The sequence below is a fragment of the Bacillus sp. G402 genome (assembly GCF_051172515.1).
Taxonomy (GTDB): Bacteria; Bacillota; Bacilli; order Bacillales; family Bacillaceae; genus Bacillus; species Bacillus altitudinis.
In genome coordinates, this window is sequence record NZ_JBPIZC010000005.1 from 1 (window position 1) to 115,343 (window position 115,343).

The following is a 115,343-nucleotide window of genomic DNA, read 5'->3' on the forward strand; positions in this document are numbered from 1 at the left end:
GAAGAATTTCTAGTGTGGAACATGAGAAAAACACCTTCCTTTAGTATGCTTTTCTCTATTATAAAATGGGATAGTGGAAAATTTAAGGGAAAAAATAAAGCTGTCGAGATTTTCTCGACAGCCTGAGAAACCCATGGTTTCATGGGTTTCTTATGATTTCATTATTAGAAAGTCTGTCACAATGCAAGCAGGTTCTCCGTTTTGATCTGCCCCCAAAAGCTTGGGTACATCCCGTCACCGAATCCTGTCGTAAACATGGCAATGTCCACCTAGTCATGAAAACGGGTGACGAGCCAGTCCTCTTTTTTGGTCATTCAAATAACTTGTTCACACTTCCCTATACTTAAACTGGATGTGGTCCCGCTACTCCTTAAGTAGTTGAAGCTGACGGTTTGTTGTCGGACCTTGCATCAATAAGTATTATATTCTGTGCTTTTGCCAGCTTTAAATCACTCAGAATATTGACTACTTTATTAAGTTCTTGTTCAGAAAAATAAAGAATGACTTTAATTGATTTTTTTGTGTCATTTGCATTTTCATATACTTCCACTTGGTTCTGTAAATTTCTCTTCAACTGTGAATTACTGGCTAACTTAAATTCAATCAATGTTTTATCTTTATTCCCCCTGGATACTTTGTAATCCACTGGACCGCGACCATTATTCACTTCCCTATTAACGTCTGACTCACTTGCAAACCAGGTTAGCCTATACAAGATTTGGAGATCTTCTTCCCTTTTAATTGGCTTACCTTTAGAATAGAATATTCGATATCCATCATTGTTCTCAATAACACGCTTCATATATTTGACTCGTTTCAAGGATTCCTCAAAAGTATCACCATTCGTTTGATAAAATCCCGTTTCTTTCTCAAGTAAAGCAATTATGGATTTAAAATTGTCAACGTAAATTCTTACTGATTCTTTCACTTTCTCAATGCTTTTTGCTTTCGCCTGATCTCCTCGTTCTTCCTTATACTTAATATAGTAATCAACAAATTCAGGGTATTCAGATATAAGTCTACCTACAGCAAGGTTTCTGTCTTTTTGAGATGGCTTTTTGGGAAGTATAGATTGAAAATAATTATTAATTTGAAACCTCAACTGTTCGTTATCAATACTTGGTGGAATAAGAGAAAAGTCCTTTACCATATCTGCTTTGTTTATCCATGTTTCGTCCTTTGTTAAGATATCAACTGGCGAGAGCAACACGTAATCTCCATTCTTATAAGGTAATTGAAAAGTACCATTTTCCCATGTCTCTGTTTTATAATTAAATCTCACATTATTGACAGAGACCTTTTTTACGTCCTTCTTATCTAAATATTTCAAAGCAAAAGTTTGAGTAAATTTAAGTAAATATTCATGAATTAATCTAGTAGTAAAATCACTTATACTGTCCTTTCCAACCTTCTCTTTAATTATACAGAGTTTTTCAAGGTGACTGCTTTCTGTTACTTGTTCTTCTCCAAAATTCGAAAGTATCTTATTGAGATTTGAATGCAAAGCTTTTGCAAAATCTTTACCTAGACCGCTACCTACATTTCCACTCTTAGAAAATCCAAGCCAGTTCTGCTTGATTTCAGGAAACATAAACCATGCCTTTAACAGACCAGCGGAAATCTTTTTTGCTTGTGCTTTATCTTTTAAGAACATCAAATACTTAATTATTCCATCATGTAGTTCTTGATACTCTTTCTTACTACTATTAAAAAGAAGGAAAGGGTCAATAAATAATGGAAAATCATTTATCAGGGAAACATCAAAAGCTCCATAATCTTCAACCACTTTTGCATCTATATTGAAAAAGTCAGAAAAATAAACATTTATACCCATTTTCATCCCCTTTTCTTTAGCACTTGCGCAATGTTAATTCTATCCAACAGAAAAAGATATTTCAACAATTATCTTGTTACCATTTCAAATTTTTACATTATTCTACTTAATTTAAACGATGACAAATCGAAAACTAAATGAAATTTCTTAGATTTTATAAAAAGAACAACCTATAATTAAATTCGCTCCCAAAACCCTAATCTGAAGCAAAAAACAAGCTTAAGTTCCACCAAACAAAAAAGGTCTGAAATCCTTTATAGTAAAGAATTTCAGACCTTTTTTAATTATACGTCCCAGGAGAGATTCGAACTCCCGACCGACGGCTTAGAAGGCCGTTGCTCTATCCTGCTGAGCTACTGGGACATGTTGTTATGTAGTGTGCTTTGGCGTATTACCTCAGCGACAAGATTTATTATATTACTATTGTTCTTTAAAGTCAACGGTTTTTCGAAAGTTTTTTCATAAGGGGCAAATGCTGCACCCTTATGAAATACCTTCCAATGTGACAGTGTTTTCGAGGTCTTGTATGACGTGACCTTCGTCCGTGAAAAACTGTACGTTTGCTTCGCTTCCATCTAGTGTCAGTATAGCATAGCTGCGCTCTTTGCGCACTCTTGGCAGGTGCACGCTGCCTGGGTTAATGAGCAGTTTTCCTCTTAGCAGTTCACTGCCAGGGATGTGCGAGTGGCCAAAGCAGATAATGTCTGCGCCTAGCTCTTCTGCACGGTAGTAGACTTGAAGCAAGGATTGTTTGATGCCATGCAGATGTCCGTGAGTGAGAAATAGTTTTCCGCCTCCGTCGAGTGGGAGCAGGAGCTCTTCTTGAAAATCGCCCATAAAGTCACAATTTCCTTTGACGACTTTGTATCCTTCGAGTGCTGGGTGGTTCGTTTCGAGTTCTGAATCTCCGCAGTGAATCATCATGTCCACTTCAGCCGCATGCCGTTTGGCAATGGTTTGAAGTTCGTCTGTGAGTCCATGACTGTCACTAATGATGAGTATCTTCATGGCTTCATTCCCCCTTATTCATTTGCGTCTAGCAGTGATGAAAGCTTTTGAAGCGCGACCGCTCGATGGCTGATCTTGTTTTTTTCCTCTGGTGATAACTCGGCCATCGTCTGGTCTTTGTCTTTGACGATGAAAATTGGGTCGTATCCGAAGCCGTTTTCGCCGATCGGTTCTTCTGCGATGAATCCTTCTACTGATCCTTCTACCGTTTTGGTCTCTTTCCCCGGTATACTGACAGCCAGGGCACATCTGAATCTAGCAGTGCGGTCTTCTTTTTCGATGCCTTGCAGCTCATTTAGCACCTTTTCCACGTTCTCGGCATCGTCTTTATGCTCGCCCGCGTACCTCGCTGAATAGACGCCAGGTTTTCCGCCAAGGTAATCAATCGACAGACCCGAGTCGTCTGCAATCACCATTTCACCTGCTTTGGCTTGAATGGCCTCGGCTTTGATGATCGCATTTTCTTCAAAGGTATGTCCTGTTTCTTCGATCTCTTCCGTAAATCCGATGTCCGCTAGTGTTTTGACCGTGAATCCTTTTGGCTCAAGAATGGCTTTGAATTCTTTCGCTTTGCCCGCATTGTGCGTTGCGATGATGGCAGTTTTCATCCTGATCAAACCCTTCTCTTTATTCGATAACTTCTCCTGTCACTGCTTTTTGCTTTTCAATTAATTCTTTGATGCCTTTTTCGGCTAAATCAAGCAGTCCGTTTAGTTGTTCTCTTGAGAATGTCGCTTCTTCGCCAGTACCTTGAAGTTCAACAAAGCGTCCAGCGCCTGTCATGATGACATTCATATCCACTTCAGCTGAAGAATCTTCTTCATAATTTAAATCTAACAGAAGTCCCTGTTTAGAATCAATTCCGACGGATATCGCGGCTAAATAATCAGTGATCGGATTTTCTTTCAAAACGCCTTCTGATTGAAGCTTTTGAATCGCTAGTGTCATGGCCACAAATGCACCTGTAATAGATGCTGTGCGTGTTCCGCCGTCTGCTTGAATGACATCACAATCAATCCAAATGGTGCGTTCACCAAGCTTTTCTAAGTCAACGACTGCGCGCAGAGCTCGTCCAATTAAACGCTGGATCTCCATTGTACGTCCTGTGACTTTTCCTTTAGATGATTCTCTTATCGTTCTTTGAGCCGTTGCTCTTGGAAGCATGCTATATTCTGCTGTAATCCAGCCTTTTCCTTCTCCTCTTAAAAAAGGAGGTACGCGGTCCTCGATAGATGCGTTACAAATCACCTTCGTATTTCCCGCTGAGATTAAGACAGAGCCTTCTGGATGCGTGATGTAGCCTGCCTGTATTTCAATTTTTCTTAATTCGTCGTATTGTCTTTCATCTAATCTCATGATTTACCTCCGTTACGATATACATTCCGCGCGGGTGTCAGCGGGGTTCTCCTATTAACTTTGACAACCTCGATCCGTTCTAATCGCTTGGAATAAAAAAGAGGCAGCGAATGTGCATGCCTCTTTTTCTCCATTATATCAATGTGTGACCTTAAAAACTACCTGTATTCACTTGTTCTGGTCTTGAAACTGGCTTTGTGAGTTCTGTTCCTTTTTCGTTCACAAGCTCTGCCTTTCCGTTTACCTTCACTGACACGCTTTTCACATCTGGCAGCTCTGTTAATGTCAGCACAATGCTATCAAGAACTTTTTGTGAAATGACCTTTTTCTTTTCATCTGCACTGCCAAAAATGGATTCATTGAAATCTAGTGTCACATGACCGTCTTTTACTTTCGGGACATCATTCAGCTTCACATCTTGATCAAAGTCTGTCAGCAATTGGCTTGTTTTGCTTGGCCCAGAGACGAGCTCATCAATGGCTGCTGTAATTGGATCATCATCGTCTTTTGGTGCTCTTTTGGTCACCGGGACATAGTACGTCTGTTTGTCAGATTCAGCTAAATAGTAGACGGTCACAGGCTTTGTCGATGTCATATCAGCCGCAGCCTCGTGCTGAATATTAATGCCGTCCTCTCTGCTTAAATCATCTGAAATCGGTGTCCCATTCACAGGCATCTCTTTTAATTCATGGCCATTCATCTTTAATTTGACTTTCGCTACCGAATCAAACTGCGTTAATGTCCAAGTGACTGATTGTAAAATGCGCTGTTCGTCTTCTTTTTTATAGTTTTTGAATTCATTTGAGAAATCCACAACCGCTGTGCCATCTTTAATATCGACAGATACGCTCGTGTCCGCCGGCAGCACGGCTCTGAATCCATTTGGCATCAGGTTAGAAATCGGTCCCCCGTCTACGAGGTATTCAAGTGTTTGTTTCGCACTTCCTTCATTTTTCGGCAGCGGAATGGATTGAGACACAACATACCCATTTTTATCAATTAAATATAATTCTCTCATGACGGTATCTGCTTGCTTCTCTTCTTTTCCTTCTTTCGCTGTTTGTTTCTCTTCTTTATTTTCTTTCACAAACGTGACATTTTGTGGTGGATCAATCTCTGTTTTCGCTTGGTCTGTTTGAAACAATCCGCATCCTGATAAAAGCATGGCTGACGCAATACACGTAACAGCTGCTGTAGTTCCTTTTTTCAGCATACTTCACCCTCCTCTAGTGGTTTGTACTAGTATGTATACGAGCTCCCTCAGAGGATTAGACCCTTTTCATAAAAAAATAACCCACTTCCATGAGAAGTAGGTTATTGCTGATATACGTGTTCAAGCGAAACCGTTTCGACCTTTCCTGGCAGGTAGCCGAACCAGTCTTGAGCGATGTTTTGAAAGTTTTGCTGCTGCCCTGTTGTATAAAAAGTATGAACAGGCTCTTCCTTCGAATCATTTAACAGCCCTTTATATGAAAGAATGGTGCTCGCTTCTCTCGCTGTCTCATCTCCTGATGAAATGATATTGACGCCACTGCCCATAAAACGCTGAATCGGTTCTTTTAAAATCGGGTAGTGCGTGCAGCCAAGAATGAGTGTATCAATGCCTGTTTCTTTCATCGGTTCAAGAGAAGCTTTTACGACTTCATCTGCTGCACGATCTAAAAACGTACCACTTTCCACAAATGGCACAAGCAATGGACATGCCAGACTTTGAACAGTTAGTCCTGCTTTTAAAGAGAGCAGTGCTTCTTTATAAGCTTCACTTTTGATCGTATTGGCAGTGCCGATCACGCCAATATGCTGATTGTTTGTGACCTTGATCGCTGTGCGGGCTCCGGGCTGGATCACACCAATGACCGGGATATCAAGTGTTGCTTTAATTTCATCAAGTGCTATCGCCGTCGCAGTGTTACATGCAATGACTAGCATTTTAATATGGTGATGTCTTAATAGGTAGTGCGCCATTTCCCATGTATATTGAAGAACCTCTTCTTCTGCTCGAGGGCCGTATGGACATCGTTTTGTGTCGCCTACATAAATAATCTTTTCTTTTGGCAGTTGTCTCATGATTTCCTTCGCAACGGTTAAACCGCCTACGCCGGAATCAATCACGCCGATGGGTTGATCCAACAAAATCGCCTCATTTTCTTTTCATTTGCTGCTGTAGTTTCGTTAAAGACTGGTTGAAAACGATGGCTTCTTCTTCTGAGAAAGCCCCTAGAAGTTCACTGACGTATTCTTGGCGTTTGACAATCACTTCTTGAATGATCCGCTCACCTTCAGGTAATAAATGAATGCGAACCACGCGGCGGTCAGACGGATCTTTCACCCGTTCAACAAGTTCACTTTTTTCCATTCGGTCAATTAAATCGGTTGTCGTGCTGCAAGCCAAATACATCTTTTGTGATAGCTCACCTATTGTCATATCTCCGAATTCATAAAGCCACTGAAGCCCTACAAATTGAGGAGGTGTAATCGTATATTGATTCAGAATTTCTCTACCTTTTTGCTTAATGATTGCAGCAATATGGCGCAATGATTTTTCAATTTCTGCAACATGGCCTGACTCATTCGTTTCCATTTCATTGATACCTCACTATAGCATCTCACTTTGATTAAAACGTACATTCCTATTTTCCTCGTTTTTCAATGAAATTGCAAGAAGAGACTCATGGAAACGATATAGAAATAACCGGCTCCTCCCTGGTGCGGAAGGAAAACCGGCTGACGTTAGAGCTCTAGCTCACCCATACGCAGAAGCTCGACTACGGCCTGTGAACGACCTTTGACTCCTAGCTTTTGCATGGCATTCGAAATATGATTTCGAACAGTCTTTTCGCTAATAAAAAGCTCGCTTGCAATTTCTTTTGTTGTTTTATCTTGGACGAGCAATTCGAATACTTCTCTTTCTCTTTTGGTTAATAGCGGCTTGGATTGAAACTCTTTCTCCTTCAAGTATTGTAACCCTCCTTGCTAAGGTGAGAGCTCTAGTCTCTATAGAATGGGATTCTGTATAGTCGAGATATCATATGCCGGGTACTTGAGGTAGGTGACGTTAAAATCGAGAATTCCCGCAGATGAGCGTCCAATTTCCTCCCCTTCAAGCCGCACAAAAAAGGACGAGTCCCCTATAGAGACATCGTCCTTGATCAAACAAGCTTTTAAAATATCGAAATGGCTCCTGTTAAAAGAGCAATTAGTGTTGTAAACAGGGCTGTTAATACGGTCCATAACAGTGCGTACTTTTGCAAATCGCCTATATCTTTATTCAGCATACTCACAAGCAGTAATGTGGAAGCGACAAGCGGACTCAGTAAATGGACGGGCTGTCCGATAATAGAGGCGCGCGCAATTTCTACTGGATCAATTCCGTAAGCTGCGCCAGCTTCAGCTAAGATTGGCAGCACCCCGAAATAATACGCATCATTTGAAAGAACAAATGTAAATGGCATACTCGTCAAAGCGACAATGAGTGGAAAAAATGAGCTGTATGAATCTGGAATCATGTAAATGACCAAGTTAGCAATGGACTCCACCATTTTTGTTCCCGAAAAAATGCCTGTGAAAATTCCTGCTGCAAACACAAGGGTAATGACCGTTAAGGCATTTCCTGCATGCGATAGAATCCGCTCACGCTGATCTTCCACTTTTGGATAGTTGATCATAAGCGCAATGACAAAGCCAATGAGAAAGAGTACAGGAATCGGTACGATATCCAATACAAGCGTGACCATGACAGCAATCGTCAGGAAGAAGTTAACCCAAATCAAGTTTGGTCTCTTCATATCAGCTACGCCATCTTCAATTGATGCCGCCAATTCAGGAGAGATCGAGACCTCTTCTTTATACTTAATCTCGGCAACCCCAATGCGCTTCCGTTCTTTTTTTCCAAGAACATACGCTGTAAAAAGGATAAAAAGACCGCCCCCTATCATCGTCGGGAGTAATGGAATGAAGAATTCCGCTGCATCTAAACCAAGTGCAGCAATCGCACGAGTAGCTGGACCGCCCCAAGGCGTCATTCCACTCATAATGCCTAGTGATAATAATGAAATCGTCCCTAAAATCAGTGGGTTCATCCCAATTCTTAAGAAAAGTGGCAACATAGCTGATACGGTAATCATGTACGTTGTGGTCCCATCACCATCTAATGCAACAAGCATAGACAAAATCGCTACCCCAAAAGCAATTTTGACCGGATCGCCTTTCACAAGGCGTAAAATCAGTTTGATCAACGGGTCAAACAATCCAGCATCCAGCATGACACCGAAGAATAAGATGGCAAATAACAATAAAGCAGCAGATGGTGCAACGGTCTTGAGCCCATCAAGCATCATGTCCCCTAATCCGCTGTAAAATCCACCGATTAATGCAAAGATGATTGGCACAACGGTTAGAGCCACCACCGGATGCATACGTTTTGTCATAATAAGAAATGTAAAAGTCACGACCATCAAGATCCCTAAAATAGCTAGCACTTCATATCCCTCCATCCTCTTCTTTACACGATCCACAAGCGCCCCTTTTGCACTTGCGGCCCGAAATGTTAGCGCTTTCTATTTCAAGGATATAATAGCTTTTTTTATAATGAAAATATCGATTTTTTCGTCTATTCAATAAATTTTTTTTATAATTAGCCTTGCTGACTTCTTAAAAACTCAATGAATGCTTTCACAACAGACAAATGAAGGGAATCCGGCTGGTACATGAGCCATGTATCTCTTAAAACAGGCTGTCCATCTTTATACGAAAGACCTTTTACAAATAGCTCATCACTTGGTCTGAGGCAAATTTCCGGGACAATGGCATAACCTAAACCATGCTTCACCATCTCTTTTGATGTATCTTGCCTGTCTGTCTCCATTGTCACAAGCGGAGGCATCGTGAATGTCTCCTGCCACCATCTGTTAATCAATCGTTTTAATGAACTATCCGTGTGATAGTCAATGAGCGGCAGCTTCGGTAGGTCCTTTAGCTGTATTTCTGATTTTGAAATGATACAAAGGCGTTCTTTATCAAGCAAAAATCGCTCTCCATTCCAGTCGTAATCTCCTCTTAAAATGCCTAAATGTACACTTGATGTCCCTAATAAATCCATGACTTTTGTGCTCCATCCTGTGTTCACCATAAATTGAACATGTGGATACTGCTTAGAAAACTCTCTTAAAATTTCCGGCAGTTTATATTGAGCAAAGTTACTCGACACCCCTAGCCTGATCGTTCCTTTGACCTTTTTTTGCATATTGAGCATGCCATCTTTCGTTTGCTGGAGCTGCTTGAGCATGTCATTTGCGTATTTAGCCAAGTATTCGCCCTCTGATGTAAATTCAATGCCTCGTTTTCTTTTAAAGAAAAGCTTCATGTCAAATTCCTCTTCAAGTTGTTTCAATCGATAACTTAAGGCAGGCTGCGAGACAAATAATTTTTCTGCCGCTTTTGTGATGTTCTTCTCTTCATATAGCACCTTTAAAAACCGCCAGTCTTTCTCATCCATTGTGTGCCCTCCTTTTGACCTTGTTATAAAAATATTTTATCAGTTTCTCTTAAAATAATGTATTTAACTTATTTCTTATTATACTTTACCATTTTGATTAGATAAATAGTAACTAAACAATTGAGGGTGAGAGCAATGAGAAAAGTTCCAATCACAATCATGCGAGGCGGTACAAGCAAAGGGGTCTTCATTCAAGCCAATGATGCACCTTACGAACACGATGAGCTCGAAGCATTTCTATTAGACATTATGGGCAGCCCTGACCGGCTGCAAGTTGATGGAATCGGGGGCGGTAATTCTTTAACAAGTAAGGTGGCCATTATCGATAAAGCCACTCGTCCAGATGTGGATGTGAACTATACGTTTGCACAAGTCAGCATCAATGAAAGATTTGTCGACTTTAAAGGAAACTGTGGGAATATCTCATCAGCAGTTGGACCGTATGCCATCATTAAAGGACTTGTCCAAGCAGTTGAGCCTGTCACAACAGTACGTATTCTGAATACCAACACGAATAAAATCATTGTGGCAGAGGTAGAAGTCGAGAACGGAGAAGTAAAATTTGAAGGACAGGCAGAAATTCCAGGAGTGAAAGGAACAGGTTCTCCCATTTATTTATCCTTTGAGAAACCTGAAGGCGCTGTCACAGGTAAAACCTTTCCGACTGGAAACAAAATGGATACGATCCAGACAAAGTTTGGAGAGATTCCGATCTCAATCGTTGACATTGCAAATCCAATCGCTTTTGTCCGTGCCAAAGATATTCAATTAAAAGGAACTGAATTGCCTGAGGAGTTTACAGACGAATTGCTGGATGATTTAGAAGAGATTCGCTCCATCGCTGCTGAAATGTGCCACTTTGCACCAAAAGAACTGGCCACATTACAGTCTCCAGCTGTTCCTAAGCTTGCAATTATTAGCGAGCCTGCTGATTATGTAGATACAAATGGAATATTGAGAAGAGCAGCAGATATGGACATCATCGTTCGGATGCTATCGATGCAAAGACCGCACCAAGCACTTGCCATTACCGGATCTGTCTGTGTGTCAGCCAGCTGTTTCATGGATCAAACGCTTCCGGCACAGCTGTTTCAAGGAAAAGATGACACACTCCGTATTGGGCATCCTGCTGGTATTATGCAAACTGAAATTGATATCTCACAAAATAGAGTGAAAGTCATTCGAACCGCAAGAGAAATTCTAGATGGAGTGGTCTTTACAAAACAAGACTACATGGTTCAACCTCAAATAAAAAGAGAAGCATAAATGAGACGTCATCTTGTCGACAAAGAGCTAAAATGAACTGATTTTAGCTCTTTGTCTTTTTTTCAGTGTAAAGATCTTAAAGCACTCCGTTCTAACATCGAATGTAACGGTTTTCTAGACACTAATCGAACGAGAAATTGTCTACTTGGGCGGTGCATCAATATCTCCTGCTGAATGGGCTTTTATATGTCCTTGATCATCTTTTAACTGAATATGACCATAACGGTTCACACCACAGCAAATTCCTTCCTGCCATGTTTGCTTTTCACGATCTAATGAAATACGAAGCGGTTGATTCAGCCGATATAATCGTTTGTTATAAAGGGCAGTGAGGGCTTCAAATCCTTCCATTTGCCAGCGTGCATGGTATTTTTCAAAGGCCGCTACCAGATCTTTCACTAGCTGGTCCGCTTTCACCTCAGTGAGTTCTGATAGACAAACGGTTTTATACGGAACGTGCTCCGGCTTTGTCTCTACATTGATGCCCACACCGATGTAAATGGCGCTGCGGTCTGCTTCAATTAATGTGCCAGATACTTTCGCTTCATTAATCAATAGATCATTTGGCCATTTGATCGCCAGTTGATCCTCTGCTCTCATGAGTGGTTTGAGTACATCATAAATGGCAAGTGCCGTCAGCGGGGCAATCGTTGATTGGGTGGAGATATCTACTGGCGGTTTTACTGTCATCGTGACAGCTACATTCCCTGTAGGCGTTTCCCACGGTCTGCCAAGCCTGCCTCTCCCTGCTGTCTGCTGCCGGGCATATACAGCAAATGAAGGGGTTTCTCCTTGCTGAATAAGCCTTTTCGCTTCATTATTTGTACTATCAATGGTGTCGTATTGAAAAATCTTCATGTGCTCTCCTTTTGTTTCTTCTCCATTATGATTCTTTTATTATAACAAAATGAAACATGTGACCGTGATTCTTTAATGTCGCTGGGCCTGAAAAGTCTCTTTTTCCTCTTCTGTAAACGGTACAGGGGCACCGGTGTCTTTACTTATTTGCACCATCGTGACTGAGCCTGTAAAACACGGTTCTTGCTGTTCATTTTCTCCTAAATAATGAAGGATGAGAGAGCTTGATCCAACCTTTTCTGGCTTTACATACACACGCAGCCTCTCACCGATTTCCACTTGCTTGATGTAATCACATTGAAGGTTTGCCACGACCGTAATCGTCTCTCTCGCGCGCTTCATTCGCTTATCTACAATTCCCGTTTTTTGAAAGAAGGCAATCCGCGCCTCTTCAAAATACACAAATGGGGTGACATTGTTCATGTGACCAAACATATCCGTTTCTGAAAAACGGACGGTTGTTTCCACATAAAATCGAAACGATGCCCTCCACTCTTCAAACGGTTCTTCAATATATGACGGCAGCCTCATTTGATCCACTCCTTATTCGCAAACAAACGCCTCTCCCGTATTGGAAGAGGCGTTTGTTATGTTTTTGCATCCAGCCTCTTGTAAACACTCATCATGATTGGCAAGGAGGACTGAATGTGATGTTATTCTGCGTGATCGCTTCCGAAGAAGTTACGGAAAGCTTGTAATGTTGTATCTCGGTTAAGTGCTGCAATTGATGTTGTGAGCGGGATTCCTTTCGGACAAGCCTGCACACAGTTTTGAGAGTTCCCGCAGTTTGCAAGACCGCCATCACCCATAATTTCTTCTAAACGGTCAGACTTATTCATTGCACCTGTCGGATGTGCGTTAAATAGACGAACTTGTGAAAGCGGTGCAGGGCCCATAAAGGAAGACTTATCATTCACGTTTGGACAAGCTTCAAGGCAGACACCACATGTCATACACTTTGAAAGCTCATACGCCCATTGACGCTTTTTCTCAGGCATTCTTGGTCCAGGTCCAAGATCATATGTGCCATCGATTGGCACCCATGCTTTGACTTTTTTCAATGAATTGAACATACGACTTCGATCAACCTGCAAGTCTCTCACAACCGGGAAAGTTTTCATCGGCTGAAGACGGATCGGCTGATCTAACTGATCAATCAGTGCTGTACATGACTGGCGAGGCTTTCCATTAATGACCATGGAACAAGCGCCACATACTTCTTCAAGACAGTTCATGTCCCAGTTGATCGCCGTTGTTTTTTCACCTTTTTTATTGACCGGATTACGTCTGATTTCCATGAGTGCAGAAATGACGTTCATATTCGGACGGTAAGGGATTTCGAATTCCTCATCATAAGGCTTGCCATCTGCTGTATCTTGACGTGTGATAATAAATTGAATCGTATTTTTTTCACTCATCTTATTTCTCCACCTTTTTCTTCGAGTAATCTCGTTTACGAGGTGCAATTAACGATACATCGACGTCCTCATAGTGGAATGCAGGTTTTTGGTTTTTCCCTTTGAACGTAGCCATCGTTGTTTTTAGGAATTCTTCATCGTTTCTTTCTGGGAATTCCGGTTTATAGTGTGCGCCTCGGCTTTCATTCCGGTTGTAAGCCCCAATCGTAATGACACGTGCCAGCTGAAGCATGTTGTCAAGCTGACGCGTGAAGGCAGCGCCTTGGTTGCTCCATGAAGCTGTATCGTTGATGTTAATATGCTTATAGCGCTCCATCAGTTCTTCAATCTTCTGATCTGTTTTTAAGAGCTTCTCGTTGTAACGAACCACTGTCACGTTGTCCGTCATCCATTCTCCAAGCTCTTTATGAAGCACATATGCATTTTCTGTGCCATCCATGCTAAGGATGTTGTCCCATTTCTCCTGCTCTTTCTTCACGGCACTGTCGAATGTTGCAGATGATAAATCTTCTGCAGACTTTTCAAGACCGCTAATGTATTTCACAGCATTTGGTCCAGCAACCATTCCACCGTAAATCGCTGAAAGCAATGAGTTTGCACCAAGTCTGTTTCCGCCGTGCATAGAGTAATCACATTCTCCTGCAGCAAACAAGCCTTTGATATTCGTCATTTGATCATAATCAACCCATAATCCGCCCATTGAATAATGAACAGCCGGGAAAATTTTCATCGGAAGCTTACGCGGGTCATCACCCATGAATTTTTCATAGATTTCAATGATTCCGCCAAGCTTAATATCAAGCTCTTTTGGATCTTTGTGAGAAAGATCTAGGTACACCATGTTCTCTCCGTTGATGCCAAGCTTTTGCTCCACACATACGTCGAAAATTTCACGCGTTGCAATGTCACGCGGTACAAGGTTCCCGTATGCTGGGTACTTTTCTTCAAGGAAGTACCAAGGTTTTCCGTCTTTATATGTCCAAACTCTTCCACCTTCACCACGAGCTGATTCACTCATGAGACGCAGCTTGTCATCTCCTGGGATCGCTGTTGGGTGAATTTGAATGAATTCTCCATTAGCATAATGAGCACCTTGCTGATAAACGATCGATGCAGCTGATCCGGTATTAATCATGGAGTTCGTTGATTTACCGAATACGATACCAGGGCCGCCTGTTGCCATGATGACAGCATCTGAACGGAAGGATTCGATTTCCATTGTCGTCAAGTTCTGTGCGACAATACCTCGGCATACTTCCTCGTCATCTAAGACAGCACCAAGGAATTCCCAGCCTTCATATTTCGTCACAAGACCCGCTACTTCATAGCGGCGAACCTGCTCATCTAGTGCGTATAATAACTGCTGACCTGTTGTCGCACCAGCAAATGCTGTACGGTGGTGCTGTGTTCCCCCGAAACGGCGGAAGTCCAGTAATCCTTCTGGTGTTCTGTTAAACATTACACCCATACGATCAAGTAAATGGATAATGGACGGCGCTGCTTCACACATTGCCTTTACTGGCGGCTGGTTAGCTAAAAAGTCTCCGCCATATACCGTGTCATCAAAATGCTCATAAGGTGAATCTCCTTCACCTTTTGTATTGACCGCTCCGTTAATTCCGCCCTGTGCACAAACAGAATGCGAACGTTTCACAGGTACGATTGAAAATAGTTTAACAGCTGTTCCCGCTTCTGCTGCTTTGATAGTTGCCATGAGACCAGCTAAGCCGCCTCCGACAACGATGATGCTAGAATTACTCATTGTAGCCCCTCTCCCTCTTCTACTAATCTATTTCCTCTTAAACAAAAGCGAAAATTGCTCTTAGCCCTACATATGAAAGCGCTATAAATATACCTAATGTCACATATGTGGAGATTCTTTGTGAGCGTGGTGAAACTGTAATTCCCCAGCTGACAGCAAATGACCACAAGCCATTAGCAAAGTGGAAAATAGTAGATAAAACGCCGACAATATAGAAACCTAGCATAAATGGAGAGCTTAAAATATTCGCCATCATGTCATAGTTTACTTCAGCCCCAAGCTGCGCTTGAATGCGTGTTTCCCATACGTGCCAAGTGACAAAAATCAATGTGATGATACCTGTAATCCGTTGCAGTCTGAACAACCAGTTTCTTAAGTAACTGAAGCGAGACGTGTTGTTTTGTGCCGTAAAGGCTATGTACACCCCATAAACAGCATGATAGATCAGTGGTAAGAAAATCACGAACAGCTCAAGTGCATATCTGAATGGAAGCTGTTCCATAAAGTGTGCAGCTTTGTTAAACGCCTCTGGTCCATTCGTCGCAAAGTGGTTAATCACTAAGTGCTGTACTAAAAATAGACCGACCGGAATGACGCCAAGCAAAGAATGCAATCTCCGATAAAAAAATTCTTTGTTCCCCGACATTACTTTACCCCCTAGTAAAAAAAGTGCAATTGCTTGAAAATTGTCTTACCCCCGCTTCTTTCAATTGTAAGCACTTTATTCAAATTTATTGACAATTTCATTTTACTCCTATGTCAAAAAAGCGTCAAGAAACCGCGTACATAAATTAAAATTTTCCGAAATTTAAAAGTTTTAAATCAAAATTCGTTTTACTACAATAAGAATTTCTTAGACTTCAGGGAAAACTCTGTCATCATATGCCCACATAAGCTATAATAAATTGTTGAAAGAGGGGAGCCATACAATGAATAAATTCGAATCTAACTTAGAACAGCTAAAAGAAATTGAAGTCAATGGATTTGCCTACGAGCTGATACGCGAAGTTCTGCTGCCTGACATTCTTGGTCAGGATCATTCATCTATGATGTATTTTGCGGGTAAACTGCTTGCTCGTAAATTTCCTCAAGAGTCATGGGAAAAGATCCCCGAATTTTTCCATGATGCCGGATGGGGAACTCTCACGATGGTCCATTCTAAAAAACAGGAAATTGAGTTTGAGCTCGAAGGTCCACTTGTATCGAATCGACTCAGCTATCAAAAGGAGCCATGCTTTCAAATGGAAGCAGGTTTTATCGCTGAACAGATTCAGCTTCTCAATGAGCACGTGGCTGAATCCTATGAACAAGTAAAAAAGCGTGCTGATAAAGTCATTTTAACCGTTAAATGGGATTTAAGAGACCCTAGCTAACACTGTTTATGAAAGGCGATGACTTCGTGTCACGCCTTTTTTATATACCCTTCTATCATAGCACAGTTGGCGTAACGGTTTACGCACGTTTTTCTTTCTTCATATGCTGATGATTTCCAATATAAAAAAGAGGTGTATCCTTTCATGGGATACACCTTTTTTGAAGATTTAAGAATGAGCAGCGGCGCTCACCTTTGATAATTCAAACGCATCATGAAGGGCTTCTACCGCTTTCACCATATCTTCACGATCAACGACTGTGGAGACTTTGATCTCAGACGTACTGACCATTTTCACTTGAATGTCTTTTTGAGCTAACACAGCGAACATTTCAGCCGCAACGCCTGGGTTTGAGACCATACCAGAGCCAACGATAGATACTTTGGCTAATTTGCTTTCTGTCTCAATCTGCTCATAACCAAGCGCACCTTTGTATTCTTCTAATACTTCAACTGTTTTAGACAAATCATCCGTTTTCACAGAGAAAGAGATGGAGGTCTGATTGGTGCTTGTGACAGACTGAATGATGATATCGACATTGATATTTTGCTTTGCAAGTGTTGTAAAAATAGTCGATAGCGTTGTTAAACCGCTTGAAAGGCCGCATACCGTCACGCGTGTCATCTGATCTTCAAATGCAATGCCTCTTACAACTAAATTTTGTTCCATGGATGATTCCTCCTCAATTAACGTACCCGATTCATTTTCAATGCTAGAACGGACTTCTAGTGGGATTTGATAATTTTTCGCAAATTCGACCGCTCTCGGATGCAGCACACCTGCTCCTAAATTGGCTAACTCAAGCATTTCATCGTATGAAATTCCTGCAAGTTTTCGCGCAGACGGCACATAACGAGGATCTGTTGTAAACACACCTGGTACGTCCGTATAAATATCACATTTATCCGCTTTGAGTGCCGCAGCTAGTGCCACTGCTGTCGTATCTGATCCACCACGTCCAAGTGTTGTAATATGTAGATCATCCGCAATTCCTTGGAAACCTGCTACAACGACGACTTTTCCCGCACTCAGTTCTTCTTTGATTCTTGCTTCATCGATGTCCACGATTCTTGCATTTCCGTGTACCTTCTCTGTTTTCATCCCAGCTTGCCAGCCTGTAAAGGAAATGGCATCATAACCTTTTGCTTGCAGTGCCATCGCTAATAATGAAATGGTCACCTGCTCACCAGTTGTCAGTAGCATATCCATTTCTCTTTTGCTTGGATCATCTGTGAGTTCTTTCGCTAGGTCTACTAGAACATCCGTTGATTTGCCCATCGCAGACACAACCACGACCACATCATTTCCTGCCTCGCGTTCAGCGATGACTCTCTCTGCGGCATTGCGAATTTTTTCTGTCGATCCAACAGATGTTCCACCAAATTTTTGTACAATTAGTCCCATGTCTACCACCCTTTTTCAAAAGATCACGTGTGAGAGAAGAGGCTGCGGAGACTGCTCTTTTCACTGCAAATAAAAAAGCAATGAGAGAACAAATCTCCCATTGCTTTAAAATCATCATCAAACGATGCAAACAATGAGATAGCCCTCCAAGAAATACATTCTTGACAGCCCTACATTTCTTCAATGTACAGCCAGCGAATAAAATGAGTGGATTTTATTCACTTCGGCGACGCTCCCCTTTCAGCCCTCTTCCTAGATCCCCTCGATCTCTGAAGGCTTACTCTTGAAGTTCGCACCTCTATCTTCAACAAACAACACGTTCATTTATTAAATTAGTCACATCTTAACAGACTTTTGGAAAAAGTACAATCTATTTTTTTAATGCCTCCATTAAAAGTTCAGCCGTTTGCTTCGGAATACCAGCGTCCTGAAAATCCTGGATAGAGGCTTCTTTCATCTTTTTCACAGAGCCAAAATATTTAAGTAACTGCTTTTTGCGCTTTTCCCCGATACCTGGGACATCGTCTAGAATAGACTGGAATGCATTCTTCCCGCGCAGCTGCCGGTGAAAACTAATCGCAAATCGGTGCACTTCATCTTGAATACGCTGCAATAAATAAAAGGCCTGACTATTTCGTTCGAGCGCAACAATTTCAAGCGTATCACCCATCATCAGATTCGATGTCCTGTGTTTTTCATCTTTCACTAGACCTGCCACAGGAACAGACAGATTCAATTCATTTTCGAGCACATCTATGGCTGCGTTGATCTGTCCTTTTCCTCCATCGATTAAAATCAAGTCAGGAAGCGGCAGTTCATCTTTTAACACACGGGTATATCGCCTTCTAATGACTTCACGCATGGAGGCATAATCATCGGGCCCTTCAACGGTTTTAATTTTGTATTTTCGGTATTCCTTTTTATACGGCTTCCCGTCTTGAAAGACAACCATAGCGGAAACGGGGTCTGCTCCTTGGATATTGGAGTTATCAAACGCCTCAATCCGGTATGGCATATAAATATTGAGTGCATCTCCAAGCTGCTTCACTGCACCAATTGTCCGTTCTTCATCGCGCTCTATGAGCGAGAATTTTTCTTTGAGTGCAATTTTGGCATTTTGATGGGCAAGTAAAAGCAAATCCTTTTTCTTTCCTTTTTTCGGCTGGTGAACATTCGTTTCAAGCAATTGCTCAATCATCTCTTGATCGACGCTGTCTGGCACCAAAATTTCCTTCGGCAGAAAATGGTTGTTCTTTTCATAAAACTGCCCCATAAACGTGAGAAATTCCTCCTCAGGGTCTTGATACATCGGAAATAGGCTGACATCACGTTCGATTAATTTTCCCTGTCTGATGAAGAAGACTTGGACACACATCCAGCCCTTATCATAAGCATAGGCAAATACATCGCGATCGGATAAGTCACTCATCGTCATCTTTTGCTTTTCCATCGTTGAGTCGATATAAGCGATTTGATCTCTCAGTTCTTTTGCCCGCTCAAATTCTAATTGTTCGGCCGCTTCTTGCATCTTCTCTGTTAATTCTTTCTTGATTTGCTGATGACCTCCGTTTAGAAATCTTGTGATTTCATCGACGAGCTGTTTATTCGTTTCTTCAGAAATGTCATACACACACGGAGCAAGACATTGTCCAAGATGATAATAAAGACAGACTCGGTCAGGGAGTGTTGCACATTTTCTAAGTGGATATAAACGATCGAGCAGCTTTTTCGTTTCTCTTGCTGCTTGTACGTTCGGATATGGACCGAAGTATTTCCCTTTATCCTTTTTCACATTGCGGGTGACAATCAGCTTAGGGTGACGTTCATTCGTAATTTTAATAAAAGGGTACGTTTTGTCATCCTTGAGCATGACATTGTATTTCGGGTCATATTTTTTGATTAAATTCAGCTCTAAAATAAGTGCCTCAATATTTGAAGAGGTGACAATGTATTCAAAGTCTTCGATTTCACTGACAAGCCGCTGCGTTTTGGCATCATGAGATCCTGTAAAATAAGAGCGGACCCTATTTTTTAATACCTTTGCCTTTCCCACATAAATGATCGTATTTTGTCTATCTTTCATTAAGTAACAGCCTGGTTGATCAGGTAAGACTGACAGCTTTTCTTTGATCAATTTGTTCATATTTTCATCCGTCCTTGTTTTCCTCGTTCACTCCTTCTAGTGTATCACGAACATTTGTTTTATACCACGATGAAAGAAAAGCGGCTCTCTATACGAGAACCGCTTTTTGAGATCATGCCACGCGGGCATAGATCGGTTTATAGATGTTTGTTTACAAGCTCAGCTAGTGCTTCTTTTGGTTTGAAACCAACAGACGTTTCGACGACTTCACCGTCTTTTAAAACAAGAAGTGTTGGGATACTCATAACGCCATATTTACCAGCAGTTTCTTGGTTATCATCCACATCAATTTTTACAATTTTCATTTTATCGCCCATTTCTTGATCAAGTTCTTCAAGAACTGGAGCAATCATTTTACAAGGTCCGCACCAAGGTGCCCAAAAATCTGCAAGAACAACACCTTCTGCAGTTTCTTGTGAAAATGTTGCGTCAGTAGCTTTTACGATTGCCATTATTCATTCCTCCAATGTAAATTATGCTTTTTAGTATAGCATCTACCAATGTGACTTGCGAATGAAATGCTTACGAATCATTTTTTATGAAATGAATTAAAAAACAAACCGTATAATCGCACCAATAACAACAATCGCACCAATGATCATCAGAATGGTTCTAAGCATATGACATAACTCCCTTTCCGCTTCATTTACAATGTATGATGCCCCAACATTCTTCTCATCAAACATTGAAATATGCGATCAAGCCAGATCGACGGTCAACATGACAACCGACATAGGCGGCAGATCAATAGTCAGCTCGCCGTGCTTAACAGCAAATTGCCGAAAGTCCGCAGGCTGAACGGAATGAGGATCATCGAACGTGTTGTGCGCATTCATCTGATCAGCAGTCAGCACACGGCCAGTGACCTTCGTTTTTGCATCGATTCCCTCTATCTCAAGAGATACGTCTGCTTTTTCATGGGGATTCACATGACAGAAACTAATATGCATCTTGTCAGATGACCGCGAGGCTGACACACTGACTTGAGGGATTTTTTCCCCCCGGCGTTCATACGAAGGCGCATTCAATTCTACTTCAAGCGCTTCTTCTTCTTGATGCACTTGAAACATGTGAAATACATGATAGGTAGGTGTCAGGAGCATCTTTTCGTCCTGCGTTAACACCATCGCTTGCAGCACATTGACGGTCTGGGCAATATTCGCCATATGAATCCGCTGGCAATGGCGATGAAAAATATGAAAATGCAAGGCACAGACTAGAGCATCTCTTAATGTGTTTTGCTGATACAAAAACCCTGGATTTGTCCCCGGTTCTGGATCATACCATGTCCCCCATTCATCAATAATCATCCCGATTCGCTTGTCTGGGTCATAACGATCCATGATTTTTCCGTGTTCCACGACAAGCCGCTCCATTTCAGACGCCTTTTTCAGCGTTGTAAACCACTCATCCTCATCAAAATCAGTCGCTGACCCTTTCTTCTCCCATGTACCAGGTACCGTGTAATAATGTAAACTGAGCCCATCCATCCACGGTGCAGCCCGCTCCATCAATACTTTCGTCCAATTCACGTCATTAGAGTTCGCGCCGCAGGCGATTTTGTAAATACGCTGCCCTGCAAACTCTCTTACGTACGTTTGATAGCGTTTATATAAATCTGCGTAGTATTCAGGCGTCATATTCCCGCCGCAGCCCCAGCTTTCATTGCCTACACCAACATAGGTCAGCTTCCAAGGTTCTTGTTTTCCGTTTTTAATGCGCCAGTCTGACATAGGTGTCCCTTTTGGAAATGTCATGTATTCGACCCAATCGGCTAATTCTTGAACAGACCCGCTTCCCACATTGCCGCAAATGTATGGCTCACATTCAAGCAGCTCACATAATGCCATAAATTCATGCGTACCAAATGCATTGGATTCAACCGTACCACCCCAATGGGTGTTTACCATCGGCTTTCGTTCACTCAGATCACCTACACCATTTGCCCAGTGATACTCGTCTGCAAAACAGCCGCCCGGCCACCTCAGCACCGGGATATGTAAGGCTTGAAGCGCCTTTAGTACATCGGTACGAATCCCCTCAATATGGTCAATCGATGAGTCTTTCCCTACCCAAATGCCGTCATAAATTCCTCTTCCTAAATGCTCTTGAAAGTGTCCATAGATGTGTTTAGAAATGGTTCCAATCACTTCATTGACTTTTACTGTCCCATTCACTTATAAACCGCTCCTTTGTTTCGTGATAACATACAAAAAAACCCAGAATACCTAGGCATTCTGAGTGTATGAGCGTTAAGAATGGATATTCATGTTTTTTAACTCTTCATTTAAAAGCGGAACGACTTCGAATAAGTCACCAACTATTCCGTAATCAGCGATTTTGAAGATTTCAGCTTCTGGGTCTTTGTTGATCGCAACAATGACTTTACTGTTGGACATACCGGCTAAATGCTGAATAGCTCCTGAAATCCCGCAAGCAATGTAAAGGTCAGGTGTGACGACTTTACCGGTTTGACCAATTTGCAGGGCATAATCGCAGTAGTCAGCGTCACATGCACCACGCGAGGCACCGACTGCTGCGCCAAGCGTTTGGGCAAGTTCTTTCAGCGGTTCAAAGCCTTCTTTGCTCTTGACCCCCCTGCCTCCTGCGACAATAACCTTCGCTTCAGATAAATCTACACCTTCTGATGTTTTTTTAATGACTTCCTTCACGATTGTTCTTAGGTTTTGAATATCGACAGAAACTGGCGTCACTTCTCCGCTGCGTGACGCATCACGCTCCAGCGGTGCCACGTTGTTTGGACGGATAGTAGCCAAAAGCAGACGATCTGTTGAAATGACTTTTTCAAAAGCTTTTCCTGAATAAATCGGTCTAGTGAAAACAAGATGTTCACCGGTAACGCTTACATCTATTGCATCTGAAATTAAGCCAGTTTGCAGGCGCGCAGCTATTTTGGGTGACAAGTCTTTTCCGATCGATGTATGACCGAAGAGCACTGCATCAGGATTGACTTGATCTAATATTGCTTGAAGCGCCTGCGCAAAACCATCAGACGTATAATAAGAAAGATGCGGGTGCTCGACGATCATCACATGATCCGCTCCATAATAAAGCAGTTCATCCGCTTGATCTTTGACGTGATCCCCTATTAAAACGCCAATCACTTCACCGCCATCAGCCACCTCGTGAGCGGCAGCAATCGCTTCAAACGTCACATTTCTTAATTTACCGTCACGACTTTCTCCAAGTACAACAACTTTTTTACTCATCCTTTAAGCTCCCCCTTGTTCTCGTGATATCGTAAAGTGGATGTTTAGATGACTTTTGCTTCATTTCTTAGCAGGTCTGTCAGTTCCTTGACCTGATCCTGAAGCTCGCCGCTCAGCACCTTGCCACCCTCTTTTTTCTCCGGTAAGAAACGTTCGATTGTTTTGATTTTAAATGGCACATCGTCTTCATCTAGATCTAGATCGTCTAATTCTAATTCTTCTAAAGGCTTTTTCTTTGCCTTCATGATGCCTGGTAACGATGGATAACGAGGCTCATTGAGACCTTGCTGCGCGGTGACCACTAGCGGGAGCTCGGCAGAAATCACTTCCACATCACCCTCTGCATCTCGCTCAATTGAAGCTGAGCCGCCGTCGATTTGAATACTTGTAATGGTTGTGACATATGGAAAGCCGAGTAATTCAGCAAGACGCGGGGCCACCTGTCCAGACCCGCCGTCAATCGCTACATTCCCTGCTAAGATCAAGGAAGCTTCTTTATCTTTGAAATAGTGATATAGAATCGTAGAAGCGGAAAATTGATCCCACTCCTCCAAATCATCTTCAACATTTAATAAAACGGCTTGATCGCAGCCCATTGCAAGTGCTGTTCTAAGCTGCTTCTCCGCATCTTCATTGCCCACTGTCACGACCGTTACTTCTCCCCCGTGCTCATCCCGAAGCTGAATCGCTTCTTCAATTGCGTACTCATCATAAGGATTAATAATGAACTCTGCCCCATCTTCTTGAATAGCACCAGACTGAATAGAGATTTTCTCTTCCGTGTCAAACGTACGCTTCATTAAAACAAAAATATTCATTCATTTCTCCCCCTTGTGTCGTACTAATCCCTTATTCCCCTTTAAAATTCGGTTTACGCTTTTCGATAAAAGCTTGGATGCCTTCTTTGGCATCATTCGACTGGAACACTTCAGCAAACTTTTTGGCTTCCAGCTTCATTCCGCCATCATATGAGTACACTTTTGTCGCATTCAATAACTCAAGCACATACTCAAGCGTTTTAGGGCTTTTCGCTGCAAATTTCGCCGCCAATGTTTTCGCTGTTTCCAGCGCTTCTTCCTCTGTTTCCGCAAGTTTTGAAACAAGTCCGCAGGCAAATGCTTCTTCTCCTGTAATTGGCTCAGCTGTTCCCATCATTTCAAGTGCTTTAGCTGATCCAACGTAGCGAGGCAGGCGCTGCGTTCCGCCGAATCCTGGGATAATACCGAGATTTAATTCCGGCAGTCCCAGCTTTGCATCTTTTGTTGCGATTCGAATATCACACGACATCGCCAGCTCAAGCCCGCCGCCTAATGCTGCCCCGTGAATGGAAGCAATCACCGGTTTTGGACATTGTTCAATTCGTTCAAACACTTGCTGTCCTCTGTCTGCAAGGCTGGCATAATCAGACTCTTCCTGCAAGGTCGTAAATTCTTTAATATCAGCACCTGCTGAGAAAAATCTACCTTCTCCATGAATGACAATAGCTCTCACTTCACTGTTTTGTTCAAGCTGATCAAACATGTCGTTGAGTTCAGTGAGAAGCTGAGAGGATAAGGCATTTGCAGGCGGGTGTTGAATCGTGATGAGTGCTGTCTGTTCGTCTTGGTGTAAGCTAAGTATTTTTTCCATGTCAATCATCCTTTTTCAATTGTCTTTAAGATTGATGTATTCCGTTTAAGAGCAGATCATGTACACTTTCTGCGAGTGCAGGCAGGTCATACTTTTGATCATTCATGACCCATGTTGTAGCGGTTTCATCAATCGTCCCAAATACCATTTGTCTCGCTAAGCGGACATCTAGATTTTGTCTAAATTCTCCTGTCTTCTTTCCCTCGGTTAAAATGGAGTCTAGCATATTTAAATACCCTTTCAGCACCTCATTGATTTTTTGGCGCAGTTCAAGGTTTGACTGCCTGAGTTCAAGCTGTGTCACAAGGGCCAAATGATGGTCTTGCGATAGCAGGCGAAAGTGTTCTCGAATGAGGAGAAGAAGCTTTTCTTTCGCAGACGGTTTCTTTTGAATATCGTTTTCCATCCGTTCGATGAATTGTCCCATTTTTTCTTTAAACAACGAGATCAAAATATCCTCTTTGTTTTTGAAATAGAGATAAATGGTTCCGTCTGCTACTCCTGCTTGTTTGGCAATCTTTGAAACTTGTGATTGATGGTAGCCGTTCTCTGCAATCACCACAACGGCTGCATCAATAATTTGCATGTACTTCGGTCTTTTCTGCTTCAATGTGCTTCGTCCCTTTCTAAATTGAATGAGCATTCATTCATAACTTTATGTTAAAAAGAAACGAGTGATTTGTCAAGTGATGTTCTTCTTTCTTTTCAACCTTTAGCATACCAGAGCAGACACGTACAATTCAAATCATCCGGCCGCTTGACCGGATGATGCTGGTTCATTCTCTCATTGATCGACTGGTTCTTCTGTTGAAGATGATTGCTTTCTTTTTTCTTCTTCAATTAACACTCTGCGCAAGATTTTCCCTACAGCCGTTTTAGGCAGTGATTCCTTAAATTCGTAGACACGCGGCACTTTAAATGAGGCAATTCTTGTTCTAACAAAACGATCCAGTTCATCCTCTGTTACATAGGCATCCTTTTTCGGGACAACAAAGGCTTTTACTGTTTCCCCTCTATACGGATCTGGAATACCCGCCACAACCACTTCTTGTACAAGCTCATGCTCATAAAGGGCTTCTTCAACCTCTCTTGGGTAAATATTATAGCCGCTCGCGATGATGACATCTTTTTTCCGGTCTACGATATAGAAAAAACCATCCTCATCCATATACCCAATGTCTCCTGTGAAAAACCAGCCGTCTCTTAACACTGCCGCTGTCTCATCCGGCTGATTCCAGTACCCTTTCATGATTTGAGGACCTTTGACGATAATCTCTCCATGCTCATATGGCGCTTTGAGTCCACCCGTTTCTTCACAATAAATACCGGCATCCGTATTCGGCCAAGGGCACCCGATACTTCCTATTTTGTTCGCTCCCCATAAGAAATTGGCATGAGTGACAGGAGAAGTTTCTGAAAGTCCATACCCCTCCACCAGCCTTCCTCCTGTTAGTTTTTCAAAACTCTGTTTGACTTCAACAGGAAGAGCGGCCGATCCGCTTAAGCATGCGGTGATGGATGATAGGTCATACTTCTCAATATTCGGATGATGAAGCAGGGCAATATACATCGTTGGTGCTCCTGGGAACAGCGTCGGTTTCTGTTTTTCAATGGTCTTCAAGGCATCCGCTGCATCAAAACGCGGAAGAAGAATCATTTGATGACCTTCTTTGACTGCAAGGTTTAGCACGGTCGTCATGCCGTATACATGAAAGAACGGAATGATCCCAAGAATCCGCTCTTTTCCGCGGTTCGTTTTATACATCCAGGATGTACACATTTCTGTATTGGCTACTATATTTTCGTGTGTGAGCATAACCCCTTTTGGTAAACCGGTCGTTCCGCCTGTATATTGCAAAACTGCGACATCCTCTTTCGGTTGAAAGGATATTTGCGGAATCTGTTCTCCTGACGACTCTTTCATGATCTGTGAGAAATGATGAATGGAATCACTCTTCTCCACTTGGATGACCATGTTGTTTTTCCTTCGCTGGACAATCGGAAACAATATGTTTTTCGGAAATGGCAAGTAATCTTGTAATTTTGTGATGATCAAATGTTCCATACTTGTCAGCGCTTTCATTTTATAGGCCTTTGGATACAGTAGATCGAGAGTGATCAGCACCTTAGAGCCGCTGTCCTCCATTTGATATTCCAGTTCTTTCTCCGTATAAAGCGGATTGGTTTGAACGACAATGCCGCCTGCTATTAAAACCGCATAATAAGAAATCACCGATTGCGGGCAGTTTGGCAGCATAATCGCTACTCTGTCGCCTTTTTTGACACCGATGTCAATCAAGTGACTGGCTAATTTCAGTGCATCTTCTTGTAACTGCTGGTAGGTGATGTTTTTTCCTAAAAAATGAATGGCTGTATGCTCAGGTGCTGCCTCTGCGGAGCTGAATAAGTAAGATTGCAACGTTTCATTTGGGATGGTGAGTTCGTGGGGAATTTGATTCGGGTAATGCAGAAGCCAACGTTTATCTGACTGCATAAAAACCCTCCTTCCTGAACTTTCGTACTATTTTATTATAGCAAACTTTTCCTTATGGCTGTTTGCTTTTTTCAAATCGAGCTCGTTCCATGACACATCTTCATTTTTTCGCCGGTGTTTCTATAGAGGCTCTTTTCCCTTCATGATGCCACTTTTCGTATAATCCACCGATCGCACGAAATGACTCATGGACTCTCTCCACGATCTGTTTATGGATACTAGGGTCATTAGGTAAATGTGTGTGGATGTTGTCCACTTGATATTGTCTCATCATGTCTAGATACACAGTTAGAAAGATGGTGTCTTCTAAAATCCAATAAACGACTTCATCCGCCTCTTTTGTTCTTTTATGAAGCACTTTAATCCCTCGTTCATATTGAATAAGAATATAGCCGGCTGGATCAATTTCAATATAGGGGCTCAAATCATCAAAAAAACCAGTCGTTTGAAAAGGACGTGCAATATACGGTTCATATATGTCTTGGGGAAGAGATGTCTTTTTGAGACAACTGTCAATGCGCTTTATGAGTTCGCCTTTTTGCAAGATTTGATTCATTCTGATTCGCCGCCTTTGATGAGTGAAAAGCTGTCAAGGTTTTCCCTGACAGCTTTCTAGAATGTATTCTTCATTTTACAGGAACATGTAAACGGCACCAATAACCGCAAAAGTGCAGGCAACTACAATTAATACTTTGGCTAGTTTTTCCATGTCGTCTCCTTAAATGCCGGCTGCAACTACATATGACAGCCCAACAGAAATAATGAGTGAAATAAACCCGACCGCTCTATTATCATTCTCAATCTCTTTGTCTACTTTAAATCGTGGTGTTAAAAATTCAAAAATGAAATAGCTGACGAGCAGCATCACAAAGCCGTATACGCCCCATCCGACCATTTGAAGAAGCGAGTTGTGCTGGGCGATGGAATGCTGAAAGACATTGGCAATCCCAAAAATCTTCCCGCCGGTTGCCATAGCAACAGCTAAGTTCCCCCGCTGAATCTCTTCCCAGTTTTTATAGGAGGTCACGAGTTCAAATATGGTCAGAAATAAGACAAGACATAGGACGGCCACGCTGTAATAGGCGGCAATTTCCACAAGTTCATTTTCCCAAAAGGCTTTCATGCGTTTTCTCCTTTTTACTTTAATTCGACGATGGTGACGCCTGATCCTCCCTCGCCTTGTTCTCCAAAACGAGCATTTTTTACACTACGGTGCTGTTTTAATAATTCCTGGACCCCTTTTCTCAAGGCGCCAGTGCCTTTACCGTGAATGATCGACACACGCGGATAGCCAGCTAAGACGGCATCATCTAAGTATTTCTCGACTCTGCTTAAGGCATTCTCATAACGCTCTCCTCTTAAATCAAGCTCAAGTGATACATGATAGTCTTTTCCTTTGACCGCCGTGATGGCTTTCTCTTGTTTAAATTCCGGTGCTGATTTGATAAATTCCATATCTTTTTCTTTTACTTTCATTTTTAGAATGCCCATTTGGACACTCCATTCTTTGTTACCCGTTTGTTCGATGAGCGTTCCTTTTTGGCCAAACGTCAGCACTTTGACTTCATCGCCTGGCTTTAGCTGTCTTGCTGCTTTTTTCACCGGCTCTGGTTTTTTCTTACGGTCAAACTCAGGGACAGCTTCTTCAAGACGCTTTCTCGCATCAATGAGTTCATGTTCTTTGAATGAACGATGCTCACTTTTAATGGACCGAAGCTCTTGAATAATCTCTTCTGCTTCTTTTGTTGCTTGTTCAATTTTTTCTGCCGCTTTTTGTTCAGCTTCTTCCAGCAGTTTGTCCTTTTGTTCATTCCATTCAAGGATTTGTTTTTGCAATTCTTTATGGAGCTTCTCTGCTTCTTTTCTATAGAATTCCGTCTCATGCAGTTCTTCTTCTGCTTGTTTTTTGCTGTCTTCTAATGATGCAATCATCTGATCGACTTCATTATGTTCCGCATGCATATCTGCTTTTGCACGGTCAATTAAATGATGAGGCAGTCCTAGACGCTTGGAAATTTCAAATGCATTACTTCGTCCCGGCACCCCGATGAGCAAGCGATATGTAGGAGATAAGGTTTCAATATCAAATTCTACACTCGCATTTGTGACGCCTTCTCGGTTATATCCGTATGCCTTCAGCTCAGGATAGTGAGTCGTTGCGATGACGCGCGCATTTGTTTGATGAACTTCATCTAAGATGCTCATCGCAAGTGCTGCACCTTCAGCAGGATCTGTCCCCGCACCTAATTCATCAAATAACACAAGTGAATTAGACGTCAAATGCTTTAAGATATCCACAATATTGACCATATGAGATGAGAATGTACTCAAGCTCTGTTCAATAGACTGCTCGTCTCCAATATCAGCAAAGACTTGATCGAATACAGCCACTTCTGATCCTTCTTCGACTGGAATATGAAGACCTGCCTGCGTCATCAGCGTAAGAAGTCCAAGTGTTTTTAAAGTGACGGTCTTACCGCCTGTATTTGGACCTGTGATGACGATCGTAGAAAAATCTTTGCCTAGCTCAATATCATTTGCCACAACCTGATCTCGTGGCAATAGGGGATGTCTTGCCCGTTTTAAATAAATCTCCCCTTGGTTATTCACAGTAGGTTTTGTGGCTTTTTCTGCTTTTGCATATTTGGCTTTGGCGAAAATAAAATCTAATGTCTGAAGTTCATTCACATTATGAAGCAATTCATCAATATGCTCTGACACACTCGCTGTTAGCATTTGCAAAATCTTTTCAATCTCTTGCTTTTCTTTTAGGCGAGTTTGCTGCAAGGTGTTATTTAAATCCACGACCACCTGCGGCTCAATAAAAAGAGTTGCGCCTGAAGAAGATTGATCGTGAACAATCCCCCCATAATTCGAGCGGTACTCTTGTTTTACGGGAATGACAAACCGATCATTACGAATGGTCACAATGGTGTCTGACAGCATTTTCGAGGCAGATTGTGAACGAATCATTGATTCTAATTTATCTCGTACTTTTGATTCTAGTGATCGTAACTGCGTTCGTATGGTGCGGAGGGCAGGCGTTGCGTGATCAAGCACTTCTCCATTGTCACCAATACAGCTTTCGATTTCTTTTCTCACGTCTGGCAGTAAAATCAGCGATTCTGCATATGTATGAAGACGGGGTATCTCTACTCCGTCCTCATACATAGAGGTGAGAAAGTGCTTCATGTTTTTTGTGGTATATAACAGCGCCGCAATTTCCATCAGCTCAGCAGGGCTTAATATACTGCCTATTTCTGCTCGTTTGACGCCTCGTCTAATATCCGTTAACCCGCCAAACGGCGCAGATCCTTTTAAACGAATCACATCTTGCGCTTCTTCTACCTCTTCTAGCAGATGCTGAATGCTCTCGATATCTGTGAGTGGTATTAAGTCCTGCGCTTTTTCTTTCCCTAAAGTCGAAGCAGTATAGGACATGACTTTTTCTTTTACTTTATGAAATTCTAATGATGCTAACACTTTTTGTTGCAGCATGGTCCAGCCTCCTAACGACTACCTGTCACGCGTTAAAAACTTTTTCATCTCATTGAGTGAAAATGTATTCACGACATTTGCTTTTGGTGTCCAGCCCTTTCTTGCAGCTGTGACACCGACGTCCATATGATCGAGCATGGCGATGTTGTGTGCATCTGTGTTGATCATGATGTTCACACCCGCTTCGTTTGCTTTCATTAAATGCTCTGTTTTTAAATCAAGTCTTGACGGGTTGCTGTTGAGTTCCAGTGCAGTGCCCGTTTTTTTCGCAAGCTCTATGAGCTGATCAATATTTAAGGCATAGCCGTCTCGTCTACCGATCAAACGGCCAGTTGGATGGGCAATTAAATCCACATGCTGATTATTCAAGGCATTTTCTAGGCGCTCCATAATGACTTCCTCCGGCTGAGAGAAGCTAGAATGAATAGACGCAATGACAAAATCCATGTCTGCTAGAAAGTCATCATCATAATCTAACGATCCATCCGGCAGAATATCCATTTCGACCCCTTTGAAAATGTGAAAATGTTCGAATTCTTGATTCAGCTTGTCAATTTCTTTTGCTTGCAAACGCAAACGTTCTTTTGTTAAACCGTTTGCTACTTTTAAATATTGTGAGTGGTCTGTGATCGCCATGTATTCATAGCCTTTTGCGATACATGCCTCTGCCATTTCGCGAATAGAAAAAGCGCCATCACTCCATGTCGAGTGCATATGAAGATCGCCTTTGATATCTTTTCGTTCTACAAATTGCATACTTTCTTTATACGAATCAATCTCTGCTCCGGTTTCACGAATTTCTGGCGGAATGAGCGGAAGTTGGAAATGTGCATAAAAAGCGCTTTCGTCTTCAAATGTTTTCACATCCCCAGTTTCGATCGTTTCAACCCCATATTCACTAATACGCTCACCGCGCTCCTTCGCAAGCTGTCGCATACGAATGTTATGATCTTTTGAGCCAGTGAAATGGTGCAGCGTTGTTGCAAATTGGTCTGTTGTCACAAGCCGGAAATCTACACTGATTTCAAAATCAAGTGCAAGCATGACCGATACCTTCGTATCACCGCTCGCAATGACATCTTTGACATCATCAAGAGCAACAAGCTGCTTTCTCACTTGTTCAGGGTTATCAGTCGCAATGATGTAATCTAAATCTTTAACCGTTTCACGCGCACGTCTTAAACTGCCCGCTCTTGAAAAACGGATGATTCCCTCCATCTGTTCCAGCGCATCATCAATTCGCTCTGCCACATCTAATGCAAAACCAATTGGCAGTCGTTCTGGCTGCTTTCCCGCCTCCTCAAGAGCGGCAAGAATCTTTTCTTCTGTTTTTTTGCCAAACCCAGCAAGCGTTTGTACTTTTTCCGCTTCACATGCTTCTTTTAAAGACTGTGCATCGTGAACACCAAGCTCTTGGTAGAGCTTAGCAATCTTCTTCCCGCCGAGTCCTTGCAATTTTAAGAGGGGGACAAGTCCTTCAGGCACTTCTTTTTTTAATTGTTCGAGTGTTTCAGACTGTCCTTTTTGGATATACTCTGTGATCACAGCAAAGGTCCCTTTTCCAATGCCGGGTAATGCTAATAGGTCATCTATTTGAGAAAGACTGCGGTCATCTTGTTCCAGTGCCGCAGCTGCTTTACGAAAGGCAGAAATTTTAAAAGGATTGTCTCCTTTTAGCTCCATATAGACTGCAATTGTTTCAAGAAGTTTGATAATATCTTTTTTATTCATCTCTCATCCTCCAGCCGCTTTGGCATCTTCCTATATAAATATACAAACTTTCCCTTCATCCGACAACTTTCTGTCATGGAATGAGAAAAAACTTCTCCAAGAAAGGAGAAGTTCTTAAACTCCATACGTCGACCAGAGGTCTTTGACAAGACCGGACAGGTAAGGGGTGCTATTTACGATCACATCTGCTAACATTGATTTGCTCATCATCGTTTGAAGCGCATCGACTGGAAGTAATGCGGCCACAAACAATAAAATAAACACAAATAGATAGGTTTCAAGAAATCCTAAAACAGCGCCAAGCAGTTTGTTGACCTGTTTAATCACAGGGATACTTGCAATGGTTGTGAGCAATCCGCCGATGATAGCGAGCAGGATTTTGGTCAAGATAAACAGAATGATAAACGCAATGGTATTATAATAAGCTGTTTCTAGATTCCCACTAAAGAAAGCAAGCTGCGCTTGACCGCCGCTAAAATTAGGTGCTGGAATCCACGTAAGCTGTGGTGCAAGTGACTGATAAAACAGAGAAGCCACTAAAATAGAAACAACAAAGCTAATCAATTTAATAAATTGAAGAATAAACCCGCGTTTTAGACCGACAAGCGTTCCCATAAGAAGCAAAAACAAAATGATGATATCGATCACGGTAATTTCATTCCTTTTCTTTTAGATGAAGCTCTAGTTTTTCGTATTGCTCTTTTAATTTCAAGTAGTCGTGGACGACATTGACTGCTGTCAGTACAGCTAATTTGTTTATATCAAGGTATGGATTTTTTTCATTGATTTCTCTCATTTTATCATCAACAATTGAAGCAACATGTCGCATATGCATCTTCGTTTCTTGACCGATGATCGTATAGGACTGTCCGTAAATCTCAACTGTTGTTTTCGTTTTACCGCCGTCAGACAACGTTTCTCCTCCATTCCACGAGAATCCTAGTCTCTATCATAACATGTTTAGACATTGAATGGAAAGACGAGCCCTTCCCTGTTATGGTACACTTTAGAAATCAATGATATCAAGGTAAAAAGGAGTTATCCACTGTGCCCCAATCCGTCTTAAAAGCAACATCAGAAGACATGAAAAAAATGAAGAGCGTGTACGCTCAGCATTTAACTGACACTTTGCCGCCAGGCGCTCTATTTCAAGCAAAGGTTCCCGGCTGTACGATTACAGCTTACAAATCTGGAAAAGTGCTGTTCCAAGGACAAAAGGCAGAAGCTGAAGCGAGTCAGTTCAACCATTTACAAGCAACTGAAACAAAAAGCAAAAAAACACCATCCATCACACAGTACAGCCCACCACCCGGCATTGCTTCCATGTCGGTTATTGGCTCAGATGAGGTCGGTACTGGCGATTATTTTGGACCCATTACGGTCTGTGCGGCTTATGTTGATTCCAGTCAGCTTGCTCTCATGAAAGAGCTCGGGGTGAAAGACTCAAAAGGACTCAAAGATCCGCAGATTATCAACATTGCCAAAGACTTGATCAAAACCATCCCGTTCAGCCTTCTCGTGCTTCGGAATGAAAAATACAATGCGATGCAGGAAAAGGGCATGAGCCAAGGGAAAATGAAGGCACTGCTTCATAATCAAGTCATCACCTCCGTGCTAGAAAAACTGGATGGCAAGAAACCAGAAGCCATTCTCATTGACCAATTTGCCGAACCAGGCATTTATTTCAGGCACCTTGCGGGGAAAAAGATCATTCGGGAACGTACATATTTTAGTACGAAAGCAGAAGGCATTCACTTATCAGTTGCTGCAGCTTCTATTATTGCAAGGTATGCTTTTTTAATTGAAATGGATAAATTATCAAAAGCAGCGGGCTTTGACATTCCAAAAGGGGCCGGTCCGCATGTTGACAAAGCGGCAGCAAAGCTGATGAAACAGCACGGCGAAGAGGCTTTACGCCAATTTACAAAACTTCATTTTGCCAACACCCAAAAAGCGAAAAAATGGTTATAATTAAAAAAGAGCTATCGCCCATAAGGTGATAGCTCTCAGATTGTTGACAAAGGGCTAAAATGAACTTGATTTTAGCCCTTTGTCTTCTTTTCAGCGTGATAGAAAACCTTTGCAGTCTAGGAAGGACGAGCACTGGCACAGAGCGAATTTGACATTCGTGAGTACCAGCGCGCAGGACTGACAACGAATGCGAGGGTTTGTCTACACGCTAAGAGCTATCGCCCATAAAGCGATAGCTCTTTTGATTATCCGCGCAAGACGGCTTGATACGTATCTTCTAATGCTTTCAATACGTTTGTATGAACAGCCGTGACTTCTTCCTCGGTCAACGTTTGTTCTGGGTTTAAATACTGCAGAGAGAATGCAACAGATTTCTTACCTTCTTCCATATGCTCACCCTCATACACATCAAAGACGGAAAGATCTGTGAGCAATTGGCCGCCAGCTTCATAAATGACTTGCTCCAGCTGTCCGCTTGAAATATGCTGATCGACGACAAGTGCGATGTCTCTTGTCACTGCTGGGAATCTCGGAATTGCCGTATATTTCATATCCTCTGTTTCAGACGTCATCACATCTGTTAAATCAAATTCAAATACATACGTTTCTTTTAAATCTAATTCCTTTTCCACTACTGGATGAAGTGCAGCTACAAAGCCAATCACTTTTCCATTTAAATGAACATCGGCTGTACGTCCTGGGTGAAGGCCCTCACGCTCTGCTTGAACATACGTGATCTCTTCTGATACACCAAGCTTTTCAAACAGCCCTTCTGCAATACCCTTCGCAACATAAAAATCGACAGCTTTTTTCTCGCCCTGCCAAAGATTTTTATGCCATAAGCCTGTCAGCGCACCAGCGACATGTTCTTTCTCCACCGGTTTTGCCCCTTCAGCTTCTGCTAAGAACACAGAACCCGTTTCATAAAAGGCAAAAGAATCAGCTTGTCTTGCTAAGTTATATGCAACAGAATCAAGTAAGTTTGGCAGAAGGCTTTGTCTCAGCACACTTCGTTCCTCACTCATCGGCAAGGAAAGTCTTGTTTGATAAGCTGGATTTAAAGCAAAGGCTGTGGACTTATGCTGATTCGTTAATGAATACGTAATCGCTTGAGAAAGCCCTGCGCCCTCTAAGAAACGTCTCACCTTTCTGCGCTTCACTTGGTATGGCGTGAGACCGCCAACGGTACCAGCTGTCGCAGGGAGTGTAGATGGAATATTGTCGTAGCCGTATAATCTCGCGACTTCTTCAATGAGGTCTTCTTCAATCGTAATATCCATTCTGCGGGAAGGAACCGTTACGACAAGCACATCATTTGATTCGCCCACAGTAAAGCCTAGTTTGTTGAAAATCTGAATCATATCTTCTTTTGAAATGCTCATACCAAGCACCTTGTTCACACGCTCAGTTGATACGTGGATGACATTCATACTTGTTTCAAGGTGGTTTTCCTCAACTGTACCGCTTAGCACTTCGCCGCCTGCATAGGTGCTGATCAATTGCGCTGCTCTTTCGGCTGCTGATTTCGTCCGCTGCGGATCGAGCCCTTTTTCAAATCGTGTGCTTGATTCACTGCGAAGCCCTAAGTCTTTAGATGCTTGACGGACGGTTTGACCGTTGAAATATGCCGCTTCTAAAAGAATCGTTGCCGTCTCATCACGCACCTCTGATTCAAAACCGCCCATGACGCCTGCAACAGCATGCGCTTTTGTGCCATTTGTAATGACAAGATGCTTCGAAGACAATGTACGTTCTTGTTCATCCAGAGTTTGAATCATTTCATTTTCAGCCGCTTTTCGTACGACCACCTGCTTTGAACCAAAGCGGTCATAATCAAAGGCGTGTAGAGGTTGACCGTATTCAAGTAAGACAAAATTCGTAATATCCACGACGTTGTTAATTGGGCGGATACCTGCATTCATCAATCTTGTTTGCATCCAAAGTGGTGCTGGCCCAATCTTTACATTTTTAATGATCTTCGCTGCATAAAGTGGATTCGCTTCTTGATCCTCAATTTTAACAGAAATATAGTCTGCTGCTTTTTCAGAAGAAGTGTCATGCGCTGTATCAGGAAGCTTGATGTCTCTCCCTAAAATGGCGGCAACCTCATAAGCGACACCTAGCATATTAAGGGCATCGGCACGGTTTGGTGTTAAGCCAAGCTCAAGTACCGCGTCATCTAATTGAAGCGCTTGAAGGGCATCATCTCCTGGTTTCACGTCATTCGGGAAAACAAAGATGCCTTCTGCATATTCTTTTGGTACGAGCTTGCTCTCTACGCCTAATTCTTGCAGAGAACAAATCATGCCATGAGACTCTTCACCGCGCAGTTTTGCTTTTTTAATTTTAAAGTTTCCAGGAAGGACTGCACCAACCGTTGCGACAGCCACATGCTGTCCTTTATCCACATTTGGAGCCCCGCATATAATTTGCACCGGTGCGTCTTCGCCGATATCAACAAGACATTTGTTTAATTTATCCGCATTCGGATGCTGTTCACGTTCAATGACGTGTCCAACGACAACGCCTTTGATGCCTTCGCCTTTATACTCAACGGCTTCCACTTCAATTCCGCTTCTTGTGATTTTCTCTGCTAATTCATCCGGCTTGATGCCTTCTAAATCGACATAGTCCTCTAACCATTTATATGAAACAAACATGTTGATTTCCTCCTCTTAGTCCTGCTTAAATTGCTTCGTGAATCTAATATCATTTGTGTAGAAATGACGAATGTCATCTATGCCGTATTTCAGCATCGCAATACGTTCAACACCCATTCCAAAAGCAAAGCCTTGGTAAGTATCTGGATCAAATCCGCTCATTTTTAATACATTCGGGTGAACCATTCCTGCACCTAAAATTTCAATCCAGCCTGTTCCTTTACATACGGAACAGCCTTTCCCGCCGCATTTAAAGCATGACACATCAACTTCAACGGAAGGTTCTGTGAATGGGAAAAAGCTTGGGCGCAGTCTAATTTCACGATCTTCCCCAAACATTTTTCTTGCGACTGTCTCAAGCGTTCCTTTGAGGTCACTCATGCTAATATTGTGATCTACCACAAGTCCTTCAATTTGCATGAATTGATGGGAGTGAGTGGCATCATCGCTGTCACGTCTATATACCTTACCAGGACAGATGATCTTCACAGGACCTTGGCCTTTATATTTCTCAAGTGTACGTGCTTGAACGGGTGATGTTTGTGTTCTCATGAGTGTGTCTTCAGTAATATAGAAGCTGTCCTGCATATCACGTGCAGGGTGTTCTTTTGGAAGATTGAGCGCTTCAAAGTTATAGTAATCTGTTTCCACCTCTGGGCCCTCTTCAACGGTATAGCCCATGCCGATAAATAAATCTTCAATATCTTCTACGACAATCGTTAATGGATGTCTTGCCCCGATTTTGATCGGACTTGCTGGCAATGTGACATCAATGGTTTGAGAAGCCAGTTTCTTTTTCACTTCTTCTGCTTCTAGCTGCTCATTTTTTTCAGCAATGGCACCAGCAATCTGCTCTCTCACTTCATTTGCAAGTGCGCCCATTTTTGGTCTTTCTTCAGCGGAAAGCTTGCCCATTCCGCGCAGCACTTCTGTAATCGGACCTTTTTTCCCTAAATATTGAACACGAATGTCATTGACTTCTTTGAGCGAGCTGGCTGCTTCTACCTTCGCTATCGCTTCTGTTTCAAGCTGTTTTAACGTTTCTTGCATGAGTGTCATCCTCCTTTTAATATACAAAACCGTCTGAATAAACGGGTGTTTGATTGTTTGAAGACAATAAAAAAACCCGCCCCTCCAAAAAAGAAGGGACGAGTTGTGGTCGCGGTACCACCCTTGTTAAGCACAAATACATGTGCGAATAAGCTTCATTGACATAACGGAATCAAACGAATCCGGTCCACCTTTACGCAAAACCTGCGGTCCCGGTGACAACTCCAGAGGTGAATTCCTGTTTCAGCATTCCTTAAATGCACTTTCAGTCTACGATGCATTCTCCCTAATAGGACGCTTCGTGAAACAATCTTCCTCTATCATGGTTTTTAAAATATTAGTTTCATTATAGTGAAAAATAGGACGTGATGCAACACTATCCGCGCAAATGATAGACAAGAACTGCTGCTGCCACAGCCACATTTAATGATTCCGCTTGTCCGTACATTGGAACATATAAATTTTGATCTGTCATTTGAAGAATCTCTGGATCAATACCTGCTCCCTCGTTGCCTACAATTAGCGCAAATGGACCTTCTGATGCTATGTGTCTATACTCTTTCGCATCTTTCAACGCACTGCCATATACAGATATGCCTTGCGCCTTTAATGCTGGAATTGTCTGTTGTAGCGTTTGTTTTAAGATAGGCAGGTGAAAATGAGACCCTTGTGCTGAACGGAGCGTTTTTCCGTTAAACGCATCAACGGTTCCATCCCCTAGAATCACAGCATCAAGCCCCGCTGCATCTGCTGTCCGAATGAGTGTGCCTAAATTTCCCGGATCCTGCACTGCATCTAACAGAAGCATTCGTTCATACTTTTTCTCCTCAAATACAGGAATGGTACAAACCGCTGCGATTTGCTGTGGTGTTTCCGTTTCCGTCATCGCAGTAAAAGCCTCTTCACTTAATTCATACAGCTCAATGTCAGGCTCGATGTCAGCAGGGAGCATGTCAGGTGTTGTGATCATTAACTCTTTCACAACCCCGCTCTTTAATGCTTCTTCTACTAAGTGTTTTCCTTCAACAAGGAACAGCCCTGTTTTCGTTCGTTCTTTTTTTGTATGGAGCTTTTTCCATTGTTTAATGTGTGCGTTTTTAGCTGATTCTATATATTTCAAGCGACTTTAACTCCTTTAAATATCATGAATTTATTATATCTCAAGCACACTACATAATAAACCTGTCTTTGAGACAGAATAGGGCTATCACCATCAAAAAAGGAGTGTGGGCAATGGATTTTAATTTAAGAGGCGCAGTGATTCAAAACATTACTGGCCATAATCAAGAGCAGCTTGAGCATACGATTTTAGATGCGATTCAAAGTGGCGAGGAAAAAATGTTGCCAGGTCTTGGCGTTTTGTTTGAGGTGTTATGGCAAGAGGCATCAGAAGATGAAAAAAATGAAATTCTTGAAACATTAGAGCAGGGCTTAAAGCCTGAGCATCAGCAATAACAAGAAGCCGGTTTGCTTATCTATGAGCAAGCCGGCTTTGTTCATTTAGCCAGTGATTGGCGTCTCCATTCGAAGAGCTGGATCGCGCCAGATCTCGACCCATTTTTTAATAGCGAACACGATAATGACAAAACCTAAAATCAGCATAATCATCGAAAGCACGGCATTTAGTACACTGTAGCCAGATGCTTCAGGATTGAGATAGACATTCGCAACCATCCAATAACCCGCATAATTCACCGTCACATATAAGTAAGCAAGTGGAATTAAACAAGTCAACATATACCGCCTTTTATCCGCAATTTTTAACACAACCGTCGCCCCAATGATTAATCCGACCGAGGCCATTAGTTGGTTTGACACACCAAAGAGTGCCCAAATGGACCCAATGTCTCCAGAGTAAAGCAAGTATCCCCACATAAAACAAGCAAGTGCACTCGCAAAGACTGACCCTGGTACCCAGTCATTTCGTTTCAGCGGTTTATATGCTTCTCCAAAGAAGTCTTGGATCAAATATCGCGCGACACGGGTTCCTGCGTCAATCGCCGTTAAAATAAAGACGGCTTCAAACATAATCACGAATTGGAAGAAATAAGAGGCCAAATGACTAAAGAACGGAATACCCGTAAAGATGTACGCCATCCCTACAGCTAATGTAACAGCTCCACCTGTTCTTCCTTCTAAGTCAAGACCGATTTCTTTGCTTAGTTGAGGAAGATTCTCGACACTCATACCAAGCGTACGGAACACTTCAGGTGTACTATTAATTGCAAAATAATCTCCCGGATGAAGCGCAGTAGCGGCAATTAACGCCATGATTCCCACTAAACATTCTACGAGCATCGCGCCAAACGCCACCGGCTTCATATCACTCCAACGATCTAGCATTTTTGGCGTTGTGCCTGAGCCAACAAATGCATGAAAACCAGAAATCGCGCCACAAGCAATGGTAATCGAAATAAAAGGCCATACAGGTCCAGCTAAGACAGGCCCTCCTCCATTTACAAACTCCGTAAACGCCGGAAATTGGATGGTTGGATTAACCACAAAGATTCCCGCAATCAGCGCGATGAAAACACCAATTTTCATAAAACTGCTTAAATAGTCTCTTGGTGCCAAAAGCAACCAAACCGGCAGGGCCGCAGCAAAGAACGCATAGATTGGCAGGGCAAGGGCAAGCGTTTTTGTATCAAGTGTTAACAATTCTCCAAGTGCTGTTCCTTGAATATTCGGTCCAAGGAATACCCCCAACATCAGTAATATGAATCCCGCAGATGTCGCCAGCTTTAAATTGCCTGTCTTTTTATAATAAAGGCCGACTCCCATCGCTATTGGAATGGTAATACCAACTGCAAAGGTTCCCCAAGGATTTCGTTCTAAAGCATGAAGCACAACCATGGACAGTCCTGCCATTGTAATTGTAATAATAAATAACATGGCGAGCCCTGTGCAAAATCCTGCCACAGGACCAAGCTCCTCTTTCGCTACCTCGGATAGTGATTTCCCCTTTTTTCGCATCGAAGCAAACAAGACCACAAGATCATGAACAGCTCCGCCAATCACCGCTCCAATTAAGAGCCAAAGGAGACCAGGTAAATACCCAAATTGTGCGGCTAAAATCGGACCAACTAATGGACCGGCAGCGGCAATTGCAGCAAAGTGATGCCCAAATGTGACCCATTTGTTTGTTGGCACATAATCTTTCCCATCCTCGAGTGCATGAGCCGGTGTAGGATGATCATCTGTGACCTTTAGTACCTTCACCATCATAAACGTGCCATAGAGGCGATAGGCAATCGCTAAAATACACATCGATCCTATCACAATTGAAACCGCATTCATTTAACCATCCCCTTTGTATAAACAATTTGTTACAAATATAACATAAATTGAGTGATTTTTCTTTCTTTTAAAACCAAGTTGACAAATAGGAATAATTGATTTAATCTAAAATAAGCTTCACCTACTTCCATAAACTCTCTTTTGACAGAGCCTCAATTGGCTCTGTCCTTTTTATTGATTTCATCTTACATAAATACAAGAAGGATCACATGTGCCTTCCTCACTAGAAAAATATCACTCCATTTACTGAAAACAGTTCTTTTGACATAACTTACATTCCAACGTTCATTTCCTGGGAAATTCAACGCAATTAAAAAACCTTTCCCCATACTGAGGAAAGGTTTCATCATTAAGAACCGTACGTAATTTGTTCAACCGTTTTTTGGTCAAGTCTTTTGATGACTTCTGTTAAAAGCTTTACCGCATTTTCATAATCATCTCGATGAATCATGGCTGCATGGGTATGAATATATCTGCTTGGAATCCCGATGGATAGTGATGGAACGCCATGACCTGTTAAGTGAATACCTCCAGCATCTGTTCCTCCACCTGGCATGGAATCATATTGATAAGGAATGTTTAGTTCATCCGCAGTTTGGACAACAAAATCCCGAAGCCCCTTATGAGAAACCATGGAAGCGTCGAATACGACAATCGTTGGTCCTTTGCCAAGTTTGCTTGTTGCTTCTTTTTCAGTAATACCTGGTGTATCACCTGCTACTCCAACATCAATAGCAAATCCAATATCAGGCTGGATGGTAGCTGCAGCTGTTTTAGCTCCGCGCAAGCCAACTTCCTCTTGGACAGTTGCTACACTGTATGCAATATTTTCATGCTGAGTATCCTTTAAATTCTTCATGACATCAATCGCTACTGCACAGCCGATACGGTTGTCCCAGGCTTTTGCAAGAAGCATTTTTTCGTCATTCATTACTGTAAACTCAAAGTAAGGTACGATTTGATCTCCAGGGAGGACGCCCCATTCCATTGCCTGTTCTTTGCTCGAAGCCCCAATATCAATGAACATATCTGTGATTTCGATTGATTTCTTTCGTGCTTCTGGTGATAAGACATGTGGCGGTTTAGAACCAATCACACCTGTAATGTCTCCTTTTTTCGTCACAATGGTAACACGCTGCGCCAGCATCACTTGAGACCACCAGCCACCGACCGTTTGAAAACGAATATAGCCTTTGTCATCGATTTTTGTCACCATGAATCCTACTTCATCTAAGTGACCAGCAAGCATCACTTTAGGCCCATTTGCATTTCCTTCCTTCTTAGCAATTAAGCTGCCAAGGCGGTCTGTAGAGACTTCATCCGCATATGTTTCTATGTATGACTGCATGACTTTTTTTACATCACGTTCATTTCCTGGAATCCCTTTTGCATCCGTTAGGTCTTTCAGCATAGTTAATGTTTGATCTAGTTTTGTCATTCTGTGTATCCTCCTTTTTCTTCATGGTGCATTCTTATTATACAAAACCTCTTTCGTTCAATACGATCTTTTTATGAATATTTTTTCGTTAATCGAAATATTTTTTTAAAAAAAGTTGAAACCTTTTGTCTTTCTCATTCGTAGTACATCAGATAACGGTATTGGAGGTGCATCCTGTCATGTTTGTCATCCTCATTAGACTTGCTCTTGTTGCATTGCTTGTCTATATTTTCTACATGGCGGTAAAATTCTTCTCAAACCCGAGAAGAAAGCTGAAACAAGCACAATTAAAAGAAGGCTTTTATTTTATGGACGAACAGCAAAATGCCCGTAAAAATTTTAATTTCGTCTATAAAGGTGTCTTGTTTGAAGGGGAGAAGCATGTTCCTTCTAAGGATCATCCTCTGTTTGTCCACTCCATTTACGTTTGGACGGAGTCACCTGAGAAGCTAAATGAATTCACATTAGAAGACTTTGAAAAACTTGAGGAAAACATCATTGAACGGTATCCTCAAACAAAAATTGATTGGGATCAGCCCATCAAAAAAATCAAACAAAAAAAGGGAGCAGACACGCCGACTTAACGGCGTCTGCTCCTTTTCAGATGAGATTGAGATAGACCAATATCACCAATTGGACAACAATTAAAGCAGGCATACCCATTTGAAAGGCAGGATGCTTCGTTTTATGGCGGAAATACTGCATGCCAAGAAATGACCCAGCAGCACCAAAAAGTACTGCGGCACTCCATAAGTGCGCTTCTGATATTCTCCATTTGTGTGCTTTCGCCCGGCGTTTATCCTCTCCCATGAGACAAAACCCATAGACATTGACCAAGATGAGCAGCACGATCAGAGCAATATTCATTGATTTCACCTCACATGATGAGAAAAAAAGATCACTCCTTGGCGGAATGATCTTTTATATGACTTACTTGTCTAGTTGTGCTTTTGCAGCATCAGCAAGCTGGTTGAATGCGTTTAGGTCATTCACAGCAAGATCAGCAAGCATTTTGCGGTTTACTTCGATACCAGAAAGCTTTAAGCCATGCATTAAACGGCTGTAAGAAAGACCGTTCATACGAGCTGCAGCATTGATACGAGTGATCCATAGTTTACGGAAGTCACGTTTTTTCTGACGACGGTCACGGAAAGCGTAGTTTCCAGATTTCATCACCTGTTGGTTTGCTACTTTATATAATCTATGTTTTGAACCGAAATAACCTTTTGCTAATTTAAGAACCTTTTTACGACGCTGACGCGACACAGTTCCGCCTTTTACTCTTGGCATTGTAATTCCCTCCTATGTTTCCTATTCCAGATTACTTGATGTTTGCAAGTTGTTGTTTGATACGTTTGAAATCTCCAGCACTTACGATTGCACTCTTACGCAATTTACGTTTTTGCTTTGTAGATTTGTTAGCGAACAAGTGACTTGTGTACGCATGAGAACGTTTAAGTTTACCAGAACCTGTTTTTTTGAAACGTTTAGCAGATCCGCGGTGAGTTTTCATTTTTGGCATTGGATGTTTCCTCCCTCTGTTACTTTTACTTTTCGACTTTTGGTGCAAGCATGAGGAACATGCTGCGTCCGTCCATCTTAGGTTTTGTTTCTACTGTTGCTACTTCAGCGCAAGCTTCAGAGAAACGGTCTAACACGCGCTGTCCGATTTCTTTATGCGTAATCGCACGGCCTTTAAAGCGGATAGAAGCTTTCACTTTATCTCCCTTTTCAAGGAATTTGATTGCATTACGGAGCTTCGTGTTAAAATCATGTTCATCGATTGTCGGGCTCAACCGAACTTCTTTTAAGCTAATGATTTTTTGATTCTTACGTGCCTCTTTTTCCTTCTTCTGTTGTTCGAATCGGAACTTACCATAGTCCATGATTCGGCAAACAGGTGGTTTTGCATTTGCAGCAACTAACACAAGGTCAAGATTGGCTTTCGTAGCAATTTCCAGAGCTTCCTGGCGGGTTTTAATCCCAAGCTGATCGCCATTTTGTCCGATCAAACGAACTTCACGCGCACGAATACCTTCATTAACTAATTGATCTTTGCTAATAGTGAGCCACCTCCATGAGATTTTGAATTGAGTTCACAATTCATTTTGACCATTTCGTTGTATGTTTTACAGGCAAACAAAAAGTGTGGGCATATAAAACACCCACACTGCGAACATTTGCATGAAAAAATAAATGTACGGTCAACCTGTCAACTACAAACATGTGTCAATCAGGTGAGAAGCGGGTGCTTCTGCTTGTGATATCTATTCAATTCGTTAATTATTCTACACAATTTTCATTTGTCCGTCAAGTAACCGAACTCTTGAAACAACTTTTTCATTTTAGCATGACGAAATGATTTGAGCAAGACTTATTTAAATAATGCTGCGATTAAAGAATCAATTGCAAGAAGATTGGGATGACAATTACGGTGACAACCCCTACTACCACCACAGCGATACTCGCCATTGCCGCTTCCACTTCCCCCATCTCAATCCCAACAGAAACGCCAAGCGCATGTCCAGATGTACCAAGTGCAAGGCCTTTGGCCACTGGGTTTTTAATCCGAAACAATTTTAAGAAGAAGGCACCTAGCGCATAGACAATCACCGCATTAAAAATGACTGCAAAGGCTGTAATATCTGCAATTCCGCCAATATCTTTTGCAATTGGCAAAGCAATCGCTGTCGTCGCTGCTTGTGGGAGCATGCTTTTCATAACAGCAGCATCAAGATGAATCCCTTTTGCTACTACATAAACAATTGTAATAGAACAAAGTGAGCCGACAAAAATAGCGGATAAAATTTGCCACCAATATTTTTTCAGCAGTGCTCGCTGTTTATAAAGAGGAATCGCAAACGCGATGGTCGCAGGCTCTAAGAAAAACTTGATAATCTTACCGCCTTCATTATAATCTGCATAGGAAAAACCGCCAATTTTCAAAAACATAATGCCTAACACCATGGCAACAAATAGCGGGGTAAATAAGAAGAAACCTTTAGACTTTTTAAATAAAAATGTGCCAATCCCAAAGGCCACTAATGAGACGACAATGCCAAAATAAGGACTCATAGTACTTGTACCCATCTTACACCTCTCCTTTAATGCGTAGTTGAAGCTGGTTTATTTGAATGAGAAGGAGTGGATTTGCTCTCCTTTGTCTTTTGACGTTGCTGTGGTCTTTCTGATAACTGCATCAGAAGCTGAGAGAACAGCCCAGTAGCGGCAAGTAACATAATGGTTGCAATAATAATCACACCCACTACCTGTACCCCTACTTCTTGCATGACACCTAATGATTGAATGACCGAGATACCAGAAGGAACAAATAGAAAACTAATAAGACCTGTCAATGAGCTACCTAATTGCTCTACTTGCTCTAGTTTCACAATCTTTGTTGTTAATAAAATAAATAAAAGAACCAAACCAATAACAGATGCAGGCATCGGAATCGGTAAATACATTGAAATGAGATTAGAAACGAACATTACCGTTGCAAAGATAAATGCTTGAGATAGAAATCCATATACTTTTGTGGCACTCATGCCCTTTCACCTCTTTCTTCGACTGCCCTCAGTATATGGCATGAAACAAACAAATGAAGCGTTTACAATAAAACTCACCTAATATCCTGACTGAAATGCAAAAAATGAGGATTGAAATGCAAATGAAAAAAGCCACCCTATTCTAATAGGAGCGACTTCTTTAGTTCTTTCGCATATGTTCGGCTGACAGGGACGATAGACCCGTCTGTCATATGAAGATTATACGTTGAATTAAACCAAGGCTGCACTTCTTTCATATGAGACGTGTTGACAATATAGCTTCGGTGAACTCTCATAAAATAAGCCTCGGGTAATTTCTTTTCAATGACCACAAGCGGTTCTGTCACCTCATACATATGATCTCTTGTTTTCACAACCTTTTTTCCTTCACTAAGCCCTACATACATAATCTCGTCAACCTGCAAGATCACAATAGACTCATCGACAGAGATCGCTAATTTTTGGTTGTGAGAAAATTTGTCTTCTGAAAGAGACGGCTCCTGCGTCTCAATAGCTTTCCACTTCTTAAACTTTTGCATCGTTTGCAACAGCCGCTCTTCATCAAAAGGCTTTGTTAAGTAATCTAGTGCACTCACCTCAAACGCCTTCAGCGCATATTGATCAAATGCTGTAGCAAATACGATCGCCGGCGGATCAGACATTCGGTTGAGCCTTTTGGCAATATCAAATCCATTCTCACCTGATAAATCGATATCTAAAAAGAGTAAATCGGGCTTGTGATCGACCATCCGGTCAAAAGCAGATTCTATATTTTCCGCTTCCTCTATTTGAACATTCTCTTTTGTTCTTTGTAACAAATATTTTAATTCGTCTCTTGCTAAAACTTCATCATCTACAATCAATACCTTTATCAACGAGAATCATCCTTTTTTACATAATCCATTGGAATGCGAAATGAAATGTCAGTGCCTTTGTCACTATGAATGGATAAAGCAGCTTGCCGGCCAAAAATTCCTCTTAGCCGCTGGTCTAAATTATAAAGTGCTGTACCTGTTCCTTCTTTTGATTCAACTGGCGATTTTAATAATTGAGCCATCTTGTCGTCTTCAATCCCCTGGCCATTATCTGTGACTTTCATATAGACTTGCCCATCTTTTATCAAAGCGGATACGATGACTTCACAATTTGTTTGATGTTTAGGAAAAGCATGTCTCACTGCATTTTCAACAAGCACTTGAAGCACAAAGGGAGGGATCATCACCTGTTCCAGCTCTTTTTCAATTTGAAAGGTCACTTGATATTTATTTGGAAATCTCGCTTGTTCCAGTGATAAATAAGCCTCCACATGCTGAATCTCTTTATGCATTGGAATGAGCAGCTGGCGAGCGCCTTGTAAATTTGATCGAAAATAAATACTCAGCTGTAGTAGCAGTTTCCTTGCCATCTCTACATTCGTTCTACACAAAACGGAGATGGTGTTAATGGCGTTAAATAAAAAGTGCGGATTCACCTGGGCCTGAAGCGCCTTGATCTCTGCATCTTTCAGCAGACGGCTTTGGGTCTCAGCCTCCCCAAGCTCAAGCTGTGTGGAAAAGAGCATCGCCAAACCTTCTGCAAGCTCCTCTTCTACTCTGCTTAATCCGACTGGAGAATTGAAATACATTTTTAATGTTCCAATTGTTTGACCATTAGACGTGAGTGGTAGCACAATGGCTGCTTCAAGAGGACAGTGAGCGACTGAACAATTGATGTCATCTTTCGAATGCGCCTTCATAATCTTTCCACTCATCAACACTTGCTTAGACAACCCTGTAATCAGACTTTTCGATGGAATATGATGATCTGTTCCATCTCCAACATGCGCTAAAATCTTTTCTGTATCTGTTAAGGAGACAGCATCTGTTTCTGTTAAACGATGAATGATTTCTGCCACACTTTTACATGATTGTTCGTTTAGCCCTTGCCGGAAATAAGGAAGTGTTTGATCTGCGATAGAAAATACTCGATGCGTCTGCATTGCTTTCGCCTGCTCTTCCTGACGAATCACTGACTGTAAAATAGATAAAAAGATAAAACTCCCGATTCCATTCACAAAGATCATCGGCAGAGCAATAATACTCACAAGGCCCCAAGCATCAGCAAATGGCTTCGCAAACAGAAGGATAATGACCATTTGTAAAGATTCCATCGCTACACCAAAAATCGCTGCTTGTCGCGGTGTGACCATTCGATTCTTCCGCTTAAATCGCCTGCCGACATAGCCTGCAATCACACCGGCTAAAATGGAAGAAATTGCGCAGCTAAGCGCAGTGCTCCCTCCTAGTGAATAGCGATGAATGCCAGCTAAAAGCCCAGCACCAATCCCTACAAACGGCCCCCCTATTAAGCCGCCCATTTCGATCCCCATAATTCTCGTATTGGCGATAGAACTTGATGAGCCTAGGTGATATGAGAATTCGTGGTTCATCACAATCTGCTGCTGGATTTCAATTCCAGTGTAATTGCTGATGATACTAAAAGAAGCAAAAATAAAGACAAGGATTGCCTTTTTTCGAAACCCTTGATTATGTAGTAAGAGATTGCGAAAGCCCTTGACATGGGCAAGCACAAATCCCAAAATAACGATGATTCCTACACGCTCAATCATCATAATAATTAAATGAAGCAAACCGGCCACCCCAATTGATGTATGTGATATCTACTGTCTATCTATTCTATCATGCACGGTCAATGCTCAAAAATCTCTCAAATCTTTTCTTTATTGCCCTCTCCTTCTATTGTAAAATGAACATGAGCCTGTCACATGCAATTGAGGGTAACTACATACATAACAAGGGAGAAGATCATGAAAGCCGTATTTTTCGATTTAGATGATACTTTGCTTTGGGATGAAAAAAGCATTCATACCACTTTTCAGGAAACATGCAGGGAAGCGGAAAAGAAATATGGACTTGATCCAGAATCGTTTGAACAGATTGTGCGTGAAGAAGCAAGAAAGCTGTACTCTTCTTATGAAACATATGATTATACTGTTATGATTGGCATTAATCCTTTTGAAGGACTGTGGTCTAATTTTAGTGAGCCGATTAGCGAAGGCTTTCAAAAGCTGAACGCCCTTGCACCAGAGTATCGCAAAAATGCTTGGACGAACGGCTTAAAAGAGGCAGGAATTGACGATGATGCATTTGGTCAATACTTAGCAGATTTCTTTGCAGCAGAGCGCAGAAAACGCCCGTATGTCTATGAAGAAACGTATCCTGTTTTAGAGCGCCTGAAGGGCAACTATGAATTACTTCTTTTAACAAATGGAGATCCTAGTCTGCAAAAAGAAAAACTTGCAGGTGTCCCGGAACTTGCCCCTTACTTTAATGAAATTGTGATTTCAGGAGATTACGGGAAAGGAAAGCCTGATCCTGGCATCTTTGAGCACTGCCTTCAGCTGTTAAATCTCACAAAAGATGATGTCATCATGGTAGGGGATAATCCAAAAACAGATATTCTCGGCGCTTCTCGCGCTGGCATCCAAACGGTTTGGATCAATCGTCATGGCAAGAAAAATGAAACAGATGTGACACCAGACTATGAAATTAAAGACTTACACGAATTGTTTGATATTTTAAAATAAACCATAGGAAAAACACCCTTCTCCTGATCGAGATTGGTGTTTTTTCGTTTTCGGCTATACAATTGCTGCTAAACTTTGTGCTTGACGATCTAAGCCGCGTGCTGCATCTCCTACATTCATGAATTCCTCGCTTGCTTGCTTGACAAGATCCCGGTTTGTAAACACGCTTGTCTTTGCACGGCTTGTTCCGTTGCTGACCTTTTCAACTTCTAAATGGATCGCCTTCACATAACGATCCACCTTTACGATCGCTTCCTTTGAATCTGTCGCAAGCTTACGGATTTCTGCCGCGACGACACTAAAGCCATTTCCATAGGAACCCGCATGCGCAGCTTCTATGGCCGCGTTCAATGCGAGCAACTGCGTTTGGGAAGCGATACTGTTAATCGTTGTAGCAATTGAGCTGATCGACTCCACCTGCTCTGTTAACCCTTCTAGCAAACTCATGTTTTGATCCGTTTCACTCGCAATATGTTCAAAAGAAGCATTTACACTTTGACTATGCTGGATGCCGATTTCCGCTCGCTCCATTAATTTTGCAGACATATCCTTTAGGTCTTCTACTACCTGCTTCATTGTGTTTTCTCTCTCCGTAATATCTGTTGCCACTTTCACGACAGCCACTACGTTCCCCTCTTCATTGAGCACTGGTGTATACGTCGCTTCAAGCCATAAGGTGTCACCGTACTTCGTGATCCGCTGCACCTTTTCCTGAAACACTTGACCATTCTTCAAACGCTTCCAAAACATTTGATAACTTGCGTCTTCTGCAATATGCGGAGGACAAAACTGTCTATGCTTTAAACCAATCATTTCTTCCTTTGAATATTTCATGGCTTTTGCAAAAATATCATTGACCCATAGGACCTTACCTGTGACATCAAATTCAATCATCGCCAGTGAGTGCTCTAGCGCACGAAGCACAGCTGATTGCTCCAATACTTGTGTTGATATAGTATTTGTTGTTTGAATCATCGCTTTCATTCCCCCAATTTGCCTCTCTCTAATAGTACATACTTACCCATACTTTCGTACTATCTAAACGTATCATTTGCGCAATTGGATCACTAGTGGAGAATTTTTTTCCATAAGAAAAAAGCCAGCAACCTCAATAGATGAGATCACTGACTGTTTCGTTCGCCTTCATTATTTTTTTGCTTCTGCGACTGCATGTTTCACAAAAGCTTCGAGGTCCATTGTTTCTGAATCTTGTTCCCCATATTTTCTTACATTAACTGCGCCATTTTCTGCTTCTTGATCACCGACAACTAGCATGTACGGAATCTTTTGCATTTGCGCTTCTCTAATTTTGTATCCTATTTTTTCATCACGACTGTCTAATTCTACACGCAGTCCTTCAAGCTGCAAACGTTCTTGCACTTTTTTTGCGTAATCTAGATGGACAGATGGTGAAACCGGGATGACTTGGAATTGTACAGGTGCCAGCCATGTTGGAAGAGCTCCTTTGTATTCTTCAATTAAGAAGGCAACGAAGCGTTCCATTGTGGACACAACTCCTCTATGAATGACAACTGGACGATGGTGTTTTCCATCTTCTCCGATATATGTGAGATCGAAACGCTCTGGAAGTAAGAAGTCTAGCTGTACAGTAGACAAAGTCTCTTCTTTTCCAAGAGCTGTCTTTACTTGGACGTCAAGCTTCGGACCATAAAATGCCGCTTCGCCTTCTGCTTCATAGTAGTCATGTCCAAGCTCGTCCATTGCATCTTTCAGCATAGACTGTGCTTTATTCCACATCGCATCATCGTCGAAATACTTCTCAGTATCCTCTGGATCACGGTAAGATAAGCGGAATGTGTAGTCATTCAAGCCAAAGTCTTGATACACTTCTTCAATTAGGCGAACTGTACGAATGAATTCGTCTTTGATTTGATCTGGACGAACAAAGATATGGGCATCGTTTAATGTCATCCCTCGAACACGCTGAAGGCCGGATAAAGCACCTGACATTTCATAACGGTGCATTGTACCAAGCTCTGCAATCCGAATTGGCAATTCGCGATAGCTATGCGGCTCGTTTTTGTAAATCATCATATGGTGCGGACAGTTCATTGGACGGAGGACAAGATCTTCGTTGTCCATTTCCATCACAGGGAACATGTCTTCTTGATAATGCGCCCAGTGGCCTGATGTTTTATACAATTCTACACTCGCAAGAACGGGTGTATACACATGCTCATAACCAAGGCGTACTTCTTTATCAACAATATAACGCTCAATGACGCGGCGAATTGTTGCCCCTTTTGGCAGCCAGAGCGGAAGACCTTGACCCACCTTTTGGGAGTTCGCAAACAGTTTCAATTCTTTTCCTAGTTTACGGTGATCGCGCTCTTTTGCTTCTTCAAGCAGACGTAAATGCTCGTTTAATTCTTCTTTGCTGAAGAAAGCTGTTCCGTAAATACGCTGAAGCATTTGATTGTTACTGTCGCCTCTCCAGTAAGCACCTGCAAGGCTTAACAGCTTGAATTCTTTGATTTTCCCTGTAGACGGCAAGTGAATACCGCGGCATAGATCGAAGAATTCACCTTGCTCATAAATTGTGACGGCTTCGCCTTCTGGGATTGCTTCTAACAGCTCTAGCTTCAATTCATCGCCAATTGCTTCAAAGCGTGCTTTTGCTTCTTCTCTAGAAACTTCAATGCGCTCAATCGGCAAATTGCTGTTAATGATTTTTTTCATTTCTTTTTCAATCTTTGGTAAATCTTCAGGTGTAATCGCTACATCGATGTCAACATCATAGTAAAAGCCATTTTCGATGACAGGGCCTACGCCAAACTGGACGTGATGCTCTTTTCCATAAATGCGTTTGATTGCCTGCGCTAGTAAATGCGCTGTGCTGTGGCGCATAATATCGAGCGCTTCTTCACTCTTATCTGTGATGATCTCGATTGTTCCACTTTCTAACAGCGGCGTACGCAGATCTATTTCTTTGCCGTTCAATTTACCGGCAAGCGCTTTTTTCTTTAGGCCTGGGCTAATTGATGCCGCGATGTCTTCTGTTGTAGCTGTTTTGTCAAACTCCTTGACTGCTCCATCTGGAAATGTAAGTTGAATTTGTTCTGACATCTCTAGTCACTCCTTTTTTTGGCAATATAAAAACCCCGCCCCCTGGAAAGGGACGAGGTTGAATAAACGGAATCGTGGTTCCACCCTTTTTCCCGTATTTGCAGCTTGCTTTGTCAAAAGCAAATACGGCTTGTGGTTCAATAACGGGAATTCCCGTCAGCTATTACTAAACAGTTCACAGCTGATGTTCAAAGGTGGTAAAGCAAATGGTCCTCTGCTAGGAAGCTTTCAGCCACGGCTTCCCTCTCTTTAAGCGGGTGTTCATTTGTTCATGTCCTTATCAATACGGTCTCTGTATGAAGTTACACCGTATTATAAAACGTTTTTTCGTGAAAATCAAGAAAGCTTTTCACTTTTCTTTTCCAAATGACTAGGAACAAATTGAACATGCTGTTCCTGAAACGAATGAGGAGGGAATACCTCGACTCTTTCTTGAAAAATATTTTGAATGGTTTGCACCATCGAGTGACCTGTATCATCTGTAAATAGGTCAATTTTTTGTGGCGCAATGGATACAAGCGGTGCAATCAACTGCGAATCAATATACATTGGATGCTCTCTTACAAACTGTCTGTCTATGTATTGTTTTTGATCACGCTCAGAAGCGTACCGAAATTCCCAAATCATCAGGCGGTCCTGATGTACAACATGTACTTTTTCAAGCTTAGGTTCTCTTGACATCACATAGTCTCGAAGGGATTGAATAAAGTTTTGATATTCTTGTTCCATCTTATATTCTTCGATGGATACTTCAACATAGTTCTTCAGCCTTCTGTCATACGCTGAGAGCCTAAATGTCATAAATGAACCAATGGAAAAAACACCTTTCTGTAAAGAAATCGTCTCAAGCTCTTTTTTTAACAGATCCTCCCTCGGCGGGTCTTGATGAATTCCTGGGATATCATCTAGATCCCCTTTCATGATGCTATGGGCGATTGAAAGAATTTGGTGTTGCTCTTCTGGATCTTTAAATAAGTATGTGTTTTCAAGGATGCTACGCATGCGTTCATTTTCTTTGCATTCCAAAAAAAAGTGAATCAGCAATGTCCGCACAATGTGCTCTATGGCTTCTCCTGATTTCTTGGCTTCTATGAGAAGCCGGTCTTTCCCTTGTTGAATCGAAATGTGATGCCGACTGTCCAAGTGTTCAGCAAGATGTAAAAAAGCGGCGGTATCATATTCATCTTCAAAGATTATTTCAAGCATGTTTGTCCCCCCTAACGACATCTGTTACATATATATGGGGGGAACATAAAAAATAGACGCCTAAAATAAATCAGGCATCTTTCTTTTTAAAATCAGTGGCACTGAGATAAAGATCAAATAAATCAAACAAACAATCGCTAAGGCGGCATAATTTCCGCTTACAAAGCTTGATCCAAGGACATTTAACGCCACAGTACCAGGTATTAACCCTAAAAAAGTCGCTGCCGCAAATGCACGATAATTCGCACGTGAAGCTGCTGCGGCATAACTGACAAAATCAAAGTGAATGGGCGCAATGCGTAATAAGAGGATATAAAGAAATCCATGCTCTTGAATACGGGACGTCACCGCTTTTAGCTTCCGATTGCTTGATTCGGTTTCCTGCTTGTTTGAACGGAAGGTTGAGGCAAGCAGGAAAGATCCTGTTGCACCTGCTGTCGCACCAGCTAAGGCATAAATGGTCCCAAGGACACTGCCGAATGCCAAACCTGCTGCTAGCGAAAAGACGGTGAGAGGGACAAGTACAAATGGACGAAAAAGTGATAAGAAAAGAAAGACAAAGGGAGCCAGCATCCCAAATTGAAGAATCCAATTCTTCACATCTTTCGGTGACAGTTGAAGATGCTGTTTGTTGAGCCACCATAGCACAGCAGCTACAACCCCAATCACGAGGAAAAGCAGCCATTTTCTTTTATTCATTTCATCCGCTCCCCTTCACGTGACCTATCTTTTTATAAATGACGGCGATTTTCCCCTTCAAGCAGAACTGGTTCAGCTAGGTAGAGAATACGTTCCATTAATCGAGCTGCCTTCACCTCTTCTTTTTCCCCGCGCTGTGAGTACGTAAAGTGATGCTTTAACTCATTTGGTGAGAAATTAGAAGAGAAAAAAGTCGGCAACTGCTCTGCCATGCGGTATTGCAAGATTGTTCCTAAAAGTTCATCTCGTACCCAGCTTGTCATCGACTCTGCTCCGATATCATCAAGCATTAAAATTGGTGTAGATTTGACCATATTCAGCTTTTCTTCGAGTGTATGATCGGCTAACGAATTTTTTAACTCTCTCACAAATTCAGGCACGTATACAAGGAGAGATGGATACTCTTTTACCGCTAGCTGCTGCGCAATCGCTGCCAGAATAAATGTTTTTCCGACACCAAACTTTCCATGTAAATAGAGGCCTTTGCCCTTACCTGTTTCATCATAACTTTGCAGGAATTGACCTACTTTTTGAATGACTTCTTGTCTTCCAACCACATTTAAATCAGCAAACGTCGCTTGAAGAACATTCTGCGGAATATACATACTTTTCATAAGTTCTTGCTGTTTTTTCTGTCTATCAAGTCGCAGTTTGACAGGACAAGGGGAATATTCAATATCAATGCTCTGACCTTTGATCACAAGCTTCGGGTGATACCCGTCTAAAATGACATTTACATTCTCTTCCTCTAAGCAGTAAGAACAGCCCTTTGATTGCTGTACATATTCAAAGAGTCTGTTCAAACTGCGATTGATCATGTCTTCTTGGATGTCCTCTTGATGCTCCTTTAAAAAAGCTTTTACATCTTCATCAGCTAGGACACTTTCTTTAATCTGATTGTATCTCACGCGAAAATCTACCCGCCCTTTTAGCTGATCAAATGAACGACCGATCGGTTTCATCTCCATCTCACCTCACATTAATGTGCATTATACTTTTTCATATTATTAAACTGATCTAACAATTTTTCTTTTTCTCGTTCGAGGTCCTCTGTAGACAAGTTATCTGTCTGTTCTTTTGGCTGTTCTTTCGTTTCAGCTTCTTTCATCCAGTCAGGCAGTTTCTCCTCGCGGATCACTTTTCCTGATCCATATGATTGACGCTTATTTTTTTGCTGCGCCCATTCTGTCATTTGCCTATTCTCTTCTTTGGCAATTTTCATAGCAGCTGCCACGGTTTTGATTTTCTTTCGCACCCAGTGGGCGGCGATTTTCTGCATATATGTTTTGGACAGCTTCATATCGGTTTTTAGCAGTGTATAGTAGATCAGGACATTCATGACCCCAGGCTCTAGCTGCTGCTCAAGCATAATATCTTCAACAATTCTTAAGTCTGCATACGTCGGCTCAATGCCATCTGCCATATCTTTTAGAAGCTCTCTAGGCGAAATATGATCAAGCTTTTCAATCAATTTCGCATCAGGTGCATCTGCACCTGAATTTCGCGTGACATTGTGACGTAAATGTCTTGGCTGTTTTTGATCAATCAGCTTCGGCTGTTCGCCTCTGTATTCAATTTGATACCAGTCTCTCGCTGCTTTTCGCAGATCCTCAGTTGATATCATCTGATCTGAACCACAGGCACCTGCCACAATATTTTGCATTTGCAGCGGGGTGATGCCATAGACGACCGCTAACTTCTTAATTGTCTCTTTCACTTGCTTTGTCAAAGCTTTTCTCGGAATCATCATATCCGACATGCCTGCTAACAGGAGATCAAAATCAAAAGATTCATCTGAAAGCGGTGCAGGCTGACTTGAGCCAACTGTCACATATTCGTAGCCCTCGTCAAGCGATGACGCCTGATTGATTTCCTCTGTCATCTTGCGCTCTCCTGGCTGCAAGACGTGAAACACTTCTTCAAACGATCGGGAGATATTCTTTGCATCAGCAGGAACTCCTGGATAAGAAAAATAATCACGAAGCTGCATATATTTTGCTTTCTCTACCCGATGATACAAAAGGACATTCAGCATACCGTCTTGGAAAAATTCATCCGGTCTCAGCGGCGGCACGAGCTCATATGTAAACAGTCTGCCTTCTTCCGTTTCCTGTTCATATGTGCGGAGTAATCCGATCGCTTCAAGCTTTAAGCGATCCTCAAAAATATCATTTAAATTCGTTTGTAGCATCACCATCAGCTGACGGTGAGGTGCGGGTTTCCCCCACATTCGATTTTGTTCCAGCTCTCCCCACAGCGTCATGTATAAACTGAAAGCGGACATGCCAATAAGCGGCTGATATAAAAGAGTAATAAGCTGTCTATCGATGTCACCGAGCAATGAAGCGCTTTTGACGACATACGGATCGACGGCTAGCACTTCCTTCCAATGCTCTGTCATATGCTGATCCTCCCTTAATACGGTTGTCTTCATTGTACACTCTTTTTGCGTTTTACGCTTTACGCAGGAAAAAGAGCATGAAGAATCTTCAGCTCTTTTTTAGCGTTCTTTCTTTAATAAATCTTTTAATTCATCAATAAATACATTGATATCTTTAAATTGACGGTATACCGAGGCAAACCTGACGTAAGACACTTCATCAATTTTCGCCAGCTCGTCCATCACCATTTCCCCTACAAGCTCGCTTTTCACCTCTGACATGCCTTGGTTACGCAATTCCTTCTCGATGTTAAAGCAGACATCCTCAAGCTGTTTTAAAGCGACAGGACGTTTTTCACACGCTTTGATGAGGCCTCTCAGCATCTTTTCCCGGCTGAATTCTTCTCGAATTCCTTCTTTTTTCACCACAATCAATGGCAATTCTTCTAATTTTTCAAACGTCGTGAAGCGATATTGACAGCTTTCACACTCTCTTCTGCGACGGATGGACTTCCCTTCATCTACTGGTCTTGAATCAAGCACCCTTGTGCCAAGGTGCTGACATGTGGGACATTTCATTTCATCAGCTCCGATCTCTTCTTGGAAGTTGTTTGTCTAGTTCTTTATAAAGGGACAAAACAGCCTTTTGACTGTAGCCAAAGTCTGTTGGCAGTACTGTTTCTGTTGTCACATTAAAATCGACAGCTGTTTCAAAAGGACGAATTGAAATGACAGTCGCCACGAGAAAAGCTTTTTTCGGCGTTCGTATGTTTGCGCTGATTTCACCTCGTTCTGCTGAAACAGATGTCACTTGATAGGAATCGTTTCTTGAAAGAACGGCTTCTACCGCTTGGAAAACTTGAGTTTGTGTCGATTTGTAGTAATGGCTTTTCAGCTCTGACACTGGATGATGGTCAGATGTTTCTGTATGATTTGAAATGAATCGTTTGAGCTTTTGTCCTAAAGTCATACACGTATCCCCTTTGTCATAAACCCTCTTCTTTATTTTATAAAAAAAACCTTTGTTTTCCTAGAACAAAAGTATAGACAGGTTGGATCATGCTGGATGCCCGTGTATGGAACAAATATAAAAAGGAGCATAACACAAAGGCATTTAATGCTTTTGGCCAGCTCCCATTGCAATCTTTTTTATGTTTACAGTGCTTTGGCTTGCGCCTGTTTCACTTGTACAGGTCCCATGCCTCGAGGAATTTCGATGTTTTCTCTTGTTTCAGCACCTAGTTCATCTCCGATATGATCTGCTGCAATATTCGGATCTAGATCGCCGCAAGTATAAACATCTATGCTCGCATAACCATGTTCAGGAAAGCTGTGAATTGTCAGATGAGATTCAGAAATAATGACAACTCCACTTACTCCTTGAGGTGCAAATTTGTGAAAAGCAACCTCTCTTACTTCAGCTCCTGATTTCAAAGCTGCATTTACAAACGTTTTTTCAATAAAATCCATGTCGTTCAGTTTATCACAGTCGCATCCCCATAACTCGGAGATAACGTGACGTCCGATTGTTTCCATCATGGACCCCCCTTAAACAAGAATGAAAGAGTGAAGTTCTAAGCAGCCGGACCGGACATATACCACGGGGGAAAGTTAGTCCAAAGAGGTCCTAACCCTTTAAGTATACCCGAATGAGTCTGCGAACAAGAAGTTCACGAAAAATAGTATACTTTGTTTAGACCCATTTTGCAAGCTGTGTTTTTAGTGGGATTTTCTCTCATTTCTTGAAAAGGGACGTTCAGTCTTCTTCATTTCAAACAGCTGAAAGCTCTTTCATCTGTGAACCAACAAACTTTACAAGATCAACCACTCTGCAAGAATAGCCCCATTCATTGTCATACCATGCAAGAACTTTTACTTTTCTGCCTTCCATCACCATCGTTGTGAGTCCATCAACGACAGCAGAATAAGGGTTTGTGTTAAAGTCTGTGGAGACAAGTGGTTCATCGGTGTAATCTAATATGCCAGCAAGAGATGTTTTTGAAGCCGTTGCAAAGGCAGCATTGACCTCTTCTGCTGTGACATCTTCTTTCAAGTCGACCACAAGATCAACCATCGACACATTTGAAACCGGTACGCGAAGTGCAAGTCCATGTAATTTCCCTTTCATGTGCGGCAGCACTAAAGAAAGCGCTTTAGCGGCACCCGTCGTTGTTGGAATGATGGACTGGGCACATGCTCTTGCCCGGCGCAAATCCTTGTGGGGGTTGTCGATATTTTTTTGATCATTTGTATAAGCGTGAACCGTTGTCATTAAGCCGTTGTCGATGCCAAATTCATCATCTAACAATTTGACAACTGGCGCTAAACAGTTTGTTGTACAAGATGCGTTTGAAATAACGACGTGCTTTTCAGGATCAAGATCATCCTCATTGACACCCATTACAATTGTAACGTCTTCATTTTTACCTGGAGCTGTAAGTACGACCTTTTTCGCTCCGGCATCTATATGGCCCATCGCTTGATCTTTTGAATTAAATTTCCCTGTTGCTTCGATCACGATATCAATCCCAAGCTCTCCCCATGGAAGCTGCTTTGGGTCTCTATTATTGAGCAAAAGCACTCTTTTGCCGTTGACAATCAACGCGTCATCTTCTGCTGTCACATCGCATTCGTAACGTCCATGATTTGTGTCATATTTAATTAAATGTGCTAGCGTTTCGGCAGGATAGCTTGCGTTCACCGCTACAATTTGAATTTGATCATCAAGCATTGCTTTTCTGAAGACCATGCGTCCAATTCTGCCAAACCCATTGATCGCTGCTTTTACCTTCATGAACAGGTCACTCCTCTATTATGTGTTATACTCAATAAATTTATTTATGAAATTAGTATATCACATTAGAATGTAATTGCCAGTATATAAACGTATATTTTCAAAAAAGGGCTGTTCTTTGCAATGAAATTGACGAAAAAAGCATAAAAAAAGAAGAGTACTGTATGTACTCTTACTTATCTGTATGTTCCCATTCGTTTAATATGTTCTCTAATTGCTTTCTAATAAAAGCAAGATCTTTTGTGTTTTCTATCACACGGTCTGCTTTTTGGCATTTTTCCTCAAGAGACTGCTGGGAGTGAATGCGATTCAGTGCTTCTTCCTCGCTCAGGTCGTTTCGATTCATGAGCCGCGACAGCTGCAATTCAGGCGTCGTGTACACAACGATGATGCGGTCGACTAGCCCTTCCAGCTTGCTCTCGAATAGGAGCGGGATATCAAGCACAACAAATGTTTCATTGTTGCTCACCCCTTCATCACGCTGCTCGAGCATTTCTTTTCTGACTTCAGGATGAACGATGGCATTGAGCTTTTTTCTTTTCTCTTCATCAGAAAAAATGATCGCTCCAAGCTGCTGCCGGTTCAGTTCACCATTTGGCAGAAGAACCTCTTCACCAAAAGTTTGAACGATTTGATGAAGGGCAGCCGATCCTTTAGAAACCGCTTCTTTTGCAATGATATCAGCATCCACCACCCGAATGCCTTTCTCTTTTATCATCTGCGAGACTGTGCTTTTTCCGCTAGCAATCCCGCCTGTTAATCCAATGACGAGCGTCAATTCGTTTCCTCCTTTACAGCTTCCACACCCCAATTAAAATGAGCAACAGCCCTGGTAAGCATGCGAGTTTATCGATCCAGCGCCAATTGGCCAAATAATGACCCGCACGCAGTCCGATGCATACAAAAAGAGAACTCATCACAGCGACCGTGATGCTCATGACAATTGGAGAAAAACCAAGAATCGCTGCACCAATCCCTGCACCAAATGCATCGATGGATAAAGCAATTCCAAGAAGCACCGCTTCCATTCCATTAATGGTGCCAGAGCGGTCAATATCTGCACTTGTAGGCTTTCGCAAAATATGAATGACAAGCCCAAGAGACTGCACTTCTACATTGAGAAGTGTTTTTTCATGAAGGAGCAAATCACGCTCTTTCGCTGGTTTATAAAATTGATACAGAACCCAAAGTCCGATGGCAATTAAAATGCCTCCACCCAGTTTATCTGTCACTGAGACAGGGAGGAATGTCGTGAGCAGGCTGCCAATCAGCATGGAAATGAGCAACACAATTCCTGAACAGCAAGCAATAATAACGATGGCTTTAAATGGAATTCTCATCTTGCGAAGACCATACGTAAAACCTACAGAAAAGCTGTCAATGCTGACGGCAATAGCTAAAAACAGAAGCGAAAACGAAATCATACCTGTACTCTTCCTTTCTGTTCATGCAACGATGATCAAGAGTCTCTAGGCGTCCTTAGACTCTTCTTCACTATATGAAGAGCAGGTGGGCTGTGTGTCAGTCTACACCTTGCTGAAAAAAGAATGTTTTTTATCGTATGCATGGCAAAAAGGAAGCATGCTGACGGCTTACTTTTATGAAGGGCGTTTTTGGCAGGTCACACAAAAATGAGTGCCGCGCCCTCCAACCACTGTTTTTTCTATGATACTTCCGCACGTCTGGCAAGGTTCTCCCCGCCGGTCATATACAAGAAGCTGTAACTGAAAAGTCCCAATATCACCTTGTGAATTGATGTAGGAACGAATGGTGCTACCTCCTGCATCAACAGCCACTTGAAGTGTGTCAATAATATGTTTGTGGAGCACCTTGCAAGATGCAAGACTTAGCTGATTCGCTTTTGTTTCTGGATGAATGCCTGATTTAAACAGCACTTCATCTACATAAATATTACCGAGGCCTACCACGATTTTTTGATCAAGTAAAGCCGTTTTGACCACGCGGGAGGTTTTCTTTAATTGCTCCCATAAATAGTCTGGTGTAAATGAGTCTGAAAAAGGTTCATACCCCAGCTGTGATAGCGGAAGTTCTTTTTCTTCTTCGCCTGGCTGAAATAGATGCATCGTCCCAAATTTACGGACATCATGATACCGAAGTTCGGTACCATCTGTGAACGTAAAGACGACGTGTACATGTTTATCATAAGGCTCACCAGTTTCATGTACACGGTATTTCCCTTCCATTCTTAAATGGGAGACCATCACATAGTGGTCTAAATGAAAGAGTAGAAACTTCCCTCTTCTTTCAATGGTTTGAATGGTTTCTCCTACCATCCTTCTAGCGAACTCTTCCGGTTCCCCAGGACGTTTGATGATATTTGGCCATTTGATATCGACCGTTTCAATCGTTTTTCCTTTGACTAACCGCTGAAGAGTGCGCCGGACGGTCTCAACCTCTGGTAATTCCGGCATGCTCCTCGCTCCTTTTTCTCTCTCTTTATTTTGCGTCGTACCAAGATGGGCCTGAAGCGAAATCGACTTTTAGCGGCACATCGAGCTGAAGTGCGCTTTCCATGACTTCTGGGACGATTTTTTCTAATATGGCGATTTCTTCTTTTGGCGCTTCAAAGATCAGTTCATCGTGCACTTGCAATAACAGATTTGCCTGCAGATTCTCTTCTTTTAACTTTCGTGCCATATCAATCATCGCTTTTTTGATGATATCGGCGGCACTGCCTTGGATCGGTGTGTTCATTGCCGTTCTTTCCGCAAAGCTTTTCACATTAAAATTACGGCTTGTGATATCTGGGATATATCGTCTACGTTTAAGAAGCGTGGTCACATATCCTTTTTGTTTTGCTTCCTGCACGATGTCCTCCATATAGGTTTTCACGCCTTTAAAGCTTGTTAAATAACGGTCAATGAAGGCCGCTGCTTCTTTTCTTGTAATCCCAAGATTTTGAGACAGTCCATAATCACTAATTCCATATACGATTCCGAAGTTGACAGCTTTGGCCTGTCTTCTCATAGAGGAAGTCACTTCTTCTTCTGAGACATGGAACACATCCATTGCTGTTTTCGTGTGAATATCCATATCTTGCGTAAAGGCTTCAATCAAGTTCTCATCTTGAGAAATGTGCGCGAGTACACGCAGCTCAATTTGAGAATAGTCAGCTGCAAACATGAGCCAGCCTTCTTTTGACGGAACGAATGCTTGACGAATCTTTCGGCCTTCTTCTAAACGAATCGGGATGTTTTGAAGGTTTGGATCTGTTGAGCTTAGTCTTCCTGTTTGTGTAAGTGCCTGATTAAATCTTGTGTGCACTTTATGCGTATCTTTGCGCGTCACTTTCATTAAGCCTTCCACATAAGTAGATTGCAGCTTTCCTATTTGACGGTAATGCAGAATAGACCGAATAATTTCGTGCTTGTCTTCAAGCTTTTCAAGGACATCCGCAGACGTAGAGTAGCCGGTTTTGGTCTTTTTGATAACGGGCAGTCCTAATTTTTCAAATAAAATCACACCAAGTTGCTTCGGTGAATTAATGTTAAATGTTTCTCCTGCTAACCGATGAATGGTTTCTTCATATTCCTTCAGCTTCTTCGTGAGTTCTTCACCCATTTTCTGAAGACGTTCAACATCCACTTTTACCCCAAGAGATTCCATTTCACCTAAGATGAGGGCAAGTGGCAGCTCTAAATCTTCATACAGCTCATGCTGATCATTTTTTTCTAACGCTTCACGGGTCAAATCATGCAGCGCAGAGATCGCTGCTGCTTTTCTTCCAAGATGGTCTTTTAGCTCTTCTTCCGGTGGAATCGCCTGTTTCGCTCCTTTTCCGTATACTTTTTCATCGGAAAGGGCTATGTTCAGGCCATATTCCTTCGCCACACTTGCAACGTCCTCATAGGATTTCTGCGGATTGACCACATAGGAAGCGAGCAGGACATCGTTATCGACACCTTTAAGATCAACATCATGCCATCTGAGCGCAACAACCGCTCTTTTGGAATCAAAGACCCATTTCTTCTTCGTTTCATCCTGTACCCATTGTTTAAACGCTTCAGATTGAAGAGCATCTTCTTTTGTCATAAAAAATGCACCGTTCTCATTATGGATCGCAAACCCTATCAAATCGGCTTCGTGATAATTGTCTCCTAGCTGTTCTACCACAAGTGCAGCGTGATCTGTCAGCATGTCCTCCGTGACATCTGTCATTTTCTTCACGTCTAGTTCGTCTATTTCTACCGGTTCATCTGATTCTGGCGCTTCTCCTAAACGCTCTAGCAGCGTTTGAAAGCCCAGTTCTTTATAAAGCGAGATGACCTGCTCCATGTGAGGACCTTCATAGGCGAGCTCTTTGCTTGACACATCTATTGGTGCTTCTACGAGAATCGTCGCCAGCTTTTTACTCATCACCGCTTGTTCTTTATATTCTTCAAGCTTTTCTTTTAGCTTTTTCCCGCTGACTTCGTCAATATGATCAAGCAGATTTTCAAGGCTTTCAAACTGCTTTAGTAATTTAATCGCTGTTTTTTCACCGACACCAGGCACGCCTGGGATATTGTCTGATGAGTCTCCCATCAGCCCTTTCATGTCGATGATTTGATCTGGTCTGAGGCCGTATTTCTCTTCAATATGGGCCGGTGTGTAATATTCTACTTCTGTGATACCTTTTTTCGTAATGGCTACTGTTGTATGGTCTGTTGAAAGCTGCGTTAAGTCTTTATCTCCTGAGAAGATTTTGACCTCAAAGCCGTCCTTTTCTGCCTCTACAGCCAGTGTGCCGATAATGTCATCCGCCTCGTATTGCGGAAGCTCGTACCTTTTCACTTGATAAGCATCTAATAGCTCACGGATGAACGGCATTTGTTCTGATAGTTCTGGCGGAGTTTTTTGTCTTCCGCCTTTATATTCCTTAAAGGTCTCGTGACGGAAGGTGGTTTTACCCGCATCAAATGCTACGAGCATATGAGTCGGCTTCTCGTCTTCCAGCATCTTCATTAAGATCATCGCAAAGCCATAAATGGCATTTGTATGTACGCCTTTATCATTGGATAATAGCGGCAAAGCAAAAAAGGCTCGATAAGCGAGACTGTTTCCATCCACAAGTACTAATTTCTTTTGATCTGTCATCTTTTAATCCTCCATCGACTGAGCCGGCTCAGCCGTCTCTTTCGCACATTGTATGTTCATTTTATCAAAGTTTATTTTGAAAAGAAAATAGACGAGCCTGCATAAAAAAGGGACGAAAACAACAAGTGTTTTCGTCCTTCCAAAATTGGCTCCTTGGATGAAGGGGTTCCTATTCATCCTACCAATGATTGATTAACAAAACATGAATTCATTGTAAAGATCATGTAAATTTTAACGCCACTTTCCATTCTTCTCTATTTTGACTTTAAACTCACGGTAAACGTCGTCCCTTTGCCTTGTTTGCTATGAACAGAAATCGTTCCTTCATGTGCTTCGACAAGGTGTTTGACAATGGCAAGACCAAGCCCTGTACCGCCTGAGTTTCTACTTCGATCTTTATCAATTCGATAAAACCTCTCGAATATTCTTGGAATCTCACTCTTTTTCATACCGATCCCTGTATCTGCTACATCAAATTCATAGCTGTCTTTCCTCTGTCTTGCTGTGATCGTGACACTTCCTCCCTCTGGTGTATAGGTGAGGGCATTATTGATCAGGTTGAGGAAAATTTGTTTTAATCTCAGCGGATCTGCCATGACATAGACCGGCTCTTTCGGGACACGCACTTGTAGGTCAATGCCTTTTTCAGCAGCCTTTTGTTTTAGCAGTACTTCAATCTCTTGAATGATTTCTGTCGCATTGGCTTCTTGAATATTCAGCTTAAAATGCTGCTGTTCAATTTTCGAGAGATCAAGTAAGTCTTGGATGAGCGTTTCTAAACGAATACTCTCTTTTAGGATGATGGACAAAAATTGTGTCAACGCTTCTTTATCGTCAATGGCACCATCCAGAAGTGTTTCAGAAAAGCCTTTAATTGACGTGATCGGTGTCTTTAATTCATGTGACACGTTAGCGACAAAGTCTTTTCGCATCTGTTCTAGCTGCTTTGTTTCTGTCACATCATGAAAGACAAGAACAATCCCTTTCCATTCATCGTCTGTACTTAAGATCGGAACACCATCGACTTGGAAATAACGGCGCTCGATGTCAACAGCGAGACGTAAAAACTTTCGGACCTTGGTTTCTGTCATGAAAATTTCGTCTATTAACTCAATAATCTCTTCATGGGTAAAGGCTTCATGATACAGCTTGTGCATATAAATATGTTTTTGCACTTTGAATTGCTTGCGGAATGTTCGATTGACTAAGTGGATATAGCCCATTTTATCAATCAAAATAATCCCCGCTCCAATGTTTTCAATGACTGTTTGCAGACGATCTCGCTGCATTTCGCCAGCGCTTGTCATGTCTTGAAGACTTTCTGCCAGACGCTTCATTGATGTATTGAGTTCACTTGTTTCAATGATCAACTCTTCATAGTTATTTGTATCATAGTTCCCTCGTTCAAGCTGTTTGGCCACCTTTGTGGCATAATCAATCGGCTTTACATACTTCATCGACATGCGATAGCCAAAGAAGACGATGATAATGATGGCCGAACCAAGACAAAAGGCTAATGCAAGCCAGAGCTGACCATCAATCTCATTCAAAGGCTGGAATGAAGCATGAAGAAATAAATATCCCGCCGGTTCGTTTTGTTTCATCATTGGGACTGCATAATGAAACAGCGCATCCTTCTCATCCTCAATGAACGTTCCTTTTGTTTGGAGCTGCTCACTTTTCAGTGTGTTTAAAATGACAGCCCTTTGTTCTGCTTGACCCGTTGTATGTATGATATTCCCCTTCACGTCCACAATCGACGCATTCATATCGAGATGCTGCTTTGCTTGATTGAGAATCTTCTTGTTTTGCTCCGCATTCAAATCTTCAACATTCATAGAAGAAAGAAGAAAACTCGATTCCTTTTCCATTCGTTCGGTTAATTTTGTTTCATAGAAAATATGAAACATATGATCCAAGAAAAGACCAAGCGCAACAAACACAATAAACAGGAGAAAAATGAGCCCAGAAAAAAGGCGGGTTCTCACTTTACTCATTTGGCTTTGGCTCCTCCAATTTGTAGCCTAAGCCTCGAATGGTTTTAATATATGTTGGTTTTTTTGTGTTCTTTTCAATTTTGTCCCGCAAGTGGCTGATATGCACATCCACAATACGAGTATCACCTGCAAAGTCATAATTCCAAACCGCACTTAACAATAGATCACGCGTCAAGACACGGCCTTTATGCTTAGCCAAATAAAGAAGCAGTTCAAATTCCTTTGGCGTGAGCTCTAGACGTTCTTCTTGGAAATAGACTTCGTAATGTTCAGGTAAAATGCGCAGGTCTCCAATTTTGATTTGGTCTGCAATGATCTCTTCCTTCTCTTCTTGCACGGGAGCCGGCTGAGATTGCTGTGCTCTTCTCAAAATGGCTTTTACCCGAGCACCCACTTCTCTAGGACTGAAAGGTTTTGTCATGTAATCATCGGCCCCAAGTTCAAGACCGAGCACCTTATCAAATTCATCGTCCTTTGCTGTCAGCATTAAAATAGGGAACATCATTTTTTGAATTCTCAGTTGTTTGCACACTTCAATGCCGTCCATTTTTGGAAGCATTAAATCAAGCACAATCAGATCAGGCTGTTCACTTGCTGCTTTTTCAAGCGCTTCTTCTCCGTCTCTTGCTGTGACGACATCGTAGCCCGCCCTTTCAAGGTTATAGCTTAGAAGTGTTACAATTGATTCTTCATCATCCACAACTAATATTTTTTTATTCATGTTGTGCCTCCAATTAGTGATTTCCCCTGCATCCGGTTTTTTGTATCTTATGTGAAAAGCGAGAAGTCATGCTTTCTCTTTCATTTTAACGAAAGCTTAACAAGAGAACAATTTAAAATTTCGACAAGATTGGTTTTGTAAACAAAAAGAAGACTCCTCATACGAGAAGCCTTCTTTTTTATTCATATTAAGACAATACTTTCATGACGTTCTTTACAGATTCAACAGAACGGTCAAGCTGACTTCTTTCTTCTTCTGTCAGCTCAAGCTCGATGATCTGCTCAAGGCCGTTTCCACCTACGATTGTTGGAACTCCAAGGTAAATGCCTTCGTAGCCATATTCACCTTCAAGGTATGCAATCGTCGGCATGACGCGGCGTTGATCTTTTAAGATCGCCTCAACCATTTCAACGAGTGAAGCAGCAGGTGCATAATACGCACTACCGTTACCTAATAGGTTGACGATTTCACCGCCGCCTTTTCTTGTTCTTTCAACAATTGCATCAATTCGCTCTTTAGGAATTAATGTTTCCAGCGGGATACCGCCTGCATAAGAGTAACGTACAAGAGGAACCATGTCGTCCCCATGTCCGCCAAGAACAAAGCCCGTCACATCTTTCACAGATAGGTTTAATTCTTGAGCAACGAACGTACGGAAACGTGCTGTATCAAGAATTCCTGATTGTCCGATGACTCTTTCTTTTGGTAATCCTGATTCTTTATAAACTGCATATGTCATTGCATCAACAGGGTTTGTTAACACAACAATGATCGCTTCTGGAGAATATTTAACGATTTCACGTGTCACACTGCGCATGATTTTTTCATTTGTTGACACGAGGTCGTCACGGCTCATTCCCGGCTTTCTTGCAATTCCTGCCGTAATGACCACGACATCAGAACCGGCTGTATCTTCGTAGTTAGAAGTTCCTGTAATATTCGCATCGAAGCCTTGAACAGGACTTGCTTCCAGCATGTCAAGTGCTTTCCCTTTTGTCGGGTTCTCAAGCTGAGGGATATCCACTAATACGACATCCGCTAATTCTTTTTGAGCTGTTAGAAATGCTGTAGTTGCTCCAGTAAAGCCTGCTCCGATGACAGATACTTTTTTACGCTTGTTTGCCATTTCCTTTTTCCCCTTTAACTTTAAAGTTTAAGAATCAAGACAAGTTTTTGATGAGCTCGTCAGCAAACTCAGAACATTTCACTTCTGTTGCACCGTCCATTAATCTAGCAAAATCGTACGTGACGACTTTAGATGCAATTGTTTTTTCAACAGATTGAATCACTAGATCAGCAGCTTCTTGCCATCCAAGGTGCTCAAGTAAAAGCACGCCTGATAGAAGAACAGAAGATGGATTCACTTTATCAAGACCAGCATATTTCGGTGCTGTTCCGTGAGTCGCTTCAAAAATAGCATGTCCTGTTTCGTAGTTGATATTTGCACCAGGTGCGATACCAATTCCACCAACTTGTGCTGCAAGTGCATCAGAGATGTAGTCTCCGTTTAAGTTCATTGTTGCGACAACATCGAACTCAGCTGGACGAGTTAAAATTTGTTGAAGGAAAATATCTGCAATGCTGTCTTTGACAATGATTTTGCCAGCAGCTTCTGCTTCACTTTGCGCTTTGTTTGCCGCATCTTTTCCATCTTGTTCTACAATACGATCATATTGTGCCCATGTAAAGACTTTGTCGCCAAACTCTTTTTCAGCCACTTCGTAGCCCCAGTTTTTGAAGGCTCCTTCTGTAAATTTCATGATGTTTCCTTTGTGAACAAGTGTCACAGATTTACGGCCTTGGTCAATCGCATATTGGATCGCTGCTCTGACAAGACGAGATGTTCCTTCTTCAGAAACTGGTTTGATTCCGATACCTGATGTTTCTGGGAAACGGATTTTATTCACACCTAATTCGTTTTTCAAGAAGTCGATTAACTTCTTCACTTCGTCTGATCCTTTTGCATACTCAATTCCTGCATAGATGTCTTCAGTGTTTTCACGGAAGATGACCATGTCTGTGTCTTCTGGACGTTTCACAGGAGATGGTACGCCTTGGAACCAGCGAACTGGACGTAAGCATGTGAATAAATCAAGCTCTTGTCTTAGTGCCACGTTCAATGAACGGATTCCTCCGCCAATTGGTGTTGTCAGTGGTCCTTTGATCGCGATTAAATATTCACGAATGTCTTCAAGTGTTTGCTCTGGAAGCCACTCGCCCGTTTTATTGTAAGCTTTTTCACCTGCATATACTTCTTTCCAAGTGATTTGCTTTTCACCTTTATATGCTTTTTCTACAGCTGCTTCAAGAACTCTTGATGCTGCTTTCCAAATGTCAGGACCGATTCCGTCCCCTTCGATAAACGGGATAATTGGATTATTTGGTACATTCAATACGCCGCCAGTAACTGTAATTTTTTCGCCTTGTGACAATGATATTACCTCCCAGGTTATGTAGTGAATATTTGAAACTTCCAAGCCTGATGTCTGCAAGCCAAGAAGTTTTTCACGTGATTCGTTTTTTGTTGATATGGAGGCTGATTGGTTTAGATGGATCAGCCTCCACTATTCTATAAACATTAGTCTCTTTCACTGATCGGAACAAACGTTTGAAGATCAGGTCCAATATAGTCAGCTCTTGGACGGATCAGACGGTTGTTGTCATATTGCTCTAAAATGTGAGCAATCCATCCAGAGAATCGGCTGATCACGAAAATTGGTGTAAACAAGTCATGATCAATCCCAAGACTGTGATAGACAGAAGCAGAATAAAAATCAACATTTGGTGGAAGATTTTTCTCTGATGTCACGATTTCCTCTGCGCGTACAGACATTTCATACCATTTTGGCTCGCCTGTGAGATTTGTTAAGCGCTGGCTCATTTCTTTTAAATGTTTTGCACGCGGGTCACCCTGGCGGTAAACGCGGTGGCCAAAGCCCATAATTTTCTCTTTCTTCTCTAGCTTACCATGAATATAGGAATCTACGTTTTCAACTTCGCCAATTTCTGAGAGCATCTTCATTACGCCTTCATTTGCGCCGCCATGAAGTGGTCCTTTCAATGCGCCGATAGCTGCTGTTACACCAGAGTAGATATCTGATAGTGTAGCAACACATACACGTGCTGTAAATGTCGATGCGTTTAATTCGTGATCCGCATGTAGAATGAGCGCTTTATCAATCGCTTCAATTTCTACTGGTGAAGGCTCTTCGCCGTTTAGCATATATAAGAAGTTTGCAGCATAGCTGTATTCTTCTTTTGGCTGTACAGGCTCAAGTCCCTTTCGAATACGTGAGAATGCAGCGACAAGTCCAGAAATTTTCGCTTGTAAGCGAATGGCTTTTCTGTAATTCGCTTCTTTGTCCATAATCTCTGATTCGTCATCAAGTAAACCTAATAAGGATACCGCTGTACGAATCGCAGACATTGGATGAACCCCATCCAGCGAATAAGATTTAAAGTGCTCAATGATCTCTTGCGGAATATGAGCATTTTCATTGAGCTGCTGCTTTAACTCGCTTAGCTCCTGCTCATTCGGCAGCTTTAAGTGCCATAACAGGTAGACAATTTCTTCGAAAGTCGCTTTTTCAGTTAAATCATCGATATTGTACCCTACATAAGTAAGAGTATCATCAATAATTGAGCTTACGGATGAAGTTGTTGCCACGATACCTTCAAGACCTCTTGTTGCTGTCATGTTCAATCTCCCCTTTTTAAAAAGATTCCCCTTCGTTGCAAAATTCTCGCTTTTTGAAAGCGCTATCCAACCAAAATAGGCTGGCAGGTTTAGAAAAGAAAATGCTTACATTTACCTATACGGTTAGAGCGCTTTTAGCCTCATATCTCGTGTTTGATCAATGAGTTCAAAATTAAGCCTATTCCCATTATAAACAATAATCAGACATTTGTTAAATGTTTAACTATAATTTTTTTTGATATTTTTTTTTCCAGCCTTCCGGTTCGGGCATGGAATAAAGGGATTTTGCTTCTTTTAATATATTTAATTATGTTTTTTTGCAAAAGCTCACGTCAGAAAAAATATCAAAAGAAAGTGGCATGAGCCACTCTCTTTTTAACCGCTGAAAAATTTCACTGCTTGCATCGCTAAATAGGCAATTCCAGCACCAATCAGCGGGCCAACAGCCACACCTTTGAATAAGCTGACTGCCAAAATCGTACCGAATACAAGTGCTGCTGTGATATGCGGATCGTTTTCGAGTAGCACAATGCCGTTTTTTGCAATTAATGCTACTAATATACCCGCTCCAAGAGCTATCCAAGCATAGGAAGATTTCATCGCTTCTCCAAGCTGTTTAAATCCAATGTCCCCTGTTGCGATCGGTACAAGCACAGCGATCGTGATGACCGTCACACCCCAATTAATACCTTTTGATTGCAGAACCGGGAATATTTTTTGATCCAGGCCAATCAGCTTAATGGCAATCAGCACAGAGACCGCTAAAATTAACGAATTGTTTTTTGCAATAAGTGCAATAACGAGTAAAAGAACCAAAAACAAATTTGCTTGAGTAAACATACGCCGCTCCTTTCTTTCTTTTTATTGCGACCTTTTCATATTACTAATCTTTTTGAATAAAATGAAGTATCGGACATGCTTGTTTTTTGGAGGGGATTGTGTGAATCACACGTATGTGGCCATTTTTTTGCGAAGTTTGATGATTTTCAGCATCGCCGTTTGTGCGGTTGTTTTTTTATATCAGTCTTTTCCGTTTTTATATCCATTTTGGATTGCATTTGCCGTGTCGTGTTTGATTCATCCAGCCGTATGCAAAATCGAAAACATGACCGGGATGCCAAGAGGTTTTGTTGTTATCATTGTGTTATTACTCTTTTTAGTGGTAGCAGCTGGATTCATGACACTTTTAGTGGCGGAAATCATTTCAGGAAGTGCTTATTTAGCAAAGGTACTGCCAGGTCATCTTGATCAAATGATTGGGATTGTGGAACGTTTTTTCACAGATCAGATTTTGCCTTTATATCATGATTTGACTGCTCAATTTAATACACTTCAAGCAGGTCAAAAGGAATCGATTTTAGGACAAATCCAAGCACTTGGTGACGAAGCAGCGGCAAAAATCGGGACTTTCCTTTCAAAAACTCTTGAATTCATTCCAGCTTTTTTAGGTCTTTTGCCTGATGCAGCAGCGACACTTTTATTTTCCGCACTAGCGACTTTTTTTATCACAAAAGATTGGTTTACATTAAAAAAATATGGTTCTCGTATCTTTCCCGCCAAATGGATGCTTCATACACGTGCCATTTTATCTGAAATCAAAAAAGCCATTTCTGGCTTTATGAAAGCCCAGCTTCTCCTTGTTGCCATGACCATTGGGATCGTGCTGATTGGACTTTTCATCTTAAAGGTCGAGCATGCGATCGTGATCGCTCTATGTATTGGTCTAGTTGATTTACTTCCTTACATCGGGAGTGGCACCGTTTTTCTTCCGTGGATCATTTACTCCACCATGACAGGAAATCTTTCACTCGCCATTGGACTGGGCATTTTGTATATTGTGGTGCTCATTCAAAGACAAATATCAGAGCCAAAAGTCTTAAGTAAATCAATTGGTCTTAATCCTTTAGCAACACTTGTGGCGCTGTTTGTCGGGTTAAAATGCTTTGGTTTTCTTGGACTTGCACTCGGTCCCGCTTCTCTTGTCGTTTGGCAGGCGTTTCGTAATGCAGGGGTTTTCAGAGACCTTTATCAGTACATTCGGTATGGTGCGCAAAAGTAAAAGAGACCTGATGCGAAGGTCTCTTTAGCGTATAATCGTATAGCGTTTGCGATTGGACATGTTTCTAAGCCAGCGCTCAAAGAGCGGTTTGATCCGTTTTCTTGTCATGGGAATGAGCAGAACAGCCCCAATCAGATCAGAAAGGAATCCAGGTATGAGCAGCAGCAAACCACCGATCAGAATGCAGAAGCCATCGACAATGGTGGCCCCTGGCATTTTGCCATATTGTAAATCTCGCTGCACTTTCTGAAATGCTTCTATTCCTTGTTTTCTTGCAAAGTAAGCACCTAGTGCACTTGTCAGCACAATGACTAGCATCGTTGGTAAAATACCAATGATGTTACTTGAGATTAAAAATAAACTAATTTCCACTGCTGGGAACAGAATCAATAATAGTAGAAAATATTTTTTCAACCATATCACCTCATGGGGTCTCTTTCATCGAAAGCTGTTTACTTTTTTTAGTGTAACATAAAAAAAGAGAGGAGTCAGACAACTCCCCTCGTGTATGATTTAAAGGACGCTTGCACGGCCTTTGTAGATCGCTCCGCGTGCTGGATCTACTGTAATCTCTTCGCCTTCTTTTAGAAGTGTTGTGGCACTGTCGAGACCAACAATGACTGGAATGCCAAGACTGAGCCCAACGACTGCTGCATGGCTTGTTAAACCGCCTTCTTCCGTGATAAGGGCAGACGCTTTTTCTAAAGCACCCATCATGTCACGATCTGTGCAGTTTGCGACAAGAATCGCACCATCGTACATTTTTTCCTCTGCTTCTTTTCCGCTTTGTGCAATAACAACCGGTCCAAATGCAGATTTGCGGCCAATTCCTTGACCCTTCGCAATGATGTCACCGACAACATACACTTTCATTAAGTTGGTTGTACCTGTTTCACCAACTGGCACACCAGCTGTAATCACGATTAAATCACCATGTCTTACATAGCCTGTTTCAATTGACTTTTCTACTGCATTCTCAAGCATTTCATCAGTAGATGTCGTTTTTGAACCGCTCTTTGCAAATACACCGAATACGAGTGAAAGTTTTCTTGCCACTGATTCGTTTGCTGTGACTGCTACGATTGGTGCTTTTGGTCTATATTTTGAAATCATTCTCGCTGTATGACCGCTCTCAGTAGGTGTCACAATTGCCGCCACATCAAGCTTCATAGCTGTGTGCGCAACAGATTGACCGATCGCATCTGTAATGCTGACTTCTACTTCTTCGCTTCTGCGAGAAAGGATCGCTTTATAGTTAAGTGCTTCCTCTGAACGTGAGGCAATGTTGTGCATCGTTTGCACAGCTTCAACTGGATATGTTCCTGCTGCTGTTTCACCAGATAGCATGATCGCATCTGTACCATCAAAAATAGCATTTGCCACATCACTTGCTTCTGCACGAGTTGGACGCGGGTTACGCTGCATGCTATCCAGCATTTGAGTTGCTGTGATGACAGGCTTGCCTAAACGGTTGCATTTTTTGATTAGCATTTTTTGAACAAGTGGTACTTCTTCTGCCGGAATCTCTACACCAAGATCTCCACGCGCGACCATCAGTCCATCTGATACCTCAAGGATTTCATCGATGTTATCAACGCCCTCTTGGTTTTCAATCTTCGGAATGATTTGAATGTCAGCTGCGTTGTTCTTTTCAAGCAGCTCACGAATCTCAAGAACATCAGAAGCTCGTCTTACAAAAGAAGCTGCGATGAAATCGACACCTTGTTCAATTCCAAACAGAATATCATTGGCATCCTTTTCTGTAATACCCGGCAAGTTCACACTCACACCTGGTACGTTGACACCTTTTTTGTTTTTCAGTGTACCTGTATTCATCACTTTTGTGACGATTTCTTTTCGGTCCTTATTTAATTCTTTTACTTCTAGACCAATCAGACCATCATCTAATAAAATGGTTGAGCCCACTTCTACATCATGAATTAAATCTTCGTACGTCACACTGATTTTTTCAGTGTTTCCCACAATGTCTTCCATACTCACGATAAGATCAGCACCAGCAACTAACTCAATTGAGCCGTTTTCAACTGTACGTGTACGGATCTCTGGACCTTTTGTATCAAGAAGGATCGCAATGTCCTTGCCTAAAGTTTTACCTGCTTTGCGAATGTTTTCAATACGTGCACCATGCTCTTCAAAATCTCCATGAGAGAAGTTTAGTCTGGCTACATTCATTCCTGCTTCAATCAATTCAGTCAGCTTTTCAATGCTTTCACTTGCTGGACCGATTGTACAAACGATTTTTGTCTTTCTCATTACTGTTCCTCCTAAGGTCTTCTCGTTTTATATAGAGAGCTCTTGTGAAAGTCGGTACATATTTTGATCGACTGTATGCTTTTTATCTAAGATGTCTAAAATATCGTGATGAACGAGTTCGTTGCTTTGAATGCCTACACAGCGTCCGCCTCTTCCTTCAAGAAGAAGTTCTACTGCATACGCTCCTAAGCGACTTGCGAGCACTCGGTCAAACGCACTTGGAGAACCTCCACGCTGAATATGTCCTAAGACAGATACACGCGTTTCAAGGCTTGTCTCCTCTTCAATTCTCTTACCAAATTCGACACCGCTGCCTACGCCTTCTGCGACGATGATGATACTGTGTTTCTTGCCGCGCTCATGTCCTCTTCTCAATCTGGCAATAATTTCGTCCATGTCATAGTCTGCTTCAGGAATCAAAATCGATTCAGCTCCGCCTGCAAGACCTGACCAAAGGGCAATATCCCCTGCATGTCTTCCCATTACTTCCACTACGTATGTACGTTCATGAGATGTGGCTGTATCACGAATTTTATCAATGGCATCAATGACTGTATTTAGTGCTGTATCAAAGCCAATAGTGAAATCAGTACCAGGAATGTCATTGTCAATCGTGCCAGGGACACCTACACATGGAAAACCGAGCTCTGTTAATTTCTTCGCTCCCATGAATGAGCCATCTCCACCGATAACAACAAGTCCTTCAATACCGAATTTTTTTAAGTTCTCAATCCCTTTTTCACGACCTTCAACTGTCTTGAATTCAGGACATCTTGCCGTGTAAAGTTTTGTTCCCCCGCGATGAATGATATCGCCTACTGAACCTATTTCGAGTTTCTCAATTTTACCGTTAATTAGACCTGAATATCCATTATAAATACCGTAAACTTCTACATTATGGTAAATTGCTTTCCTTACAACTGCGCGCACAGCTGCATTCATTCCTGGGGAATCCCCACCGCTCGTTAAAACTCCTATACGCTTCATCTTTTTCACCTCAGAGACCATATATGAATTAAACATACCATTTCCACTGCTTGAAAACAATCATGAGCAAAACCGGATGTTTTCAATACGAATTTCTAAAACCGTACTTATTATACAATTAAATAAAATGTTTTTAAACAAAAGTTAAGAAAGTCATGAAAGCACTTTGTTCAAAAAACAGTTGATTCAAGTGCTCTAAACCTTGTCAAATCAACGTTTTCAGACGTTTCAAATTTTATGAAAACAAAAGAAAATTATTTTCAAATAGCGCTTACATCAGATCGTTTTGATGAAAAAAGACGAAAAAAATAAACGCCAGCCAAAAGGCTGTACGTTTATTTAGTTTACCCCAATATATTGATTTTCAATCGATACTTTGCCGATTGCTTTGTATTTTTGATATCTTTGTTCGACTAATTCTTCAGGCGATTGTTTGAGCAAAGATGTAAGTGACTGTTTTAATGTTTTTTCAATGTAGGCTGCTTGTTGTTTCACGTCTCGGTGTGCTCCACCTTGCACTTCTTTAATAACATCATCTATAATATCTAATTCTTTTAGGTCTGGAGCGGTAATTTTCATTGATTCTGCAGCTTTTTTTGCAAGTGATGAGTCCTTCCAGAGCAGTGCTGCTGCACCTTCAGGTGAAATCACTGAATATGTTGAGTTCTCTAGCATAAATAGGTGGTTTCCTACGCCTAAGCCTAGTGCTCCGCCACTTCCGCCTTCTCCAATGACAATACAGACAACCGGTACACGAAGTCCTGCCATTTCGAAAAGGTTTTTCGCAATTGCTTCACTTTGCCCACGTTCTTCAGCTGCTTTACCAGGATAAGCTCCTTTTGTATCAATAAAGCAAATGATTGGACGATTAAATTTATCTGCTTGTTTCATCAAGCGTAATGCTTTACGGTAACCTTCTGGATGTGGCATCCCGAAATTACGGCGCAAGTTTTCTTTTGTGTCTTTTCCGCGCTGATGACCAATGACTGTGACAGGAAGTCCTTTAAACGTGGCAATTCCTCCAACGATGGCTTCATCGTCTCCATAAAAACGATCACCGTGACATTCGAAAAAGTGATCAAACAGCTCTTGAATGTAATCGAGAGTTGTTGGGCGCATCGCATGACGAGCAATTTGTACTCTGTCCCACGGCTTTAAATTTGTATAAATGTCTGTTTCAAGCTTACTCAGACGCGTTTCAAGGCGCTCAATTTCCGCACTTAAATCCATCTCTGAGTTTTGTGTGAACTTTTTCAATTCATCAATTTTCGCTCGAAGTTCAATGACAGGTTTTTCAAATTCTAGTTCTCCAGCCACTCTCGTTCACCTCCTGTGCTGTGTAATGCTAAGATTTGGCCTAATGTTTCTTTCATTTCTGCACGGTGAATCACAGCATCTAGCTGACCATGCTTCATTAAAAATTCAGCCGTTTGGAAGTCCTCTGGTAGGTCTTCACGAATGGTTTGTTCAATGATTCTGCGACCAGCAAAACCAATTAATGCACCAGGCTCAGCAAAGTTGTAATCACCGAGAGACGCAAAACTAGCTGATACACCACCAGTTGTCGGATTGGTCATCACAGAGATAATCAGACCTTGATCCTCGCTGAACAGCTTTAATGCTGAACTTGTTTTTGCCATCTGCATTAGACTAAGAATCCCCTCTTGCATTCTTGCTCCTCCAGATGCAGTGAAGATGATAAATGGCACCTTGTCCGCTTTTGCTTTCTCAATAGCTAGTGTAATCTTTTCACCAACAACTGAGCCCATGCTGCCCATACGGAACGTGGCATCCATGACAGCAATGACAGCACTTTGACCTTTAATTTCACCTTTTCCTGTTACGATGGCTTCATTCAAAGATGTTTTTTCTCTGTCTTTCTGAAGCTTTTCTTCGTAGCCTGGGAAACCGAGCGGGTTCTCAGAAATGAGGTGACCGTTAAATTCTTCAAATGTGCCTTCGTCTACAAGGCTTTCAATACGTTGTTTTGCATTCATTTGCAAATGTCTGCCGCAATTCATGCAAACACGTAAATTTTTATCTAGTTCTTTGGTGAGCATTATTTTTTTACATTGCGGACATTTAGTCATGATGCCTTCAGGCACATCTTGACTTGCCTGTTCAGAGGGTACAGATGCATATTTTTTCTTTTTACTGAAAATATTCTTGATTGACAAATGACTACCTCCCTTTTTGAAGGGTTTTTTCTTTACACGCACATCCACTATTATAGGACATGTCATAACTGTACCGAAACTATTGTACTTTTTTTGTCAAACGCTGTCATCCTTCATTCAATTTTTTCAGTGGGGAATTGATGAGAAATGAGTATAGGTTTGGGGCGCTGAGTAGTTGGTATATGTGAATTGTGAACGTCTACAAAAAAATCTCATTTAGGATGAAAAAAATTTCGTGAAAGAGAGGAAATGGTGCACGTTTTTCCTCCAAATTCAGAAAAAACGTGCACACTTTTCCAATTCGATTACTCGCCGATAATCGTTAATTTTCTTGTTTTTTCTGCAACAGCTTCTGGGTCTACTTTGATTCTTGAAACGCCCGTTTCCATTGCTGCTTTTGCCACTGCTTTGGCTACCGCTGGCGCTACTCGTGCATCAAATGGCGCAGGAATAACGTATTCCGCTGACAATTCTTCATCTGATACAAGGGAAGCAATCGCTTCAACAGCTGCAATTTTCATTTCTTCGTTAATGTGTGTCGCACGTACATCAAGCGCTCCGCGGAAAATACCAGGGAATGCAAGGACGTTGTTCACTTGGTTCGGGAAGTCAGAACGGCCAGTTCCTACAACACTTGCACCTGCTGCATGTGCATCTTCTGGCATGATCTCTGGGTTTGGATTCGCCATTGCGAAGATGACAGGATCTTTTGCCATTTTCCCAACCATTTCTTTAGTTAAAGCACCTGCTACTGAAACGCCGATAAAGACATCTGCGCCTTCAATCACTTCTTCTAAAGAACCTTCTTTACGATCTTGGTTCGTGAATTTAGCTACTTCATTTTTCACTGCATTCATACCATTCGGACGGCCTTCATAAATAGCGCCTTTTGTATCACACATGATGATATCACGTACACCGAAATGATAAAGAAGTTTGATAATCGCAATTCCTGCTGCTCCAGCGCCGTTTGCAACCACTTTAATTGAAGACATTGATTTTCCAGACAGCTTCAGTGCATTCACAAGTCCTGCCACTGTTACAATCGCTGTCCCGTGCTGATCATCGTGGAAAACAGGAATGTTTGTCTCTTTTTTCAAACGCTCTTCAATGATAAAGCAGTTTGGTGCTGCAATATCTTCAAGGTTCACGCCGCCAAACGTCGGCTCAAGAAGCTTCACTGTTTCAACGATTTTGTCTACATCGTTTGTTGCAAGTGCGATTGGGAATGCATCAACACCTGCAAAGCTTTTGAATAATACAGCTTTTCCTTCCATTACTGGAAGAGATGCTTCTGCCCCAATGTTTCCAAGCCCTAACACAGCACTTCCGTCTGTGACAACAGCAACCATATTGCCTTTCATTGTATAATCATACACTTTGCTTGTGTCGTCATAAATATCTTTACATGGCTCTGCCACACCTGGTGAGTAAGCCAAGCTCAAGTCTTTCGCATTTTTCACTTGTACCTTTGATTTTGATTCGAGTTTGCCTTGATTCTCTTTGTGCATATGTAATGCTTCTTCTCTTAATGACATGTGATGAACACTCCTTCAAGTGGAAAATGATTTAATGAATTGCTAAGTTGATAAGCACATACTTGGCAGTTTAAATACACAGAATCTTTAAAATGATAACACAATAGGTGAAATTGTAAAACATATTCAGACGATTTGTCATCATTTAATCACAACGTTTTGTTCACCTAGCAGCTCTTTTAACTGGAAAATGACCGCATGATCTGCATGAACTTTGTATGCATCTGGAAGTCTCATCGTCTTTTTTTGCTTTTCATAATACAAATAGACATCTGCTTCTCCCCTGTGCATGGAGATTACTCGCTTCACTTGTTCTAGCAGCTCCTGCGTATGGTTCTCTTCTTTGACTCGAATGTAGACAGATTCTTTTCTTTTAGAGCCCATCTCTTCCAGTAGAACAGCTTCTTGTACGATGATTTGACTGCTCTCATTTCTGACATCTATTCTGCCTTCAACATAAAGCATTGCGCCCTCCTCAAGTAAGGGGGACAGCTTTCTAAATTGCTCTGGAAAGACGACACCTTCCATTTCTCCCGTTTCATCCCCGAATGTGACAAATGCCATCGATTGTCCATTTTTTGTCCGAATCGATTTCACCTTTGTCAAAAGACCACCCATTGAGATCTTTCGCTTTATATAGGAAGAAAGTCTGATGATTTCCACTGCACCATTCTCTCTCAAACGATCTCGATACGCTTGTACTGGGTGATTTGATAAATATAACCCGAGTGCTTCTTTCTCAAATTGCAAGAGATCGACAAGCGGCATTTCTTCTATCTCCGCATATTTTGGCTTAATGGAGAACGTTGTATCCCCAAGAAAGTCCAATTGATCCTCAGGTGTTAAAAATGACACATGGTCTAACGCAATATCTATCGATGCTAATAACGAAGCACGATTTGGATGAAGCTCATCCATTGCCCCTGAGAAAATGAGGGCTTCAATCGTTTTTCGGTTGACACTCTTTGTTGATACCCTTGCGCAAAAATCAAATAAATCTTCAAATGGCTTTTCCTGTCTTGCTCTGTATATATCCTTTACAGCTGACACTCCGACATTTTTGATCGCTCTTAAGCTGTAGCGGATCTCCCCTTTTTCAACCGTGAATGGAAATTCGCTCTTATTAATAGAAGGCTTCAACACAGATATCCCTTTTTCCTTTGCCTCATAGAAATATTGAGCCACTTTGTCTTCATTTCCAATCACACTCGTTAAAAGACCGCACATAAAATATAACGGATAATGCGCTTTTAAATAAGCAAGCTGAAAGCCGATCATGCTATATGCAACAGCATGGCTTCTATTAAAACCATAGTTTGCAAATTTGACGATTAGGTCATAAACGTCATTTGCAATGTTAACAGGATACTCCTTTTTTAGGCATCCTTCAACAAAATGGCTTCGCTCTTCATCAAGCACCTTTTTATCCTTCTTTGAAACGGCTCTTCTTAGTAAATCAGCCTCGCCCAGCTTAAAGCCTGCCATCTTTGCTGCAATCAGCATGATTTGCTCCTGATAGACGATGACCCCATATGTATCCTTTAAGATGTCATACAAATCTGGATGCGGGTAGGAGACTTTCACTCTGCCATGCTTTCGGTCGATAAAGAGCGGGATATTCTCCATCGGCCCCGGGCGGTATAAGGCATTGACAGCCACGATATCTTCTAGACTAGAAGGTTTCAGTCGTCTCAGCACCTGACGCATACCTTGTGATTCGAGCTGGAAAATCCCCGTTGTATCTCCCGCTGATAACAAATCAAACGTTTTCTGATCTTCATATGAAATGTCACTAAAGTTAATGTGGACGTTTTCCTGTCTTTCAATCTGGTTTTTAATGGATTCAATTAATGTTAAGTTTCTCAAACCTAAAAAATCCATTTTTAAAAGACCGAGATCTTCTAAATAATTCATCGCATATTGTGTCAAATACACTCCATCATGGCCTTCTTGAATAGGCACGACTTGTGTGAGCGGCTCCTCACTTAGGACAACGCCGGCTGCATGTGTTGATGTATGTCTTGGTAATCCTTCTACCTTTAAAGCGGTTTGAAACACTCTTTGCAGCTCTTCAGATTGCTGGAGCAGTGTTTTTAATTCTGAGGAGACTGTCACCGCTTCTTTCAGTGTCGTCCCTGGCTTTGATGGGATGAGCTTTGCAAGGCGGTCTGCTGCTTTTGAATCAATTCCCATCACACGTCCGACATCTCTTAAAGCTGCCTTTGCGGCAAGTGTTCCAAACGTGACAATTTGCGCCACATGCATATCCCCATATTTGTCTTTTACATATGAAATGATTTCATCTCTTCTCGTGTCAGGGAAATCGATATCTATATCCGGCATGCTGATTCGTTCAGGATTTAAAAAACGCTCAAATAAAAGCCCGTGACGAATCGGATCGACATCTGTAATAAACAGAACATACGCAACTAAAGAGCCTGCTGCTGATCCCCGGCCAGGACCTGTGACAATGCCATGATCATGAGCATACTTCATAAAATCCCACACAATGAGGAAATAATCACTGAAATTCATTTTTTGAATGATGCTCAGCTCATACTCAAGCCTTTTGATATATGTGTCATTTGAAGCAATCTGTCTTCGTTTCATGCCTTCTTGGCACACTCTTCGTAAAAACTGATCAGCTGTTGATTGATCAGGCGTCGGATAAGTTGGCAGTTTCGTCTGACCAAGATTTAAATCGACCTCACAGCGGTTTGCAATCTCAACCGTTCTTGCCAGCAATTCTGGATCATCACCAAACCACTTCATCATTTCTTCGGTCGATCTGAAATGCTTGTCTCCTTGGTCTTCCTCTATTTCTGATAACTGCTGGCCTGCTTTAATGGCCTTTAAACATGTATATGCGGTTTTGTCCTCTTGATGGATATAGTGGACGTCACCTGTTGCCACAAGCGGGATGTTCGCCCTTTTTGAGAGTTCCCTGAGCTTATGAGACAGCTCTTCGTCCTGCTGAAACGGCTGAACGGCTAAATACACATGTTCCTCACCAAAAAGATCTTTTAAATGGCTCGCTGCATCCCTTGCTTCATCTAGCTGATCATGTTGCAGCAGCGTTTCAATATAGCCGGATACGCCTGGTGTGATGGCAATAAGGCCATGATGATAGGCTTTCAGCCATTTCTCTTTCAGGCCGGTTTTTGACTTTGATTTCAAGACACTGCTAATTTTGATCAAGTTTTGATAGCCTTCATTGTTTTTGGCAAGGAGGATCAAAGGATAAGCCTCTGTCTCTTGTTCATCTATGAAGACAGAAGCTGTTAAACCGATAATCGGCTTGATGCCATGTGTTTTACATTCCTTATAAAATTCAACCGTTCCATACATCACATGGTCATCGGTAAGAGCAAGCGCTTGATAGCCAAATTCTTTCGCCTTTAATACGAGCTCCTTGACCTTCGCTGCACTGCTCAATAAGCTGTATCCACTGTGGACCTGAAGATGAACATAGGACATGCTTAATCCACTCCTTTCGTCTAAATTCATTCTTTCATTATAAAACGCGATGCGGTGAGAAACAAATGTTCTTTCTTTTCCGCTCGTTCATACTTGTCCAGCATTCGCCATATATTGAATAGAGTGAGGTGGGAAAAATGGATGTGAAGGAAGCCTTTATTCCAAACTTTATTAGCTGTTATTTTATCGCACTAGGGGTTATTTTGGGCGGTGCTATTATAGGCGGGGTAGGTGCATATTTATCTGGTCAGCCACCGCTATCAATTATTTCAAGTCTTGCCAACCGCTTAAAAATTTGGGCACTTGTTGCGGCAATCGGTGGAACTTTTGATGCGGTCTATAGTTTTGAAAGAGGGATTTTCGAAGGGAACACACGTGATATTTTCAAGCAGATCTTGCTCATTATCTCTGCTATGGGCGGTGCGCAAACGGGGTATCTCCTGATTACGTGGCTCACTCAGGAGCATGTGTCATCATGAGGGTGCCTGAGCTGTATAAACGTCCAGGCTGGCAGCGTTTTTTTGCTGGGATGATGTTCGGCGCAGTTATCAGCTGGCTGATTTTTCTCTTTACGTACGGCACCTTTCAGGAGAAACAAGTGACACTGCTCAGAAGCCAGCAGCACCATATGGACAGTCTGAAAGAACAAATCACACTCTATCGGGAAGATTTGCATAAATTAAATGAAGACAATAAGCAGCGTCTGCTTATTCAGAGCGTAGACGTTCACCTCGTCAACCGTGAGCAGTACAAAATCCCGGAGCCAGATACCTTGAAATTTGAAGATCAGGTGAAAGAGGATATCTCAGAGGTGATCACAAAGGATATTGAAAGTGTCTATAAAACAAAAGAGCTCTTAAAACGGACCGTGGAAAATAAAGAATATACGATTAGAGAAAAGGCATACCGCGCCAAAGTCACAGAGCTGACCATCTATACAAAACTTTCGCTTGAAGTGCGTATTTCCTTTGCTGAATAATAGATGATGTGGAATTTTTATGAATTTCTGCACTCAATGATCGCTTTTCACTTGTTATTTTTATACACTAAAAGAAGAACGAGATGATCAAAGAAAGAGGTGAGAACAATGGAGGTTTACAGCTATCGTCAAATGGCACGAGACAAAGCAAGCCGGATTAAAGACGGCATGTGTGCTTATGCTGAGACAGAAATGATGGCCCATTTAATTAAAAAAGAATTAAAGCATCAAAATCTCCAAGCCTATGAAGATTCAACTGACATCGGCTGCTGGTTTATCCCTGTATCCAAGTAACCCTTTTCTCAAAGCTCAAAAAAGAGAGGGGGACTTGAAGCCCCTCTCTCACGATGATGATTTACATACTTCTTCTAAATCACGCAAAATCTCATCTGCTACGGCCCAATCATAAATGGACGCACCGGCTGCAAGCGGGTGGCCGCCTCCATGATATTTTTTCGCAATGGTGTTAATGACAATGCCTTTTGAGCGGAATCTCACACGAATCTGATCGTTCTCTTCCACAAAAAAGACCCATGCCTTAATCCCTGCAATATTTCCAAGTGTCCCAACAAGCTGTGAGGCTTGCTGCGCTGTTGTTTGGAATGACTCCAAAATGTCACGTTTAATAAAAACAGAAGCTACGCCATTCTCTGATAAAGAGATATGTTGAAAAATATAGCCATTTAATTTCACGACATTCAAATCTGTCTCATACAATTGATTGAAAAGGTCTGATGATGAAAACGGATATTCGATGAGTTCACCCGCATATTTGAGTGTCTTTTTCGTTGTGTTTGGGAAAAGGAAACGGCCTGTGTCTCCTACAATGCCGGCATAAATGAGTTCTGCCGCCTTTGTATTCAGCTGATATCCTTCTTCTTTCCCCTCTAAATACAGCTCATAAATCATTTCACTAACAGAGCTTGCTTCTGTATCAACCCAAAGCAAATCACCATACGGATCTTCATTCGGATGATGATCAATTTTCATCAGCTTATCGCCCATTGAATAACGCTGATCATCAATTCTTGCTTGATTCGCAGTGTCACAGACAATGACAAGGGCACCTTTGTACACTTCATCCGGCACGTCATCTAATTCATATAAAAATGAAAGGGATGGCTCAGGGGTTCCTGTCGCATAAATATTTTTTTCTGGATAGGTGGCACGCAAGATTTCCGTAAGGCCGCACTGTGATCCATATGCGTCTGGATCAGGTCTTACATGTCTATGAATGATGATGGTGTCATATAATGATATGGTTCTAATCAGTTCTTTTTTCATAAATACTCCTTCTTATGCGATACTCTTTTTATTATTAAATCATAATCTACCCAGACAGAAAAGTGAGGAATAGACAATTTATTCTAGTAAGCAAGCCTATTTACGTTTAAAATAGGGTTGTAACCACTTACAATGGAGGCTTGGCACATGCTTGTTTTGATTGTGTTTATTATTTGTTCTGCCATGTTTTATTTATACTACAAAGCAAAGAATGTCCGTACGAACCGGCCGGTCGAAAAGAAATTCTGGTCTGCCAAATCAAGTATGGCACTTGGCTGCTTTGTCCTGCTCTTCGGTGTGAATCAATTATTTTTAAACCGCTCGTCACTCGCATTTGTCATTGGGTTTGTTTTTGTTGCAGTTGGTATCGGCAGTACATGGGCCGGATATAAAGCCTATAAGCACTATCTTCCGCTCTTTTTAAAGGAAGGCGAAAAAGACCACGCATAATAGAAAAAGGGCTAAAATGAACTTGATTTTAGCCCTTTTTCTTCTTTTCAGCGTGATAGAAAACCTTTGCAGACTAGGAAGGACGAGTACTGGAGCGGAGCGAATGTCACATTCGTGACGACCAGCACGCAGGACTGCGGGCGAATGCGAGGGTTTGTTTACACGCTGAAAGGGCGCATTCATGCCGCTGCCGCCCTTTTTTGCCATTTATCCTCTCTCCATCAGCTGCACCATCAACATCGCTTTGCCTACAATATTTGACTGATGGTAAACTTCCACTTCCAGCTTTCCAAACTTGCGCCCAACTTCTAAAATATTCGGTTTGATCTGTATCGTGGATTCCATTTGAACCGGTTTTAAGAAATAGACAGAAAGACTTTCTACAATTAGTTCGCCTTTTTTATGAGACTTTAAGAAGCGGTTGGCTGATTCGATTAAAATTTGTGTAAACACACCATACGAAATATTACCGAGTTGATTTGTCATTTGTGGTGAGACTTCATATTGGTACACCGCATCTGTTTTTGGTTTTTCTGTCTCAGTCTCCTTAAACCCTCGTGACACGACATCATCCAACTTTTCACCGACCTGCGGCTGCTTTTGAATCATTTGCAGCGCCTTCAGCACGTCCTGACGGCTAATCATCCCAATCAGCTTCGCATGATCATTTACAACTGGCAGCACCTCAATACCTTCCCACACCATCATTTGTGCAGCTGAAGCGACAGATGTTTTGCCAATAACGGTCAGCGGATTTTTTGTCATCACCTTTTCAATCGGTGTAGAACGGTCATGGCCTGCAATATCTTTTGAGGTCAAAATGCCGTGAATTTTCATTTGATCGTCTGCTACCGGGAACCTTCCGTGCCCGGTTTCATAATTCTTTTCATACCATTTCTCAAGTTTGTCTTCTGGCGATAAATAGACGGTCCGTTCTATCGGCGTTAAAATATCCTCCACAAGCACAATTTCTTTTTTAATCAACTGGTCATAAATGGCCCGGTTAATGAGAGCCGCTACGGTAAATGTATCGTAGCTTGTTGATAAAATGGGCAGCTCAAGCTCATCTGCGAGCTGAATAATTTCATCATCTGTTGAGAATCCGCCCGTGACCAGCACAGCCGCTCCCGCCTCTAATGCTTGCCGATGAGCATTGATTCGGTTTCCGACGATTAACAGGTTGCCTGCTGCTGTGTATCGCATCATCGCATCCAGTTCCATTGCACCGATGACAAATTTATTTAACGTTTTATGTAAGCCGGCTCGTCCGCCAAGCACCTGGCCATCAATGACATTGACTACTTCCGCATATGTCAGCTTTTCAATATTTTCTTTTTTCTTCTGTTCAATTCGAATGGTACCGACTCGTTCAATGGTGCTCACGAACCCTTTATTTTCAGCATCCTTAATAGCCCGGTAAGCCGTGCCTTCACTGACTTTCATTTCTTTCGCTATACGCCGGACAGAAATTTTCTCTCCGACATCCAATGAATCAATATACGATAAAATTTGCTCATGCTTTGTCGCCAATCCCGTTCACCCTTTTTGTTTTCAGCGTTTTCATCTATATTTCATTATAAAGGCAGGAGGCTTTTAATAGCAATTTGTCTTTTACACGAGCACGATACAGGCAAATAAAAAAGCCGGTAGGGTGCCGGCTTTTCTTTCTATTAATTATATATCGATGGATTCTCCACTGTTTAATACGTGACCCACGCCGCCATGCAAGCTGTCTGCAAACGCATGAGGATCTTGCTCAATCGGCGGGAATGTACTGTAATGAATTGGTACGACTTGTTTCGCACGAAGCCACTCTGCTGCAATTCTCGCATCGTCTGGTCCCATCGTGAAGTTATCACCTATTGGCAGGAAGGCGAGCTCAATATGATTCAGCTCCCCAATGAGTTTCATATCCGAGAAGAGAGCCGTGTCTCCAGCATGATAAATTGTTTTGCCTTCAGCAGTAAATAAAATACCGGATGGCATCCCTGTATACGTAATCGTTTTGGATTCTTCATCAATGACCGCTGAGCCATGGAACGCTTGTGTCAGCTTGACTTTACCAAATTCAAATTCACGTCCGCCGCCAATAGAAAGCGGGTGTGTTTTCACCCCTTGCCAGCCTAAATAAGTGGCAAGTTCGAATGGCGCAATCACGAGTGCGTCATTGTTTTTAGCGATTTCAATCGTGTCTCCGACGTGATCTCCATGCCCGTGCGTGAGCAAAATGACATCGGCTTTGACATCTTGCGATTTGATTTCTGTGTGCTTATTTCCATTTAAAAATGGATCAATCCAAATATGGTATCCGTTTGTTTCAATGTGTACGACTGAATGTCCATGATATGTAGCTTTCATGTAAATATATCCACCTTTCGAATTTGATCTCATTTTGTCTATTCCCTCTATAAAAAGCTGAAAAACTTAGTGCCTGTGAATGACATTAAGACCACCTGTTGCTTCAATGACGGTTCCTGTAATGAGGTCTGAACGGTCATCACATAGAAATGAAATGATACGACCGATATCCTCACCTGTCCCAGACCGACCAATCGGTGTTTCATCGTCTTTTATCTGACGTGCTTCTTCTATCGTTGATTCTTTCATGTCTCCAACGATTTTGCCTGGACACACCATATTAGCGGTGATGCCGTTTTCGGCTTCTTCAATCGCAATGGTTTTCGTCAATGACGCAAGGCCCACTTTTGCCGCTCCAAAGGCTGATCTGTGCATCCATCCTGGCGCATGGTCTGCACCTTGGAAGCCATATGTGATAATCCGGCCAAAGCCTTGTTTTCTCATCATAGGGATCACCATTCGGAACAAATGGAACACTGCGGATAGGTTGCCTTCCATCATTTGATACCATTCGTCTTCAGAGTAATCCGCGAGTTTTTTTCGTTCAAAAATATAAGGTCCAGCATTATTGATCAAGGCATCAATCCGCCCAAATCGCTCTGCTGCCAGCTCGACCATGTTTTTTAAATCTTCTTTGTTTGTCACATCGCCTTGGACAAATTGAAGCTTTTCTTCGTATTCTTGCAGTTCTTCTTTCATCTGCCGGACAGCTTCATCATCACTTCGATAATTCACTGTCACAGAATACCCCATATTCAGTAAAGACTCGGTGACTTTCCTGCCAAGTCCTTTAGAACCCGCTGTTATTAATGCGTGTCGCACACAATCTCCTCCTAAAACAAAGGTTGCAAGTTCATGTGTTTCTTTTATTATCTTTACTTTACTATAAACCGGCTCCCTTCGCACTTTTGAACCCTTTAACAATGAGGGGAAAACCGTATAGGGTGATTCATCCACTTTTTCATATCCCATGAACCATGGATATCGAGAAGCAGCGAAACAAACCGATAGCATTCTCTCACCTCATGAAGCTGGCGAGGAAGCGGGCAAATCTCTTCATATCCTAATTGAACCGCTTGTGCAGCTTCTTTCGTCAAAAGGTATTCTAGTGCAATCAAATCAAACGCAGCTGGTCCAAATACCACATATTCCGTATCAACTAGACTCGCCACTTGATCATCGTCTTCAATATATTGCGATGGGTCTAAATCAATTAAAATGAGACTGGCTGCATCAGGAGGACTTAGCGTTTCAAGCTTTTGCTGCACCTTTTCTGCATAATCCTGATATTCAGGCTGATCAGCGTAATAGCGGCTGATGAGTTTGGAGACTGTCTTTTTTAACAGCGCATGGAATTCTCTCAAATGTCTCTTTTCTCCCCCGTATACTGCACCGAAAAAGGTTGTTTGATATGAATGAAGATGCGCTAGTTTCCTCCCGTAATCCCTATAGAATTGTGCTGAACGGCCCTCAAAAGATGTTAAAGGGATTCCTTCTACTTTTTCCATGACATAAAAGTGTTTCCCCGCCTTCTTCACTTTACGAACAACTTTCGGAATATGAAAGGAATTCGTATGAGCCAACTTTTCATTGATTTCATCAAGATGCTCCTGTACAGTACGGGCATCTACTCCATAAATCATGTTGATCCCATATACAAATTCACTTTCTTCTCTTGCAGTTTTTGGAGATTTCACTACATATTCCGTCTGATCTTGCAAGGAAATCAGCCACACATCATTAGCCCGGCCGTCGTATGGTTCTCCTAACGTTTTCACTGATACGATAGGCTGATCAAACAAAGCCTGAAGCGTTTTCTTCATGAACTGTTGTCACTCCTTATTCAGCTTGACACTGGTATGCTTTCATTTTCTCCAGTGAAGATCAATCTCCTTTTTCCCATGAAAAAAACCATCCGTATAAACGAATGGTTTTGGCGAATTATGCTAGGCAGGCTTTTGCTTTTTCTAAAGCGAGCTGAATTTGTTTAAATCCAGTTCCACCTGCACTTGTTCTTTTTTCAACAGCAACATACGGATCAAGAACAGTGTAAATATCTTGTTCAAAGAGGCCGCTTGCTTCTGTAAATGTTTCAAATGGAAGGTCACTTAAATAGATGCCTTTTTGAATGCATGTATACACAAGCTTCCCTACGATTTCGTGTGCTTCACGGAATGGCATGCCTTTTTTTGCAAGGTAGTCTGCCACTTCGGTCGCATTTGAGAAATCTTCTTTTGTTGCTTTTTTCATGACATCTTCGTTCACTGTCATCGTTTGAATCATGCCTGTGAAGATTTGCAGGCTGCCAGCGATCGTTTTCACCGTATCAAACATGCCTTCTTTATCTTCTTGCAAGTCTTTGTTATACGTAAGCGGCAAGCCTTTCATAATCGTGAGCAGCCCCATCAGGTTGCCATATACCCGCCCTGTTTTGCCGCGGATCAATTCAGCCATATCCGGGTTTTTCTTTTGCGGCATCATGCTGCTGCCTGTTGCGTACGTGTCATCAAGCTCAATAAATTTGAATTCTTGAGAGCACCATAAAATGATTTCTTCACAAAGACGTGAGAGGTGCATCATCACAAGACTGCTATTAGACAAGAACTCTAAAATGAAATCACGATCACTCACGCCATCAAGGCTGTTCTCGTAAATATGGTCAAAGCCAAGAAGCTCTGCTGTATATTCACGATCAATTGGGAATGTCGTTCCTGCTAACGCCCCGCATCCAAGTGGTGACACATTAATCCGCTTCAATGAATCTTGAAAACGCGCTTTGTCCCGCTCAAGCATCCAAAAGTAGGCGAGCATATGATGGGCAAAGGAGATAGGCTGTGCACGCTGTAAGTGCGTATATCCTGGAAAAATCGTTTCAACGTGCTGTTCAGCTTTTTCTATAAGCACTGTTTGAAAAGAAGAGATCAGCTCAATGATATGCTCTACTTGGTTATTCAAATATAAATGCATATCGGTTGCGACCTGATCATTCCGGCTTCTCGCTGTGTGCAATTTGCCGCCAAGCGGACCAATCTCATCAATGAGCATTTTTTCAAGGTTTAAATGAATGTCCTCATAATCTACTGAGAATTCAAGTTCATCCGCCTCCGCCTTTTTCATGAGCGTATTCAGTCCGTCTTTGATCGCAGCGGCCTCCTCATCACCGATGATACCGCATTTATTCAGCATACTTGCATGGGCAAGGGAGCCGGTCAGATCTTCTTTGACTAATTGTTTGTCGAAATGAATGGATGCACCAAACTCATCGACCCATTTTTCTGGTGTTTTTTGAAATCGGCCTCCCCAAAGCTTTTTCATGCTTTAACCTGCTCCTTTTTGTTCACGATGCTGTTTACTTTTGTTGGTAAACCCCAAAGGTTAATAAATCCTACAGCTGCATCATGATCGAATTCATCTGCTTTTGTGTAAGTTGCTAGATTTTCATCATAAAGTGAATATGGTGATTTACGTCCTTCTACAATGGCATGGCCTTTAAATAGTTTCACACGTACAACACCTGTTACGTTCTTTTGCGTTTCTTGTAAGAATGCATCTAGTGCTCCTTTAAGTGGTGAGAACCATAAGCCGTTGTATATTAATTCAGCCATTTTTTGTTCAACGATTGGCTTAAAGTGTGCTACTTCTTTGACAAGCGTTAAGTCTTCAAGTTCTTTGTGTGCTTTTAATAGGGTAACTGCACCTGGGCACTCATATACTTCACGAGATTTGATTCCAACAAGACGGTTTTCAACATGATCGATTCTGCCTACACCATGCTGGCCAGCAACTTCATTTAAATGAAGGATGAGATCAGATAATGAATACTGGATTCCGTCAATGGCTGTTGGTTTTCCTTTTTCAAACGTGATTTCAATGATTTCAGGTGTGTCAGGTGTTTTTTCAAGTGGATTTGTCAGATCATAAGCACCTTCTGGCGGCGCTGCCCAAGGATCTTCTAAAATACCACATTCGTTACTTCTGCCCCAAAGGTTTTGGTCAATTGAATATGGGCTGTCTAAGTTAATCGGAATTGGAATCCCGTGCTTTTGTGCATAGTCGATTTCTTCATCACGAGACCATTTCCATTCACGCACTGGTGCAAGAACTTCTAAGTCTGGATTCAATGCTTTGATTGATACTTCAAAACGAACTTGGTCGTTTCCTTTACCTGTACATCCGTGTGCAACAGCTACTGCATTTTCTTTCTCTGCGACTTCCACTAACTTTTTGGCAATGAGCGGACGAGATAGTGCAGACACGAGTGGGTATTTCCCTTCATACATCGTGTGTGCTTGCAGTGCAGCAAGTGCAAATTCTTCAGCAAACTCTTCTTTTGCGTCGATCATGTAAGATTGAACAGCTCCGACTTGAAGTGCTTTTTGTTGAACGAATGCTAAATCTTTTCCTTCACCTACGTCCAGGCAGCAAGCAACAACTTCGTAACCTTGCTCCTGTAACCATTTAACTGCAACAGAGGTATCAAGACCTCCGGAATATGCTAATACGACTTTTTTATTTTGTGACATGTTTGAAAAGCTCCTCTCGCTTGTTTTGATTCTGTGAATGTTTTTTGCATAAAAATAAGTTTTAATTTATAAACATGCATTTAGTATGTATACACTGTAACAAGGAAAAATTGTTTTTTCAACCCCTTTATGAAAAAAACTCTGCCAAATTTTCTTGGCAGAGTCATTTTGGGCTATTTTTGATCTTTTTCAAGCTCTCGCAACACATGAGGAAGCTCTGGAATAATGAGTTTGGTCATGGCTAACCGAACTGCTCCGGTAGAGCCTGGTGTGGCAAAAACGGCTTTTTGGTTAATCACCCCTGCCGTCGCTCTAGATAAGATAGCGGCTGATCCAATATCTTCTGTATAGCTCAGCATGCGAAAAATTTCTCCAAAGCCCGGCAGCTCTTTTGAGAAAAGAGGTGTAATGGATTCAATCGTGACGTCCCTTGCTGCAATACCAGTTCCCCCGTTTAACAAGACGGCATCAATCTTCGCTTCACTTGTTCCTTCTAAAACGGCGTCTTGAATCGCTCCAATGTGATCTTTCACAATATCGTATGCAAGAATAAGATGCCCTTGTTCTTTGAGCAAATCAATCATCAGACGGCCGCTTTTATCTGTTTCTTTTGTCCTTGTATCACTGACGGTAATGACTTTTACATGAAGCCTCGTTTTCGCTTCGCGTTTATGTTCTTGGGCGCTCATCTCTTCACACCGCTCCTTTCATATTGCCTCACATTATAGCATGCTAATTTCAATTGAAAAAAGCCCTTTTCCGTTGAGGAAAAGAGCTTTAAAAGGATGTTACGCTAAACGCATAACGTCTCTTGCAATCATGACTTCTTCGTTCGTTGGAATCACGATGACTTTTACAGGAGAGTGAGGGTAGCTGATGAATGCTTCTTCGCCTCTCATGTTGTTAAGAGATGGATCCCAGTATACGCCCATGAATTCTAGACCACGAAGTACACGTGCTCTCACTTCTGAGCTGTTTTCACCGATTCCAGCTGTGAAGATGATGGCATCTACACCATTCATTCTCGCTGCATAAGAACCGATGTATTTATGAATACGGCTTGCAAAAATATCTAGTGCTACTTCAGCACGGTCGTTTCCTTCTTCTGTCGCTTCTTCGATATCACGAAGATCACTTGAAAGACCAGACACACCTAAAAGACCACTCTTCTTATTCAAAGTAGAAAGTACTTCTTCCGCTGTATGTCCAGTTTTCTCCATAATAAATGGAATAAGGGCAGGGTCAATGTTACCTGAACGTGTTCCCATTGCAACACCCGCAAGTGGTGTGAAGCCCATTGACGTATCGATTGATTTTCCGCCTTCAACTGCTGCGATACTTGCACCATTTCCAAGGTGGCAAGAAATCAAACGAAGCTCTTCAAGAGGACGGCCTAATAGCTCTGCTGCACGCTCTGTTACGAACTTATGGCTTGTCCCGTGGAATCCGTATTTACGAATACCAAAGTTTTTGTAGTAGTCGTACGGAAGGCTGTATAGGTAAGACTGCTCTGGCATTGTTTGGTGGAACGCTGTATCGAACACAGCAATCGCTGGTACGTCAGGCAGAATTTGTTTAAATGCTTTGATTCCTACAACGTTTGCAGGGTTGTGAAGTGGTGCAAGCTCTGAAAGCTGATCAATGTCATTGATGACTTCATCTGTTAAAACAACAGAATCGCTGAATTTTTCTCCGCCGTGAACGACGCGGTGTCCTACGCCATCAATTTCATTAAAGTCTTTGATGATGTTAAATTCAATTAGTTTTTCAAGCAGCATTTTAACCGCTACTGCATGATCTGGAATATCTGTGACTTCTGTTTTCTTTTCTCCATCTACAGAAATCGTGAAGATACTGTTGTCCATTCCGATTCTTTCAACAAGACCTTTTGTTAAAACGGTTTCTTCTGGCATGTCAAACAATTGGAATTTAAGAGATGAGCTTCCTGCGTTGATTGCAATAATTTTGGACATTACTGTCGCTCCTTTTACTCAGTTGTTATATAAGGTTTCACGTTTTTTCGGTGCTATATTCAACCTGTTTGAACGGGTCTTTTATAGTTTAACGATAAGTCCGAAAAATATCTGACTTTTTCATTTAAACATTGAAAACTTTGCATTTCAAGTACACCTTCGAACTGTTACCGCTTACATCAATAAGTCGTTATTTTCTGAATAATAAAATAGCCAGACATCACTCTGGCTATTCTTTCGTTTCTTTTTCTTCTATAAACCATTGGTCTAATTTTCTCATGACGCCAACCATTGCTTCTTTCTGTGAGAAAGATGGCAGATTGGCAAATAGCATACGTTTCGGTGCTTCGAGCCCCTCTTTTTTCTTTTGCATCACAAATAAGCTTTTGGCGTGCTTTTTGTCTTTGAACATAGAGACTGGCAGCTGAATTAACGCATTCATATATGCATGTTCTTTGATGAAATCCTTTAATTGTACGCTTTCTTTTCCTTCAAACAAATCGTTTGGAATGATGAAGAATAAGAAGCCGCCTTCTTTCGTGTAACGAAGACTTTGCTCAATGAATAAATAATGCGCAAAGGAATGACCTTCTTTTGCCTTTAATTCATAGTCTTTAGCGCGCTCATCATTTGGATAATACCCGACAGGAAGACTGCATACAGCAACATCTGCTGGTGAGATAAGAAGCGGCTCAAGGCTGTCCTGGTGGAAAAGCTCTACTTCTTTTTCTTCTAAGTTCGCTTGTGCCCACGCAATTTTAATGAGCACGTCATCAATTTCAGAGGCAAAACCACGTTTTGTTTCTGCTGTTACATTGTTGAGGACCGCAAGCAGTAAATTCCCTGTTCCCGCTGCTGGATCAAAGACAACCAGCTCTTTTTGTCCTTCTAAAAATTTATTGACCAAATAGCTGACAAACAGACCAATTGTATCAGGTGTCATCTGCCGGTTTGGATGTGAAATATCCTTTTGTCCTTTTAATACGGCGAGCTGAAACGCTTTACGAATCTGCTCATGATCATAAGAGGCGAAATCTGCTTTCTCTATTAAATCTTTTAATAAACCGTTTCGATCATTTGCCTGAAAAAAGGCTTCTCCTGCTTCTGCCAATGCTTCAATATAGGAAATGTTCTGTTCCTTTTTTAAACGAATTGAAGCTGTATCGAGCAGCTCAAAAATCGTACTCACTTGATCTTTCTGCAATGCTTTTCTCTCCTCGCTTTGTTAAAAGCTATATGTTCTCATTGAAAAGAGCCCCAGTATGAAGCCGGAGCTCTTGTCGATGCTGCTTTTATAACAGTGATTTCGCAGCCTCAATGGCTTTTTCATAATTTGGATGATTGGTTGCTTCGCTTACATACTCAGTGTAAACCACTTTTCCGCTTGGGTCTAATACGAAGACCGCACGCGCCAATAAACGCAATTCTTTCATATATAAACCAAACGCTTCACCAAATGACATATCTCTATGATCAGATAATGTTTCAACATTTTCAATTCCGTTTGCTCCGCACCAGCGTGCTTGTGCAAATGGTAGGTCTGCACTAATGGTATAGATATTGACCGGACCTAAACCGGCTGCCTCTTCATTGAAACGTCTTGTTTGTGCGTCACACACACCTGTATCAATAGAAGGAATCACTGAGATAATCGTCACTTTTCCTGTTAAATCAGAAAGTGAAACTTCCCCTAGTGAGTTCGTTAATACCGTGAAATCTGGAGCCTGCTCGCCTACTTTCACTTCATTTCCTACAAGCGTTACTGGGCTCCCTTTAAATGTGATCGATGCCAAAACAATTCCTCCCTTATCAAATGTATGGTTCTATCATAGTAGAGAAAGCAAAAAACTGCAAAGCCTAATCGTCCATTTTGAAAAAAAAGTTAACTGCAGGGCAGCTAACTTTTTAAAGGTCTATGTCATCTAGTTTTCGTTCTTTGTGACGATGCTCCCGTTCATCCTTCTTAAACATGTGCTGAAGACGTTCAATTGCTTGAGGAGCAGAATCCAATATTTTATCGAGCAGATGTGTGTGTTCATCCAAATGAAGCATTCTAACGCCATTTGTTCCCACAATTAAAAAGGCGATTGGTGTAATCGATACTCCCCCACCGCTTCCGCCTCCAAATGGGAGTCTCGGTTCTTTTCGTTCTTGTTCATCAGACCGTTTTTCTTTCTTTTGGTTACCGTTGAATTCACTGCCGCCGGCTGCAAATCCAAAACCAACCTTTGACACAGTGAGAATGACACTGCCGTCAGGGGTTTCGACTGGATCGCCGATGATCGTGTTCACATCAATCATTTCTTTTAAGTTTTCCATCGCTGTCTTCATCAGACCTTGGATTGGATGATCTGCCATTTTCGGGTTCCTCCTTAAACAGATGATTCATTCTTCGTTGCTTGAAGAGAGGCATTTTTTCTCGCCTTTCTCCCTTTTAACCAATGGACAAGTAATCGAATGGCTGCAAGCATAGCATGTCCAATCCGAAAATAAGCTATACATGCAAAGTGTGTCTGTGACACATTGTGCTGAAAAGCGGGAATCACTTCATAGACGGGTTTGTGCTTAAAGGTGAGATGCTCCTGCATAAAGGCAAGAAGTGCTCCTTTGACTGACCACACACCACCGGCTGCTACACCTGTTAAAGCTGCATCATGAAAACCAATCCATGTGGACCAGTGAAATGAGACGATTTTTATATGAATGAAAAACGTTCGCATGATCCGGTTTAGATCGACAATTTCTTTTGTAATACGCTCCATTTGATGAAGGATTTCCTTTACATCACGTTTTCCCACTTTTTTATGCATGGTTTCTTTTTCTTGATTAGGCGTTTTGGTGCTGGCCATTTTCTTTTCACGAATATCAATCGTTTGATCTTCCGTATTCACTTTCACCATCGGAATGTCTTTCTTCAGTCTGACGATTCCATATAAGGTGATGATCTTCACCGCAATATGGTCATTGTCATTTGCATGTGAATAGTCCAGTGAAATGGTCACTTTCATAAAGATCAATAAGATCACAAGGAACAAAAAAGCTGCGATCCAAACGTACAGCACTGTGCTCACTTCCTCCATAACAAATGATGCTTCCACTACGATTATGGCTCTCCTTCTGGATTTTATACCCAATCACCAAAAAAAAGAGTTTGACCGGTACTCGGCCAAACTCTCTTTGATTATGCGTTTGATTCTGTTTTTTCATATAAATGTTCATGAACAACCACTGTATCTGCAAAGTAGTCATGAACCCCTTGCTTTTTCGGCGTGAACCCAACCACAGCATAGAGAACAAAAAGCGTATTAATATATCGCCCCACAATTTCTCTAAAGAAAATGACATCCCATGACAGCTTCTTCTCCGGCTGAAGTGAGACGACTTTGATTCCAAACACCATCTTTCCAAGTGTTTGCTGGAAAATCTTCGTCATGATCGCAAAATAAAGCAGAAAGACAATTGTGGTTGTGACGGAAAATGGGGAAAACCAGCCTCCCCCTTTTGACCAGCCAAAGAGACTAAAGATTGGAGAAACCGTCAAATGGTTAACACCCCATACGACGAGCCAATCTAGGATAAATGCCCAAAATCTAATCCAGAAACCTGCAAAAGCCTGCGCTTCAATTGAAGTGCGCTTCGCAAGAGTCGGCCTTGATTCTCCCTCTTGGCTGCGACTTTCCGTTACTTCATCGAATGTAGAATCCATCTATGATCCCTCCTTTATTTTGAATAGAGATACATCGGTTTAGACCCATTTGAGCCAGCCAGTGTTTCTTTTAAGTTCAGAAAATCAATTTCGCTTTTAAAGAGCTTGCTTGCACTCATATTGAAAAGAGAGTTCCAGCCAAAGCTTTGTGAATAGCTGATTACTGTTGCTCCTTTTAAGCCTTTTTCATTTTTCTTCATTGCTTTTAGTGCATCTTCATAGTACCCAAGCTCATCCACTAATCCGTTCGATTTCGCCTGTGTTCCGTCATATACTCGGCCGTCAGCAATTTTCTTGACGTCCTGCTTAGACATGCCGCGTCCTTCTGAGATGACTTTCACAAAACCTTCATAAGAGTTGTCAACCATGCTTTGCATGATGTCGCGCTCATCTTTTGTCATATCACGATTTGGTGACATGATGTCTTTGAATTTTCCACTTTTAATGGTTTCATATTTGATGCCCAGATTATCTGCCAGCTTTGCATAATTCAAGCTTTGCATGATGACCCCTAGAGACCCTGTTAACGTTTCAGGTGAAGCAAAGATTTTTTTCGCTGGAGTGGATACATAATAGCCGCCAGAAGCCGCCATTGAACCCATAGAAACATAAATTGGTTTCTTCGCTTTCTTTACTTCTTCTAATTTTTTATGTATTTCAGCACTTTCATAGACACCGCCGCCAGGAGAGTTGACGCGCAGCAAGACACCTTTCACAGACGCATCGTCTTTTGCTTTATCTAATTCTTTTAAGAACGCACGATGATCATATGCTTCCCCGCCTAGAAGGCTGGATGCACCGCCGTTATCTTGAATCGTGCCATTAATCTCAAGTACAGCAATTTTACTCGCTCCGCTGCCATCCTCTAGTACCTTTTCTTCGATTTCGTCCCCGAATTGATAGCTCATCTTATTATCATTGAAGCTTTCATACAAGGCCGTCGTGATACTAATCACAATCGAAAAGCCAAAAACACCAAGTGCAATGATTAAGGCTACCCATCTTTTCGCATTCATTTCTTTCTCCTCCTTTTTGTCTCACTTCGTTCATACGAATACACACATGAAATGTTTCACAGGAACTGTGGTTTTTTTACATTTCATTTCAACATATGATAGCACCGATATGAAATGACGATCAACTTTACATCTTCTATCATTTGCTCATCATGACGAAAAATTGGTTATTTTATCCTCTCCCTATATCTAATAGCTCAGACCATCTTCACAACGAAACGCCCAGACCTCTCTTTCTTCCAAAATGAGCTATTAAATTATGCTCAAAGTCAGCGTTGTCTAATCACTTACAATGACTCATTTCTTAAATGGAAGCCTCTATCATGATGAAGCGTCTTTCTAATATTTTTACTTTCATATGAAAAAAGTGTAAAATGTGAACAAGGGTTTTTATGTAAGCCCTTTACTACTCGAAATCTATTTTTGACAACAAAGGGGAGAACGTCAATGACAGACAATCGTCGCAATGTATTTTTCTTTTACAAAAAAGATCATGAATTGGATGGACACATTTCTTCTCTGGAGAAGCTCGCTACCGATCAAGGCTTTCACGTCGTAAAGCGTGCAGAAGATGCCCATATCATTGCTTCAATTGGTGGAGATGGTACATTTCTTCAAGCGGTTCGCAAAACGAACTTCCGGGATGACTGCTTGTATGTAGGGGTATCAAAAACAGAGAATTCGCACCTATACTGCGATTTTTCGTTAGAACATTTTGATCAAATGATTGATGCCATGAACACTGAACAAATTGAAGTGAGAAAATATCCGATCATCGATGTAAGCGTTGACAGTACAAACCAGTTCCATTGCTTAAACGAACTGTCGATCCGCTCTAGCATCATTAAAACATTTGTCATCGATGTGTATATAGATGATTTCCATTTTGAAACCTTTAGAGGCGACGGGATGATTATTTCCACTCCGACCGGTTCAACGGCCTACAATAAATCTGTCAACGGCGCCGTGGTGGATCCGATGCTTCCGTGTATGCAAGTAACCGAGCTGGCATCACTGAATAACAACTCATACCGTACACTTGGAGCTCCTTTCATTTTAAGCAGTGATCGCAAGCTGACACTAAAGGTTGTTCAGGACGGTAACGACCATCCGATTATCGGTCTTGATAACGAAGCGCTAGGTACAAAACATGTCAAACAAATTGATATTGGCCTTTCTGGTAAAGTGATCAAAACGGTCAAATTAAAAGATAACTCCTATTGGGAAAAAGTAAAACGCAGATTCCTTTAATCATTGACAAGCTCCTTTACGGGGCTTTTTTTCATGCCTTTTCATTCAAGGTCATGGTGTCTTTGAAAAGATATGGTATGATGTCACAAGTATACATGTACGAAAAGGAGAACACGATGCCATTACAACATTTTGATCAATATCCATTAAGCGATGAATTGAAACAAGCGCTAGAAGCGCTTCATTTCCATACACCTACACCCGTCCAGCACGAGACATTATCCGTTGCTTTTTCAAAGCAGGACCTCATTGTCAAATCTCAGACAGGCAGTGGCAAAACAGCAGCCTACGGTCTGCCAATTTGTGAAATGGTGGATTGGGCTGAGAATAAACCTCAAGCCCTCATCCTCGTCCCAACAAGAGAACTTGCCATGCAGGTCAAACAGGATCTGACCAGCCTCGGACGATTTAAACGAATCAAAGCGGCCGCCATTTATGGAAAAGCTCCATTTCAAGCACAAAAAATAGAGCTTGCACAAAAGAACCACATTGTGTGCGGAACGCCAGGACGAATATTGGATCACCTCGAAAAAGGGACACTTTCTTTAGACAATCTGTCATTTTTCGTGTTAGATGAAGCAGACGAAATGCTGAACATGGGATTTATTGATCAAGTCTCTTCTATTATTCAGCATCTGCCGCCAAAGCGGATGTCGATGTTATTTTCAGCGACGATGTCTGATGAAATGAAGGATTTGAGTGAGCAGTTTTTACAATCGCCAAAAGTGATAGAGATTGCTCGGGAGGAAACGACGAAGCAGCAAATCACCCACACGTTGATTGAAACCGAGGAAGAAGGCAAGTTTTCATTACTTCAACGAACGATTGTCATTGAAAATCCAGATAGCTGTATCATTTTTTGCAATACGCAGGAGCGAGTGAATGAGCTGACGATGAAGCTAGATGAGTGGGATGTTCCTTGCGATAAGATTCATGGCGGGATGAGGCAGGAAGACCGCTTTGCCGTCATGGATGAATTTAAAAACGGGGAATTCCGTTATTTGATCGCAACAGATATTGCAGCCCGAGGAATTGATGTCAGTGATATGACACATGTCATTCATTACGACTTGCCATATGAAAAAGAACGCTACATTCACCGGACTGGAAGAACTGGCAGAGCGGGTAAAAGCGGAAAAACGATTGCGTTTATGACAAGGCACGGGCAGCCGCTTATTGAAGAATTAAAAGAGGAAGCTGGTATTCATTTTCAGATTCAGCCTTATCCTACAAAAGAAGAAGCAGAACAGCATGTGGCAAACTTTGAAGAAAAAATTGAAACACCGATTCAAAAGGAAAATAAGCAGGCCGGCATAGAGAAAGATATTATGAAGCTGTATTTTAACGGCGGGAAGAAAAAGAAACTCCGGGCAGTTGATTTCGTTGGAACGATCGCCAAAATAGACGGCGTTGCGTTTGATGACATTGGGATTATTACCATTCAGGAAACGAAAACATATGTAGATATTTTAAATGGCAAAGGCCCTCTTGTGCTAAATGCCATGCGCCACACAACGATTAAAGGCAAGCAGTTAAAAGTACATGAAGCACGTGCATAAAAAGTGAAGGCTAAGCGCCTTTACTTTTTTTATTGATTATCATCACAACTTACAAACCCTTCTGCCACCTGCTTTTTTGATACTCAACATGACAAATGTCATATTGAATACATGATGGGTGCTACTATGAGCATGACACCTTTCCTTCTATACTTTGAAGTAGAAAGAAACGGAAAGGACTTGAACGTTCATGACGACTTCAACAAACACACAGCAGCAAGCCACTTTAAGAAAACAAGTTGGCCAATTCTCTGGTGCTAATTCGAAAAAAAGTATCATTCAACTCTTTAATACATTCATTCCATTTTTGGGGCTTTGGTTTCTTGCCTATTATAGCCTGAACATCTCCTACCTTTTAACCCTCTTCTTTGCGGTGATTGCAGCTGGATTTTTAGTGCGTGTCTTTATTATTTTTCACGACTGCTGCCATCAATCCTTTTTTAAACAGAAGCCGCTAAATCACCTGTTCGGATTTGTAACGGGCGTACTCACCCTTTTCCCTTATCTTCAATGGCAAAGAGATCATTCAATTCACCATGCCACAAGCAGTAATCTAGACAAACGAGGTACTGGCGACATTTGGCTCCTGACAGTCAAAGAATATCAAGAAGCATCAGCTTGGACGAAATTTCGCTACAGATTTTACCGTAATCCTTTTGTGATGTTTATTTTAGGACCGATCTTTGTTTTTCTCTTAAAAAACCGTTTCAACGTCAAAAATGCTCGTAAAAAAGAGCGCTGGAACACGTATTTCACAAACGTGAGCATCATTGCGCTAGCAACTGCAACGTGTCTTCTTTTTGGCTGGCAGGAGTTCCTGCTTGTCCAAGGTCCAATCTTCCTGATCTCAGGGTCAATCGGTGTATGGTTATTTTATGTGCAGCATACATTTGAAGATTCTTACTTTGAAGCAGATGAACATTGGAATTATGTGCAGGCAGCTGTAGAAGGCAGTTCTTTTTACAAATTGCCAAAACTTCTTCAATGGTTAACAGGCAATATTGGTTACCACCATGTCCATCATTTAAGCCCGAGGGTACCGAATTATCATTTAGAACATGCCCATGAACACAGTGAACCACTTAAAAATGTGCCAACCATCACGTTAAAGACTAGTATTGAGTCGATGAAATTCAGACTATGGGATGAAGAGACGAAAGCATTTGTGACCTTTAAAGAAGCACGTCAGATTAGAATCACCCCTGTCATAAAAGGAGACATTCTGAAGAAGAATGCATAATTGGCGCAAGCTCTTTCTTACAATAGAAGGAGCTTGTTGTATTTGCAGGATGCGCTCATCTGTTCAATTTGATAAAGTAGTGAAAAAGACTGAAAAAATGAAAAAGGTGAATCACGGATGAAAAAACAACTTAAAATTCAAAAACTGCATGGGATTTCCCCATATATTTGGGCGATTTTTTTCATCCTGCCCTTTTATTTTATCTTTAAGACCCCTTCGACTTTAGGCATTGTGATCGGCATTATTTTAAACGTCGTCTTTTTTGCGGTCTACCGTTTTGCCTTTGTCTCAAAGGGCTGGTCGTTATATGTATTTGGCCTTCTATTAATCGCCATTTCGACTGGTTATGTGATGCTCTACAGCTACATTTATTTTGCTTTTTGTATCGCCTATTTCAACGGGCATATCAAAAGAAAAGTCCCTTTCTATATCTTATACTATATCCATCTAGCGAGCGCTGCCGTAGCAGTGAACTTTAGCCTGATCTTAAAAAAGGGCTGGTTTCTCACGCAAATTCCGTTTGTCGTGATTACACTGATCAGCGCCATCCTCCTCCCTCTTAGCATTAGAAGCAGGAAGGAACGTGAACGGCTAGAAGAGAAATTAGAATATGCCAATGAACGGATCGCCGATCTTGTCAAACTTGAAGAAAGACAGCGAATTGCTCGCGATCTGCATGACACACTTGGACAAAAACTCTCTCTCATTGGATTAAAAAGTGACCTTGCCCGTAAGCTCGTGTATAAAGACCCTGAACAGGCTCGTGCCGAACTAAAAAGCGTCCAGCAGACAGCTAGAACGTCTCTAAATGAAGTGCGAAAAATTGTTTCTTCCATGAAAGGCATTCGGATCAAAGATGAAATATTGAACATCAAGCAAATCCTTGAAGCCGCCGATATTGACATGATTTATGATGAAAAAGAAGCGCCGAAACACATCTCTCTTCTTAACGAAAACATTGTGAGCATGTGCATCAAAGAGGCCGTGACGAATGTCGTCAAGCATAGCGACGCCACTGTCTGTCAAATCACGATTCATCAAAAGTCAAAGGAAGCTGTCATTACAGTTGAGGATAACGGCACATTTAAAGGCAGTCATCCATCCTCTCAATCGAAGGGACATGGCCTTGCAGGGATTAGAGAAAGATTGGAATTTGCAAATGGACGCCTGCACATTGAGACAAAAAACGGGACGAAGCTGATCATGAGCATTCCAAATGATTCAGCAGCGAAAGATAAGGAGGAAATAAAATGATTAACATCTTTATCGCAGAGGATCAGCAAATGCTGCTCGGTGCTCTTGGATCGCTTCTCGATTTAGAAGACGATATGACGGTTGTTGGAAAAGGTACAAACGGCCAGGATGCCATAGATTTTGCTAAAAAACACCCGGTCGACATTTGTTTAATGGATATTGAAATGCCCGGGAAATCTGGGCTCGATGCCGCTGAAGAACTTAAAAAGTCTGATGTGAAGATCATCATTTTAACAACCTTTGCTCGTTCTGGCTATTTTCAAAGAGCACTGAAAGCTGGCGTTAGCGGCTACATGCTGAAGGACAGCCCAAGCGAGGATTTAGCAAGTGCCATCCGAAGCGTGATGAAAGGGAAAAAGGTGTACGCCCCTGAATTAATGGAAGACTTGTACAGCGACGAAAATCCTTTAACTGAACGAGAAAAGTCGGTTCTAGAACTCGTCGCAGACGGAAAAAACACAAAAGAAATCGCCAAGGAACTCAGCATTAAAAGCGGCACTGTCCGAAACTACATATCCGTTATTTTAGATAAACTAGAAGTCAAAAACCGAATTGAGGCCATTACTCGTTCCAAAGAAAAAGGCTGGTTTAAATAAGAAAAAAGATCAGGTCATACCACTGCCTTGATCTTTTTTTCTTTTTATCAGAATTCCTCTATCCACTGCTAAAATATCATTGACAACAAACCTCACTTCTATGGTATGATATCTGAGTGATAATAATTATCATTATCACTCATACAACCAAATACACGGCTGATGTGCCGATTTCAAAGGAGTTTACATTCATGAAGAAAATATTGTTCCCTCTGATGCTCATCTTCGTACTTGCGTTGAGCGCATGTGGCAATAGCAGCAACTCTTCCTCAAATAAAGGAAAGCAATCAACGTCATCGGACACGATTACATATCAATCTGAAAATGGACCTGTGAAGCTGCCAGCAAATCCAAAACGTGTTGTTGTTCTCGCCTCTTATACAGGAAATGTCTTGTCACTTGGTGTGAACCTTGTGGGTGTTGACTCTTGGTCAAAAAAGAATCCACGTTTCAAAAAGAAATTAAAAAATGTGGAAGAAGTATCCGATGAAAATGTGGAAAAAATCATGAAGCTAAAGCCTGATGTCATCATCGGTTTAAGCGGTGCAAAAAATGTAGAAAAACTGAAAAAAATCGCCCCTACCGTTTTATTCACGTATAACAAAGTCGATTACCTTCAGCAGCATATTGAAATTGGAAAAGTCTTAAACAAAGAAAAAGAAGCAGAAGCATGGGTCAAGGATTTCAAACAGCGCGCAGCTGAAGCTGGCAAAGAAATCAAAGCAAAAATCGGTGAAGATGCAACCGTATCTGTCTTTGAAAGCGGCACAAAAGATCTTTACGTCTTTGGAGATGCATGGGGACGCGGAACAGAAATCCTCTACCAAGCAATGAAACTAAAAATGCCTGAAAAAGTAAAAGAAAAAGCATTAAAAGCTGGTTATTATGCGGTATCACAAGAGGTCATCCCTGAATTTGCCGGAGACTATATGATCATTAGCAAAAACAGCGAGATGGACAATTCCTATCAAAACAGTGAAATCTATAAGTCCATTCCTGCTGTGAAAAAACATCGTGTGTATGAAGCAAATGCGGAAGAGTTTTACTTTAATGACCCACTCACACTTGAATATCAATTATCATTCTTTAAAAAGCACTTTTTAGGTAAATAAACCGAAGCAAGGGATCTCTTCCCTTGCTTTTTTACTGTCTGCTTCTAGCGGGAGTGCCTGTTTTCCGCTACAATGATGTACAAGTAATTCAAAAAGTGTGGTGCTCGTTTTGTTTAAAATTTTGCTGATTGAGGATGATACAACCCTCTTCCAAGAAATCAAAGAACGTTTAGTCAACTGGTCTTATGATGTGTATGGGATCAACAATTTTCAACAGGTCATGCAGGAGTTCACTTCCATCCAGCCTGATTTAGTCATTATTGATATTCAGCTGCCAAAGTACGATGGCTTTCATTGGTGCCGGATGATTCGGCATCATTCTAATGTGCCCATCATCTTTCTTTCATCTCGTGATCATCCTGCTGATATGGTCATGTCGATGCAGCTTGGAGCTGATGATTTTGTACAAAAGCCCTTTCACTTTGACGTTCTCATCGCCAAAGTAAGTGCTGTTCTTCGCCGAGTCCATGATTATAATGCGGAACCAGCCAACTTAAAAGTCTGGTGCGGCGCTACCCTTGATCTCGAAAATAATACAGTGACAAATGAAAACGGTGAGGTTGAATTAACAAAAAATGAGTTTTTTATTCTAAAAGAATTGATTCAGCATAAAAATCATATCGTCAAAAGGGAATCTCTCATCCAAGCTTTATGGGACGATGAACGATTCGTGAGTGACAATACACTCACTGTAAACGTCAACCGCCTTAGAAAAAAACTAGACGAAATCTCCCTTGGCGCCTTCATTGAAACAAAGGTGGGTCAAGGTTATCTTGCAAAAGAAAAGGATGATCAATGATGCTGCAAGCATTTCTAAAAGAACGAAGAAGCTGGATCTTGTTCTTTCTTAGTTTGCAGCTTCTCATTCTCTTTGTTGCATATTTGGATACAACGATTCCACTGGCTTCTCTTTTTTATATCGTGCTTTTGTCTACATTACTCTTCATTGTTTTTCTTTTTTTTCGTTACCGGAAAGAAACTGCTTATTACATGCAACTGAAAGAATGGGATGAAAATATAGACCATCAAATGCGTCTCAAACCCTCTTCCCCCTTTGAACAAATTGTACAGGAGGCAGCATCAGAGCAAATTGACCGATACCGCCAGATGACGGCTAAGCAAAAGACTGCGCTGGAAGAAGAAAAAGATGAACTGCTCTCATGGATACATGAGGTGAAAACGCCGCTCACGGCGATGCACTTAATGATTGACCGCATAACAGAACAGCCGCTCAAATCAAATATGACATATGAATGGCTTAGAATACATTTACTCCTTGATGCACAGCTGCATCAAAGCAGGATCCAACATATTGAAAATGATTTATTTATTGAAAAACTGGATCTCCAAAACATGCTAACGAAAGAAATCAAAGCGCTCCAATCGTGGTGTATGCAAAAAGGAATTGGCTTTGACCTTTTATTAGAAGAGCGAGATGTATTAAGTGATACAAAATGGTTATCCTTTATGATCAGACAAGTGCTGACAAACGCCGTCAAGTACAGCCAATCATCTGACATTATCATCGAAAGCAAACAAATGAACGAACAAGTGGTGCTCACCATCACAGATCAAGGCAGAGGAATTGACCCAAGAGACGTGTCCCGTATTTTTGAAAAAGGCTTTACCTCCACAAGACATCACAATGACACGGCCTCCACAGGCATGGGGCTCTATTTAACAAAAAAGGGAGCTGACGCTCTTCATATCACGATCGAGGTCAACTCCACATTAGATCAAGGGACAACTTTCACCTTTATTTTTCCGAAAAAGAATGATTTTGTGCATATTGCAAGCATGTGAACATACAGTTCAAGAAACCCAATCTCTTCATCCAACGATGCATTGAAGAGATTGGGTGATTTTATACAGCCATATCACGCTACTTCACGGCATATTTCTCCTAGCTGTTTCCTTCTATAAATACTCATTAGCAGCCCGACTGACATCATTTCTAGAAGAATATGAGATCCCCCATAGCTCATAAAAGGCATGGAAACTCCTGATATAGGCAATAATCCAAAGTTTGTGAAAATACTTAAGATAAATTTTGCTGCAAATGTGGTTGCCAAACCAATCATTAATATTTTGCCATAAGCAGATTGAACTCGTTTCGCTGTATGAACTACTCTATAAATCAAAGTCACAAACAACATAAGAACGGCCAATCCTGCAAACCATCCGAATGAATAAATGATATACGTCAACATCCAATCAGTGTGAACATCATACAATGCGTACGGATTTATTTGAAAACCATTTGAGCTAAATTCATGAAGTGAGTATTGGTAAAAGTGGGCCATATCAGCTTGATACAGAGAAAATAATTGAACAATGAGATAGACAATACCTGCTGCTGTAAACGGAATAAGCTGTCTCATTCTTGCATGAGATACATACATCATCGTTATGCATATGACCATAAAGGTGATGGTTGCAGAAAGAGATCCGACTATATGTAATAAAATAATGGGTAAAGTGACAATCGCTAACCCTAGCCAGGACTTGAAACCATTCTTCCAATTCCAAGATTGATAAATGCCAGCTAACGAAATAATCATCAGAAATGGAAAAATTTCAGTCAGATTGATCGATCCATTATTTAAGCTTAAAAAGAGAATACCGTTCACTCTTGTCCCAATCATCATTGTAAGAATCAGCATTCCAATCGTTCCTATGTATAAATGCCATGAATAGGGTAAAAAGCGCCGATAATCAAAAGCAAACAGTCCAAGCATCAACGCAAGACCAAATACATAGTAAATGAGACTTTTATAAAAGATATTCGTGTCTTGAAAATGAAGTAAATGAGAATGAAACTGAAAATAATACATTACAAACAGCCCAAATAAACAAGTAGCTAATACAAGAAGTATCGTTTTAAAGTCAACTTGAGTTTTGTGTGTTTCATGAAGCTGCATTCCGAGTATGGCTGCATCTCCAATTTGATCGAGCGCTTGATCTACCGCCTCTTCTTCTGACATGCCCGCACTGACCGCTTCCTCTTTCAGCGTGTATAAATGATCACGAAGCTCAAGCTTTATACTTGCATGTACGTCTTTATTTTTGATTCGTTTACACACATTTTTGATATATTGTTCAAACTTTTTCTCTAGTCCCATACGACTTTCTCCCCGTTCAAAACGCCATCTACTGCATCTTTAAACACAGTCCATTCTTCTTTCTTTTCCTTCATAAACGCTTTGCCTTGTTCATTAATCCGATAATACTTCCTTTTTCGATTGCCATTCCCTTCGCCCCAGTAAGACACAATAAATCCTTTCCCCTCCAAAGTGTGCAAAATAGGATATATCGTCCCCTCTTTAAAGCTAAAAATTCCTTCGGATTTCGACTCCAATTCCTTAATCATTTCATATCCATACATCGGCTTTTCATTTAACAAGCTTAAAATAAGGGTAGCAGTACTCCCCTTTAGAAGCTCTTTACTCACTTTCATCCATCGTCACCTCTAATACATAGATTTACTATGCATATATTTGATATGCATATCTTACATGAAATCAAATACTCTGTAAAGGTTCATCAGAAAAAAACAAGAAATTTGATACATCATAGCGAAAAACAGATAAAATAATTGAATAACAATCTGAATTCTACATAAGGCTTTGACATATGAAACAAGCATGTGACAACAATGTCACATGCTCGTCTGTTTTGTTCGCCAAATCGCAGGAAGTCTGATCGGCTTCTTTTTATACTAGAGATATCAATTAAATAAAAAAGGGGTTCGACAGATGAACATTTTAGAAGCTCGCAAGTTATATAAAAGCTATGGAAATAAATTCAATAAACAAGAGGTGCTGAAAGGCATTGATTTGACGATAGAAGCTGGAGAATTTGTCAGCATCATGGGGCCATCAGGTTCGGGGAAAACGACCCTTTTGAACGTATTGTCATCGATTGATCATGTGTCCAGCGGATCGATTCGGATCGCAGATGCAGATATGACGCAAATGAAAGATCAGCAGCTCGCTGAATTTAGAAAGAAACAGCTTGGCTTTGTTTTTCAGGATTACAACTTACTTGATACACTCACGGTTAAAGAGAACATCCTCTTGCCATTATCCATCTCCAAAACGCCTAAAAAAGAAGCTTTTGAACGCTTTCAACAGCTTGCAGAGGATATGGGGATTTATGAACTAAGAGACAAATATCCAAATGAACTGTCTGGTGGACAAAAGCAACGGACATCTGCGGTACGTGCCTTTATTCATGAACCAAGCCTTATTTTTGCTGATGAACCAACTGGAGCACTTGATTCCAAATCTGCTTCTGACTTACTGAACAAGCTGCAAGAATTCAATCACAAGCGCAAAGCAACCATTGTCATGGTGACGCATGACCCTGTTGCAGCCAGTTATTCAAGACGAGTGATTTTTATCAAAGATGGACAGATCTATACACAATTGAATAAAGGCGCTCTAGAGAGAAAGATGTTTTTCGAGGATATTATGAAAACGCAAGGTGTTTTAGGCGGTGTGAAGCATGAACATTAATCAGCTCGTCTTCCGCAATCTGAAGAAAAACTTAAAAAATTACTATTTATACGTGTTTGCACTTGTATTTAGTGTGGCGCTCTACTTTTCCTTTGTCACCTTGCAGTACTCACCAGCACTTGATGATGTAAAGGGGTCCATTAAGGGCGGTGCGTCGATTAAAGCCGCTTCAGTACTACTCATTGCCATTGTTGGAATCTTCCTGTTATATGCGAACAGCATTTTTATTAAACGAAGAGGGAGAGAAATAGGTCTCCTGCAGCTCATTGGCATGACGAAACAAAAAATTGCCAAACTACTCAATGCAGAAAACTTTATCCTATACGTGGTCTCCATGGCTATTGGTATCATAGCTGGATTTATCGGTTCAAAACTCATGCTGATGGTGCTATTTAAAGTAACCGGCGTGAACGCCATCGCCAACCTGCATTTTTCAGGCATGGCCCTTTTGCAGACACTGATCGTCTTTTTCGTTATCTATGGATTAATTATGTTAAGAAATCGATGGTTTATTAATAGACAGACGATTTTATCTTTGTTTAGAACCACATCTTCTACAGAACAGCGTGTGAAAAAAATCTCTGTGTTTGAAATCATCATTGGGGTTCTAGGCATTGCATTCATCAGCTCAGGCTATTATATTTCTTCTCAGCTTTTTACCGGCACATATACGTCCATGCTTGAGTTACTTTTAGCAATGATTTATATTCTTGGCTCTGTCATTATCGGTACCTTTCTTTTCTATAAAGGCTCTGTTTCATTCATTGCCAATATCGTACGTAAAAGAAAAAATGGCTATCTCGCCATTCATGAAGTCCTGTCTCTGTCATCTATTATGTTCCGGTTAAAATCAAACGCACTGCTTTTAACGATTATTACAACGGTATCTGCGCTTGCCATCGGGTTGTTATCTTTAAGCTACATTTCCTATTACTCAGCAGAAAAAACCGCTGAACAACAGATCCCTTCACATTTCGTCATGGGATCTGAGAAAGAAGCCAACACCTTCACTCGTGCACTTTCTGACAAACATATTGCGTATGAAACAAAGCAATTCAAGGTCATTCAAGCGAAGTTTGACGCAAAGAAGATCATGGATTCAGAGATTAAAAATATGAATAATGATCCAGGTGTCTTAACTCTACCTGTGATCAGTGAGAAAAACGCACCAAATATTCATGTGAAAAGCAACGAAGTCATCTTAAGCGGCTACAGTGATTTATTGAAGAAATTCATGCCGATTCAAAGTTCAGGTGATGTGAAACTACTTATTAAGAAACCCCTTGATTTAAAGGTCATTGATATGAAGAAAGATTACCTCATCTCTTACAACTTCACGTTTGGTGGTCTACCTGTTGCTGTCGTCAGTCAAAGTGTCTTTGAGCAGCTTGACCAGCAGAAAGATCCTAAACTTCAGGTTGAGCATAATCAATATCACGCAGTCAATATAAAAGATGATCAAAACCTTGAACAAGCGAATGATGTGTTTACCTCTTTAAAACTAGGTGACAACAGCATGTCTCAATTGGCTACCACTCAGCAGCAAAAGCAAACAATAGGACTGATGATGTTTGTGGTCGGATTTTTAGGTCTCAGCTTCCTTGTCACATCAGGCTGTATTTTATACTTTAAGCAGATGAATGAAAGTGAAGAAGAACAAAGCTCTTACACGATCTTGCGTAAGCTTGGTTTTACTGAGAAGGATCTATTAAAAGGTATTCGGCTCAAACAGCTATTTAACTTTGGGATTCCGCTCATTGTCGGCTTGCTGCACAGCTACTTTGCAGTACAGTCAGGCTGGTTTTTATTCGGCGGTGAACTGTGGGCACCAATGCTCATCGTCATGTCGATTTATACGGTGTTATATTCTATCTTCGGATTCCTATCTGTCCAGTATTACAAAAAAGTCATTAAAGAATCCTTGTAATCTCATCCCCATAGGCAGCTGCCTATGGGGATTGTTTGTTTATGATGGCGTTGATTCAAACTTGTGCGATAAAATATGATCTCTTGCCGCATAAGCTTTTTGTTTGATCTCTTCTAAGTTCACTCCAACTAGCTTCCCATTTTGTTTCACTGCTTTTCCAGCCACATAGACAGAATCAACATTTGAAGGGTGTGCCGTTTGCACAACTGCCCCAGCTGGATCTGTCATCGGAAGAAGATTCATGCTTGTCCGATCGATCAAGATAAAATCAGCTTCTTTTCTAGGTGTGAGCGAGCCGATTTTGTCATCAAGCTTCAAGGCACGAGCCCCGTTTATTGTGGCTGCTTCAAGCATTTGCTGTGCAGACAATCCAAGTTCAGGCCCTGGCATCGTCCCTTCCATCAATAAAGATTGATTTTGAATCGCCCGCTCCGCCTGTAGTCCGAATTTCATTTGGGTAAATAAATCTCCGCCTGTCGCTGTCACCACATCTACACCAAGCGTTGGCAGAACGCCATTTTCAATGGCGAGCCCTGTGACAGGATATCCGTGTCCCATCATCATTTCAATCTCAGGTGTAATCGAGATGGAGCTTCCGCTGTCAGATAACATCTTCATTTGATCTGCATCAATTGCATTGATATGCACCATATTCAAATCAGGCCCGAGCAGCCCTGCTTGATGAAGCCGCTCAATCGATCGATCCGCCGCTCCCCAATTTCCAAAGCCAATGTGCATACTGCATAATGCATCTAGTGATCTCGCTGTTTCAATTTCAAAGACGGTCGTCTCCCATGAAGAAAATTCAGGTCCACGAATGGCAAGTCCCATCGTCAACAGCTGATCCGATGATTGAAAATGTTTTTGTTTCACGCGGGCTGCGTCTTCCATATTCGTGAGCGTACTCTCTCTGTCCCAATACGCTGCATCTCCAGAGGTACCAAAACCAAAGACCGCTCGAATACCCGCATCTTTTAAACCTCCAATGAGTTCTTCTGTATGATCCATAGAATTGATCATCGTCCAGTCGAAAAACGTTGTCACTCCTGCATCTAATGCCTCTAATGCGCCTAAATAATTAGCAATTCGATCATCTGATGGACGTCTCATCGCCCCATAGTTGCCATAATAAATTTTGCTCAAATACGTTTGCAAAGACCAATCTGTTCCGATCCCCCGTATGACAGACTGCCACACATGACGATGGGTATCCACAAGCCCTGGCATGATGACCATGTCAGACGCATCCACAACATCAGCACCGCTTGCTTCAATCGAAGGTCCGACTTCTACAATATGTGCCCCTTCAATTAATAGATCTCCCTTCTCCAGAAAACCTAAAGATGGATCAAGTGTGATA

The 115,343-nt window shown here is 41.6% G+C and carries 110 protein-coding genes, 1 tRNA gene, 1 riboswitch and 2 other annotated features (1 of these 114 running past the window's edge); of the genes, 21 read left to right on the forward strand and 90 right to left on the reverse strand.

Annotated features, from left to right (window positions below; translation table 11 throughout):
- Positions 1-176: 176 nt before the first annotated feature.
- The 12 genes from ACSBQP_RS17090 to ACSBQP_RS17145 all read right to left on the reverse strand — a co-directional run bounded on the left by ACSBQP_RS17090 (position 177) and on the right by ACSBQP_RS17145 (position 9,692).
- Positions 177-257, reverse strand: a complete 81-nt coding sequence (locus ACSBQP_RS17090) for a DUF4241 domain-containing protein (protein WP_178897090.1) — start codon at positions 255-257, stop codon at positions 177-179.
- Between the two features lie 113 nt (positions 258-370).
- Positions 371-1,834, reverse strand: coding sequence for a hypothetical protein (locus ACSBQP_RS17095; protein ID WP_217816508.1), 1,464 nt, complete (start codon positions 1,832-1,834; stop codon positions 371-373).
- Positions 1,835-2,123: 289 nt separating this feature from the next.
- Positions 2,124-2,197: transfer RNA gene (locus tag ACSBQP_RS17100), tRNA-Arg, on the reverse strand.
- A 120-nt stretch (positions 2,198-2,317) separates the two neighbouring features.
- Complete coding sequence (locus ACSBQP_RS17105; protein ID WP_041092493.1) at positions 2,318-2,842, reverse strand: YfcE family phosphodiesterase; 525 nt, start codon at positions 2,840-2,842, stop codon at positions 2,318-2,320.
- A 14-nt stretch (positions 2,843-2,856) separates the two neighbouring features.
- Positions 2,857-3,459 carry an XTP/dITP diphosphatase gene (locus tag ACSBQP_RS17110; protein ID WP_007501598.1) on the reverse strand — a complete coding sequence of 201 codons (603 nt, stop codon included), beginning with the start codon at positions 3,457-3,459 and terminating at the stop codon, positions 2,857-2,859.
- Between the two features lie 10 nt (positions 3,460-3,469).
- Positions 3,470-4,198: a ribonuclease PH gene (gene rph, locus ACSBQP_RS17115; RefSeq protein WP_007501599.1), complete on the reverse strand. Its 729-nt coding sequence runs from the start codon at positions 4,196-4,198 to the stop codon at positions 3,470-3,472.
- Positions 4,199-4,349: 151 nt separating this feature from the next.
- Entirely contained in the window at positions 4,350-5,411 is a 1,062-nt protein-coding gene (locus ACSBQP_RS17120) for a GerMN domain-containing protein (RefSeq protein ID WP_035701809.1), read from the reverse strand.
- A 101-nt stretch (positions 5,412-5,512) separates the two neighbouring features.
- Positions 5,513-6,331: a glutamate racemase gene (racE, locus tag ACSBQP_RS17125; RefSeq protein ID WP_206115577.1), complete on the reverse strand. Its 819-nt coding sequence runs from the start codon at positions 6,329-6,331 to the stop codon at positions 5,513-5,515.
- Positions 6,332-6,338: 7 nt separating this feature from the next.
- Entirely contained in the window at positions 6,339-6,779 is a 441-nt protein-coding gene (locus tag ACSBQP_RS17130) for a MarR family winged helix-turn-helix transcriptional regulator (RefSeq protein WP_007501606.1), read from the reverse strand.
- A gap of 149 nt (positions 6,780-6,928) precedes the next feature.
- Complete coding sequence (gene gerE / locus ACSBQP_RS17135; protein WP_003184172.1) at positions 6,929-7,153, reverse strand: spore germination transcription factor GerE; 225 nt, start codon at positions 7,151-7,153, stop codon at positions 6,929-6,931.
- 206 nt (positions 7,154-7,359) lie between these two features.
- On the reverse strand, positions 7,360-8,676 hold the full coding sequence (locus tag ACSBQP_RS17140) for a CitMHS family transporter (protein ID WP_217816507.1): 1,317 nt from the start codon (positions 8,674-8,676) through the stop codon (positions 7,360-7,362).
- Positions 8,677-8,831: 155 nt separating this feature from the next.
- Positions 8,832-9,692, reverse strand: coding sequence for a LysR family transcriptional regulator (locus ACSBQP_RS17145; protein WP_007501609.1), 861 nt, complete (start codon positions 9,690-9,692; stop codon positions 8,832-8,834).
- Between the two features lie 135 nt (positions 9,693-9,827).
- On the opposite strand from ACSBQP_RS17145, the gene ACSBQP_RS17150 reads away from it, so the two are divergent.
- On the forward strand, positions 9,828-10,958 hold the full coding sequence (locus tag ACSBQP_RS17150; protein ID WP_060832540.1) for a 2-methylaconitate cis-trans isomerase PrpF family protein: 1,131 nt from the start codon (positions 9,828-9,830) through the stop codon (positions 10,956-10,958).
- 141 nt (positions 10,959-11,099) lie between these two features.
- Here ACSBQP_RS17150 and ACSBQP_RS17155 read toward each other — a convergent pair whose 3' ends face one another.
- The 5 genes from ACSBQP_RS17155 to ACSBQP_RS17175 all read right to left on the reverse strand — a co-directional run bounded on the left by ACSBQP_RS17155 (position 11,100) and on the right by ACSBQP_RS17175 (position 15,642).
- On the reverse strand, positions 11,100-11,816 hold the full coding sequence (locus ACSBQP_RS17155; protein ID WP_019744098.1) for a biotin--[acetyl-CoA-carboxylase] ligase: 717 nt from the start codon (positions 11,814-11,816) through the stop codon (positions 11,100-11,102).
- 72 nt (positions 11,817-11,888) lie between these two features.
- Complete coding sequence (locus tag ACSBQP_RS17160) at positions 11,889-12,347, reverse strand: acyl-CoA thioesterase (protein WP_007501614.1); 459 nt, start codon at positions 12,345-12,347, stop codon at positions 11,889-11,891.
- A gap of 122 nt (positions 12,348-12,469) precedes the next feature.
- Positions 12,470-13,234, reverse strand: coding sequence for a succinate dehydrogenase iron-sulfur subunit (sdhB, locus tag ACSBQP_RS17165; protein WP_017358239.1), 765 nt, complete (start codon positions 13,232-13,234; stop codon positions 12,470-12,472).
- A gap of 1 nt (position 13,235) precedes the next feature.
- Positions 13,236-14,996 carry a succinate dehydrogenase flavoprotein subunit gene (gene sdhA / locus ACSBQP_RS17170; protein ID WP_008345971.1) on the reverse strand — a complete coding sequence of 587 codons (1,761 nt, stop codon included), beginning with the start codon at positions 14,994-14,996 and terminating at the stop codon, positions 13,236-13,238.
- Between the two features lie 37 nt (positions 14,997-15,033).
- Positions 15,034-15,642, reverse strand: coding sequence for a succinate dehydrogenase cytochrome b558 subunit (locus ACSBQP_RS17175; protein WP_007501622.1), 609 nt, complete (start codon positions 15,640-15,642; stop codon positions 15,034-15,036).
- A 283-nt stretch (positions 15,643-15,925) separates the two neighbouring features.
- Here ACSBQP_RS17175 and ACSBQP_RS17180 point away from each other — a divergent pair, with 283 nt between their 5' ends.
- Positions 15,926-16,369, forward strand: a complete 444-nt coding sequence (locus ACSBQP_RS17180; protein ID WP_008345974.1) for a YslB family protein — start codon at positions 15,926-15,928, stop codon at positions 16,367-16,369.
- Between the two features lie 168 nt (positions 16,370-16,537).
- Here the strand turns inward: ACSBQP_RS17180 and ACSBQP_RS17185 are convergent, their stop codons facing one another.
- From ACSBQP_RS17185 to zapA, 15 genes are all read right to left on the reverse strand, one after another.
- Positions 16,538-17,773, reverse strand: coding sequence for an aspartate kinase (locus tag ACSBQP_RS17185; RefSeq protein ID WP_007501626.1), 1,236 nt, complete (start codon positions 17,771-17,773; stop codon positions 16,538-16,540).
- A 131-nt stretch (positions 17,774-17,904) separates the two neighbouring features.
- Positions 17,905-18,082, reverse strand: a riboswitch (Lysine riboswitch).
- Between the two features lie 61 nt (positions 18,083-18,143).
- A complete protein-coding gene (gene uvrC, locus ACSBQP_RS17190; RefSeq protein ID WP_217816506.1) occupies positions 18,144-19,916 on the reverse strand; it encodes an excinuclease ABC subunit UvrC in 1,773 nt (590 codons plus the stop codon).
- 137 nt (positions 19,917-20,053) lie between these two features.
- Positions 20,054-20,368 (reverse strand): thioredoxin, encoded by a 315-nt coding sequence (gene trxA, locus ACSBQP_RS17195; RefSeq protein ID WP_007501629.1) that lies wholly within the window; start codon positions 20,366-20,368, stop codon positions 20,054-20,056.
- 246 nt (positions 20,369-20,614) lie between these two features.
- A complete protein-coding gene (locus ACSBQP_RS17200) occupies positions 20,615-22,093 on the reverse strand; it encodes an alpha-N-arabinofuranosidase (RefSeq protein WP_217816505.1) in 1,479 nt (492 codons plus the stop codon).
- A gap of 75 nt (positions 22,094-22,168) precedes the next feature.
- Positions 22,169-23,146 (reverse strand): electron transfer flavoprotein subunit alpha/FixB family protein, encoded by a 978-nt coding sequence (locus ACSBQP_RS17205; RefSeq protein ID WP_007501631.1) that lies wholly within the window; start codon positions 23,144-23,146, stop codon positions 22,169-22,171.
- A gap of 44 nt (positions 23,147-23,190) precedes the next feature.
- Positions 23,191-23,964, reverse strand: coding sequence for an electron transfer flavoprotein subunit beta/FixA family protein (locus ACSBQP_RS17210; protein WP_007501632.1), 774 nt, complete (start codon positions 23,962-23,964; stop codon positions 23,191-23,193).
- Positions 23,965-23,995: 31 nt separating this feature from the next.
- The gene (locus tag ACSBQP_RS17215; RefSeq protein ID WP_017358245.1) at positions 23,996-24,775 is read right to left on the reverse strand and encodes an enoyl-CoA hydratase; all 780 of its coding nucleotides are present in this window, start codon (positions 24,773-24,775) and stop codon (positions 23,996-23,998) included.
- A gap of 25 nt (positions 24,776-24,800) precedes the next feature.
- Complete coding sequence (locus tag ACSBQP_RS17220; RefSeq protein WP_017367816.1) at positions 24,801-25,385, reverse strand: TetR/AcrR family transcriptional regulator; 585 nt, start codon at positions 25,383-25,385, stop codon at positions 24,801-24,803.
- A 174-nt stretch (positions 25,386-25,559) separates the two neighbouring features.
- Positions 25,560-27,269 carry an AMP-binding protein gene (locus ACSBQP_RS17225; RefSeq protein WP_144739826.1) on the reverse strand — a complete coding sequence of 570 codons (1,710 nt, stop codon included), beginning with the start codon at positions 27,267-27,269 and terminating at the stop codon, positions 25,560-25,562.
- Between the two features lie 100 nt (positions 27,270-27,369).
- Positions 27,370-27,825, reverse strand: a complete 456-nt coding sequence (locus tag ACSBQP_RS17230; RefSeq protein ID WP_217816503.1) for an Imm63 family immunity protein — start codon at positions 27,823-27,825, stop codon at positions 27,370-27,372.
- A gap of 162 nt (positions 27,826-27,987) precedes the next feature.
- A complete protein-coding gene (locus ACSBQP_RS17235; protein WP_007501637.1) occupies positions 27,988-28,392 on the reverse strand; it encodes a DUF350 domain-containing protein in 405 nt (134 codons plus the stop codon).
- A gap of 14 nt (positions 28,393-28,406) precedes the next feature.
- A complete protein-coding gene (locus tag ACSBQP_RS17240; protein ID WP_217816511.1) occupies positions 28,407-30,764 on the reverse strand; it encodes an endonuclease MutS2 in 2,358 nt (785 codons plus the stop codon).
- A 21-nt stretch (positions 30,765-30,785) separates the two neighbouring features.
- Complete coding sequence (polX, locus tag ACSBQP_RS17245; protein WP_052321052.1) at positions 30,786-32,498, reverse strand: DNA polymerase/3'-5' exonuclease PolX; 1,713 nt, start codon at positions 32,496-32,498, stop codon at positions 30,786-30,788.
- A gap of 114 nt (positions 32,499-32,612) precedes the next feature.
- Positions 32,613-33,146: a CvpA family protein gene (locus ACSBQP_RS17250; RefSeq protein WP_025207758.1), complete on the reverse strand. Its 534-nt coding sequence runs from the start codon at positions 33,144-33,146 to the stop codon at positions 32,613-32,615.
- Between the two features lie 7 nt (positions 33,147-33,153).
- Positions 33,154-33,411 carry a cell division protein ZapA gene (gene zapA / locus ACSBQP_RS17255; RefSeq protein ID WP_008345998.1) on the reverse strand — a complete coding sequence of 86 codons (258 nt, stop codon included), beginning with the start codon at positions 33,409-33,411 and terminating at the stop codon, positions 33,154-33,156.
- Positions 33,412-33,545: 134 nt separating this feature from the next.
- Between zapA and rnhC the strand changes: the two genes are divergently transcribed.
- Positions 33,546-34,469: a ribonuclease HIII gene (gene rnhC, locus ACSBQP_RS17260; protein ID WP_008346000.1), complete on the forward strand. Its 924-nt coding sequence runs from the start codon at positions 33,546-33,548 to the stop codon at positions 34,467-34,469.
- 245 nt (positions 34,470-34,714) lie between these two features.
- On the opposite strand, the gene pheT is transcribed toward rnhC, so the two are convergent.
- The 3 genes from pheT to ACSBQP_RS17275 all read right to left on the reverse strand — a co-directional run bounded on the left by pheT (position 34,715) and on the right by ACSBQP_RS17275 (position 39,299).
- The gene (gene pheT, locus ACSBQP_RS17265) at positions 34,715-37,129 is read right to left on the reverse strand and encodes a phenylalanine--tRNA ligase subunit beta (protein WP_435028668.1); all 2,415 of its coding nucleotides are present in this window, start codon (positions 37,127-37,129) and stop codon (positions 34,715-34,717) included.
- Positions 37,130-37,144: 15 nt separating this feature from the next.
- On the reverse strand, positions 37,145-38,179 hold the full coding sequence (pheS, locus tag ACSBQP_RS17270; protein ID WP_008346004.1) for a phenylalanine--tRNA ligase subunit alpha: 1,035 nt from the start codon (positions 38,177-38,179) through the stop codon (positions 37,145-37,147).
- A gap of 376 nt (positions 38,180-38,555) precedes the next feature.
- On the reverse strand, positions 38,556-39,299 hold the full coding sequence (locus ACSBQP_RS17275; protein ID WP_007501648.1) for a TrmH family RNA methyltransferase: 744 nt from the start codon (positions 39,297-39,299) through the stop codon (positions 38,556-38,558).
- A gap of 113 nt (positions 39,300-39,412) precedes the next feature.
- Here ACSBQP_RS17275 and sspI point away from each other — a divergent pair, with 113 nt between their 5' ends.
- Complete coding sequence (gene sspI / locus ACSBQP_RS17280) at positions 39,413-39,634, forward strand: small acid-soluble spore protein SspI (RefSeq protein ID WP_008346010.1); 222 nt, start codon at positions 39,413-39,415, stop codon at positions 39,632-39,634.
- 45 nt (positions 39,635-39,679) lie between these two features.
- On the opposite strand, the gene cstA is transcribed toward sspI, so the two are convergent.
- Together cstA and ACSBQP_RS17290 are read right to left on the reverse strand one after the other, a co-directional pair.
- Positions 39,680-41,476, reverse strand: a complete 1,797-nt coding sequence (cstA, locus tag ACSBQP_RS17285; RefSeq protein WP_148780111.1) for a carbon starvation protein CstA — start codon at positions 41,474-41,476, stop codon at positions 39,680-39,682.
- A 349-nt stretch (positions 41,477-41,825) separates the two neighbouring features.
- A complete protein-coding gene (locus ACSBQP_RS17290; protein ID WP_017358255.1) occupies positions 41,826-42,914 on the reverse strand; it encodes a M42 family metallopeptidase in 1,089 nt (362 codons plus the stop codon).
- A gap of 179 nt (positions 42,915-43,093) precedes the next feature.
- Between ACSBQP_RS17290 and ACSBQP_RS17295 the strand changes: the two genes are divergently transcribed.
- Positions 43,094-43,498, forward strand: coding sequence for a hypothetical protein (locus tag ACSBQP_RS17295; RefSeq protein ID WP_008346017.1), 405 nt, complete (start codon positions 43,094-43,096; stop codon positions 43,496-43,498).
- A 16-nt stretch (positions 43,499-43,514) separates the two neighbouring features.
- Here ACSBQP_RS17295 and ACSBQP_RS17300 read toward each other — a convergent pair whose 3' ends face one another.
- The 8 genes from ACSBQP_RS17300 to ACSBQP_RS17335 all read right to left on the reverse strand — a co-directional run bounded on the left by ACSBQP_RS17300 (position 43,515) and on the right by ACSBQP_RS17335 (position 49,091).
- Positions 43,515-43,781: a DUF1294 domain-containing protein gene (locus ACSBQP_RS17300; protein WP_008346019.1), complete on the reverse strand. Its 267-nt coding sequence runs from the start codon at positions 43,779-43,781 to the stop codon at positions 43,515-43,517.
- Between the two features lie 63 nt (positions 43,782-43,844).
- On the reverse strand, positions 43,845-44,204 hold the full coding sequence (gene rplT, locus ACSBQP_RS17305) for a 50S ribosomal protein L20 (protein ID WP_007501659.1): 360 nt from the start codon (positions 44,202-44,204) through the stop codon (positions 43,845-43,847).
- Positions 44,205-44,235: 31 nt separating this feature from the next.
- A complete protein-coding gene (rpmI, locus tag ACSBQP_RS17310) occupies positions 44,236-44,436 on the reverse strand; it encodes a 50S ribosomal protein L35 (protein ID WP_003216324.1) in 201 nt (66 codons plus the stop codon).
- Positions 44,437-44,461: 25 nt separating this feature from the next.
- Positions 44,462-44,977 carry a translation initiation factor IF-3 gene (infC, locus tag ACSBQP_RS17315; protein WP_024718649.1) on the reverse strand — a complete coding sequence of 172 codons (516 nt, stop codon included), beginning with the start codon at positions 44,975-44,977 and terminating at the stop codon, positions 44,462-44,464.
- Positions 44,978-45,048: 71 nt separating this feature from the next.
- Positions 45,049-45,180: a sequence feature (ribosomal protein L20 leader region), on the reverse strand.
- Between the two features lie 128 nt (positions 45,181-45,308).
- Positions 45,309-46,004, reverse strand: coding sequence for an antiholin-like protein LrgB (gene lrgB, locus ACSBQP_RS17320; protein WP_175415461.1), 696 nt, complete (start codon positions 46,002-46,004; stop codon positions 45,309-45,311).
- A 14-nt stretch (positions 46,005-46,018) separates the two neighbouring features.
- Complete coding sequence (lrgA, locus tag ACSBQP_RS17325; protein WP_035391171.1) at positions 46,019-46,462, reverse strand: antiholin-like murein hydrolase modulator LrgA; 444 nt, start codon at positions 46,460-46,462, stop codon at positions 46,019-46,021.
- Positions 46,463-46,599: 137 nt separating this feature from the next.
- Positions 46,600-47,337, reverse strand: a complete 738-nt coding sequence (locus ACSBQP_RS17330) for a LytR/AlgR family response regulator transcription factor (RefSeq protein ID WP_048002761.1) — start codon at positions 47,335-47,337, stop codon at positions 46,600-46,602.
- Positions 47,334-49,091, reverse strand: a complete 1,758-nt coding sequence (locus ACSBQP_RS17335) for a sensor histidine kinase (RefSeq protein WP_144684135.1) — start codon at positions 49,089-49,091, stop codon at positions 47,334-47,336. Before ACSBQP_RS17335 ends, ACSBQP_RS17330 begins: the two co-directional genes overlap by 4 nt.
- A gap of 177 nt (positions 49,092-49,268) precedes the next feature.
- On the opposite strand from ACSBQP_RS17335, the gene ACSBQP_RS17340 reads away from it, so the two are divergent.
- On the forward strand, positions 49,269-50,048 hold the full coding sequence (locus tag ACSBQP_RS17340) for an HAD family hydrolase (protein ID WP_025207764.1): 780 nt from the start codon (positions 49,269-49,271) through the stop codon (positions 50,046-50,048).
- Positions 50,049-50,102: 54 nt separating this feature from the next.
- Here the strand turns inward: ACSBQP_RS17340 and ACSBQP_RS17345 are convergent, their stop codons facing one another.
- The 20 genes from ACSBQP_RS17345 to ACSBQP_RS17440 form a co-directional block, all read right to left on the reverse strand.
- Entirely contained in the window at positions 50,103-51,023 is a 921-nt protein-coding gene (locus tag ACSBQP_RS17345; RefSeq protein WP_435028669.1) for a methyl-accepting chemotaxis protein, read from the reverse strand.
- 171 nt (positions 51,024-51,194) lie between these two features.
- The gene (gene thrS / locus ACSBQP_RS17350; protein WP_007501674.1) at positions 51,195-53,135 is read right to left on the reverse strand and encodes a threonine--tRNA ligase; all 1,941 of its coding nucleotides are present in this window, start codon (positions 53,133-53,135) and stop codon (positions 51,195-51,197) included.
- Positions 53,136-53,180: 45 nt separating this feature from the next.
- Positions 53,181-53,428 (reverse strand) — a binding site (T-box leader).
- Positions 53,429-53,471: 43 nt separating this feature from the next.
- The gene (gene ytxC / locus ACSBQP_RS17355; protein ID WP_008346029.1) at positions 53,472-54,341 is read right to left on the reverse strand and encodes a putative sporulation protein YtxC; all 870 of its coding nucleotides are present in this window, start codon (positions 54,339-54,341) and stop codon (positions 53,472-53,474) included.
- A 60-nt stretch (positions 54,342-54,401) separates the two neighbouring features.
- Positions 54,402-55,040 (reverse strand): TVP38/TMEM64 family protein, encoded by a 639-nt coding sequence (locus ACSBQP_RS17360; RefSeq protein WP_017358261.1) that lies wholly within the window; start codon positions 55,038-55,040, stop codon positions 54,402-54,404.
- Positions 55,041-55,072: 32 nt separating this feature from the next.
- Positions 55,073-56,002, reverse strand: a complete 930-nt coding sequence (gene dnaI / locus ACSBQP_RS17365) for a primosomal protein DnaI (RefSeq protein ID WP_008346034.1) — start codon at positions 56,000-56,002, stop codon at positions 55,073-55,075.
- Between the two features lie 17 nt (positions 56,003-56,019).
- Complete coding sequence (locus tag ACSBQP_RS17370; protein WP_435028670.1) at positions 56,020-57,441, reverse strand: replication initiation and membrane attachment family protein; 1,422 nt, start codon at positions 57,439-57,441, stop codon at positions 56,020-56,022.
- A 99-nt stretch (positions 57,442-57,540) separates the two neighbouring features.
- Positions 57,541-57,999: a transcriptional regulator NrdR gene (nrdR, locus tag ACSBQP_RS17375; RefSeq protein ID WP_003216720.1), complete on the reverse strand. Its 459-nt coding sequence runs from the start codon at positions 57,997-57,999 to the stop codon at positions 57,541-57,543.
- Positions 58,000-58,003: 4 nt separating this feature from the next.
- Positions 58,004-58,390 (reverse strand): cytosolic protein, encoded by a 387-nt coding sequence (locus ACSBQP_RS17380; RefSeq protein ID WP_282745407.1) that lies wholly within the window; start codon positions 58,388-58,390, stop codon positions 58,004-58,006.
- Between the two features lie 185 nt (positions 58,391-58,575).
- Complete coding sequence (gene speD / locus ACSBQP_RS17385; protein ID WP_003216492.1) at positions 58,576-58,956, reverse strand: adenosylmethionine decarboxylase; 381 nt, start codon at positions 58,954-58,956, stop codon at positions 58,576-58,578.
- Between the two features lie 235 nt (positions 58,957-59,191).
- Entirely contained in the window at positions 59,192-60,214 is a 1,023-nt protein-coding gene (locus ACSBQP_RS17390) for a glyceraldehyde-3-phosphate dehydrogenase (protein WP_269379505.1), read from the reverse strand.
- 172 nt (positions 60,215-60,386) lie between these two features.
- The gene (gene coaE / locus ACSBQP_RS17395; protein WP_025207768.1) at positions 60,387-60,992 is read right to left on the reverse strand and encodes a dephospho-CoA kinase; all 606 of its coding nucleotides are present in this window, start codon (positions 60,990-60,992) and stop codon (positions 60,387-60,389) included.
- A 13-nt stretch (positions 60,993-61,005) separates the two neighbouring features.
- Positions 61,006-61,638, reverse strand: coding sequence for a sporulation membrane protein YtaF (ytaF, locus tag ACSBQP_RS17400; RefSeq protein WP_007501684.1), 633 nt, complete (start codon positions 61,636-61,638; stop codon positions 61,006-61,008).
- 174 nt (positions 61,639-61,812) lie between these two features.
- Positions 61,813-62,646 (reverse strand): DNA-formamidopyrimidine glycosylase, encoded by an 834-nt coding sequence (gene mutM / locus ACSBQP_RS17405; protein WP_007501686.1) that lies wholly within the window; start codon positions 62,644-62,646, stop codon positions 61,813-61,815.
- Positions 62,647-62,671: 25 nt separating this feature from the next.
- A complete protein-coding gene (gene polA / locus ACSBQP_RS17410) occupies positions 62,672-65,311 on the reverse strand; it encodes a DNA polymerase I (protein ID WP_435028671.1) in 2,640 nt (879 codons plus the stop codon).
- Positions 65,312-65,565: 254 nt separating this feature from the next.
- On the reverse strand, positions 65,566-67,308 hold the full coding sequence (gene pnpS / locus ACSBQP_RS17415; RefSeq protein WP_017358268.1) for a two-component system histidine kinase PnpS: 1,743 nt from the start codon (positions 67,306-67,308) through the stop codon (positions 65,566-65,568).
- Complete coding sequence (locus ACSBQP_RS17420) at positions 67,301-68,029, reverse strand: response regulator transcription factor (protein ID WP_007501691.1); 729 nt, start codon at positions 68,027-68,029, stop codon at positions 67,301-67,303. Before ACSBQP_RS17420 ends, pnpS begins: the two co-directional genes overlap by 8 nt.
- A 187-nt stretch (positions 68,030-68,216) precedes the next feature.
- Positions 68,217-69,155 carry a malate dehydrogenase gene (gene mdh, locus ACSBQP_RS17425; RefSeq protein ID WP_008346058.1) on the reverse strand — a complete coding sequence of 313 codons (939 nt, stop codon included), beginning with the start codon at positions 69,153-69,155 and terminating at the stop codon, positions 68,217-68,219.
- 34 nt (positions 69,156-69,189) lie between these two features.
- On the reverse strand, positions 69,190-70,461 hold the full coding sequence (gene icd, locus ACSBQP_RS17430) for an NADP-dependent isocitrate dehydrogenase (protein ID WP_008346060.1): 1,272 nt from the start codon (positions 70,459-70,461) through the stop codon (positions 69,190-69,192).
- Positions 70,462-70,607: 146 nt separating this feature from the next.
- Entirely contained in the window at positions 70,608-71,726 is a 1,119-nt protein-coding gene (gene citZ, locus ACSBQP_RS17435) for a citrate synthase (protein WP_008346063.1), read from the reverse strand.
- Between the two features lie 375 nt (positions 71,727-72,101).
- Positions 72,102-72,566, reverse strand: a complete 465-nt coding sequence (locus tag ACSBQP_RS17440; RefSeq protein WP_007501699.1) for a DUF441 domain-containing protein — start codon at positions 72,564-72,566, stop codon at positions 72,102-72,104.
- A gap of 100 nt (positions 72,567-72,666) precedes the next feature.
- Between ACSBQP_RS17440 and ytvI the strand changes: the two genes are divergently transcribed.
- Positions 72,667-73,785: a sporulation integral membrane protein YtvI gene (gene ytvI / locus ACSBQP_RS17445; protein ID WP_217816497.1), complete on the forward strand. Its 1,119-nt coding sequence runs from the start codon at positions 72,667-72,669 to the stop codon at positions 73,783-73,785.
- Between the two features lie 24 nt (positions 73,786-73,809).
- Here the strand turns inward: ytvI and ACSBQP_RS17450 are convergent, their stop codons facing one another.
- From ACSBQP_RS17450 to dnaE, 7 genes are all read right to left on the reverse strand, one after another.
- Positions 73,810-74,199, reverse strand: coding sequence for an FxsA family protein (locus ACSBQP_RS17450; protein WP_007501703.1), 390 nt, complete (start codon positions 74,197-74,199; stop codon positions 73,810-73,812).
- A gap of 99 nt (positions 74,200-74,298) precedes the next feature.
- Positions 74,299-76,059 carry a pyruvate kinase gene (gene pyk, locus ACSBQP_RS17455; RefSeq protein ID WP_008346071.1) on the reverse strand — a complete coding sequence of 587 codons (1,761 nt, stop codon included), beginning with the start codon at positions 76,057-76,059 and terminating at the stop codon, positions 74,299-74,301.
- A 27-nt stretch (positions 76,060-76,086) separates the two neighbouring features.
- The gene (gene pfkA, locus ACSBQP_RS17460) at positions 76,087-77,046 is read right to left on the reverse strand and encodes a 6-phosphofructokinase (protein WP_017358271.1); all 960 of its coding nucleotides are present in this window, start codon (positions 77,044-77,046) and stop codon (positions 76,087-76,089) included.
- A gap of 339 nt (positions 77,047-77,385) precedes the next feature.
- Entirely contained in the window at positions 77,386-78,363 is a 978-nt protein-coding gene (gene accA, locus ACSBQP_RS17465; RefSeq protein WP_017358272.1) for an acetyl-CoA carboxylase carboxyl transferase subunit alpha, read from the reverse strand.
- The gene (gene accD / locus ACSBQP_RS17470; protein WP_008346077.1) at positions 78,348-79,223 is read right to left on the reverse strand and encodes an acetyl-CoA carboxylase, carboxyltransferase subunit beta; all 876 of its coding nucleotides are present in this window, start codon (positions 79,221-79,223) and stop codon (positions 78,348-78,350) included. Before accD ends, accA begins: the two co-directional genes overlap by 16 nt.
- 305 nt (positions 79,224-79,528) lie before the next feature.
- On the reverse strand, positions 79,529-80,761 hold the full coding sequence (locus tag ACSBQP_RS17475; protein WP_007501712.1) for an NAD(P)-dependent malic enzyme: 1,233 nt from the start codon (positions 80,759-80,761) through the stop codon (positions 79,529-79,531).
- Between the two features lie 141 nt (positions 80,762-80,902).
- Positions 80,903-84,238 carry a DNA polymerase III subunit alpha gene (dnaE, locus tag ACSBQP_RS17480; protein ID WP_435028672.1) on the reverse strand — a complete coding sequence of 1,112 codons (3,336 nt, stop codon included), beginning with the start codon at positions 84,236-84,238 and terminating at the stop codon, positions 80,903-80,905.
- 137 nt (positions 84,239-84,375) lie between these two features.
- Between dnaE and ACSBQP_RS17485 the strand changes: the two genes are divergently transcribed.
- The 3 genes from ACSBQP_RS17485 (at position 84,376) to ACSBQP_RS17495 (ending at position 85,511) form a co-directional block, all read left to right on the forward strand.
- Positions 84,376-84,717: a YtrH family sporulation protein gene (locus ACSBQP_RS17485; protein ID WP_007501717.1), complete on the forward strand. Its 342-nt coding sequence runs from the start codon at positions 84,376-84,378 to the stop codon at positions 84,715-84,717.
- The gene (gene ytrI / locus ACSBQP_RS17490; protein WP_025207775.1) at positions 84,714-85,217 is read left to right on the forward strand and encodes a sporulation membrane protein YtrI; all 504 of its coding nucleotides are present in this window, start codon (positions 84,714-84,716) and stop codon (positions 85,215-85,217) included. Before ACSBQP_RS17485 ends, ytrI begins: the two co-directional genes overlap by 4 nt.
- Before the next feature lie 108 nt (positions 85,218-85,325).
- On the forward strand, positions 85,326-85,511 hold the full coding sequence (locus tag ACSBQP_RS17495; protein ID WP_008346082.1) for a hypothetical protein: 186 nt from the start codon (positions 85,326-85,328) through the stop codon (positions 85,509-85,511).
- Positions 85,512-85,559: 48 nt separating this feature from the next.
- On the opposite strand, the gene ACSBQP_RS17500 is transcribed toward ACSBQP_RS17495, so the two are convergent.
- A complete protein-coding gene (locus ACSBQP_RS17500; RefSeq protein WP_435028673.1) occupies positions 85,560-86,501 on the reverse strand; it encodes a DHH family phosphoesterase in 942 nt (313 codons plus the stop codon).
- A gap of 147 nt (positions 86,502-86,648) precedes the next feature.
- On the opposite strand from ACSBQP_RS17500, the gene ACSBQP_RS17505 reads away from it, so the two are divergent.
- Positions 86,649-86,951 carry a YtpI family protein gene (locus tag ACSBQP_RS17505; protein ID WP_008343164.1) on the forward strand — a complete coding sequence of 101 codons (303 nt, stop codon included), beginning with the start codon at positions 86,649-86,651 and terminating at the stop codon, positions 86,949-86,951.
- A gap of 207 nt (positions 86,952-87,158) precedes the next feature.
- Here the strand turns inward: ACSBQP_RS17505 and ACSBQP_RS17510 are convergent, their stop codons facing one another.
- From ACSBQP_RS17510 to sppA, 14 genes are all read right to left on the reverse strand, one after another.
- Complete coding sequence (locus ACSBQP_RS17510) at positions 87,159-88,481, reverse strand: CBS domain-containing protein (protein WP_017358275.1); 1,323 nt, start codon at positions 88,479-88,481, stop codon at positions 87,159-87,161.
- A 144-nt stretch (positions 88,482-88,625) separates the two neighbouring features.
- Positions 88,626-89,309 carry a metal-dependent hydrolase gene (locus ACSBQP_RS17515; RefSeq protein WP_065460845.1) on the reverse strand — a complete coding sequence of 228 codons (684 nt, stop codon included), beginning with the start codon at positions 89,307-89,309 and terminating at the stop codon, positions 88,626-88,628.
- A gap of 66 nt (positions 89,310-89,375) precedes the next feature.
- On the reverse strand, positions 89,376-90,131 hold the full coding sequence (locus ACSBQP_RS17520; protein WP_008343153.1) for an SDR family oxidoreductase: 756 nt from the start codon (positions 90,129-90,131) through the stop codon (positions 89,376-89,378).
- Between the two features lie 95 nt (positions 90,132-90,226).
- A complete protein-coding gene (locus tag ACSBQP_RS17525) occupies positions 90,227-91,132 on the reverse strand; it encodes a phosphotransferase (RefSeq protein WP_035391149.1) in 906 nt (301 codons plus the stop codon).
- A gap of 118 nt (positions 91,133-91,250) precedes the next feature.
- Entirely contained in the window at positions 91,251-92,624 is a 1,374-nt protein-coding gene (gene argH / locus ACSBQP_RS17530) for an argininosuccinate lyase (RefSeq protein ID WP_081114413.1), read from the reverse strand.
- Positions 92,621-93,832: an argininosuccinate synthase gene (locus ACSBQP_RS17535; RefSeq protein ID WP_017358278.1), complete on the reverse strand. Its 1,212-nt coding sequence runs from the start codon at positions 93,830-93,832 to the stop codon at positions 92,621-92,623. Before ACSBQP_RS17535 ends, argH begins: the two co-directional genes overlap by 4 nt.
- A gap of 173 nt (positions 93,833-94,005) precedes the next feature.
- Positions 94,006-94,521 (reverse strand): MogA/MoaB family molybdenum cofactor biosynthesis protein, encoded by a 516-nt coding sequence (locus tag ACSBQP_RS17540; protein WP_046526486.1) that lies wholly within the window; start codon positions 94,519-94,521, stop codon positions 94,006-94,008.
- Between the two features lie 99 nt (positions 94,522-94,620).
- Positions 94,621-95,805, reverse strand: a complete 1,185-nt coding sequence (locus ACSBQP_RS17545) for an acetate kinase (protein WP_007501728.1) — start codon at positions 95,803-95,805, stop codon at positions 94,621-94,623.
- 229 nt (positions 95,806-96,034) lie between these two features.
- Positions 96,035-97,009, reverse strand: a complete 975-nt coding sequence (locus tag ACSBQP_RS17550) for a class I SAM-dependent methyltransferase (RefSeq protein WP_056705534.1) — start codon at positions 97,007-97,009, stop codon at positions 96,035-96,037.
- A gap of 88 nt (positions 97,010-97,097) precedes the next feature.
- Positions 97,098-97,598 (reverse strand): thiol peroxidase, encoded by a 501-nt coding sequence (tpx, locus tag ACSBQP_RS17555; protein WP_007501731.1) that lies wholly within the window; start codon positions 97,596-97,598, stop codon positions 97,098-97,100.
- Positions 97,599-97,710: 112 nt separating this feature from the next.
- The gene (ytfJ, locus tag ACSBQP_RS17560; protein WP_007501733.1) at positions 97,711-98,163 is read right to left on the reverse strand and encodes a GerW family sporulation protein; all 453 of its coding nucleotides are present in this window, start codon (positions 98,161-98,163) and stop codon (positions 97,711-97,713) included.
- Between the two features lie 14 nt (positions 98,164-98,177).
- The gene (locus tag ACSBQP_RS17565) at positions 98,178-98,885 is read right to left on the reverse strand and encodes a DUF2953 domain-containing protein (protein ID WP_041506808.1); all 708 of its coding nucleotides are present in this window, start codon (positions 98,883-98,885) and stop codon (positions 98,178-98,180) included.
- A gap of 101 nt (positions 98,886-98,986) precedes the next feature.
- Entirely contained in the window at positions 98,987-99,511 is a 525-nt protein-coding gene (locus ACSBQP_RS17570) for an RDD family protein (RefSeq protein WP_007501737.1), read from the reverse strand.
- A gap of 14 nt (positions 99,512-99,525) precedes the next feature.
- The gene (gene sppA, locus ACSBQP_RS17575) at positions 99,526-100,527 is read right to left on the reverse strand and encodes a signal peptide peptidase SppA (protein ID WP_007501739.1); all 1,002 of its coding nucleotides are present in this window, start codon (positions 100,525-100,527) and stop codon (positions 99,526-99,528) included.
- Between the two features lie 447 nt (positions 100,528-100,974).
- Here sppA and ACSBQP_RS17580 point away from each other — a divergent pair, with 447 nt between their 5' ends.
- The 8 genes from ACSBQP_RS17580 (at position 100,975) to ACSBQP_RS17615 (ending at position 109,342) form a co-directional block, all read left to right on the forward strand.
- A complete protein-coding gene (locus ACSBQP_RS17580; RefSeq protein ID WP_017358281.1) occupies positions 100,975-101,778 on the forward strand; it encodes an NAD kinase in 804 nt (267 codons plus the stop codon).
- A 116-nt stretch (positions 101,779-101,894) separates the two neighbouring features.
- Positions 101,895-103,337, forward strand: coding sequence for a DEAD/DEAH box helicase (locus ACSBQP_RS17585; RefSeq protein WP_435028674.1), 1,443 nt, complete (start codon positions 101,895-101,897; stop codon positions 103,335-103,337).
- Between the two features lie 190 nt (positions 103,338-103,527).
- On the forward strand, positions 103,528-104,577 hold the full coding sequence (locus tag ACSBQP_RS17590) for a fatty acid desaturase (protein WP_025207785.1): 1,050 nt from the start codon (positions 103,528-103,530) through the stop codon (positions 104,575-104,577).
- A gap of 117 nt (positions 104,578-104,694) precedes the next feature.
- A complete protein-coding gene (locus ACSBQP_RS17595) occupies positions 104,695-105,831 on the forward strand; it encodes a sensor histidine kinase (RefSeq protein WP_108611312.1) in 1,137 nt (378 codons plus the stop codon).
- Positions 105,828-106,427, forward strand: coding sequence for a response regulator transcription factor (locus ACSBQP_RS17600; RefSeq protein ID WP_035391139.1), 600 nt, complete (start codon positions 105,828-105,830; stop codon positions 106,425-106,427). The genes ACSBQP_RS17595 and ACSBQP_RS17600 overlap by 4 nt, the downstream gene beginning before the upstream one ends.
- Before the next feature lie 191 nt (positions 106,428-106,618).
- On the forward strand, positions 106,619-107,539 hold the full coding sequence (locus tag ACSBQP_RS17605) for an iron-hydroxamate ABC transporter substrate-binding protein (protein WP_017367846.1): 921 nt from the start codon (positions 106,619-106,621) through the stop codon (positions 107,537-107,539).
- 109 nt (positions 107,540-107,648) lie between these two features.
- Positions 107,649-108,338: a response regulator transcription factor gene (locus tag ACSBQP_RS17610; protein WP_047945292.1), complete on the forward strand. Its 690-nt coding sequence runs from the start codon at positions 107,649-107,651 to the stop codon at positions 108,336-108,338.
- Complete coding sequence (locus ACSBQP_RS17615; RefSeq protein WP_019743716.1) at positions 108,338-109,342, forward strand: sensor histidine kinase; 1,005 nt, start codon at positions 108,338-108,340, stop codon at positions 109,340-109,342. Before ACSBQP_RS17610 ends, ACSBQP_RS17615 begins: the two co-directional genes overlap by 1 nt.
- A gap of 74 nt (positions 109,343-109,416) precedes the next feature.
- Here ACSBQP_RS17615 and ACSBQP_RS17620 read toward each other — a convergent pair whose 3' ends face one another.
- Entirely contained in the window at positions 109,417-110,661 is a 1,245-nt protein-coding gene (locus ACSBQP_RS17620) for an FtsW/RodA/SpoVE family cell cycle protein (RefSeq protein WP_046344207.1), read from the reverse strand.
- Positions 110,652-110,996, reverse strand: a complete 345-nt coding sequence (locus ACSBQP_RS17625) for a PadR family transcriptional regulator (protein WP_035391131.1) — start codon at positions 110,994-110,996, stop codon at positions 110,652-110,654. Before ACSBQP_RS17625 ends, ACSBQP_RS17620 begins: the two co-directional genes overlap by 10 nt.
- Before the next feature lie 298 nt (positions 110,997-111,294).
- On the opposite strand from ACSBQP_RS17625, the gene ACSBQP_RS17630 reads away from it, so the two are divergent.
- Both ACSBQP_RS17630 and ACSBQP_RS17635 read left to right on the forward strand, forming a co-directional pair.
- Positions 111,295-112,056, forward strand: a complete 762-nt coding sequence (locus tag ACSBQP_RS17630) for an ABC transporter ATP-binding protein (protein ID WP_017358290.1) — start codon at positions 111,295-111,297, stop codon at positions 112,054-112,056.
- A complete protein-coding gene (locus ACSBQP_RS17635; protein WP_435028675.1) occupies positions 112,046-113,983 on the forward strand; it encodes an FtsX-like permease family protein in 1,938 nt (645 codons plus the stop codon). Before ACSBQP_RS17630 ends, ACSBQP_RS17635 begins: the two co-directional genes overlap by 11 nt.
- A 39-nt stretch (positions 113,984-114,022) precedes the next feature.
- Here ACSBQP_RS17635 and ACSBQP_RS17640 read toward each other — a convergent pair whose 3' ends face one another.
- Positions 114,023-115,343 carry the 3' portion of an amidohydrolase family protein gene (locus ACSBQP_RS17640; RefSeq protein ID WP_341021001.1) on the reverse strand. 32 nt of this gene lie beyond the right edge of the window, so the window shows 1,321 of its 1,353 coding nt (coding positions 33-1,353); its start codon lies beyond the right edge, outside the window; the stop codon is at positions 114,023-114,025.

Coding starts and splice junctions, on each gene's coding strand:
- ACSBQP_RS17090 (WP_178897090.1), bottom strand. CDS start 257: ATGTTTACGACAGGATTCGGTGACGGGATGTACCCAAGCTTTTGGGGG.
- ACSBQP_RS17095 (WP_217816508.1), bottom strand. CDS start 1,834: ATGGGTATAAATGTTTATTTTTCTGACTTTTTCAATATAGATGCAAAA.
- ACSBQP_RS17105 (WP_041092493.1), bottom strand. CDS start 2,842: ATGAAGATACTCATCATTAGTGACAGTCATGGACTCACAGACGAACTT.
- rph (WP_007501599.1), bottom strand. CDS start 4,198: ATGAGATTAGATGAAAGACAATACGACGAATTAAGAAAAATTGAAATA.
- ACSBQP_RS17120 (WP_035701809.1), bottom strand. CDS start 5,411: ATGCTGAAAAAAGGAACTACAGCAGCTGTTACGTGTATTGCGTCAGCC.
- ACSBQP_RS17130 (WP_007501606.1), bottom strand. CDS start 6,779: ATGGAAACGAATGAGTCAGGCCATGTTGCAGAAATTGAAAAATCATTG.
- ACSBQP_RS17145 (WP_007501609.1), bottom strand. CDS start 9,692: ATGGATGAGAAAGACTGGCGGTTTTTAAAGGTGCTATATGAAGAGAAG.
- ACSBQP_RS17150 (WP_060832540.1), top strand. CDS start 9,828: ATGAGAAAAGTTCCAATCACAATCATGCGAGGCGGTACAAGCAAAGGG.
- ACSBQP_RS17155 (WP_019744098.1), bottom strand. CDS start 11,816: ATGAAGATTTTTCAATACGACACCATTGATAGTACAAATAATGAAGCG.
- ACSBQP_RS17160 (WP_007501614.1), bottom strand. CDS start 12,347: ATGAGGCTGCCGTCATATATTGAAGAACCGTTTGAAGAGTGGAGGGCA.
- sdhB (WP_017358239.1), bottom strand. CDS start 13,234: ATGAGTGAAAAAAATACGATTCAATTTATTATCACACGTCAAGATACA.
- sdhA (WP_008345971.1), bottom strand. CDS start 14,996: ATGAGTAATTCTAGCATCATCGTTGTCGGAGGCGGCTTAGCTGGTCTC.
- ACSBQP_RS17175 (WP_007501622.1), bottom strand. CDS start 15,642: ATGTCGGGGAACAAAGAATTTTTTTATCGGAGATTGCATTCTTTGCTT.
- ACSBQP_RS17180 (WP_008345974.1), top strand. CDS start 15,926: ATGAATAAATTCGAATCTAACTTAGAACAGCTAAAAGAAATTGAAGTC.
- ACSBQP_RS17185 (WP_007501626.1), bottom strand. CDS start 17,773: ATGGGACTAATTGTACAAAAATTTGGTGGAACATCTGTTGGATCGACA.
- uvrC (WP_217816506.1), bottom strand. CDS start 19,916: ATGAACAAATTGATCAAAGAAAAGCTGTCAGTCTTACCTGATCAACCA.
- trxA (WP_007501629.1), bottom strand. CDS start 20,368: ATGGCAATCGTAAAAGCTACTGACGCAACATTTTCACAAGAAACTGCA.
- ACSBQP_RS17205 (WP_007501631.1), bottom strand. CDS start 23,146: ATGAGTAAAAAAGTTGTTGTACTTGGAGAAAGTCGTGACGGTAAATTA.
- ACSBQP_RS17210 (WP_007501632.1), bottom strand. CDS start 23,964: ATGAATATTTTTGTTTTAATGAAGCGTACGTTTGACACGGAAGAGAAA.
- ACSBQP_RS17215 (WP_017358245.1), bottom strand. CDS start 24,775: ATGGAAAAAATACTTAGCTTACACCAAGACGAACAGACAGCACTCATC.
- ACSBQP_RS17225 (WP_144739826.1), bottom strand. CDS start 27,269: ATGCAGTCAGATAAACGTTGGCTTCTGCATTACCCGAATCAAATTCCC.
- ACSBQP_RS17230 (WP_217816503.1), bottom strand. CDS start 27,825: ATGAATCAAATCTTGCAAAAAGGCGAACTCATAAAGCGCATTGACAGT.
- ACSBQP_RS17235 (WP_007501637.1), bottom strand. CDS start 28,392: ATGAAAGCCTTTTGGGAAAATGAACTTGTGGAAATTGCCGCCTATTAC.
- polX (WP_052321052.1), bottom strand. CDS start 32,498: ATGAATAAAAAAGATATTATCAAACTTCTTGAAACAATTGCAGTCTAT.
- pheT (WP_435028668.1), bottom strand. CDS start 37,129: ATGTTTGTTTCATATAAATGGTTAGAGGACTATGTCGATTTAGAAGGC.
- pheS (WP_008346004.1), bottom strand. CDS start 38,179: ATGCAAGAAACGTTAAAACAGCTTGAAACAGAAGCGATAGCGAAGGTA.
- sspI (WP_008346010.1), top strand. CDS start 39,413: ATGGATTTTAATTTAAGAGGCGCAGTGATTCAAAACATTACTGGCCAT.
- cstA (WP_148780111.1), bottom strand. CDS start 41,476: ATGAATGCGGTTTCAATTGTGATAGGATCGATGTGTATTTTAGCGATT.
- ACSBQP_RS17290 (WP_017358255.1), bottom strand. CDS start 42,914: ATGACAAAACTAGATCAAACATTAACTATGCTGAAAGACCTAACGGAT.
- ACSBQP_RS17295 (WP_008346017.1), top strand. CDS start 43,094: ATGTTTGTCATCCTCATTAGACTTGCTCTTGTTGCATTGCTTGTCTAT.
- ACSBQP_RS17300 (WP_008346019.1), bottom strand. CDS start 43,781: ATGAATATTGCTCTGATCGTGCTGCTCATCTTGGTCAATGTCTATGGG.
- rplT (WP_007501659.1), bottom strand. CDS start 44,204: ATGCCAAGAGTAAAAGGCGGAACTGTGTCGCGTCAGCGTCGTAAAAAG.
- rpmI (WP_003216324.1), bottom strand. CDS start 44,436: ATGCCAAAAATGAAAACTCACCGCGGATCTGCTAAACGTTTCAAAAAA.
- lrgB (WP_175415461.1), bottom strand. CDS start 46,004: ATGGGTACAAGTACTATGAGTCCTTATTTTGGCATTGTCGTCTCATTA.
- lrgA (WP_035391171.1), bottom strand. CDS start 46,462: ATGAGTGCCACAAAAGTATATGGATTTCTATCTCAAGCATTTATCTTT.
- ACSBQP_RS17340 (WP_025207764.1), top strand. CDS start 49,269: ATGAAAGCCGTATTTTTCGATTTAGATGATACTTTGCTTTGGGATGAA.
- ACSBQP_RS17345 (WP_435028669.1), bottom strand. CDS start 51,023: ATGATTCAAACAACAAATACTATATCAACACAAGTATTGGAGCAATCA.
- thrS (WP_007501674.1), bottom strand. CDS start 53,135: ATGTCAGAACAAATTCAACTTACATTTCCAGATGGAGCAGTCAAGGAG.
- ytxC (WP_008346029.1), bottom strand. CDS start 54,341: ATGCTTGAAATAATCTTTGAAGATGAATATGATACCGCCGCTTTTTTA.
- ACSBQP_RS17360 (WP_017358261.1), bottom strand. CDS start 55,040: ATGAATAAAAGAAAATGGCTGCTTTTCCTCGTGATTGGGGTTGTAGCT.
- dnaI (WP_008346034.1), bottom strand. CDS start 56,002: ATGAAACCGATCGGTCGTTCATTTGATCAGCTAAAAGGGCGGGTAGAT.
- ACSBQP_RS17370 (WP_435028670.1), bottom strand. CDS start 57,441: ATGACAGAGCATTGGAAGGAAGTGCTAGCCGTCGATCCGTATGTCGTC.
- nrdR (WP_003216720.1), bottom strand. CDS start 57,999: ATGAAATGTCCCACATGTCAGCACCTTGGCACAAGGGTGCTTGATTCA.
- ACSBQP_RS17380 (WP_282745407.1), bottom strand. CDS start 58,390: ATGACTTTAGGACAAAAGCTCAAACGATTCATTTCAAATCATACAGAA.
- speD (WP_003216492.1), bottom strand. CDS start 58,956: ATGGAAACAATCGGACGTCACGTTATCTCCGAGTTATGGGGATGCGAC.
- ACSBQP_RS17390 (WP_269379505.1), bottom strand. CDS start 60,214: ATGAAGGTAAAAGCAGCGATCAATGGGTTTGGCAGAATTGGACGCATG.
- ytaF (WP_007501684.1), bottom strand. CDS start 61,638: ATGATTTCGTTTTCGCTTCTGTTTTTAGCTATTGCCGTCAGCATTGAC.
- mutM (WP_007501686.1), bottom strand. CDS start 62,646: ATGCCGGAATTACCAGAGGTTGAGACCGTCCGGCGCACTCTTCAGCGG.
- polA (WP_435028671.1), bottom strand. CDS start 65,311: ATGACAGATCAAAAGAAATTAGTACTTGTGGATGGAAACAGTCTCGCT.
- pnpS (WP_017358268.1), bottom strand. CDS start 67,308: ATGAGTAAAGTGAGAACCCGCCTTTTTTCTGGGCTCATTTTTCTCCTG.
- ACSBQP_RS17420 (WP_007501691.1), bottom strand. CDS start 68,029: ATGAATAAAAAAATATTAGTTGTGGATGATGAAGAATCAATTGTAACA.
- mdh (WP_008346058.1), bottom strand. CDS start 69,155: ATGGCAAACAAGCGTAAAAAAGTATCTGTCATCGGAGCAGGCTTTACT.
- citZ (WP_008346063.1), bottom strand. CDS start 71,726: ATGACAGCAACAAGAGGTCTTGAAGGTATCGTGGCAACAACTTCATCC.
- ACSBQP_RS17440 (WP_007501699.1), bottom strand. CDS start 72,566: ATGTTTACTCAAGCAAATTTGTTTTTGGTTCTTTTACTCGTTATTGCA.
- pyk (WP_008346071.1), bottom strand. CDS start 76,059: ATGAGAAAGACAAAAATCGTTTGTACAATCGGTCCAGCAAGTGAAAGC.
- pfkA (WP_017358271.1), bottom strand. CDS start 77,046: ATGAAGCGTATAGGAGTTTTAACGAGCGGTGGGGATTCCCCAGGAATG.
- ACSBQP_RS17475 (WP_007501712.1), bottom strand. CDS start 80,761: ATGTCATTAAGAGAAGAAGCATTACATATGCACAAAGAGAATCAAGGC.
- dnaE (WP_435028672.1), bottom strand. CDS start 84,238: ATGTCCTATGTTCATCTTCAGGTCCACAGTGGATACAGCTTATTGAGC.
- ACSBQP_RS17485 (WP_007501717.1), top strand. CDS start 84,376: ATGGATGTGAAGGAAGCCTTTATTCCAAACTTTATTAGCTGTTATTTT.
- ytrI (WP_025207775.1), top strand. CDS start 84,714: ATGAGGGTGCCTGAGCTGTATAAACGTCCAGGCTGGCAGCGTTTTTTT.
- ACSBQP_RS17495 (WP_008346082.1), top strand. CDS start 85,326: ATGGAGGTTTACAGCTATCGTCAAATGGCACGAGACAAAGCAAGCCGG.
- ACSBQP_RS17500 (WP_435028673.1), bottom strand. CDS start 86,501: ATGAAAAAAGAACTGATTAGAACCATATCATTATATGACACCATCATC.
- ACSBQP_RS17505 (WP_008343164.1), top strand. CDS start 86,649: ATGCTTGTTTTGATTGTGTTTATTATTTGTTCTGCCATGTTTTATTTA.
- ACSBQP_RS17515 (WP_065460845.1), bottom strand. CDS start 89,309: ATGAAAGCTACATATCATGGACATTCAGTCGTACACATTGAAACAAAC.
- ACSBQP_RS17525 (WP_035391149.1), bottom strand. CDS start 91,132: ATGAAGAAAACGCTTCAGGCTTTGTTTGATCAGCCTATCGTATCAGTG.
- argH (WP_081114413.1), bottom strand. CDS start 92,624: ATGAAAAAGCTTTGGGGAGGCCGATTTCAAAAAACACCAGAAAAATGG.
- ACSBQP_RS17535 (WP_017358278.1), bottom strand. CDS start 93,832: ATGTCACAAAATAAAAAAGTCGTATTAGCATATTCCGGAGGTCTTGAT.
- ACSBQP_RS17540 (WP_046526486.1), bottom strand. CDS start 94,521: ATGAGCGCCCAAGAACATAAACGCGAAGCGAAAACGAGGCTTCATGTA.
- ACSBQP_RS17545 (WP_007501728.1), bottom strand. CDS start 95,805: ATGTCCAAAATTATTGCAATCAACGCAGGAAGCTCATCTCTTAAATTC.
- ytfJ (WP_007501733.1), bottom strand. CDS start 98,163: ATGGCAGATCATCCAATCCAAGGTCTGATGAAGACAGCGATGGAAAAC.
- ACSBQP_RS17565 (WP_041506808.1), bottom strand. CDS start 98,885: ATGGAGGAAGTGAGCACAGTGCTGTACGTTTGGATCGCAGCTTTTTTG.
- ACSBQP_RS17570 (WP_007501737.1), bottom strand. CDS start 99,511: ATGGATTCTACATTCGATGAAGTAACGGAAAGTCGCAGCCAAGAGGGA.
- sppA (WP_007501739.1), bottom strand. CDS start 100,527: ATGAATGCGAAAAGATGGGTAGCCTTAATCATTGCACTTGGTGTTTTT.
- ACSBQP_RS17580 (WP_017358281.1), top strand. CDS start 100,975: ATGACAGACAATCGTCGCAATGTATTTTTCTTTTACAAAAAAGATCAT.
- ACSBQP_RS17585 (WP_435028674.1), top strand. CDS start 101,895: ATGCCATTACAACATTTTGATCAATATCCATTAAGCGATGAATTGAAA.
- ACSBQP_RS17590 (WP_025207785.1), top strand. CDS start 103,528: ATGACGACTTCAACAAACACACAGCAGCAAGCCACTTTAAGAAAACAA.
- ACSBQP_RS17595 (WP_108611312.1), top strand. CDS start 104,695: ATGAAAAAACAACTTAAAATTCAAAAACTGCATGGGATTTCCCCATAT.
- ACSBQP_RS17600 (WP_035391139.1), top strand. CDS start 105,828: ATGATTAACATCTTTATCGCAGAGGATCAGCAAATGCTGCTCGGTGCT.
- ACSBQP_RS17605 (WP_017367846.1), top strand. CDS start 106,619: ATGAAGAAAATATTGTTCCCTCTGATGCTCATCTTCGTACTTGCGTTG.
- ACSBQP_RS17615 (WP_019743716.1), top strand. CDS start 108,338: ATGCTGCAAGCATTTCTAAAAGAACGAAGAAGCTGGATCTTGTTCTTT.
- ACSBQP_RS17620 (WP_046344207.1), bottom strand. CDS start 110,661: ATGGGACTAGAGAAAAAGTTTGAACAATATATCAAAAATGTGTGTAAA.
- ACSBQP_RS17625 (WP_035391131.1), bottom strand. CDS start 110,996: ATGAAAGTGAGTAAAGAGCTTCTAAAGGGGAGTACTGCTACCCTTATT.
- ACSBQP_RS17630 (WP_017358290.1), top strand. CDS start 111,295: ATGAACATTTTAGAAGCTCGCAAGTTATATAAAAGCTATGGAAATAAA.
- ACSBQP_RS17635 (WP_435028675.1), top strand. CDS start 112,046: ATGAACATTAATCAGCTCGTCTTCCGCAATCTGAAGAAAAACTTAAAA.